The sequence below is a fragment of the Paraburkholderia sp. J12 genome, assembly GCF_905220215.1.
In the GTDB taxonomy this organism is placed as follows: domain Bacteria; phylum Pseudomonadota; class Gammaproteobacteria; order Burkholderiales; family Burkholderiaceae; genus Paraburkholderia.
The window spans coordinates 283,501-395,939 of record NZ_CAJMZC010000003.1; the positions used below are offsets into that span (position 1 = coordinate 283,501).

General features: G+C 66.2%; 106 protein-coding genes and 1 pseudogene. 53 read left to right on the forward strand and 54 right to left on the reverse strand.

The genetic code is table 11. The features are described from left to right. The first annotated feature begins 13 nt into the window (after positions 1–13). Positions 14–850: a DMT family transporter gene (locus tag U5760_RS10035; RefSeq protein WP_322011432.1), complete on the forward strand. Its 837-nt coding sequence runs from the start codon at positions 14–16 to the stop codon at positions 848–850. Between the two features lie 10 nt (positions 851–860). On the opposite strand, the gene U5760_RS10040 is transcribed toward U5760_RS10035, so the two are convergent. Further along, complete coding sequence (locus tag U5760_RS10040; protein ID WP_322011433.1) at positions 861–2,498, reverse strand: PLP-dependent aminotransferase family protein; 1,638 nt, start codon at positions 2,496–2,498, stop codon at positions 861–863. A gap of 171 nt (positions 2,499–2,669) precedes the next feature. Between U5760_RS10040 and U5760_RS10045 the strand changes: the two genes are divergently transcribed. Both U5760_RS10045 and gabD read left to right on the forward strand, forming a co-directional pair. After that, entirely contained in the window at positions 2,670–3,953 is a 1,284-nt protein-coding gene (locus tag U5760_RS10045) for a 4-aminobutyrate--2-oxoglutarate transaminase (RefSeq protein ID WP_322011436.1), read from the forward strand. 147 nt (positions 3,954–4,100) lie between these two features. Next, entirely contained in the window at positions 4,101–5,552 is a 1,452-nt protein-coding gene (gene gabD, locus U5760_RS10050; protein WP_322011437.1) for an NADP-dependent succinate-semialdehyde dehydrogenase, read from the forward strand. Between the two features lie 127 nt (positions 5,553–5,679). Here gabD and U5760_RS10055 read toward each other — a convergent pair whose 3' ends face one another. From U5760_RS10055 to otnI, 7 genes are all read right to left on the reverse strand, one after another. Beyond that, a complete protein-coding gene (locus tag U5760_RS10055; RefSeq protein ID WP_322011732.1) occupies positions 5,680–6,261 on the reverse strand; it encodes a hypothetical protein in 582 nt (193 codons plus the stop codon). Between the two features lie 279 nt (positions 6,262–6,540). Beyond that, a complete protein-coding gene (gene pcaF, locus U5760_RS10060) occupies positions 6,541–7,743 on the reverse strand; it encodes a 3-oxoadipyl-CoA thiolase (RefSeq protein WP_322011439.1) in 1,203 nt (400 codons plus the stop codon). A gap of 100 nt (positions 7,744–7,843) precedes the next feature. Next, positions 7,844–8,176 (reverse strand): cytochrome o ubiquinol oxidase subunit IV, encoded by a 333-nt coding sequence (gene cyoD / locus U5760_RS10065; protein WP_322011441.1) that lies wholly within the window; start codon positions 8,174–8,176, stop codon positions 7,844–7,846. Then, positions 8,177–8,788 carry a cytochrome o ubiquinol oxidase subunit III gene (gene cyoC / locus U5760_RS10070; RefSeq protein ID WP_322011444.1) on the reverse strand — a complete coding sequence of 204 codons (612 nt, stop codon included), beginning with the start codon at positions 8,786–8,788 and terminating at the stop codon, positions 8,177–8,179. Next, positions 8,788–10,797: a cytochrome o ubiquinol oxidase subunit I gene (gene cyoB, locus U5760_RS10075; RefSeq protein ID WP_322011446.1), complete on the reverse strand. Its 2,010-nt coding sequence runs from the start codon at positions 10,795–10,797 to the stop codon at positions 8,788–8,790. Before cyoB ends, cyoC begins: the two co-directional genes overlap by 1 nt. Before the next feature lie 12 nt (positions 10,798–10,809). Further along, entirely contained in the window at positions 10,810–11,706 is an 897-nt protein-coding gene (gene cyoA, locus U5760_RS10080; RefSeq protein ID WP_322011447.1) for a ubiquinol oxidase subunit II, read from the reverse strand. A 361-nt stretch (positions 11,707–12,067) separates the two neighbouring features. After that, on the reverse strand, positions 12,068–12,856 hold the full coding sequence (otnI, locus tag U5760_RS10085; protein WP_322011449.1) for a 2-oxo-tetronate isomerase: 789 nt from the start codon (positions 12,854–12,856) through the stop codon (positions 12,068–12,070). A gap of 239 nt (positions 12,857–13,095) precedes the next feature. Here otnI and U5760_RS10090 point away from each other — a divergent pair, with 239 nt between their 5' ends. Beyond that, positions 13,096–13,920, forward strand: a complete 825-nt coding sequence (locus U5760_RS10090; RefSeq protein WP_322011450.1) for an IclR family transcriptional regulator — start codon at positions 13,096–13,098, stop codon at positions 13,918–13,920. Between the two features lie 51 nt (positions 13,921–13,971). On the opposite strand, the gene phnN is transcribed toward U5760_RS10090, so the two are convergent. From phnN to phnF, 3 genes are read right to left on the reverse strand one after another with little or no spacing between them, the layout of a single operon-like run. Next, complete coding sequence (gene phnN / locus U5760_RS10095) at positions 13,972–14,526, reverse strand: phosphonate metabolism protein/1,5-bisphosphokinase (PRPP-forming) PhnN (protein ID WP_322011452.1); 555 nt, start codon at positions 14,524–14,526, stop codon at positions 13,972–13,974. Next, entirely contained in the window at positions 14,523–15,257 is a 735-nt protein-coding gene (locus U5760_RS10100; protein WP_322011453.1) for a DUF1045 domain-containing protein, read from the reverse strand. Before U5760_RS10100 ends, phnN begins: the two co-directional genes overlap by 4 nt. Then, positions 15,254–16,012, reverse strand: coding sequence for a phosphonate metabolism transcriptional regulator PhnF (gene phnF / locus U5760_RS10105; protein WP_322011455.1), 759 nt, complete (start codon positions 16,010–16,012; stop codon positions 15,254–15,256). The genes U5760_RS10100 and phnF overlap by 4 nt, the downstream gene beginning before the upstream one ends. A gap of 199 nt (positions 16,013–16,211) precedes the next feature. Between phnF and phnG the strand changes: the two genes are divergently transcribed. The 8 genes from phnG (at position 16,212) to U5760_RS10145 (ending at position 23,383) form a co-directional block, all read left to right on the forward strand. Beyond that, entirely contained in the window at positions 16,212–16,694 is a 483-nt protein-coding gene (gene phnG, locus U5760_RS10110; RefSeq protein WP_322011457.1) for a phosphonate C-P lyase system protein PhnG, read from the forward strand. Beyond that, complete coding sequence (phnH, locus tag U5760_RS10115; RefSeq protein ID WP_322011459.1) at positions 16,691–17,353, forward strand: phosphonate C-P lyase system protein PhnH; 663 nt, start codon at positions 16,691–16,693, stop codon at positions 17,351–17,353. Before phnG ends, phnH begins: the two co-directional genes overlap by 4 nt. Beyond that, positions 17,353–18,471 carry a carbon-phosphorus lyase complex subunit PhnI gene (locus U5760_RS10120; protein WP_322011461.1) on the forward strand — a complete coding sequence of 373 codons (1,119 nt, stop codon included), beginning with the start codon at positions 17,353–17,355 and terminating at the stop codon, positions 18,469–18,471. Before phnH ends, U5760_RS10120 begins: the two co-directional genes overlap by 1 nt. Further along, complete coding sequence (locus tag U5760_RS10125) at positions 18,468–19,406, forward strand: alpha-D-ribose 1-methylphosphonate 5-phosphate C-P-lyase PhnJ (protein ID WP_322011462.1); 939 nt, start codon at positions 18,468–18,470, stop codon at positions 19,404–19,406. Before U5760_RS10120 ends, U5760_RS10125 begins: the two co-directional genes overlap by 4 nt. Next, positions 19,403–20,173, forward strand: a complete 771-nt coding sequence (gene phnK / locus U5760_RS10130) for a phosphonate C-P lyase system protein PhnK (RefSeq protein WP_322011464.1) — start codon at positions 19,403–19,405, stop codon at positions 20,171–20,173. The genes U5760_RS10125 and phnK overlap by 4 nt, the downstream gene beginning before the upstream one ends. Positions 20,174–20,192: 19 nt before the next feature. After that, the gene (gene phnL, locus U5760_RS10135) at positions 20,193–20,984 is read left to right on the forward strand and encodes a phosphonate C-P lyase system protein PhnL (protein ID WP_415914081.1); all 792 of its coding nucleotides are present in this window, start codon (positions 20,193–20,195) and stop codon (positions 20,982–20,984) included. 48 nt (positions 20,985–21,032) lie between these two features. Then, a complete protein-coding gene (locus U5760_RS10140; RefSeq protein WP_322011466.1) occupies positions 21,033–22,166 on the forward strand; it encodes an alpha-D-ribose 1-methylphosphonate 5-triphosphate diphosphatase in 1,134 nt (377 codons plus the stop codon). Positions 22,167–22,615: 449 nt separating this feature from the next. Beyond that, complete coding sequence (locus tag U5760_RS10145) at positions 22,616–23,383, forward strand: ABC transporter substrate-binding protein (protein ID WP_322011467.1); 768 nt, start codon at positions 22,616–22,618, stop codon at positions 23,381–23,383. A 114-nt stretch (positions 23,384–23,497) separates the two neighbouring features. Here the strand turns inward: U5760_RS10145 and U5760_RS10150 are convergent, their stop codons facing one another. Further along, positions 23,498–23,809, reverse strand: a complete 312-nt coding sequence (locus U5760_RS10150; protein WP_322011468.1) for a hypothetical protein — start codon at positions 23,807–23,809, stop codon at positions 23,498–23,500. A gap of 65 nt (positions 23,810–23,874) precedes the next feature. Next, complete coding sequence (locus U5760_RS10155; RefSeq protein WP_322011470.1) at positions 23,875–24,168, reverse strand: type II toxin-antitoxin system Phd/YefM family antitoxin; 294 nt, start codon at positions 24,166–24,168, stop codon at positions 23,875–23,877. A gap of 215 nt (positions 24,169–24,383) precedes the next feature. Between U5760_RS10155 and U5760_RS10160 the strand changes: the two genes are divergently transcribed. After that, positions 24,384–25,499, forward strand: a complete 1,116-nt coding sequence (locus tag U5760_RS10160) for a succinylglutamate desuccinylase/aspartoacylase family protein (protein ID WP_322011471.1) — start codon at positions 24,384–24,386, stop codon at positions 25,497–25,499. 98 nt (positions 25,500–25,597) lie between these two features. Here U5760_RS10160 and U5760_RS10165 read toward each other — a convergent pair whose 3' ends face one another. Next, positions 25,598–25,957, reverse strand: a complete 360-nt coding sequence (locus U5760_RS10165; RefSeq protein WP_322011472.1) for a hypothetical protein — start codon at positions 25,955–25,957, stop codon at positions 25,598–25,600. Positions 25,958–25,986: 29 nt separating this feature from the next. Here U5760_RS10165 and U5760_RS10170 point away from each other — a divergent pair, with 29 nt between their 5' ends. Then, a complete protein-coding gene (locus tag U5760_RS10170) occupies positions 25,987–27,135 on the forward strand; it encodes a porin (RefSeq protein ID WP_322011473.1) in 1,149 nt (382 codons plus the stop codon). A 187-nt stretch (positions 27,136–27,322) separates the two neighbouring features. Beyond that, on the forward strand, positions 27,323–27,736 hold the full coding sequence (locus tag U5760_RS10175) for a DUF6232 family protein (protein WP_322011474.1): 414 nt from the start codon (positions 27,323–27,325) through the stop codon (positions 27,734–27,736). Positions 27,737–27,774: 38 nt separating this feature from the next. Here the strand turns inward: U5760_RS10175 and U5760_RS10180 are convergent, their stop codons facing one another. Next, positions 27,775–30,228 carry a glycogen/starch/alpha-glucan phosphorylase gene (locus U5760_RS10180; RefSeq protein WP_322011475.1) on the reverse strand — a complete coding sequence of 818 codons (2,454 nt, stop codon included), beginning with the start codon at positions 30,226–30,228 and terminating at the stop codon, positions 27,775–27,777. Between the two features lie 468 nt (positions 30,229–30,696). Here U5760_RS10180 and U5760_RS10185 point away from each other — a divergent pair, with 468 nt between their 5' ends. After that, the gene (locus tag U5760_RS10185; protein ID WP_415914082.1) at positions 30,697–32,049 is read left to right on the forward strand and encodes an MFS transporter; all 1,353 of its coding nucleotides are present in this window, start codon (positions 30,697–30,699) and stop codon (positions 32,047–32,049) included. An 80-nt stretch (positions 32,050–32,129) separates the two neighbouring features. Here U5760_RS10185 and ltaE read toward each other — a convergent pair whose 3' ends face one another. Both ltaE and U5760_RS10195 read right to left on the reverse strand, forming a co-directional pair. Next, the gene (ltaE, locus tag U5760_RS10190) at positions 32,130–33,134 is read right to left on the reverse strand and encodes a low-specificity L-threonine aldolase (RefSeq protein WP_322011477.1); all 1,005 of its coding nucleotides are present in this window, start codon (positions 33,132–33,134) and stop codon (positions 32,130–32,132) included. A 180-nt stretch (positions 33,135–33,314) separates the two neighbouring features. Next, entirely contained in the window at positions 33,315–34,061 is a 747-nt protein-coding gene (locus tag U5760_RS10195) for a peptidoglycan DD-metalloendopeptidase family protein (protein ID WP_322011478.1), read from the reverse strand. A gap of 265 nt (positions 34,062–34,326) precedes the next feature. Here U5760_RS10195 and U5760_RS10200 point away from each other — a divergent pair, with 265 nt between their 5' ends. Together U5760_RS10200 and U5760_RS10205 are read left to right on the forward strand one after the other, a co-directional pair. Then, on the forward strand, positions 34,327–34,647 hold the full coding sequence (locus tag U5760_RS10200) for a hypothetical protein (protein WP_322011479.1): 321 nt from the start codon (positions 34,327–34,329) through the stop codon (positions 34,645–34,647). Positions 34,648–34,782: 135 nt separating this feature from the next. Continuing rightward, on the forward strand, positions 34,783–35,523 hold the full coding sequence (locus tag U5760_RS10205; RefSeq protein WP_322011480.1) for a DUF2968 domain-containing protein: 741 nt from the start codon (positions 34,783–34,785) through the stop codon (positions 35,521–35,523). A gap of 291 nt (positions 35,524–35,814) precedes the next feature. Here U5760_RS10205 and U5760_RS10210 read toward each other — a convergent pair whose 3' ends face one another. The 10 genes from U5760_RS10210 to U5760_RS10255 all read right to left on the reverse strand — a co-directional run bounded on the left by U5760_RS10210 (position 35,815) and on the right by U5760_RS10255 (position 44,907). Next, positions 35,815–36,141 carry a DUF4148 domain-containing protein gene (locus tag U5760_RS10210; RefSeq protein WP_322011482.1) on the reverse strand — a complete coding sequence of 109 codons (327 nt, stop codon included), beginning with the start codon at positions 36,139–36,141 and terminating at the stop codon, positions 35,815–35,817. Between the two features lie 280 nt (positions 36,142–36,421). Then, positions 36,422–37,831 carry an NADP-dependent phosphogluconate dehydrogenase gene (gene gndA, locus U5760_RS10215; protein WP_322011483.1) on the reverse strand — a complete coding sequence of 470 codons (1,410 nt, stop codon included), beginning with the start codon at positions 37,829–37,831 and terminating at the stop codon, positions 36,422–36,424. A 105-nt stretch (positions 37,832–37,936) separates the two neighbouring features. Then, complete coding sequence (locus U5760_RS10220; protein ID WP_322011484.1) at positions 37,937–38,551, reverse strand: DUF938 domain-containing protein; 615 nt, start codon at positions 38,549–38,551, stop codon at positions 37,937–37,939. A gap of 59 nt (positions 38,552–38,610) precedes the next feature. Beyond that, entirely contained in the window at positions 38,611–39,228 is a 618-nt protein-coding gene (locus U5760_RS10225) for a pyridoxamine 5'-phosphate oxidase family protein (protein WP_322011485.1), read from the reverse strand. A gap of 84 nt (positions 39,229–39,312) precedes the next feature. Beyond that, entirely contained in the window at positions 39,313–40,176 is an 864-nt protein-coding gene (locus tag U5760_RS10230; RefSeq protein WP_322011486.1) for an NAD-dependent protein deacetylase, read from the reverse strand. A 48-nt stretch (positions 40,177–40,224) separates the two neighbouring features. Further along, a complete protein-coding gene (locus U5760_RS10235) occupies positions 40,225–40,482 on the reverse strand; it encodes an oxidoreductase-like domain-containing protein (protein ID WP_322011487.1) in 258 nt (85 codons plus the stop codon). 103 nt (positions 40,483–40,585) lie between these two features. Further along, positions 40,586–41,359: an SDR family oxidoreductase gene (locus U5760_RS10240; protein ID WP_322011488.1), complete on the reverse strand. Its 774-nt coding sequence runs from the start codon at positions 41,357–41,359 to the stop codon at positions 40,586–40,588. Between the two features lie 60 nt (positions 41,360–41,419). Continuing rightward, positions 41,420–42,337: a transporter substrate-binding domain-containing protein gene (locus U5760_RS10245; RefSeq protein WP_322011489.1), complete on the reverse strand. Its 918-nt coding sequence runs from the start codon at positions 42,335–42,337 to the stop codon at positions 41,420–41,422. Positions 42,338–42,459: 122 nt separating this feature from the next. Further along, positions 42,460–43,344: a LysR family transcriptional regulator gene (locus U5760_RS10250; protein WP_322011490.1), complete on the reverse strand. Its 885-nt coding sequence runs from the start codon at positions 43,342–43,344 to the stop codon at positions 42,460–42,462. Between the two features lie 150 nt (positions 43,345–43,494). After that, on the reverse strand, positions 43,495–44,907 hold the full coding sequence (locus U5760_RS10255; protein ID WP_322011491.1) for a DUF2252 domain-containing protein: 1,413 nt from the start codon (positions 44,905–44,907) through the stop codon (positions 43,495–43,497). A 311-nt stretch (positions 44,908–45,218) separates the two neighbouring features. On the opposite strand from U5760_RS10255, the gene gltS reads away from it, so the two are divergent. From gltS to U5760_RS10270, 3 genes and pseudogenes are all read left to right on the forward strand, one after another. Beyond that, entirely contained in the window at positions 45,219–46,430 is a 1,212-nt protein-coding gene (gene gltS, locus U5760_RS10260) for a sodium/glutamate symporter (protein ID WP_322011492.1), read from the forward strand. Positions 46,431–46,460: 30 nt separating this feature from the next. Beyond that, positions 46,461–46,595, forward strand: a pseudogene (locus tag U5760_RS31640) (LysE family translocator); the annotation flags it as partial. 160 nt (positions 46,596–46,755) lie between these two features. Then, positions 46,756–47,733, forward strand: coding sequence for a 2-dehydropantoate 2-reductase (locus U5760_RS10270; protein ID WP_322011494.1), 978 nt, complete (start codon positions 46,756–46,758; stop codon positions 47,731–47,733). A 75-nt stretch (positions 47,734–47,808) separates the two neighbouring features. On the opposite strand, the gene U5760_RS10275 is transcribed toward U5760_RS10270, so the two are convergent. Both U5760_RS10275 and oxlT read right to left on the reverse strand, forming a co-directional pair. Further along, positions 47,809–48,822: a LysR family transcriptional regulator gene (locus U5760_RS10275; RefSeq protein ID WP_322011496.1), complete on the reverse strand. Its 1,014-nt coding sequence runs from the start codon at positions 48,820–48,822 to the stop codon at positions 47,809–47,811. Positions 48,823–48,841: 19 nt separating this feature from the next. Further along, positions 48,842–50,176 carry an oxalate/formate MFS antiporter gene (oxlT, locus tag U5760_RS10280; protein ID WP_322011498.1) on the reverse strand — a complete coding sequence of 445 codons (1,335 nt, stop codon included), beginning with the start codon at positions 50,174–50,176 and terminating at the stop codon, positions 48,842–48,844. Positions 50,177–50,550: 374 nt separating this feature from the next. On the opposite strand from oxlT, the gene U5760_RS10285 reads away from it, so the two are divergent. After that, a complete protein-coding gene (locus U5760_RS10285) occupies positions 50,551–51,495 on the forward strand; it encodes a LysR family transcriptional regulator (protein ID WP_322011499.1) in 945 nt (314 codons plus the stop codon). A 115-nt stretch (positions 51,496–51,610) separates the two neighbouring features. Here U5760_RS10285 and U5760_RS10290 read toward each other — a convergent pair whose 3' ends face one another. The 5 genes from U5760_RS10290 to U5760_RS10310 form a co-directional block, all read right to left on the reverse strand. Then, the gene (locus U5760_RS10290) at positions 51,611–52,594 is read right to left on the reverse strand and encodes a hypothetical protein (RefSeq protein ID WP_322011500.1); all 984 of its coding nucleotides are present in this window, start codon (positions 52,592–52,594) and stop codon (positions 51,611–51,613) included. Between the two features lie 47 nt (positions 52,595–52,641). Continuing rightward, the gene (locus U5760_RS10295) at positions 52,642–53,454 is read right to left on the reverse strand and encodes a fumarylacetoacetate hydrolase family protein (protein ID WP_322011501.1); all 813 of its coding nucleotides are present in this window, start codon (positions 53,452–53,454) and stop codon (positions 52,642–52,644) included. An 18-nt stretch (positions 53,455–53,472) separates the two neighbouring features. Beyond that, the gene (frc, locus tag U5760_RS10300) at positions 53,473–54,720 is read right to left on the reverse strand and encodes a formyl-CoA transferase (RefSeq protein WP_322011503.1); all 1,248 of its coding nucleotides are present in this window, start codon (positions 54,718–54,720) and stop codon (positions 53,473–53,475) included. Between the two features lie 263 nt (positions 54,721–54,983). Then, positions 54,984–55,715, reverse strand: coding sequence for a GntR family transcriptional regulator (locus U5760_RS10305; RefSeq protein ID WP_322011504.1), 732 nt, complete (start codon positions 55,713–55,715; stop codon positions 54,984–54,986). Further along, complete coding sequence (locus U5760_RS10310) at positions 55,693–55,911, reverse strand: hypothetical protein (protein WP_322011506.1); 219 nt, start codon at positions 55,909–55,911, stop codon at positions 55,693–55,695. The genes U5760_RS10305 and U5760_RS10310 overlap by 23 nt, the downstream gene beginning before the upstream one ends. A 556-nt stretch (positions 55,912–56,467) precedes the next feature. Here U5760_RS10310 and U5760_RS10315 point away from each other — a divergent pair. Continuing rightward, positions 56,468–56,929, forward strand: coding sequence for a DUF2917 domain-containing protein (locus tag U5760_RS10315; protein ID WP_322011508.1), 462 nt, complete (start codon positions 56,468–56,470; stop codon positions 56,927–56,929). Between the two features lie 163 nt (positions 56,930–57,092). On the opposite strand, the gene U5760_RS10320 is transcribed toward U5760_RS10315, so the two are convergent. Then, the gene (locus U5760_RS10320; protein WP_322011510.1) at positions 57,093–58,256 is read right to left on the reverse strand and encodes a porin; all 1,164 of its coding nucleotides are present in this window, start codon (positions 58,254–58,256) and stop codon (positions 57,093–57,095) included. Positions 58,257–58,810: 554 nt separating this feature from the next. Between U5760_RS10320 and mprF the strand changes: the two genes are divergently transcribed. Together mprF and U5760_RS10330 are read left to right on the forward strand one after the other, a co-directional pair. Next, complete coding sequence (mprF, locus tag U5760_RS10325) at positions 58,811–61,444, forward strand: bifunctional lysylphosphatidylglycerol flippase/synthetase MprF (RefSeq protein WP_415914073.1); 2,634 nt, start codon at positions 58,811–58,813, stop codon at positions 61,442–61,444. Beyond that, positions 61,441–62,829: a virulence factor family protein gene (locus U5760_RS10330; RefSeq protein ID WP_322011512.1), complete on the forward strand. Its 1,389-nt coding sequence runs from the start codon at positions 61,441–61,443 to the stop codon at positions 62,827–62,829. The genes mprF and U5760_RS10330 overlap by 4 nt, the downstream gene beginning before the upstream one ends. Positions 62,830–62,907: 78 nt before the next feature. Here U5760_RS10330 and ahpF read toward each other — a convergent pair whose 3' ends face one another. The 3 genes from ahpF to U5760_RS10345 all read right to left on the reverse strand — a co-directional run bounded on the left by ahpF (position 62,908) and on the right by U5760_RS10345 (position 66,550). Then, positions 62,908–64,509 carry an alkyl hydroperoxide reductase subunit F gene (gene ahpF, locus U5760_RS10335; protein ID WP_322011514.1) on the reverse strand — a complete coding sequence of 534 codons (1,602 nt, stop codon included), beginning with the start codon at positions 64,507–64,509 and terminating at the stop codon, positions 62,908–62,910. 193 nt (positions 64,510–64,702) lie between these two features. Next, a complete protein-coding gene (ahpC, locus tag U5760_RS10340; RefSeq protein WP_322011515.1) occupies positions 64,703–65,266 on the reverse strand; it encodes an alkyl hydroperoxide reductase subunit C in 564 nt (187 codons plus the stop codon). A 375-nt stretch (positions 65,267–65,641) separates the two neighbouring features. After that, entirely contained in the window at positions 65,642–66,550 is a 909-nt protein-coding gene (locus U5760_RS10345; RefSeq protein WP_322011516.1) for a LysR family transcriptional regulator, read from the reverse strand. A gap of 111 nt (positions 66,551–66,661) precedes the next feature. Here U5760_RS10345 and U5760_RS10350 point away from each other — a divergent pair, with 111 nt between their 5' ends. From U5760_RS10350 to U5760_RS10380, 7 genes are all read left to right on the forward strand, one after another. After that, entirely contained in the window at positions 66,662–67,387 is a 726-nt protein-coding gene (locus U5760_RS10350; RefSeq protein ID WP_322011517.1) for a pirin family protein, read from the forward strand. A gap of 151 nt (positions 67,388–67,538) precedes the next feature. Then, positions 67,539–67,952, forward strand: a complete 414-nt coding sequence (locus U5760_RS10355) for a DoxX family protein (RefSeq protein WP_322011518.1) — start codon at positions 67,539–67,541, stop codon at positions 67,950–67,952. Between the two features lie 228 nt (positions 67,953–68,180). After that, positions 68,181–69,539: an aspartate aminotransferase family protein gene (locus U5760_RS10360; RefSeq protein WP_322011519.1), complete on the forward strand. Its 1,359-nt coding sequence runs from the start codon at positions 68,181–68,183 to the stop codon at positions 69,537–69,539. Between the two features lie 13 nt (positions 69,540–69,552). Next, positions 69,553–70,296 (forward strand): GntR family transcriptional regulator, encoded by a 744-nt coding sequence (locus U5760_RS10365; protein WP_322011520.1) that lies wholly within the window; start codon positions 69,553–69,555, stop codon positions 70,294–70,296. Positions 70,297–70,340: 44 nt separating this feature from the next. Further along, the gene (locus U5760_RS10370) at positions 70,341–70,901 is read left to right on the forward strand and encodes an FUSC family protein (protein ID WP_322011521.1); all 561 of its coding nucleotides are present in this window, start codon (positions 70,341–70,343) and stop codon (positions 70,899–70,901) included. A 251-nt stretch (positions 70,902–71,152) separates the two neighbouring features. Continuing rightward, positions 71,153–71,290: a hypothetical protein gene (locus tag U5760_RS10375; RefSeq protein ID WP_322011523.1), complete on the forward strand. Its 138-nt coding sequence runs from the start codon at positions 71,153–71,155 to the stop codon at positions 71,288–71,290. A 40-nt stretch (positions 71,291–71,330) separates the two neighbouring features. After that, on the forward strand, positions 71,331–71,771 hold the full coding sequence (locus U5760_RS10380; RefSeq protein WP_322011524.1) for a rubredoxin: 441 nt from the start codon (positions 71,331–71,333) through the stop codon (positions 71,769–71,771). Between the two features lie 44 nt (positions 71,772–71,815). Here the strand turns inward: U5760_RS10380 and U5760_RS10385 are convergent, their stop codons facing one another. Then, the gene (locus U5760_RS10385; protein WP_322011526.1) at positions 71,816–72,655 is read right to left on the reverse strand and encodes a helix-turn-helix transcriptional regulator; all 840 of its coding nucleotides are present in this window, start codon (positions 72,653–72,655) and stop codon (positions 71,816–71,818) included. Between the two features lie 167 nt (positions 72,656–72,822). Here U5760_RS10385 and U5760_RS10390 point away from each other — a divergent pair, with 167 nt between their 5' ends. The 3 genes from U5760_RS10390 to U5760_RS10400 all read left to right on the forward strand — a co-directional run bounded on the left by U5760_RS10390 (position 72,823) and on the right by U5760_RS10400 (position 76,539). Continuing rightward, the gene (locus U5760_RS10390) at positions 72,823–73,647 is read left to right on the forward strand and encodes a carbon-nitrogen hydrolase family protein (protein ID WP_322011528.1); all 825 of its coding nucleotides are present in this window, start codon (positions 72,823–72,825) and stop codon (positions 73,645–73,647) included. A 197-nt stretch (positions 73,648–73,844) separates the two neighbouring features. Then, positions 73,845–75,209 carry an APC family permease gene (locus U5760_RS10395; protein WP_322011530.1) on the forward strand — a complete coding sequence of 455 codons (1,365 nt, stop codon included), beginning with the start codon at positions 73,845–73,847 and terminating at the stop codon, positions 75,207–75,209. A gap of 247 nt (positions 75,210–75,456) precedes the next feature. Continuing rightward, on the forward strand, positions 75,457–76,539 hold the full coding sequence (locus U5760_RS10400; protein ID WP_322011532.1) for a DUF2242 domain-containing protein: 1,083 nt from the start codon (positions 75,457–75,459) through the stop codon (positions 76,537–76,539). Between the two features lie 104 nt (positions 76,540–76,643). Here the strand turns inward: U5760_RS10400 and U5760_RS10405 are convergent, their stop codons facing one another. Next, positions 76,644–77,270: a LysE family translocator gene (locus tag U5760_RS10405; RefSeq protein ID WP_322011534.1), complete on the reverse strand. Its 627-nt coding sequence runs from the start codon at positions 77,268–77,270 to the stop codon at positions 76,644–76,646. A gap of 332 nt (positions 77,271–77,602) precedes the next feature. Here U5760_RS10405 and U5760_RS10410 point away from each other — a divergent pair, with 332 nt between their 5' ends. After that, a complete protein-coding gene (locus U5760_RS10410) occupies positions 77,603–78,085 on the forward strand; it encodes an Lrp/AsnC family transcriptional regulator (RefSeq protein WP_322011536.1) in 483 nt (160 codons plus the stop codon). Between the two features lie 84 nt (positions 78,086–78,169). Here the strand turns inward: U5760_RS10410 and U5760_RS10415 are convergent, their stop codons facing one another. Beyond that, on the reverse strand, positions 78,170–78,892 hold the full coding sequence (locus tag U5760_RS10415; RefSeq protein WP_322011537.1) for a TetR/AcrR family transcriptional regulator: 723 nt from the start codon (positions 78,890–78,892) through the stop codon (positions 78,170–78,172). Between the two features lie 389 nt (positions 78,893–79,281). Here U5760_RS10415 and U5760_RS10420 point away from each other — a divergent pair, with 389 nt between their 5' ends. The 5 genes from U5760_RS10420 (at position 79,282) to hydA (ending at position 86,438) form a co-directional block, all read left to right on the forward strand. Continuing rightward, positions 79,282–80,547 (forward strand): Zn-dependent hydrolase, encoded by a 1,266-nt coding sequence (locus U5760_RS10420; RefSeq protein ID WP_322011538.1) that lies wholly within the window; start codon positions 79,282–79,284, stop codon positions 80,545–80,547. 127 nt (positions 80,548–80,674) lie between these two features. Beyond that, a complete protein-coding gene (locus U5760_RS10425) occupies positions 80,675–82,060 on the forward strand; it encodes an NAD(P)-dependent oxidoreductase (RefSeq protein WP_322011539.1) in 1,386 nt (461 codons plus the stop codon). Between the two features lie 40 nt (positions 82,061–82,100). Further along, positions 82,101–83,378: an NAD-dependent dihydropyrimidine dehydrogenase subunit PreA gene (gene preA, locus U5760_RS10430; protein ID WP_322011541.1), complete on the forward strand. Its 1,278-nt coding sequence runs from the start codon at positions 82,101–82,103 to the stop codon at positions 83,376–83,378. A gap of 51 nt (positions 83,379–83,429) precedes the next feature. Continuing rightward, positions 83,430–84,935, forward strand: a complete 1,506-nt coding sequence (locus tag U5760_RS10435; protein WP_322011543.1) for an NCS1 family nucleobase:cation symporter-1 — start codon at positions 83,430–83,432, stop codon at positions 84,933–84,935. Positions 84,936–84,983: 48 nt separating this feature from the next. After that, complete coding sequence (gene hydA, locus U5760_RS10440) at positions 84,984–86,438, forward strand: dihydropyrimidinase (RefSeq protein WP_322011544.1); 1,455 nt, start codon at positions 84,984–84,986, stop codon at positions 86,436–86,438. Between the two features lie 61 nt (positions 86,439–86,499). Here hydA and U5760_RS10445 read toward each other — a convergent pair whose 3' ends face one another. The 4 genes from U5760_RS10445 to U5760_RS10460 form a co-directional block, all read right to left on the reverse strand. Then, complete coding sequence (locus U5760_RS10445) at positions 86,500–86,766, reverse strand: flagellar motor protein MotB (RefSeq protein ID WP_415914083.1); 267 nt, start codon at positions 86,764–86,766, stop codon at positions 86,500–86,502. A gap of 61 nt (positions 86,767–86,827) precedes the next feature. Then, positions 86,828–87,058 (reverse strand): DUF2783 domain-containing protein, encoded by a 231-nt coding sequence (locus U5760_RS10450; RefSeq protein ID WP_322011545.1) that lies wholly within the window; start codon positions 87,056–87,058, stop codon positions 86,828–86,830. A 42-nt stretch (positions 87,059–87,100) separates the two neighbouring features. Then, positions 87,101–88,813, reverse strand: a complete 1,713-nt coding sequence (locus tag U5760_RS10455) for an FAD-dependent oxidoreductase (RefSeq protein WP_322011546.1) — start codon at positions 88,811–88,813, stop codon at positions 87,101–87,103. A 64-nt stretch (positions 88,814–88,877) separates the two neighbouring features. Beyond that, entirely contained in the window at positions 88,878–89,837 is a 960-nt protein-coding gene (locus tag U5760_RS10460; RefSeq protein WP_322011547.1) for an MBL fold metallo-hydrolase, read from the reverse strand. A 304-nt stretch (positions 89,838–90,141) separates the two neighbouring features. Between U5760_RS10460 and U5760_RS10465 the strand changes: the two genes are divergently transcribed. The 3 genes from U5760_RS10465 (at position 90,142) to U5760_RS10475 (ending at position 93,483) form a co-directional block, all read left to right on the forward strand. Beyond that, positions 90,142–91,041, forward strand: a complete 900-nt coding sequence (locus U5760_RS10465) for an IclR family transcriptional regulator (protein WP_415914074.1) — start codon at positions 90,142–90,144, stop codon at positions 91,039–91,041. Between the two features lie 20 nt (positions 91,042–91,061). Then, on the forward strand, positions 91,062–91,898 hold the full coding sequence (locus tag U5760_RS10470) for an IclR family transcriptional regulator (RefSeq protein WP_322011549.1): 837 nt from the start codon (positions 91,062–91,064) through the stop codon (positions 91,896–91,898). A 130-nt stretch (positions 91,899–92,028) separates the two neighbouring features. Further along, positions 92,029–93,483, forward strand: a complete 1,455-nt coding sequence (locus U5760_RS10475; protein ID WP_322011550.1) for a cytochrome P450 — start codon at positions 92,029–92,031, stop codon at positions 93,481–93,483. A gap of 27 nt (positions 93,484–93,510) precedes the next feature. Here the strand turns inward: U5760_RS10475 and U5760_RS10480 are convergent, their stop codons facing one another. The 3 genes from U5760_RS10480 to U5760_RS10490 form a co-directional block, all read right to left on the reverse strand. After that, positions 93,511–94,395 carry a MurR/RpiR family transcriptional regulator gene (locus U5760_RS10480; RefSeq protein ID WP_322011551.1) on the reverse strand — a complete coding sequence of 295 codons (885 nt, stop codon included), beginning with the start codon at positions 94,393–94,395 and terminating at the stop codon, positions 93,511–93,513. A gap of 53 nt (positions 94,396–94,448) precedes the next feature. Further along, positions 94,449–95,510 (reverse strand): sn-glycerol-3-phosphate ABC transporter ATP-binding protein UgpC, encoded by a 1,062-nt coding sequence (locus U5760_RS10485; protein WP_322011552.1) that lies wholly within the window; start codon positions 95,508–95,510, stop codon positions 94,449–94,451. 117 nt (positions 95,511–95,627) lie between these two features. Further along, positions 95,628–96,401 (reverse strand): SDR family oxidoreductase, encoded by a 774-nt coding sequence (locus U5760_RS10490; protein WP_322011553.1) that lies wholly within the window; start codon positions 96,399–96,401, stop codon positions 95,628–95,630. Positions 96,402–96,704: 303 nt separating this feature from the next. Here U5760_RS10490 and U5760_RS10495 point away from each other — a divergent pair, with 303 nt between their 5' ends. The 3 genes from U5760_RS10495 to U5760_RS10505 all read left to right on the forward strand — a co-directional run bounded on the left by U5760_RS10495 (position 96,705) and on the right by U5760_RS10505 (position 99,917). Next, positions 96,705–97,937, forward strand: coding sequence for a sugar ABC transporter substrate-binding protein (locus U5760_RS10495; protein ID WP_322011554.1), 1,233 nt, complete (start codon positions 96,705–96,707; stop codon positions 97,935–97,937). A gap of 229 nt (positions 97,938–98,166) precedes the next feature. Then, entirely contained in the window at positions 98,167–99,075 is a 909-nt protein-coding gene (locus U5760_RS10500) for a sugar ABC transporter permease (protein WP_322011555.1), read from the forward strand. Then, positions 99,072–99,917, forward strand: a complete 846-nt coding sequence (locus tag U5760_RS10505; protein ID WP_322011556.1) for a carbohydrate ABC transporter permease — start codon at positions 99,072–99,074, stop codon at positions 99,915–99,917. Before U5760_RS10500 ends, U5760_RS10505 begins: the two co-directional genes overlap by 4 nt. A gap of 84 nt (positions 99,918–100,001) precedes the next feature. Here U5760_RS10505 and U5760_RS10510 read toward each other — a convergent pair whose 3' ends face one another. From U5760_RS10510 to U5760_RS10520, 3 genes are all read right to left on the reverse strand, one after another. Next, positions 100,002–100,193: a glycine zipper 2TM domain-containing protein gene (locus U5760_RS10510; protein ID WP_322011734.1), complete on the reverse strand. Its 192-nt coding sequence runs from the start codon at positions 100,191–100,193 to the stop codon at positions 100,002–100,004. A 75-nt stretch (positions 100,194–100,268) separates the two neighbouring features. Beyond that, positions 100,269–101,207 carry an AEC family transporter gene (locus U5760_RS10515; protein ID WP_322011557.1) on the reverse strand — a complete coding sequence of 313 codons (939 nt, stop codon included), beginning with the start codon at positions 101,205–101,207 and terminating at the stop codon, positions 100,269–100,271. Positions 101,208–101,279: 72 nt separating this feature from the next. Then, the gene (locus tag U5760_RS10520; protein ID WP_322011558.1) at positions 101,280–102,818 is read right to left on the reverse strand and encodes a DHA2 family efflux MFS transporter permease subunit; all 1,539 of its coding nucleotides are present in this window, start codon (positions 102,816–102,818) and stop codon (positions 101,280–101,282) included. Positions 102,819–102,958: 140 nt separating this feature from the next. On the opposite strand from U5760_RS10520, the gene U5760_RS10525 reads away from it, so the two are divergent. After that, entirely contained in the window at positions 102,959–103,402 is a 444-nt protein-coding gene (locus U5760_RS10525) for a MarR family transcriptional regulator (RefSeq protein ID WP_322011560.1), read from the forward strand. Between the two features lie 20 nt (positions 103,403–103,422). Here U5760_RS10525 and speB read toward each other — a convergent pair whose 3' ends face one another. The 3 genes from speB to U5760_RS10540 form a co-directional block, all read right to left on the reverse strand. Further along, positions 103,423–104,385: an agmatinase gene (gene speB / locus U5760_RS10530; RefSeq protein WP_322011562.1), complete on the reverse strand. Its 963-nt coding sequence runs from the start codon at positions 104,383–104,385 to the stop codon at positions 103,423–103,425. A 123-nt stretch (positions 104,386–104,508) separates the two neighbouring features. Further along, a complete protein-coding gene (locus U5760_RS10535; protein ID WP_322011563.1) occupies positions 104,509–105,999 on the reverse strand; it encodes an aldehyde dehydrogenase in 1,491 nt (496 codons plus the stop codon). 74 nt (positions 106,000–106,073) lie between these two features. After that, complete coding sequence (locus U5760_RS10540) at positions 106,074–106,625, reverse strand: cupin domain-containing protein (protein WP_322011565.1); 552 nt, start codon at positions 106,623–106,625, stop codon at positions 106,074–106,076. Between the two features lie 432 nt (positions 106,626–107,057). Here U5760_RS10540 and U5760_RS10545 point away from each other — a divergent pair, with 432 nt between their 5' ends. The 5 genes from U5760_RS10545 (at position 107,058) to U5760_RS10565 (ending at position 112,415) form a co-directional block, all read left to right on the forward strand. Next, positions 107,058–107,282, forward strand: coding sequence for a hypothetical protein (locus U5760_RS10545; protein WP_245621211.1), 225 nt, complete (start codon positions 107,058–107,060; stop codon positions 107,280–107,282). A gap of 302 nt (positions 107,283–107,584) precedes the next feature. Beyond that, complete coding sequence (locus U5760_RS10550; protein ID WP_322011566.1) at positions 107,585–108,394, forward strand: gamma-glutamyl-gamma-aminobutyrate hydrolase family protein; 810 nt, start codon at positions 107,585–107,587, stop codon at positions 108,392–108,394. A 31-nt stretch (positions 108,395–108,425) separates the two neighbouring features. Then, a complete protein-coding gene (locus U5760_RS10555; protein WP_322011567.1) occupies positions 108,426–109,760 on the forward strand; it encodes a glutamine synthetase family protein in 1,335 nt (444 codons plus the stop codon). Between the two features lie 23 nt (positions 109,761–109,783). Then, complete coding sequence (locus tag U5760_RS10560; RefSeq protein ID WP_322011569.1) at positions 109,784–111,217, forward strand: aspartate aminotransferase family protein; 1,434 nt, start codon at positions 109,784–109,786, stop codon at positions 111,215–111,217. Between the two features lie 76 nt (positions 111,218–111,293). Further along, positions 111,294–112,415 (forward strand): polyamine ABC transporter substrate-binding protein, encoded by a 1,122-nt coding sequence (locus U5760_RS10565; protein ID WP_322011571.1) that lies wholly within the window; start codon positions 111,294–111,296, stop codon positions 112,413–112,415. The last annotated feature ends 24 nt before the right edge of the window (positions 112,416–112,439 follow it).

A 112,439-nucleotide genomic window follows, 5' to 3' on the forward strand; every position in this document is an offset into this window, starting at 1 on the left:
ACCGTTTTCCCGGATGGCTACTTTCGTCGTTCTGCTGGTCCTGCTCTCGGCGCTCCTGCACGCGAGCTGGAACGCCTTTTTGCATCTCTCGGGCGACCGCCTCTGGCTGCTCGGCATGATGTCGATTCCCTACGCGGTCGTGGGCGCGATCGGCGTGATCGTGCTGCCCGCGCCCGCCCCCGCCAGCTGGCCGTATATCGCCGCCTCGGCGGTGCTGGAGTTCGCCTACTGCGTCACGCTCATCCGCGCCTATCGCAGCGGCGACTTCGGCCAGATCTATCCCATTGCGCGCGGCCTCTCCCCCATGCTCGTGTTCGTGGGCGCGCTGGTGTTCGCGCACGAAGCGCTCAAGCCGCTCGCCGCCGCGGGCGTCGCGTTCGTTTCGGTGGGCATCATGTCGCTCGCATTCCGGCGCGGCATGCGGTTTTCGGGCGAGAGCGTGCCCTACGCACTCCTTACCGGTCTTTTCATCGCCACCTATTCGGTCGTCGACGGCATCGGCGCGCGGCTCGCGGGCAATGGCCTCAGCTACATCATGTGGGTCTATCTGCTGTGGAACATCCCGCAGTTCCTGATGGTCTGGCGCCTGCGCGGCGGGGCTGCACAACTCTTCATGTCGAAGAGCGCGGCGTTCAAGGGCATGATGGCGGGCGTCGTGGCGCTCACGGCGTATTGCCTCGTGATCGAGGCGTTCCGCTATCTGCCGATTGCGATGGTTTCGGCGCTGCGCGAGCTCAGTTCGATCTTCGCAGTACTGATCGGCTGGCTGTTCATGAAGGAAAAGCTCACGGCGCGCCGCGTGATTGCCTGCGCGCTGGTGACGTGTGGGGCCGTGCTGATCCGGCTTTGAGGACTGCGTCTCAGGCAAACAGCGGCAAGGTCGTATCGATCGCTTCGCCCAACGTATTGAACGCCGGCGCGATCTCCTCATCGGGCACGCACGCATAGCCGATCAGGAGCCCCGAAGCCGCTCGCGCGCGCTCCGCGTAGTAACCCGACAACGGCCGCACGACGATATTGCGCGCCAGCGCCGCCTCCGCCACCGCGCGGTCGTCGCAGCCTTCGGGAAGCTGCATCACCACGTGCAGGCCCGCATCGCCGCCCATCGCGGGCAGCGCATCGCCATAGCGGCTCGCGGCGGCGTCCAGCAGTGCCTGGCGCCGCTGACCATACAGACCGCGCATCTTGCGGATATGCGAAGTGAAATGGCCTTCCGCGATGAACTCGGCCAGCACGGCCTGCTGCAGCAACTGGCCTTCGCGATAGAGCTCGGCGCTCGCGGTGGCGAAGCTCTCGGCCAGCGCCTCGGGCGCGACCAGATAGCCCACGCGCAGCCCCGGAAACAACGTCTTGCCGAAGCTGCCCACGTAGATCACCTGCCCTGCCGTATCGAGCCCCTGCAGCGAAGCGAGCGGCCGGCTACCGTAGCGGAACTCGCTGTCGTAATCGTCTTCGATGATCCAGCATTGATGCTGGCGAGCGTATTCGAGCAGCATGCGCCGGCGCGCGAGGCTCATCACCATGCCGAGCGGGTATTGATGCGAAGGCGTGACGAGGATCAGCCTCGGCGGCACGGCGAAATCCTCCGCCGAGGGGTTGATGCCCTCGCTGTCCACCGCGATCGGGCGCGGATTCAGCCCCGAAACGTGCAGCACGCTGCGCAGGCCCCAGTAGCACGGGTCCTCGGTCCAGATCACGTCGCCGGAATCGGTCAGCAGGCGCACGGCCAGGTCGACCGACTGGTGAATGCCGGTCGTGATGATGATCTGCTCGGGCGAGCAGCGCACCGAGCGCGCGGTGCGCAGATAGTCGGCCAGCACGTGACGCAGCAGCGCGAGGCCGCCGCCCGGCGCGTAGGTGAGCAGGTCGGGGCGCAGGCTGCGCCAGTATTTGTTGGTGAGGCGCGTCCAGACCCGCGAGGGAAAACGCGAGACGTCCGGCACGCCGGGCATGAACGCGCCGCCCTGGCACTTCGAGACGCCCGCGCCCGCGATCAACCGGGCGCCGCGAGCGGAGAGCGCCCGCGCCGCTTCGCGCGAGGCATGGGTGCCGCCGCCCCCGGCCGGTTGCGCGGCGAAAGACGCTGCGATGCCCTTGGCAGGCGAAGCAGCGGCGGCCGTGGGAAGACTGGCGGCCAAAACTCCGCCAGCGCTAGACCGCCCGATGCGCGCGCCCATCCCGCGATCCGACCCCATGGAGCCAATTTCATTGGCCCCGACGATCTCGTCGGGCGACGTATCGGCCACATAGGTGCCGCGCCCGGTCGCCGACGTCACATAGCCCTCCAGCACCAGCTGCTCATACACCTGGGTGACCGTATTGCGGGCGATGCCCAGCTCCGCCGCGAGGAGCCGCGACGACGGCACGCGCGCCCCCGCCGGCAGTTCGCGCGACAGGATGGCCTGCTGCAGCAGCCGGTGAAGCTGCCGGTACACCGGCTGGCCGCTCCCACGGTCGAGCCGCTGGGCCAGCCAGTCGGACAGGACACTCGCTCGCATGGAAATTGGCTCCTAACAATTTTATTGAATGGCTCTGAAATTTAGAGCCAAACGTGAGTATAGTCGCTCCATCGGCCGCCTGCTGTCCTGTCCTGCTGCACTGGCCTGTGGCCCCGAAAGGGCCCGAAACCCACCACCGATACCCAGAAACGTCTGTGAAGGAGATGAACCGTGAAGAACGCTGAACTTGTGAGCCGCAAGGACGCCGCCACCCCCCGTGGCGTGGGCGTCATGTGCAACTTCTACGCCGAGCGCGCCGAAAACGCCGAGCTCTGGGACGTGGAAGGCCGCCGCTTCATCGACTTCGCAGCCGGCATCGCCGTGTGCAACACGGGCCATCGTCACCCGAAGATCGTCGCGGCCATCAAGGCTCAGCTCGACCGCTTCACGCACACGGCCTACCAGATCGTGCCGTACGAGTCGTACGTCTCGCTCGCCGAAAAGGTCGCGAAGCGCGCGCCGGGCAACTTCGCGAAGAAAGCCGCCTTCTTCACGACGGGCGCCGAAGCCGTTGAAAACGCCGTGAAGATCGCCCGCGCCGCCACCGGCCGCGCAGGCGTGATCGCCTTCGCGGGCGGCTTCCACGGCCGCACGATGATGGGCATGGCGCTCACCGGCAAGGTCGCCCCGTACAAGCTGAACTTCGGCCCGTTCCCGGCCGACGTCTATCACGCCCCGTACCCGAATTCGGTCCACGGCATCACGACGGCCGACTCGCTGAAGGCCATCGAAATGCTGTTCAAGGCCGACATCGATCCGAAGCGCGTCGCCGCGATCATCTTCGAACCGGTTCAGGGCGAAGGCGGTTTCTATCAGGCACCCGCCGACTTCGTGCGCGGCCTGCGCCAGATCTGCGACACGCACGGCATCCTGCTGATCGCCGACGAAGTGCAGACGGGCTTCGCCCGCACCGGCAAGCTGTTCGCGATGGAACACTACGACGTCACGCCGGACCTCATGACGATCGCCAAGAGCCTCGCGGGCGGCATGCCGCTGTCGGGCGTGGTCGGCCGCGCCGAAGTCATGGATGCGGCAGCGCCCGGCGGCCTCGGCGGCACCTATGCGGGCAATCCGCTCGCCGTCGCGTCGGCGCATGCTGTCATCGAGATCATCGAAGAAGAGAAGCTGTGCGAGCGCGCGACGAAGCTGGGCGACAAGCTCAAGGCCCGGCTCGACGCGATGAAGGCCGACGTGCCGCAGATCGCCGACGTGCGCGGCCCGGGCGCGATGAACGCCGTCGAATTCTGCAAGCCGGGCACGAACGAGCCGGACGCCGACTTCACGAAGCGCGTGCAGACGGCGGCGCTCGAACGCGGCCTGCTGCTGCTCGTGTGCGGCGTGTACTCGAACGTCGTGCGCTTCCTGTTCCCGCTGACCATTCAGGACAACGTGTTCGACGAAGCGCTCGCGATCCTCGAAGAGTCGCTCAAGGAAGCGGTGGGCGTGCCCGCCTGAAACACGCGAGCTGAAGATAACCCGCAATGAAATGAAACGGACGGCACACCGGCGCGCGCCGCTGTGCCGTCCGCCGTTTTGAGCCCTGCGCACATCGTTCGCAGGACTGACTGATCCAACGAATCGCAAGCTGTCGGGAGTTCAACCATGAACCTGAAAGACGCATCGCTGCTGCAAACCCAGGCCTTCCTCGCCGGCGAATGGCAAGGAGCCGAAGACGGCGCCACGTTCGACGTGACGAACCCTGCCACCGGTGCCCTGATCGGCACGGTGCCGAAGATGGGCGCAGCCGAAACGCGCCGCGCCATCGCCGCCGCCAATGCCGCGTGGCCCGCCTGGCGTGCGAAGACCGCGAAGGAACGCGCCGCGATCCTGCGCAAGTGGCACGACCTGATGCTCGAAAACGCGGACGACCTCGCGCTCATCCTCACGACCGAGCAGGGCAAGCCGCTTGCCGAAGCGAAGGGCGAAATCGGCTACGCCGCCTCGTTCCTCGAGTGGTTCGCCGAAGAAGGCAAGCGCATCTACGGCGACACGATCCCCACGGTCGCGAACGATCGCCGCCTCGTCGTCACGAAGGAACCGGTGGGCGTATGCGCCGCCATCACGCCCTGGAATTTCCCGGCCGCGATGATCACGCGCAAGGTCGGTCCCGCGCTCGCGGCAGGTTGCCCGATCGTCGTGAAACCGGCCGAAGCCACGCCGTTCTCGGCGCTGGCAATGGCCGTGCTCGCGCAGCGCGCGGGCGTGCCCGCCGGCGTGTTCAGCGTCGTGACCGGCGACCCGAAGGCCATCGGCGGCGAGCTGACCAGCAACGCCACCGTGCGCAAGCTCTCGTTCACGGGCTCGACGCCGGTGGGCCGCCTGCTCATGGGCCAGTGCGCGCCGACCGTCAAGAAGGTCTCGCTCGAACTCGGCGGCAACGCGCCGTTCATCGTGTTCGACGACGCCGACCTCGACGCAGCCGTGGCGGGCGCCGTTGCCTCGAAGTATCGCAACAGCGGCCAGACCTGCGTCTGCACGAACCGCTTCTACGTGCACGACAAGGTGTACGACGCGTTCGCGGCCAAGCTGCGCGATGCCGTCGAGCAGCTCAAGGTGGGCCTCGGCACCGAGCCGGGTGTGACGCAGGGTCCGCTCATCAACGAAGCAGCCGTGCTGAAGGTGGAATCGCACATCGAGGACGCGCTCGCGAAGGGCGCGCAGGTCACGACGGGCGGCAAGCGCCATGCGCTCGGCCACGGCTTCTTCGAACCGACCATTCTCACGGGCGTGACGCCCGCCATGAAGGTCGCGCGCGACGAAACCTTCGGCCCGCTCGCGCCGCTGTTCCGCTTCTCGTCGGACGAGGAAGTGATCAAGCTCGCGAACGATACCGAGTTCGGCCTTGCTGCTTACTTCTACAGCCGCGATATCGGCCGCGTGTGGCGTGTGGCCGAAGCGCTCGAATACGGCATGGTGGGCATCAACACCGGCCTGATCTCGAACGAAGTGGCACCGTTCGGCGGCGTGAAGCAGTCGGGCCTCGGCCGCGAAGGCTCGCACTATGGCGTGGACGACTACGTTGTCGTCAAGTACATGTGCATGGGCGGCCTGTAAAAGCGCAGCGGGCGCCTCGCCAGACTCCCGGCCCATTTTGAAACGACGACGCCGGCGCGAGAGCGGATTCACTGCTCTCGCGCCGGCGTCGTCGTTTTACGGCCTGGCCCGATTCAGCGACTTGACTTTACTGCGCAGCGCCTGCCGGCGTCACCTGCGTGGCGTAGGCCGATACGAACACGGCATGGATCGAGTCGCCCACCTTGACGTCCTTGAGATCGAAGTTCGGCGGAACGTCGAGCGTCACGGTGCGATAGACGCCGCGCAGCGTCACCTGATGCTTCTTGCGGTCGATCCGCTGGACCGTCGCCACCACCTCCACCTGGCGAGCGGCGTCATAGCCCGACGACGCCGGAACGTAGACGCTCGTATCGACGCGCTGGCGAATTCCCTTGTCCTTGCCCGTCACCTTGTCGGCCGCGACGAGGAGTGCGTTCTTGTAGAGCACATCGACGGTGTCGCCAACGTTCAGTTGATCGAAATTTCCGACCTGCGGCCCGATCGCAATGTCGACTTCGTTGCCGGCGGCACCGCGCAGCGTCACCACGCGCTCCTCGCGGTCGATACCGATGATCTGTGCCTTGACCTGCACCGGCTGGGCATTGGCGACCACGGCTTGCGCGGCGCTCGCCAGCGCAGTCTGCGCCACAGCGGGCTGCATGGCCGCAATGCCGAACACGAATGCTGCACCCAAGGTTGCTGCCTTCATCATCCTCGCTCTCCTCGTCACGGTGGGTTGGAACAAAGTGCGGACGATTCTACGCGCGCCTCCGGAAAAGCAGGACGATGGAGGGCCGGCCGACACTTCGCTTATCCGCGATGGATCAAACGACGTGAACCTTCACACTGAATGCCAAAGAATCCGGAATAAAGCTTCGCATTGTTTTGATTCCCGAAACGCTAGTCACTCTGTGCAAGCCGAAAACAAAAACGCCGCGGATCCTGCGATCCGCGGCGTTTCCCGGCAGTGTGTTGCGTCGTTCTACGTCTAGATGCGCTCGATTGCCAAAGCAATACCCTGACCCACGCCGATGCACATCGTGCACAACGCATAGCGGCCCTGCGTGCGCTGGAGTTGATACATCGCGGTCGTCACGAGACGCGCGCCGCTCATGCCGAGCGGATGGCCGAGCGCGATCGCGCCGCCGTTGGGGTTCACGCGGGGATCGTCGTCGGCCACGCCCAGCGTACGCAGCACGGCCAGCCCCTGCGAAGCGAATGCCTCGTTCAGTTCGATCACGTCGAACTGGTCGATGGTCATGTTCAGGCGTGCGAGCAGCTTTTGCGTGGCCGGCGCCGGACCAATGCCCATCACGCGCGGCGCGACGCCCGCCGTCGCGATGCCCAGCACGCGCGCACGCGGCGTCAAGCCGAAGCGCTTCGCGTTCGCTTCGTCGGCCAGCAGCAGCGCGCAGGCGCCGTCGTTGACGCCCGAGGCGTTACCCGCCGTCACCGAGCCGTCCGGACGCACCACGCCCTTGAGCCTGGCGAGCGCTTCAAGGCTCGTCTCGCGCGGATGCTCGTCGCGCGACACCACCACCGGATCGCCCTTCTTCTGCGCGATGGTCACCGGCACGATTTCCTGCGCGAGCGTGCCGTCGGCCTGGGCGCGTGCGGCCTTCTGCTGGCTGCGCAGCGCAAAGGCATCCTGGTCGGCGCGGCTCACGTTGTAGTCCACCGCGACGTTCTCGCCCGTCTCCGGCATCGAATCGACGCCGTATTGCTGCTTCATGAGCGGGTTCACGAAGCGCCAGCCGATCGTCGTGTCGTAGATCGCGGCGTCGCGCGAGAAGGCGCTCGCGGCCTTGCCCATGACGAACGGCGCGCGGCTCATGCTTTCCACGCCGCCCGCCAGCATCAGCCCCGCTTCGCCCGACTTGATGGCGCGCGCGGCAATGCCCACGGCGTCCATGCCCGAACCGCACAGGCGGTTGACGGTGGAGCCCGGCACCGCTTGCGGCAAGCCCGCGAGCAGCAGCGACATGCGCGCCACATTGCGGTTGTCTTCGCCGGCCTGATTGGCGCATCCGTAGATCACGTCGTCGATCGCCGACCAGTCCACTTCCTTGTTGCGCTCCATCAGCGCCCTCAACGGCACGGCGCCGAGATCGTCGGCACGCACCGACGAGAGCGCGCCCGCATAGCGGCCAATGGGGGTACGAATCGCGTCGCAGAGAAAAGCTTCCTTCATGTCCCAGCCTCCTTTTTGTTCGATATATGAACTCATGATCGTTTATCGAACATTTCCTGCGCATAATAGGCGGCTCGCGCGAGGGGTGTCAAGCGCGTGCTCAACGCGACATCATGTTCATGCTGACGTTGTGCATCACCCAGATCGTGCCGAAGATGAGGAAGGCGACTGCCAGCACCGTATAGGCCAGCGATGCCACGTTCCACCCCTGCCCCGCCGAGGTATTCAGGTGCAGGAAAAACACCAGATGCACGACCACCTGCACGAAGGCCAGCACCGCGAGCACCGCCATCGCGGTACCCGGCTCGAACGCGCCATGCAACACGATGCCGAAAGCACCGGCGGTGAGGATCACGGAAAGAATGAAGCCCGCGGCATAGCTACTGAAAGTGCCGTGACCGCCGCCCTGGGCATCCGGATGAGAATGAGCCATTTAGAGCACGCTCCCGAGATAGACAAAGGTAAACACGCAGATCCACACGACGTCGAGGAAGTGCCAGAAAAGGCTCAGGCAAGTGAGCCCGCGAATTTCCTTCTCGCCCAGTTGCGGCTTGCGGATCACGTGAATCATCATCACGGCCATCCAGACGAGGCCGAAGAACACGTGCAAACCGTGCGTGGCAACGAGCGTGAAGAACGACGACAGGAACGCGCTGCGCTGCGGGCCCGCGCCTTCTGCGATGAGGTGCGAGAACTCGCGCAGCTCGAAGACGAGGAAGATCGCGCCCAGCACGAACGTGAGCGCAAGCCAGCCGAGCGTGCTGCCCCGCTTGCGCTGGTTCGCGCCGAGCATCGCGAAACCGTAGGTGATGCTGGAGAGCAGCAGCACCGCGGTTTCGATCGCCACGCCCGGAATATCGAAGAGGTCCCGGCCCGTGGGGCCGCCCGCGAACTGGTGCCCCAGCACGCCGAACGTGGCGAAGAGCGACGCGAACAAGACACAGTCGGTCATCAGGTACACCCAGAAGCCGAAGACCGAGTTCGACGGCGGGTGATCGTGGTGCTCGAAGTCGGCGAGGTTCGCCGTATGGGTTTTCTGCAACATCAGTAAGCCTCCTCGGCAATCAGATCGCGATCATTCACGGGGGCGGCCGCGCCATGGCGGCGCTCCTCGATCTCGCGGACCCGGGCAGCCGGAATGTAGTAGCCGTCGTTGTCGCCGAAGCTGCGGATTGCGATCGTCAGCACGATCGCCACGAATGCCGCCAAGGCAAGCCAGGTGATGTGCCATACGCCCGCAAAGCCCAGCACGAGGCTGAACACGCCCACGAAAAAGCCCTCGGAAGTATTCGACGGCATGTGGATATCGCTGTACCGGTCGGCGAGGCCGAGCCCCTGGCCGGTTTCCTTCATGTGCGTGAAGGCGTCGATGTCGCTCACCTGCGGCAGCACCGCGAAGTTGTAGACGGGCGGCGGCGACGACGTGGCCCATTCGAGCGTGCGGCCATCCCACGGATCGCCTGTCACGTCGCGGCATTCGGCTTTGTTGCGGTTCACGAACGCCATCACCCACTGCAGCACCTGGAACACCACGCCGAGCGCGATGATGGCCACGCCGATCGCGGCCACGATCAGCCACGGCTGCCATTCGGCCGTGTAGTAGTGATTGGTCCGCCGCGTCATGCCCATGAAGCCCAGCACGTAGATGGGCACGAAGGCCACGTAGAAGCCCAGGAACCAGCACCAGAACGAAGCCTTGCCGAGCGTCTCGTTCGGCTTGATGCCGAACACCTTCGGGAACCAGTAGTGCACGCCCGCGAGGTAGCCGAACACCACGCCGCCGATGATCGCGTTGTGGAAGTGCGCGACGAGGAAGAGCGAGTTGTGCAGCACGAAGTCCGCGCCCGGAATCGCCATCATCACGCCGGTCATGCCGCCGATCGAGAACGTCACCATGAAGCCGATCGTCCAGAGCACGGGCGCCGTGAAGTGAATGCGGCCGCGATACATCGTGAACAGCCAGTTGAAGATCTTCACCCCTGTGGGGATCGCGATGACCATGGTCATGATGCCGAAGAACGCATTGACGTCGGCGCCCGAGCCCATCGTGAAGAAGTGGTGCGCCCACACGAGGAACGCGAGGATCATGATCACGCACGAGGCATACACCATCGTCTTGTAGCCGAACAGCGGCTTCTTCGAGAACGTGGCCATGACCTCCGAATAGATGCCGAACGCGGGCAGCACGAGGATGTAGACCTCGGGGTGGCCCCACGCCCAGATCAGGTTCAGATACAGCATAGGGTTGCCGCCGCCGTCGTTCGTGAAGAAGTGCGTGCCGACGTAGCGGTCGAGGCCCAGCAGCGCGAGCGAGATCGTGAGGATCGGGAACGTGGCCATGATGAGCACGTTCGAGCAGAGCGCCGTCCACGTGAACACCGGCATCTTCATGAGGCTCATGCCCGGCGCGCGCATCTTGACGATCGTGACGAAGAAGTTCACGCCGGTGATGAGCGTGCCCACCCCCGAAAGCTGCAGCGACCAGATGTAGTAGTCCACGCCCACGCCCGGGCTGAATTGCAGCTCGGAAAGCGGCGGATAGGCAAGCCAGCCCACCTGCGCGAACTCGCCGATCACGAGCGACAGGTTGATCAGGATCGCGCTGATCGCCGTCATCCAGAACGAGAGCGAGTTGAGGAACGGAAAGGCCACGTCGCGCGCGCCGATCTGCAGCGGCACCACGAGGTTGAAGAGGCCGACCATGAGCGCCATCGCCATGAAGAAGATCATGATGACGCCGTGCGCCGTGAAGATCTGGTCGTAGTGATGCGGCGGCAGGTAGCCCGGCGAATCGAACGCAATCGCCTGCTGGATGCGCATCATCACCGCATCGGCGAAGCCGCGCACGAGCATGAGCACGGCCACGACGATGTACATCACGCCAATGCGTTTGTGATCGACGCTCGTGAGCCACTCGCTCCAGATGTAGCGCCACTTGCCAGTCACGGTCACGAGACCGAGCACCGCGACCACGATCAGCGCCATGAACGCCGCGGCGCCCATGATGATCGGCTGATCGAATGGAATCGCGCCTGATGTGAGATTTCCGAACATGACTCTTAGCCTTTACCCCTTCGTCACGCACGACGGATCGGTGAAATCCGTGACGTGGCCGTTGTTGTACTTCGCGATGATGTTGTTGAAGAGCTTCGGATCGACCGTCGAGAAGTACGCCACCGGCGCCTTCTCGGTGGGCTGCGCCACGGCGGCGTACTCGTCCATGCCGAGCGCCGCCGGCGAGGCCTTGACCTTGCGGACCCATGCATCGAAGTCGCCCTGGCTCGTGGCGATCGTGCGGAACCGCATGTCCGAGAAACCCTTGCCGCTGTAGTTCGACGAGAGGCCTTCGAAGTCGCCCGCTTCGTCGGCGATCAGATGCAGGCGCGTCTGCATGCCGGCCATCGCGTACACCTGCGTGCCCAGTTGCGGGATGAAGAACGAGTTCATCACCGAGTCGGACGTGATGCGGAAATTGACCGGCGTGCCCACCGGCACGGCCAGCTGGTTTACCGTGGCGATGCCGAGGTCCGGATAGATGAAGAGCCACTTCCAGTCCAGCGCGACCACTTCGACGTTGATGGGCTTCACGCTCGACTCGAGCGGCTTGTAGGGATCGAGCTCGTGCGAGGTCCTCCACGTGAGAACGGCGAGGAACAAGATGATGATGGCCGGAATGGTCCACACCACGACCTCGATGGCCGTGGAGTGCGCCCATTTCGGCGCATAGACGGCATGGCGGTTCGATGCGCGATAGCGCCATGCGAAGAACAGCGTGAGGAGAATCACGGGCACCACGACCAGCAGCATGGCGCCGGTTGCCGTGGCGATGAGCGATTTCTCCGCAACCCCTACGCTGCCTTTCGGGTCGAGCAGCGGGAAATTCCCGCTGCACCCGGCAAGCGAAACGGCCACGCCGCTGCCGAGGGGGATAAGCCACCTTCTAAAGGCTTTTTTGTGTGTCATGGTTGCCCGTCTTTCCGTTAAATCGTCCTGGACGCCTTAACGCATCCGCACGGCGTAAAGCCGCGCAAAATGCACCCGTATCGTATTCAGGGCGAATTCTACGGAAAGACCTTATGGGCAAATTTGATCTTCGTTAAATGGTCCCGGCCGATATTGCGCAAAAAGGCGCGGCAGAATGACGCAATTATCTTTCTGGTGAATTACGCAGAGGAGAAAAGAAGGATGATTTCTCATCCTTCAATTTCAAAGAGAAATCGGGAATCAGTTCAAATATCCGCGTCAATATTCGATTCGCCCGGCACTGTTATTTATCAAGCGAATTGCGGATTGCCGATTGTTTCGGGTTAAGCATTAATCCAGATCAAGGCCGCTGCGGCAAATAAGGCCTTAGCCATTCCAGGCCCGCCGAAGTCGCCGCGCGCGGCCGGTATTCGCACCCGATCCAGCCGTCGTAGCCCAGTTCGTCCAGCAGCGCGAAGAGATACGGGTAGTTGAGTTCGCCGATGTCCGGCTCGTGCCGGTCGGGCACCCCCGCGATCTGCACGTGCCCGATTCCGCCGATGTCGCGCCGCAGCTTCATCGCCAGGTCGCCTTCCACGATCTGGCAGTGGTAGCAGTCGAACTGCACACGCAGGTTCGGCTCGTTCAGTTCCGCGCGGATCGTCTGGGCGTCGTCCTGGCGATTCAGCAGGTAACCCGGCATATCGCGCGGGTTGATCGGCTCGATCAGGATCGTGACGCCCGCCGTCGCGGCCGCCTTCGCCGCCCACGCGAGATTGCGCAGATACAGCTCGCGCTGAGCCTCGAGCGCCGTATCCGGCGCGCGCAGCCCCGCCATGACGTGCAGGCGCCGGTTGCCCAGCACGCGCGCATAGTCCAGCGCGCGGTCGATGCCGTGGCGGAATTCGTCCTCGCGTCCCGGCAGCGAGGCGAGGCCCCGCTCGCCCGCCGCCCAGTTCCCCGGCGGCGCGTTGAAGAGCACCAGCTCGACGCCGCTCGCATCCAGACGCGCTTTCAGCTCCGCCGCGGGCAGCTCGTAAGGGAACAGGCATTCGGCGGCGGCAAAACCGTCACGCGCGGCCGCTGCGATACGGTCGGGGAAGGCGTGTTCGGGGTACATCATCGTCAGATTGGCCGCAAAGCGGGGCATGGCAGTCGTCTCCTTCCAGGTCGGTTCGGGCGGGTGCGCCGCAGGCTCGTCTGAAGCCGCCACCGCGCTCCTCCCGGTCTTAACACAGGTCCGCCCGGAGGCGCAAACCGGCCCCGGCGCCAGCCTGCCACCGTCCGGAAAGCCGCGCCGGGCGTTTCGGGCGGCGGTTGGCGAAACAGGTCGCTTGCGCTATCGTCATGGGTTCCTTATGCGCGGCTGCCCGCCCCATTCCGACGCCCATGACCTCCGCATCCAGTGCCTCGCCCGACCGTTCCGCCGAGCAGCAGGAGATCCCGGACAAGCCGGGCGACTCCTACGTGCAGTCGTTCGCCCGCGGGCTTTCGGTGATCCGCGCGTTCAACGCCGAGCGCCCCGAGCAAACGCTCACCGACGTCGCCGCCGCCACCGGCCTCACGCGCGCCGGCGCGCGCCGCATTCTGCTCACGCTCCAGACGCTCGGCTACGTGGAGGCCGAAGGGCGGCTCTTCCGCCTCACACCGAAGATTCTCGATCTGGGTTTCGCCTATCTCACGTCGATGCCGTTCTGGAATCTCGCCGAGCCGATCATGGAAGAGCTGTCGGGGCAGGTGCACGAAAGCTGTTCGGCGGCCGTGCTCGACCGCACCGAGATCGTCTACGTGCTGCGCGTGCCCACGCACAAGATCATGACGATCAACCTTTCGATCGGCAGCCGCCTGCCGGCGTATTGCACGTCGATGGGGCGCGTGCTGCTCTCGGCGCTCGACGAAGACGCGCTCGACGCCACGCTCGGCGCCACGCCGCTCTACGCGCACACGCCGCGCACCGTCACCGACAAGGACGAGCTGAAGAAGATCATCTCCCAGGTGCGCCAGCAGGGTTGGGCGATCGTGGATCAGGAACTGGAGGGCGGCCTGATCTCCATCTCGGCGCCAATCCGCAACCGCCAGGGCCGCGTGATCGCGGCGATGAACATCAGCGGCAATGCGCAGCGGACCTCGGCGAAACAGATGGTCAAGACCTTCCTCGATCCGCTCCAACAGGCCGCGCAGCGCGTGTCCGGCATGGTGGCGCGGAGAACCTGAGACCGCACAGCCGCATGGAGTTCGGGCCGCACGCGCCCTCCGAACCGGCGCTCAGCGGGAGGCCGCCACGCGGCGCACCACCTCGACGAAGGCCTCGCCCGCATCCTCCAGACGCCCGGAATTGTCGATGCGCGTGATGCTCGCGGCCGCCGGCACTTCGAACGGCGCCTGGCGCGCGAGCCGCTCGGCGATCTGCGCGGGCGTCTCGCGCCCGCGCGAAGCGAGGCGCGCCGCCAGCACCGAATGCACGGCTTCGACATGCACGAGCGCCATCTGCGGATAGCGCGCGAGGGCCTCGCCCACGTAGGCGCGCGAGCCGTTCACCACGACCGTGCAACCCAGCGCGAGCCACTGGTCGATCTCGACTCCCACCCCATAGCGCAGCGCGTGGCTGCCCCATTGCAGCGCAAAGAGGCCCGAGCGCGAACGCGCCTCGAACTCGGGCTCGGTGAGCGCGATATGGTTCTCGCCGCCGCTTTCCAGACGCGTGATATAGCGATGCGCGAACACCACGCCTTCGGCCGCGAGCCGCGCCCGGGCGAACCCGAGCAGCGAGTCCTTGCCCGCGCCCGACGGCCCCATCACGTAGATCAGCCGTGTCTTCATGCGCGCGGCTCCTGGTCCGCGAAGGCCACGCGGCGCCAGAGCGAAAACGGCAGGCCGGGCTGCGGCTCGACGAAGATCGCGATCCCCTCCATGGGCAGCGCGCCGGCCTCCGCCATCTGCGCGTTCCAGGCCGCCACGAGCGCCTCGCGCTCGCCCGCATCGGCGAGCGAATCGGAAAGCGTCATGTGGAAGCGAAATTCTTCGAACACGTACGGGTAGCCCCACGCCTCCACGTACGCGCGCTGGCGGTCGGTGAGCGGCGCGTCGAGCCGGCGCGCGAGTTCGGCCGGCGTTTGCCGCGCGCGCAGGTCGCCCAGCGTGCGCAGTGCGTCGGCGGCCAGGTCGCGAAGGGCCGCATCGCCGGCTTCGTCGGCGGGACGCAGCGCCACGAAGCGGCCGAGGGTGGCGGCTTCGGCCGCCACCGCGAAGCGCGTGCGCGTGGCGGCCCATTGCTGCGCGGCGGCCAGCAGCGCCTCCGGGGTCACGCCCTCGGCCAGACGAAACGGCGGCACGAGCGTGCCGTGCCAGCCGTAGCGGCGCGGCGCGCCGGTCAGTTCGGCCAGCGGGCGGCCGAGGGCCGCCGGCTGCGGCGGCGCCAGCGACTCGCCGCTTTCCGGGTCGCGCGAAAGCCACGCGCAGCCCGCGCGCCACCAGGCCGATTCGCGCGGCGGCGCATAATAAATCGCAAAGCGCGTCGCGGCGCTCCAGCCTCCGGCCAGGGCGCCCGTCATATTTCGTGCTCCACCATCAGCTGCACGCGGTCCGCCGCGAAATGCGTGATGCCGTACTTGATCGGCGTGCCTTCCATATCCACGTCGACGTTCTCGACCACCAGCACCGGCTGCTGCCGGTTGATATTGAGCCGCCGCGCCACTTCGGCCTCGGGCAGCATGCTGCCGATCCGGCTCCACTTGCGCAGATAATCCGCCACGCCGAATTCGGCCAGCGCTTTCGAGGTGCTTTCCATGCGCGCGAGCACCTCGGGCAGTTCCGGAAAGCGCGCGGCCGGATACCAGTTGCGCGCGTAGAGAATCGGCACGCCGTCCGACTCCTTGACCGTTTCGACCCGGTACACCAGCGCGTTGGCGCGAATGCCGAGCGCCTTGGCGACCGTCGGGTCCGCCTTCACGCGCGACGAGGCCAGCAGCCGGCCCTGCGGCGAGTGATGGTGTTGCCGGAGGTTTTCCGTAAAGCGCGTGCGCTTGCCGATCGAATAGTCGATCGCGCCGGGCTGCACGAAGGTGCCGCGCCCCTGCTCCACGCTCACGAGGCCGCTGGCCGCGAGGCCGAGCATCGCGCGCCGCACCGTATGGCGGTTCACGTCGAAGCGCTTCGCGAGTTCGCCCTCGCTCGGCAGACGGCCTTCTTCGCCAAAACCTTTCGCCGCGATTTCGGCCGCCAGGATCTGTTCGATCTGCCGCCACACCGCCACGCCTGCGCCGCGCTCGAGATGGGCGCTGTACGGCGCACCGTCGTTCGATGTCATGGTGCTGTCATTCCTCTCGGTTTCAATAATGTTTTCCGCATTGTAGTGCGCAAGGCGTGATGGAAATATGAAAACGTTCCCCACGTCGGTTGTCTACAACTGCACCACCAGACGTCTAGACGTTTAGATGAATAGATGGTTCAATAGCGACGGTTGCAGCACGCCTCGTCCCCATCCCGTTCACGACACAGGAACCCCGATGAACGCTACCTCCGCCCCGCCCTCCGCCGCCTCGCGGCGCGCATGGATGGCGGTGCTCGCGCGCGCTTCGCGCGCCGAGCTGGAAGCGGCCCTCACGGCCGCGCTCGCCGGCGCCGCCGCGCCGGCCTTCGACTGGCTGCGCCCGCCGCAAACGGGTCTCGCCATGGTGCGCGGCCGCATTGGCGGCACCGGCAACGCTTTCAATCTGGGCGAAGCCACCGTCACGCGCGCCACGCTGCGGCTTGCCGGCGCCGAAGGCGGCACGGTCGGCGTGGCGTGCCACCTCGGGCGCGACAAGCGCCGCGCCGAACTGGCCGCACTCGCCGATGCCCTGCTCCAGCAGCCCGCACGCCACGCCCGGTTGCACGCGCAACTGATCGCGCCGCTCGCCGCACGCGAAGCCGTGCGCCGGGAGGAACGCCGCGCCGACACGGCCAGCACGAAGGTCGAATTCTTCACGATGGTCCGAGGCGACGCATGATCGACGAACGCTCCACCTCCGCGCCTGCGCGCACCGCAATCGAAGCGCTTGAAGCGCTCGCCCCCGGCTTCGCCGATCCCGTTCACGACACCCAGGCCGTGTTTCGCACGCTGCTCGACGCGCTCGCGCGGCCGGGCCGCATCGGCGTGATCGAAACGGCGTTGCCGGCCGCCGACGCGACAAACAGCGCGAACAGCGGCGAGCGCGCCGGCCTCGCGGCATTTGCCGCGCTGCTCGCGCTGTGCGACTACGCCACGCCCGTGTGGCTCGCGCAGCCCGACGCGGCGTTGACCGCCGCGCTGCGCTTTCATGCCGGCGCACCGCTCACCGGATCGCCGGCCGAAGCTGCGTTCGCTTATGTCCATGACGCCGCGGCCCTGCCGCCGCTCGCATCGCTCGCGAGCGGCACGCCCGAATCGCCGGAACAGTCAGCCACGGTGTTTGTGCGCGTGGCGTCGCTTACCGGCGGTGCGAACGTCACGCTGCGCGGCCCGGGGATCGAAGCGGCGCACACCATCGCCCCCGTCGGGCTGCCCGAGCGTTTCTGGCAGGAGCGAGCTGCGCTGGGCGCGCTTTTTCCCTGCGGTATCGACTTCTATCTCGTCTGCGGCAACCAGTTGATGGGCCTGCCGCGCACGACTCAAGTGGAGATGAACTGATGTACGTCGCCGTCAAAGGAGGGGAGCGCGCGATCGAAGCGTCGTGGCGCCTGCTCGACAAGGCCCGCCGCGGCGATACGCGCGTGCCCGAGCTGAGCGTCGCGCAGATCCGCGAACAGTTGCGCCTTGCCGTCGCCCGCGTGATGGCCGAAGGTTCGGTGTACGACGAAGAGCTCGCTGCGCTCGCCATCAAGCAGGCCGCGGGCGATCTCGTCGAAGCCATCTTTCTGCTGCGCGCCTATCGGACCACGCTGCCGCGTTTCGGCTATACGGAGCCGGTCGAAACCGAACACATGCAGGTGGAGCGCCGCATTTCGGCCACGTTCAAGGACGTGCCGGGCGGCCAGGTGCTGGGGGCGACTTACGATTACACCCAGCGTCTGCTGGATTTCGCACTGCTCGCCGAAGGCGACGATGCAACTGGCGCAGACCACGACGCGACGGCCGCCGCGCGCGAACCCGCTGCCACGGCCCCCATGCCGCGCGTCGTCACGCTGCTGAACAAGGAAGGCCTGATCGAGCAGGAAACGCCCGCGCCCGATGCCGCCGAACCCGGCGACCTCTCGCGCGAACCACTTTCGTTTCCCGCAGACCGCGCCGTGCGCCTGCAGAATCTCGCACGCGGCGACGAAGGTTTCCTGCTCGCGATGGGCTACGCCACCCAGCGCGGCTACGCGCATTCGCACCCGTTCGCGGGCGAGATCCGCTTTGGTTCGGTGTCCGTAGAAATGGTGCTGGACGAACTCGGCGAAGCCGTCGAAATCGGCGAGATCGAATTGACGGAATGCCAGATGATCAACCAGTTCGCGGGCAGCAAGGACGTGCCGCCCACTTTCACGCAAGGCTATGGCCTCGCCTTCGGCCATGCGGAACGCAAGGCCATGGCGATGGCGCTCGTGGACCGCGCGCTGCGCGCCGAAGAACTGGGCGAAACGCTCGATTCGCCGACCCAGGACATCGAGTTCATGCTCTCGCACAGCGACAACGTCGAAGCATCCGGTTTCGTACAGCACCTGAAGCTGCCGCATTACGTCGATTTCCAGGCCGAACTCGAACTCGTGCGCCGCCTGCGCGCGCAGCAAGAGCAGCTCGCCCCGCAGAACGAGGAGGCCGCATGAACGCGCCCGACACCCTGGCCGCGCCGATCGCGTCGCACGAAACGCAGGCCGCCGACGGCTACAACTTCGCCTACCTCGACGAGCAGACCAAACGCATGATCCGCCGCGCGCTGCTCAAGGCCGTGGCCGTGCCCGGCTACCAGGTGCCGTTCGCCTCGCGCGAGATGCCGCTGCCGTATGGCTGGGGCACGGGCGGCATCCAGGTGACGGCCGCCATCATCGGCACGCGGGACACGCTCAAGGTGATCGACCAGGGCTCCGACGACACGACCAACGCCGTCAACATCCGCCGCTTCTTCGGCCGCACGACCGGTGTGAAGACCACGCGCAGCACGACCGAAGCGACGATCGTCCAGACCCGCCACCGCATTCCCGAAACGCCGCTCACCGAAGAACAGATTCTCGTGTACCAGGTGCCGATGCCCGAGCCGCTCTATCGTCTCGAGCCGCGCGTGGCCGAGTGCAAGAAGCTGCACGCGCTGGCCGACTACGGCCTCATCAGCGTGAAGCTCTACGAGGACATCGTGCAGCACGGCAGCATCGCGACGACCTACGACTACCCGGTGACGGTGAACGGCCGCTACCTCGCGTCGCCTTCGCCGATCCCCAAGTTCGACAACCCCAAGCTCGACATGAACCCCGCGCTGCAGCTGTTCGGCGCGGGCCGCGAGCGGCGCATCTACGCGATCCCGCCGTACACGCCGGTGAAGAGCCTCGACTTCGACGACCATCCGTTCGAAATCCAGCGCTGGGAGCATGCGTGCGCGCTGTGCGGCTCGCGCGAAAGCTTCCTCGACGAAATGATCGTGGACGACACCGGCCGCCGCATGTTCGTGTGCTCGGACAGCGACTACTGCCATGAGCGGCGCGACCAGGCCGACGCCAGTGAAAGCGCCGAAGCCGAAGCCGCAACCGAACACGGAGAATCCGCATGACGCCCCTCTTGAGCGCCCGCCGACTCACGAAGCAATACGGCGGCCGCAACGGCTGCCGCGACGTGAGCTTCGACCTGTATCCCGGCGAGGTTCTGTGCATCGTCGGCGAATCGGGCTCGGGCAAGACCACGCTGCTCAACACGCTCGCGCTGCGCACCGAAGCCGACTCCGGCGAGCTGGGCTACCGCAACGCGAACAGCGAAGCGCTGGACCTGCGCACGCTGTCCGAGCCGCGCCGGCGTCTGCTGGCGCGCACCGAATGGGGCTTCGTGCAGCAGAATCCGCGCGATGGCCTGCGTGCGGGCGTGTCGGCCGGCGCGAATATCGGCGAGCCGCTGATGGCCGTGGGTGCGCGCCACTATGGCCGGATCCGCCACACCGCGCAGCAGTGGATGCAGCGCGTGGAGCTGGACGCCGAACGCATCGACGAGCTGCCCTCCGCCTTCTCGGGCGGCATGCAGCAGCGCCTGCAGATCGCGCGCAATCTCGTCACCGGGCCGCGCCTCGTGTTCATGGACGAGCCCACGGCAGGCCTCGACGTGTCCGTGCAGGCGCGCCTGCTCGACCTGCTGCGCACGCTCACGACGAACCTGCATCTTTCGGTGCTGATCGTCACGCACGACATCGGTGTCGCGCGCCTGCTCGCCCACCGTCTGATGGTGATGCAGGGCGGCACCGTGGTCGAATCGGGCCTGACCGATCAGGTGCTCGACGACCCCCAGCATCCCTATACGCAGACACTGGTAGCCTCCGTGCTGCCGGTCTAGGATGATCGACATGACCGACATGAATCACAGTGCAAACGGCGATGCCGCGAAGCGAGGCGCCACGCGCGCCTTCGTCGAACGCCCCGCCCTGATGCTGCGCGCCGAAAACGTGCGCAAGACCTTCACGCTGCACGGCCAGGGCGGCATCGGCATCGAAGCGCTCGCGGGCGTTTCGCTCGACGTCGAACGCGGCGAATGCGTCGTGCTCGTCGGGCCGTCCGGCGCGGGCAAGAGTACGCTGCTGCGCTGCCTCTACGGCAACTACCTCGCAAGCGCCGGCTCCATCGCCATTCGCGACGACGACGCACCCTTGCAGCACCTGGAGATCACGGGCGCCGAACCGCATGACGTGCTGCGCCTGCGCCGCAACGTGGTGGGTTACGTGAGCCAGTTCCTGCGCGTGATTCCGCGCGTGACGACGCGCGATCTCGTGGCGGCGCCGCTCGTGGCGCGCGGCGTGGCAGAAGACGAAGCGCTCGCGCGCGCCGAAACGCTGCTCGCGCGCCTGAACGTGCCGCAGCGGCTCTGGTCGCTCGCGCCCGCCACGTTCTCCGGCGGCGAGCAGCAGCGCGTGAACATCGCGCGCGGCCTGATCGCGCAGCATCGCGTACTGCTGCTCGACGAACCCACGGCCTCGCTCGATGCGGAAAACCGCGCGGTGGTGTCGAGCCTGATCGTCGAAGCGCGCGAACGCGGCGCGGCGATCGTGGGTGTCTTCCACGACGAAGACACGCGCGAACGCGTGGCGACGCGCCGCCTGCCGCTCGAAGCGCCCCAAGGACCGCAAGCCCTGCTCGGCGAAGCCGCCTGAGTCCGGCAAATTAGATTCGCAGCCCTTAACTGATTTTGGAGTCTGACGATGTTGATCAAGAACGCCCGCATCGTGACGCGAGATGACGTTTTCACCGGCACGATACGTATCGAGGACGGCCAGATCCGCGAGATTTCGCACGGCAATACGGCCGCGCCCGACGCCGAGGACTGGGACGGCGACTACCTGCTGCCCGGCCTCGTCGAACTGCACACGGACAACCTGGAGAAGCACCTCGCGCCGCGCCCCGGCGTGCACTGGAACACCGACGCCGCTTTCGTGATTCACGACGCCCAGATCGCGGCGGCGGGCATCACGACCGTGTTCGACGCGCTCGCCATCGGCACGCGCCTGAACGTGGGCGTGCGCGGCCGCGAAGTGCAGCTCGCCTGCGCTGCCGCCCTCTCGCGCTTTTCGGACCGCGACCTGCTGCGCGCCGACCACTTCCTGCACCTGCGCTGCGAAATCGCCACGCAAGACGTTATCGAACTTTTCGACACGCTCTCCGCGCACCCGCTGCTGCGCCTCGCCTCGGTGATGGACCACACGCCAGGCCAGCGCCAGTGGCACGACCGCGAGCAATGGCGCCGCTTCCAGGAACGCCACGGCAAGTGGACCGACGAACAGGCCGCAACCATGCTGACCGAGCTCGCCGACGAACAGCAGCGTTTCGCCGACGAACACCGCCGGCAGATCGTGGGGCGCTGCCAGGCGCGCGGCATCCCGCTCGCGAGCCACGACGACACTCTCGTCGAACACGTCGAGCAGGCCGCCGAGGAAGGCATCGTGCTGGCCGAATTCCCGACCACGCGCGTCGCTGCGGCAGAAGCGAAGAAGCGCGGCATCTCGACCATCATGGGCGCGCCGAACGTGGTGCGCGGCGGCTCGCACTCGGGCAACGTCTCGGCACTGGAGCTCGCGCAGGCGGACCTGCTCGACATTCTCTCGTCCGACTACGTGCCCTCCAGCCTCCTGACCGCCGCCTTCGACCTCGTGACCAAGGCCGACTGGACGCTGCCGCGCGCGATTGCAACGGTTTCGTGGGAGCCGGCCCGCCGCGCGGGTCTGGCCGACCGCGGCGCCATCGCGCCGGGCCTGCGCGCGGACTTCGTGCGCGTGACCATGCTGGACACGCTGCCGGTGCCCCGCGCCACCTACCGCGCGGGCAAGCGGGTGGTCTGAATCCCGGGCGCAACAAACGCCAAACGGCAGCGTGCCGGCGGCTTCGCAAGCCGACGTTACGCTGCCGTTTTTATTTCATATGCCCTACATTTGCCTTCAGTGCCACATCCGCCGCGCCGCCACTGTTGCACCGAAGCATCGCATTCCTTTCTCCCCCGCTCCGGCCCTTGTGCCGCGCGGCCGCGGCATGCGGCGCGCAGCGCGTCGCCGGACAAGGCTTCCCGGGATGCCGCCCGATACGCCGAACGTTCGTTCCAGCGTCCATTCTTACGCCATCCGGTATTACACTAGCGACGCAGCAATTTTGACCTGGTAAGCTTTGGCGCGCGCCGCTGGCCGTACGCCGGCGAGCCCAACGAAAGTCCGGGGCGCGATCCGCGCGAGGACAATGCGCTGCGGCGGTTTGGCCGCACGCGGCGCTCCATGAACCATCCCGAGGAGTACACATAGTGAAGAAACTGCTTGCCGCCCTGTCGGTTGCCCTGCTGGCCGTATCGGCCGGTGCCGCCCACGCGAAGGACTGGTCGACCGTGCGCTTCGGCGTCGACGCCAGCTACGCGCCGTTCGAATCCAAAGCACCGGATGGCAAGCTCGTCGGCTTCGACATCGACCTCGGCAACGAAATCTGCAAGCGCCTGAACGCCAAGTGCGTGTGGGTGGAGCAGGACTTCGACGGCATGATCCCGGCCCTGAAGGCGAAGAAGTTCGACGGCGTTCTCTCGTCGATGACGATCACGCCGCAGCGCGCCGAGCAGATCGCCTTCTCGGCGAAGCTGTTCAACACGCCGACGCGCCTCGTCGCGAAGAAGGGCTCGAACCTCCAGCCGACGGCCGATTCGCTCAAGGGCAAGTCGGTGGGCGTGGAGCAGGGCACGATCCAGGAAACCTACGCGAAGGAAAACTGGGCGCCGAAGGGCGTCAACGTGGTGCCCTACCAGAACCAGGACCAGGTCTACGCCGACCTGATCTCGGGCCGTCTGGACGCCGCGCTGCAAGACGAAGTGCAGGCCGACCTGGGCTTCCTGAAGACCTCGCGCGGCGCGGGCTTCGACTTCGCCGGCAAGGAAATCCCGACGGGCGCAGCCGCTATCGGCCTGCGCAAGGAAGACACCGACCTGAAGGCGAAGATCGACAAGGCCATCGCCGACATGATCAAGGACGGCACGTACAAGAAGATCGAGTCGAAGTACTTCGACTTCGACGTGTACGGCGGCTAATCGCCTTATCCTCCCGGCTTCGCGGCTCTCGGCCCGCGAAGCCGGCGGAGCGACAGAAAAGCCCGGACTGCGGTCCGGGCTTTTTTTCGTCTGGCGCGTCTGGCTCCTCCAGCATCACGCGCCGCCCGGCTCGTACCCCAGTTCCCGCTGATGCCGGACGGATAGCATCAACACCCGTGAATCCGAGTGTGCGTACAGCACGAGATGGGAATGCAGGACGTATTCCCGAAGCTCGGGCAGCCCCGCGTCGGCGGCCAGTTGAAGCACGCGCGCGAGTCGCTGCTGCCCCTCGGCCGAGCGGGCGGCGAACATCGTTGCGGGACGGCCGATCTGCGGATGCAGTTTCACGAGATCGACGAAGCGCAAAATCGCATCGTGCAGATCCTCGATTCTGCCCGGCGCGGAGTCCGGGTCCTGCCCCTCCATGAACGCTTCGAGCCCATGCAATCGCTCGCCGAAGCTTGCGGCGAAGTCAACTCGCACAACCCGCATCACTTGCGGAAGCCGGGGCGTCGCAGCGATGTGCGGAAGGCTTCCTCGGACTGCACGCGGCCTGCCAGGGCATCCTTCAGGCCCTTCTCGGCGTCGTCCAGCATGACGAGCCGCCCGTGCTCCTGTTCGAGCTCATGGTAGTAATCGAGCTTGCGGGCGTCGACGATCGCCACGTACGCGGATCCGTTCTTCGTCAACACCTTTTCGGCCCCGGCGACCACGTCTTCCGCCAGTTCGGTCAGCCGCGAGCGGGCTTCGCTGATGGGCACCACGTCCCGGGCACGAATAGACATAGCAGTATCCTGTACAGTTTCTGTTAACTAAAACGTATATAAATCTCGTTATTCCGTCAAGCCGAGGGATGCCGCCACGGTCCGGTGCCCCAGGCCACCCGAGTTCCCGCCCCAGATCGAATCCGCTAAGATCGTCTGGAGGACCCGTTTGCGGCCCTCACTCCACGAACCCGATATTCACGTGCGCCGCGCCAGCCGCGGCATGCGCTCCGAACATGCAAACCCAGAACCATCCGTTGATAGCGCCCGCCCTCGGCACCGCGCGGCAGATCACGAGTTTTCACTACGGCACGGGCGGCGCTCAGAAGGTGTATGTGCAGGCTTCGCTGCACGCCGACGAACTGCCCGGCATGCTCACCGCCTGGGTTCTCAAGCGCAAGCTGGCCGAACTGGAAGCGGCCGGCCGCATCCGCGGCGAGATCGTCGTGGTGCCGGTGGCCAACCCGGTCGGCCTGAACCAGCAGTGGCTCGGCCATCTGGTCGGGCGTTTCGAGTCGGGCACGGCGCAGAACTTCAACCGCAACTTCTACGACCTGACGGCGCTCGTGCTGCCCGGCATCGAGGCGCAGCTCGGTCCCGACGCCGACGCCAACCGCCGCGCCATCCGCACTGCCATGGGCACGGCGCTGGCCGCCCAGAAGCCGAAGACCGAACTCGACTCGCAGCGCCTCGCGCTGCAACGGCTCTCGTACGACGCCGACATCGTGCTCGACCTGCATTGCGACTGGGAAGCGGCGTTGCACATCTACACGAACCCGGAACTGTGGCCGGAGGTCGAGCCGCTCTCGCGGTATCTCGACGCCAAGGCGTCGCTCCTCGCGCTCAACTCCATCGGCAATCCGTTCGACGAGATTCACAGCTTCTGCTGGACCGAGTTGCGCGAGCGCTTCGGCAAGCGCTTCCCGATTCCGCACGGCTCGATCTCCGTGACGGTGGAGCTGCGCAGCCAGCGCGACGTGTCGCACGACTTCGCCGAGCGCGACGCCCAGGGCATCGTCGATTACCTGATTCATCGCGGCGTGATCGAAGGCACGGCGACGCCGCTGCCGCCGCTCGCGTTCCCGGCCACGCCGCTCGCCGGCACCGAGCCGATCGTCGCGCCTGCCAGCGGCGTGATCGTGTTCCGCGCCGACTACGGCACGTGGATCGAAGCCGGCGCGCCGGTGGCCGACATCGTCAATCCGCTCACCGACGAAGTGCACACGCTGCGCAGCACCGTGAGCGGCGTCATGTACGCACGGCACAGCGCGCGCTTCGCAACGGCCGGCATGGAAGTGGCGCGCATTGCCGGAGACCGGCCGATTCGCAGCGGCTCGCTCCTTTCGCTGTAGCGCACAGCGCGCGGTCCGCGCAGGCTTGCCGGCTCATGCCACGACGGCATGAGCCGGATTCGAATCGTTTCCATGACTGCCTTCAATGATTCGGATTGCTAACTTGATAAAACGCAAAAAAACGGTATAGCCGCTTTTAATGCGGCATTACCATCAATACAATCGATCCGCAAATATTCCTCACATAATCCCCAGCAAATAGCGCGAAAAGTAAAAAGCAAAGCAGAAATTTTTATAACCCGAGCCAAACGTTTTCGTCCCGCCGGTTTTTCGCCCAACCGCCCGCCAGCCCAATCCGGACGGGGCACTCCTCCCCAAGCCGCTTTCGCAAGCCCCATGTCGCGTACCTGCAACAGGAAGGCGACATTTCGCCTACATAAACTTACTGTCATATTCCTTTCGCGATCAGCCCTTAAATTGCAGCGCGTCGCATGACCCAGGTCCAGAGAGACGGGCATACGCACCTTTCCTCAATCCGGAGAATGTTTTGAACAAGAAAATATTGACCACCGCCATTCTTGCCTCGGTCGCGGGCGCAGCACACGCACAAAGCAGCGTCACGCTGTATGGTTTGATTGATGCAGGTATCAGCTACAACAGCCACATCAAGAACGCCACGGGCGGCAGCAGCAGCCAATGGAGCTACGGCGACGGCGTTGCACAAGGCAGCCGCTGGGGCCTGCGCGGCGCCGAAGATCTGGGCGGCGGCCTGAAGGCGATCTTCGTGCTCGAAAGCGGCTTCAACAGCGGCAACGGCACGCTGGGTCAAGGTGGCGCGCTGTTCGGCCGTCAAGCTTACGTGGGCCTCACGAAGGACACGATCGGCTCGCTCACGCTCGGTCGCCAGTACTCGTTCAGCACCGACTTCCTCGGCGGCAACTACTCGATCGGCGGCAACACGGTCGCCGGCAACTACGCCTACCACTTCAACGACATCGACCAGCTCACGTCGAGCCGCATCAACAACTCGGTCAAGTTCACGAGCGTCAACTTCTCGGGCCTGACGTTCGGCGGCCTGTATGGCTTCTCGAACACGACCTCGTTCGCGGGCGCACCGACCACGGCCTCGACGGCTTCGTCGCGTGCCTACAGCTTCGGCGCGAACTACGGCTACGGCCCGTTCGGCCTCGGCGCCGCGTACACGGACATCCGCTATCCGGGCGCAGCGACGCCCGCCTTCACGACGACCATCGCGGGCATCGGCGGCGCGCTGCTCGACCTGCGCACGTTCGGCGTCGGCGGCCGTTACGTCTCCGGCCCGGCCACGGTCTTCGCGCTGTGGACGAACACGCTGCTCTCGCAGCTCGCCGCTTCGTCGTACCTGTACAACGCGTACGAAGTGGGCGGCAAGTGGGCCTTCACGCCGGCTCTCTCGGGTCAGCTCGGCTACACGTACTCGCGCGCTTCGGGCCTCTTCGGCGCGCACTGGAACCAGATCGACGCCGCCGTCGACTACGCGCTCAGCAAGCGCACCGACGTCTACCTGCTCGCCGTCTACCAGGACGCATCGGGCACGTACAAGGGCCAGCCGGTCCAGGCGCAGATTGGCGACTCGAACTCGAGCATCTTCCAGCCCTCGGGCTCGGGCTCGCAGAACCAGGTCGCCGTGCGCGTCGGTTTCCGCACCAAGTTCTAAGAACGAAGCGGCCGACAATACCAAAAAGCGGCCGCGGCGCCTGCCCGCAAGGGCGGCGCCACTGCGAACGGGACCTCCTCGCGGATGTCCCGTTTTTCTTTATGGCCCGGCTGCGACACCATGCTGCCGGGCGCATCGCGCGCGCTTCTGGTACGCTGCGCCCTTTCCCCTCGCAGCACTCGAATCGATGGAACTCCCCTTCAACGAAGCTGGCGTCTCGGTCACGCGCACCGCATTGTCGGTCGCGGGCCAGGTCTTCGCGTTGCGCGACATCGAAGATGTCGAGGTCGTCAGCGGACGCCGCAACCGGCTTTTGCCCGTCACGCTCTGCGTGCTCGGCGTGGCGCTCGGCATCTGGGGCGGCGTGTCCGGATCGGGGGCGGGGCTCATTTGCGGGGCGATGCTGTTCGTGGTCGGGCTCATCGCGTGGTTCACGCAGGACGCGCCGCACCGCCTGATCGTCGTGGTGGGCGGCGAGCGCCGCGAAGCGCTCACGAGCGCCGACCGCGGCTTCGCGGAACGCGTCGAGGCCGTCATCCGCCTTGCCATGGCGGGCCGCGGCGAGGGCGCCGCTCGCGCGACGCCAGCGCCCGGACCCTGACGCTGCCCCGGCTCAGGCTCGGCCGGGCGACGGCGCCGTCAACCCATATCGATCGGCTTCACGTGCCAGATATCGCGCGCGTATTCGGCAATTGCCCGATCCGACGAAAACGGTCCCATGCCCGCCACGTTCTCGATCGCGCTCGCGGTCCATGACGACACGTCCGTGAAGCGACGGTCGACAGCTTCCTGGGCTTCGAGAAACGCGGCGAAATCGGCCAGCACGAGGTAGTGGTCGCCCCAGTCCACGAGCGTGTGGAAGATGTCGGTGAAGCGCGCGGGGTCGCCTGCCGAAAAAAAGCCCGTGCGGATCTGGTCGAGCGCCGTGCGCAGTTCCGCGTTTTCCTCGTAGATCTGGCGCGGCCGATAGCCCGAGGCGCGCAGCGCATCCACCTGGTCGGACGTGTGGCCGAAGATGAAAATGTGCTCCGGCCCGACGGCTTCGCAGATCTCGATGTTCGCGCCGTCGAGGGTGCCCATCGTCAACGCGCCGTTGAGCGCCAGCTTCATGTTGCCGGTGCCCGAGGCCTCGGTGCCCGCCGTCGAGATCTGCTCGGAGAGATCGGCCGCGGGAATCAGCACTTCGGCCACGCTCACGCCGTAGTTCGGCACGAACACCACCTTGAGCCGGTCGCCCACCAGCGGGTCGTTGTTCACCTTCACGGCCACGTCGTTGATGAGCTTGATGATCGTCTTGGCCATGCGGTAGGCGGACGCCGCCTTGCCCGCGAACACCACCACGCGCGGCACCCAGTCGCGCTGCGGATTCTCGCGGATGCGGTTGTAGCGCACGATCACGTGCAGCACGTTGAGCAGTTGCCGCTTGTATTCGTGAATGCGCTTGACCTGCATGTCGAAGAGCGCATCCGGATTGACGACGATACCGGCGCGCTGCGCGATGCGCTGGGCGAGGCGCACCTTGTTGCTGCGCCTGGCGGCGCGAAAGGCGGCTTCGAACGAAGCGTCGCCGCGCAGCTTGCGCAGGCCGTGGAGCTCGATCAAGTCGCGGCGCCAGTTCGTGCCCACGCTTTCGTCGATCAGGCGCGCGAGCGGCGGATTCGCCTGCGCGAGCCAGCGGCGCGGCGTGATGCCGTTCGTGACGTTGGTGAAGCGGTCGGGAAAGAGACGCGCGAAGTCGGCGAAGATATCGCGCTGCATGAGCTGCGAATGCAGCTTCGAAACGCCGTTGACCTTATGGCTCGCCACGATCGCGAGATAGGCCATGCGCACGCGGCGCTGCCCGTATTCGTCCACGAGCGAGACGCGGCGGATCTGGTCGAGATCGTGCGCGCCCTTGTCGCTCGCCTCGCGCAGGAAGGCCGCATTGATGTCGAAGATGATTTCGAGGTGGCGCGGCAGCAGGCGCGCCAATAGTTCGACGTCCCAGGTTTCCAGCGCTTCCGGCATGAGCGTGTGATTGGTGTACGAGAACACCCGGTTCACGTGCCGCATGGCCTCGTCCCACGGCAGGCCGTGGACGTCCACGAGAAGGCGCATCAGCTCGGGCACCGCCAGCACCGGGTGCGTGTCGTTCAGGTGCACCGCGACCTTGTCGGAGAAGCGGCCGAACGTGCTGTGCGTGCGCAGGTAGCGGCGGATCAGATCCTGCATGGTCGCCGAAACGAAGAAGTATTCCTGGCGCAGTCGCAGCTCGCGCCCGGCCATGGTCGAATCGTCGGGATAAAGCAGGCGCGAGACGTTCTCCGAGATGTTGCGCGCCTCCACCGCGCGCTGATAGTCGCCCTGATTGAAGGCGGAAAGGTCGAGTTCTTCGTCCGCGCGCGCGGACCACAGGCGCAGCGTGTTGGTCGCGCTGGTGGCGTAGCCGGGGATCACGGTGTCGTAGGCCATCGCGTTGACGTGCTGCGTGTCGATCCATTCCACGCGGCCGTCGCGCTGAACCGTGCGGCCGCCGAAGCGCACGGGATACTGCACCTCCGGCCGCGGGAACTCCCACGGGTTGCCGGCGTGCAGCCAGTAGTCGGGCGCTTCGACCTGCTCGCCGTCCACGATCTGCTGCCGGAACATGCCGTAGTCGTAGCGGATGCCGTAGCCGAAGCCCGGAATGCCGAGCGTCGCCATCGAATCGAGAAAGCAGGCGGCGAGGCGCCCGAGGCCGCCGTTGCCGAGCGCGGCGTCCGGTTCGAAGTCGATCACCGACTCCATGTCGACGCCCACGTCGGCCAGCGCCTCCTTCATCTGATCGTAGATGCCGAGCGCGAGCAGCGCGTTGGAAAACGTGCGGCCAATCAGAAACTCCATCGAGAGGTAATAGACGCGTTTGACGTCCTGGTCGTACTGGCGGCGCGTGGTGACCATCCACCGCTCGACCAGCCGGTCGCGCACCGCGAGCGCCGCGGCGTGCAGCCAGTCCTGCGGACGGGCCGTGACGGCGTCCTTGCCGACGCCATACATCAGGCGGTTGGAAATGGAACGGCGCAGCGCCTCGGCGCTGCTCTTTAGCTGATCGAATTCCAGACCTACTGCTGTCATCGAAGACTCCTGAAAGCACGGGCGTGCGCGGCGGCACGCCAGACCACGAAGGCAGATCAGTTTGCAGAGTAGGACATTTTCACGCCGCCTGTTCGTGCCGGTTGCTGCGCTGCGCCATCGGAGGGGCCATCGCGGCGCGACCTCCCCAACGGCGCTGACGACGCCGCCTGCGGCGGCCAGGCGGCACATGCCGGTGCCTGCCGGGGTTGGCCGTTAGTTGCGTTAAGAGAACTCGCGCGAGGCGACGATCGCCCATCGCACCGTGCCGCGCAGGCTTACATTTGGCTCACGCGCGGAGCCTCGCGCTGCACGAACGGCTGTGCTCTGCAACAATTCACCCACCGGCGCCGCGCACACCGGCCGCACGCCATTTGCATCGCCCTCGCCATTCCCTTTTTGCCGCCCGAGACCGCCTTGTCCGAAACCACGTCCGCGACCCGCGGCGACACGCCCCCCGCCGACGCGCCGATGTCCGCGAAGAACCGCCGGGCGATGGCCGCGGTGATGCTCGCCGTTGCGCTCGCCACGCTCGACACCGCCATCGCCAACACCGCCCTGCCCGCGATCGCCACCGACCTGCACGCGGCGCCCGCGGCTTCGGTGTGGATCATCAACGCCTATCAGCTCGCGATGGTGGCTACGCTGCTGCCGCTCGCCGCGCTCGGCGACATCATCGGACACCGCCGCATCTATCTGAGCGGCCTCGCAATCTTCACCGTGGCCTCGCTCGCGTGCGCGCTCGCGCCGACGCTTGGCGCGCTCGCCGCCGCGCGCGTGCTGCAGGGCCTCGGCGCCAGCGCGATCATGAGCGTCAACACCGCGCTGATCCGCTTTCTCTATCCGCCGCATCAACTCGGACGCGGGCTCGGCGCCAACGCGCTCGTGGTGGGCGTCTCGTTCGCGGTCGGGCCGACCATGGCCTCGCTGATCCTCTCGGCAGGAACGTGGCCCTGGCTCTTCGCGATCAACGTGCCGCTCGGCGTGATCGCGCTCGTCTTCGCGCTGCCCGCGCTGCCGCACACGTCCACGGGCAAGCATGCGTTCGACCCCGTTGCGGCAGTGCTCAACGTGATCACGTTCGCCGCGCTGATCTTCGCGCTCGGGGAATCGGCACAGCGTGCGCCCGCGACCGAAGTGCTGATCGCCGCGGCCATCGCGCTCGTTTTCGGCGCGCTCCTGATCCGGCGCGAAGCGGGCCATCCCGCGCCCATGCTGCCCGTCGATCTCTTCAAGCGGCCCGTGTTCGCGCTTTCGGCGCTCACGGCGGTCTGCTCGTTCGCCGCGCAGGGTCTGGCCTTCGTCTCGCTGCCGTTCTATTTCGAAACGGTGCTCATGCGCAGCCAGGTGGAGACCGGCTTTCTCATGACGCCCTGGCCCGTGGTGGTCGCGGCCGCCGCGCCGATCGCCGGGCGTCTCTCCGACCGCTATCCGCCGGGGCTGCTGGGCGCGATCGGGCTGGCGATCCTCTCGGCCGGCATGGCCTCGCTCGCGCTGATGCAGCCGCACCCGAGCGTGCAGGCCATCGTCTGGCGCATGGCGCTGTGCGGCGCGGGCTTCGGCTTTTTCCAGTCGCCCAATCTGCGCGCCATCATGTCGAGCGCGCCGCCCGAGCGCAGCGGCGGGGCGAGCGGCATCGTCGCCACGGCGCGGCTCATCGGGCAGACCACGGGCGCGGCGCTCGTCGCGCTGTGCTTCGGGCTGGTGGGGCGTCACGGGCCGACGCTGGCGCTCACGCTCGGCGCGATATTCGCGGGTGCGGCAAGCGTGGCGAGCGGCATGCGGCTGTTCGCGCCGTCGCATCGGTCGGGACGCGGCGCGTAGGCGGCGCAGGAAAAGGACGGGACGCGTGGCAGCGTCCCGCTATCTATGTGCCGGGCTCGCGCGTGCGGGCCCAGGCGACTTCAACGCGCGAAATACGCCTTCACGGCCGCGACGAAGGTGTCGATATCGGCGGCCGATACGTCGAGATGCGTCACGAAGCGCGACGCGTACAACATCTGCGTGAGGATGCCGCGCTCCTTGAGCCAGGCTTCGAGCGGCGCGCAATCCGCCTGCGGGAACTGGGCGAACACCATGTTCGTGGCCTGCGAGCTCACCTTCACCTGGTCGATCTGCGCGAGCCCGGCGGCAAGGCGCGCGGCGTTCGCGTGATCGTCGGCGAGACGGGCGACGTTGTGGTCGAGCGCGTAGAGACACGCCTCCGCCAGCACACCCGCCTGGCGCATGCCGCCGCCCAGCACCTTGCGCCAGCGATGCGCCGAATCGATCAGCGCGCGGCTGCCCACCAGCACCGAACCCACCGGCGCGCCCAGGCCCTTCGAGAAACAGACGGACACGCTGTCGAAGCCCTCGGCCAGCGTCTTCAGCGACTGGCCCGAGGCGACGGCTGCGTTGAACACGCGCGCGCCGTCCAGGTGCGTGGAGAGCCCGCGAGTGCGGGCAAGCTGCGTCGCCTCGGCCACGTAGGCCGCGGACAGCACCTTGCCGCCTATCGTGTTCTCCAGCGCGAGCAGGCGCGTGCGCGCGAAGTGGTCGTCGAGCGGCTTGATCGCGGCGGCAATGCGCTCGAGCGGAATCGAGCCGTCTTCGGCGTTGTCGAGCGGCTGCGGCTGGATGCTGCCGAGCACGGCCGCCCCGCCGCCCTCGTATTTATAGGTGTGCGCGAGCTGGCCGACGATGTACTCGTCGCCGCGGCCGCAGTGGGCCATGAGCGCGGCCAGGTTGCTCTGCGTGCCGCTCGGGAAGAACAGGCCCGCTTCCTTGCCCGCTTCTTCGGCAAGGCGCGCCTGCAGGCGCAGCACGGTGGGGTCGTCGCCCCAGACGTCGTCGCCGGTTTCGGCGCGGGTCATGGCGGCCAGCATCTCCTGGCTCGGGCGGGTGACGGTGTCGCTACGCAGATCGATCATGCGATGGGTTCCTCGGGTTGGGCAGCCGGGCGCGGCGGCGCGGCAAGGCACCGGGCCGCCGCCTTGAGCAGCAAGGCGGCGTGGAAACCATCCAGTTTATTAGTTTCGATCGGCGCCCGCAGCTATCGGGACGGACGCCGGCGGGGCCAATGTGAGGCGATCCGGGCCGGCGCCTCGCCCCTAGCGCGGCAGCAACGGCAGCGGATCGACCGGCTTGCCGCCGCTGCGCACTTCGAACTGCACGCCGGTCACGCCGTGCGAGTCGGTGCCCATCTCGGCAATGGGCTGGCCCTGCGTGACGGCGTCGTCTTCCTTCACGAGCAGCTTGCTGTTGTGGCCGTAGGCGGTCACCACCGCATCGTTGTGCTTGATGATGACGAGCGGCCCATAGGCCTCGATGCCCGTGCCCGCATAGACCACGCGGCCCGCAGCGGCGGCCTTCACCGGCTCGCCGATCTGGCCGCCGATCAGGATGCCGGTGGACTTGCCCGGCACGAACTTCTGCAGCACCGGCCCGTACGCAGGCCAGGCGAGCGTGACCTCGGAGACGACCGGCGCGGGCATCGCGACGCCCGCGGCGGCCGGCGCCCCGTTCGGTGTGGAAGGCGGCACGCCCGAAGGCGCGAAGCTGGGCGGCGGCGCCACGCGCAGCACCTGGCCCGGCACCACCGAAGCGCTGGCCGGCAGCTGGTTCCAGCTGGCGATGTCCTGCGGCCGCTGGCCGAAGGCATTGGCGATACGGCCGAGCGTATCGCCGGGGTTCACGCGGTAGTAGCCGGCGGGTACGCCGCCGTTGGAGGTCGAGACGGGCGTACCCGTCGATTCGCCCGACCAGGGGGTGATCGTGCAGGCGCTCGCGAGGAGCGTCAGGGCGGCCGCAGCCGCCAGTCCCGCCGTTGCGCCCGGGTTTCGCCGGAGTCGATTCATCGTGCTGATCCTCGCTGGTTCCTCGCTCTGTACGGGGAAGTGCTGTGTACATGCGCCGGTCTGCAGGCATTCGCATTCGTTCGCAACCTGCCGTGGAGAGGCCGGAAATGGCGAACGGCCCCCATTATATCGTCCGGGGCCGACGGCCCTCCGCAAGGCGCCCCGCATTCACTTCTGGCGGGGCTCGCCTATACTGGCTCCTGCTTCTTCAGAAAAATGACGACTGGCCTCTCGCTGCAGCCCCACGTCCGTGAGGAATCCGAGGATGAACAAAGCCACTTTCCTTTCCGTGCAGCTCAATGTCGAAGACATCGCAGCGTCGCCCGGCCTCGTCGAATTGTTGAACAACCATCTTGTCTTTGCCGCCGACGTGGCCGAAGCCGCCGACGAACTGGTGCAGCACGCCAGCGTCGCGCGCCTTTCGAGCGGCGTCGAGGCGACCGTCGAAATTCCGGCCGTGGTGATCGAGCGCCTGCGCGACGCGCTCGATACGCTGAGCGGCTATGACGAAACCTGGCTGTTCGCGCTCGAGCCCGGCCGTGCACTCTTCGACGACATCGCACGCCGGCCGCGCCTGTTGCACTGAGCGCAGCAAGGCCAGCCCGGAGCGGACGGCGCCCGCCGGCCCCGCCTGCCCCGTTCTGACTGCACGTCCCCGCTCGCGGGCCGCCGGTTCACGGCGGCCCGCCGGGCGCTTGCGTGCCATTCTGGGGGTATCGCCGTGAAAACATTCCTGAACCGCCGTCATGCCGCGCTTTCGGGCGGCCCTTCGCATCTCGTCGCGGTTTCGCGCGAGACGCATCCTGCAGGCGCCATGCCCGCCGGTCCTGTGGTGGAAGACACGTCGCACGAAGAGCTCGAAGCCGATGGCGCCAGTTCGCCGCGCGCGGTGCCGACGCTGCGCGCCGTGCCGGTCGTGCCGTCGCAACTGAACGGCCGCCCGGTGCAGGTTGCCGATGGCGCGGCATTCGAAGCGCTCGCCGGCGCCGACGAACTCACGACCTTCCGCGTGTTCCGCAGCTTCGATTACACGGTGAGCCTGTTTTTCCATGCGCGCACGCTGAACTACTACGTGGCGCTGCATCAGGACGGCGCGCTCTGGCGCGCGCTGAAGGCCGCCGACGTGGATGCCGCCAGCGCCGCCTTCCATCATCTGGAAGAACAGGCGACGCGCCTCGTCGACGGCGAAACGCGCCGCGCCTGGCTGATCGCCCAGAACGAACAGCTCGTGCGGCAGATCGAGGAATCGGAGGCACAAGCCGAGCGGCTGCGCGCGGACCTGCAACGGCATACCGAGCAGGAGCACCGCGTGACGGGCCGCCAGCACCAGGTGCGCAAGGAGGTCGCGCAGCTGGAGGCGCAGCGCATCGCCGCCCAGGCGCAGCTGAACAAGGCGCACCGCGCGATCCATCAGCTCAGCACGACGAGCAACGAAGGCGTGCCGCATCTGCCGGGACGCTGAAGCGGCGGATGCCCGGCCCAGACCGGCCGGGCGCACAAACGAAAAAGCGCGGACCGGTTCTGGACCGGGCCGCGCTCGACTGCGTACTGCGGGTATAGCCACTTCTACTGCCACCTCTCGTACTGCAACCGCTTTGCCTGCTTCTGCACTGCAACTTCTACTGCTGCTACTGCGTGAATCAACAACTCACACTGCAACCACAATTGCCACGTCAACATCCACTTCCACTGCGCTTTCCACTGCCTGTACTGCTACTGCCGACTACCAACCAAACGGCCTGGTGGTCGAAACTTAGTGGCCGAAATACACCGACTGCTGCGGAGCGATATGCGCCGGTTGCACCGCGCCGCCCGACTCCGAGGTGCCCGCCGTGGGGGCGCCGTAGCCGCTGGTCTCGCCGCTGGCGAGCTGTTCTGCGCTCACGCGGGCCTGTGCGGCTTGCAGGTTTTCCGGGTAATTGATCTGGTCGCCCGACGGGTTGTAGCCCGCCTTTTCAAGCTGGACGAGTTCCGCGCGAACCTGCGCACGGGTCAGGCCTTGTTCGCTCGACTGGGCAAACGAGATTGCCGGGACGGCAAGAGCGGCGGCAACGACAACGGCGGAAATGAGCTTGTTCATGATCGGACCTCCATCTGTTTTATTTCCGCTTCGAACACCGTGTTCGTCAGCGGTTGACTCAAGCATAGGCGGCCGATTGATTTAGGGAAAACCCTAATAAGAAAAAACACCGTTACGGATTTTGCAATAAAAAAGGTGAGCCCTCTGAGCTCACCTTTCGATTCCTACAATGACCGCAACGACAGTGCGGTCATTTGCCCGATGCAGCTTCGGGCCGCCGTCAGGCCGGGCCGCGTCAGGCCGGGCCGCGTCAGGCCGAGCCGCGTCAGGTCGAGCCGCGTCAGGCCCAGTCGGCGTGGAAGCTGCCGGGCTTGTCGATGCGCTCGAACGTGTGCGCGCCGAAGAAGTCGCGCTGTGCCTGCACGAGGTTCGCCGGCAGGCGCTCCGAGCGGTAGCCGTCGAAGTACGCGATCGCCGAGGAAAACGCCGGCACCGGCACGCCCGCCGACACCGCCTGAATCACCACTTCGCGCAGCGCCACCTGGTAGTTCGCGGCGATGTCGCGGAAATAGGGGTCGAGCAGGAGATTGTCCAGCTTCGGGTCGCGGGCGTAGGCGTCCATGATCTTCTGCAGGAAGCGCGCGCGGATGATGCAGCCCGCGCGGAAGATCTTCGCGATGGTGCCGTACTGCAGGTCCCACTTGTACTCGTCGGAGGCGGCGCGCAGTTGCGCGAAACCCTGTGCGTACGAAATCACCTTGCTGAAATAGAGCGCGCGCCGCACGGCTTCGATGAACGCCGTGCGCTCGCCCGTGAAGGACTGGTGTGCCGGGCCCGAAAGCACCTTGCTAGCCGCCACGCGCTGCGTCTTGAGCGACGAGAGCACGCGCGCAAACACGGATTCGGTGATGAGCGGCAGCGGCACGCCCAGATCCAGCGCGTTCTGGCTCGTCCACTTGCCGGTGCCCTTCTGCGCGGCGCGGTCGAGGATCACGTCCACGAGGTCCTTGCCGGTTTCCGGGTCCTTCTTGCCGAAAATCTTCGAGGTGATTTCGATCAGGTAGCTGTCGAGCTCGCCCTGGTTCCACTCGGTATAGACCTTGCCCAATTCCTCGTTGGAGAGGCCCAGCACCTGCTTGAGCACCGCATAACTTTCGGCGATCAGCTGCATGTCGCCGTACTCGATGCCGTTGTGCACCATCTTCACGTAGTGGCCCGCGCCGTCCGGGCCCATGTACGCCACGCACGGCGCGCCGTCCGGCGCCTTGGCGGCGATTTCGGTGAGGATCGGCGCAACCAGATCGTAAGCATCGCGCGGGCCGCCCGGCATGATCGAAGGACCCTTGAGCGCGCCTTCCTCGCCGCCCGAAACCCCCGTGCCGATGAAGTGCAGGCCCGCCTTCGCGAGTTCCTGATTGCGGCGGATGGTGTCGGTGAAATGCGTGTTGCCGCCGTCGATCAGGATGTCGCCCTGATCCAGCAGCGGTTTGAGCGAGGCGATGGTGTCGTCGGTGGCCTCGCCCGCCTTCACCATCATCAGGATGCGGCGCGGCTTTTCCAGCGACTCGACGAACGCTTCGAGCGTGTAGGTCGGCACGAGCTTGCGGTCGGGGAATTCAGCGATCAGCTCGTCGGTTTTCTCGCGGCTGCGGTTGAACACCGACACCGCATGGCCCCGGCTCTCGATGTTGAGCGCCAGATTGCGGCCCATCACGGCCAGACCTACCACGCCGATTGGCTGTTTGCTCATGTTGTTTCTCCACTTCAATAAGACGGCGACGCCCTCGGCGCCGATCGTGCAAGGATAAGGGAAACGCTCGTGCGATGCGCTAAGGCACGCACACCGCGTCCGGATTCAACGCTTTCGGAAGACCAGGGTGAAGTTGTTCGCCGGCATCGCCACGCGCGCCTCGCAGACCAGACCTTGCGCTTGCGCCAACGCCTCCACGGCTTCCATGTCGCGCACGCCCCATGCCGGATCGCGTGCGCGCAGGTCGGCATCGAACGCTTCGTTGCTCAGCGCCGTATGCGCGCCGCCGCGCCGGTACGGACCGTAGGTCGCGAGCACGCCGCCCGCCGGCAGCCGCGCACCCGCGCCTTGCATGAGCGCCGCGGCCGCTTCCCACGGGGCGATGTGGATCATGTTGATGCAGACGAGCGCGTCGAAGACTTCGATGGGCCACGGCTCGCGCAGCACGTCGAGGTCGAGCGGCGCGAGCAGGTTCGCGAGGCCCGCATGCGCGCGCCATGCTTCGATCGAGGCCCGCGCGCGCGGATCGGCATCGCTCGGCTGCCAGACGAGGTCCGGCAGCGCGGCGGCGAAATGCGCCGCATGCTGGCCGGTGCCGCTCGCGATCTCCAGCACCGTGCCGCGCGCGGGCAGCACGCCGCGCAGCACGTCGAGGATGGGTGCTGCGTTGCGCCCGGCGGCGGGCGCGTTCAGGCGCTGGCTGGATTGCGGGTCGTTCATCGTGCTCGTTGTCTTTGCGCCAGAGGTTGCGGTTGCGTTCGAGGCTGCGTTCGGCGGATTCAATAGAGACTGTTCTTGATGCGCTCGGCAAGGCCGGCTTCGTAGGTTTCGGCGTCGAAGCTCTCGCCGTATTGCTCCACATTGATGCGGCGAAGCATGGTGCCCGCGCTCGGCAGCGCCGAGCGCTCCACATGGTGCGACGCATCCCACAGGTGCGAGCGCACGATCGCCTTCGAGCAGTGGAAATACACGCTCTCCACGTCGATCACGAGCACCGAGCGCGGCGGCTTGTCGTCCACGGCGAAGGCCGCCAGCAGCGCGGGATCGTCGGAGAGGCGCCCGCGCCCGTTCACGCGCAGCGTTTCGCCGACGCCCGGCACCATGAAGAGCAGGCCCACGTGCGGCGCGGCCACCACGTTGCGCAGGCTGTCGACGCGATTGTTGCCGGGACGGTCCGGCAGCGCGAGCGTGCGTTCGTCGAGGATCCGCACGAAGCCCGGCGCGTCGCCGCGCGGCGAGCAGTCGAGCCCCTCGGCGCTGCCCGTCGCGAGCACCACGAAAGGCGAAAGCTCGATGAAGCGGCGATAGTCCTCGTTGATATAGTCGATCTCCTTGCGCACCGCGCGTTCGTGCGGCGTGCCGTAGCGGGCTTCGAGTTCTGCGATCGTGGTCAGCATGGGGGCTTCCTGTGGGCTTGGGCTTTGGGCGCGTAGCTGGCATCTGACTGGCGTGGCCCGGCGTGCTGCCGATGGCCGGCCGCGTCAGGCGCCCAAGCGCCGGACCAGCGCTTCGAGCGTGGCGGCGCAAGGCGCTTCGACTTTCAGTGCGAGGAGCGGGTCGGCACGGGTGCGCCCGAGGTTCACGGCCGCGACAGGCTTGCCGCGCTGCTGCGCCCACGCGCAGAAACGATACCCCGAATACACCATCAACGACGACCCCACCACGAGCACCGCATCCGCTGCATCGAGCGCGGCCGACGCTTCAGCCACCCGCTCGCGCGGCACATTCTCGCCGAAGAACACCACCGAAGGCTTGAGCATGCCGCCGCACGCCGTGCAGACCGGCACCGCGAACGGCAGGCTGCCGTCGAAGTCGAGATGGGCGTCGCCGTCGGCGGCGGGCTCCGCAATCGCACCCGCGATATCCGGATTGTTTTCCTCCAGCAGCGGCTGCAGCGATGCGCGCGTGTACTGGGCGCCGCAATCGAGACAATGGACATGGCCGATGCTGCCGTGCAGCTCGATCACGCCGTGGCTGCCCGCGCGCTGATGCAGCCCGTCCACGTTCTGCGTGACGAGCGCGCGCACGTAACCCGCGGTTTCGAGCCGCGCGAGCGCGCGATGCGCGCCGTTGGGCTGCGCGAGGCCCACGGTCGGCCAGCCCAGCATGCTGCGTGCCCAGTAGCGGCGGCGCCAGGCCTGCGAGCCGAGAAATTCCTGCAGCGTGATGGGCGGCGAACGCTTCCAGGCGCCGTTTTCGTCGCGATAACCGGGGATGCCCGAGTCGGTGCTGATGCCCGCGCCCGTGAGCACGAAGAGGCGCGGATGGCGCTCGACGAAAGCTTGCAGCGCGTCGAGCGCCGCGGGGTCGAGCGCGGGAGCGTTGAGCAGGGCGGAGTCGGTCATGGGACTGGGCGGAGGACGTTTGGGACCGGGGGACGTGGCGGGTTGCATTCAGCGCGGAGTTTTGCCCGCGGGCCTGGCGCGTGCTTCCCCATCCGCCTCCTCCGCCGGTCGATGCGCGGCGGCTGCCTCGCGCCGCGCGGCTTCGCGCGCCTCCCACGCAGCAAGATCGGCGCGCCAGCGATCCAGCTCCTCGGCGTAGTAGTCGAAGATGCACGGGTCGCAGCCGCTGCCGCAGCAGGCGTTGCTGTCGGGCCGCTCGGGCGGTTCGGGGCGGGGGTCGTCTTCGGGGGGCGGGGGGAAAGGCATGAGCGCGGGTGCCGTGGCGGATCGGCCATCAGTATACGAAACCTCGCGAGATAGCGCCGGGCCCCGCGAAGCCCGCATCCGGTACAACCGCGCCGCGTCCCGCTCAGCCGCGCCCGACGAACGGCATCCTGGTCGCCATGAGGGTCATGAACTGCACGTTGGCGGCGAGCGGCAACTGGGCCATGTGCAGCACCGCATCCGCCACCAGTTCGACGTCCATGAGCGGTTCGACGGCGATCTCGCCATTCGCCTGCGGCACGCCCCGCGCCATGCGCTCGGCCATCTCGGTCGCCGCGTTGCCGATGTCGATCTGCCCGCACGCGATGTCGTAGCGCCGCCCGTCGAGCGACACCGATTTCGTGAGCCCGGTGATGGCGTGCTTCGTGGCGGTGTACGCAATGCTGTGCGGCCGCGGCGCGTGCGCCGAAATCGACCCGTTGTTGATGATGCGCCCGCCGCGCGGCGTCTGCCGCTTCATCAGCCCGAATGCCGCGCGCGTGCAAAGGAACACACCCGTGAGGTTCGTATCGACCACGGCGCGCCAGTCGGCCACGTCGATCTCGTCGATGTCCACCGGCGGCGCGTTGCGCCCCGCGTTGTTGAACAGCAGGTCGAGACGGCCGTATTGCGCGCGGACGGTCTCGAAGAGTGCCTCGACGGAAGCGGCATCGCTCACGTCGCACGGCACGGCGAGCGCCGTCTGGCCCGCCGCCGCGGCCTCGGCCGCCAGTGCCTGCAACGGTTCGGCGCGCCGCCCCGCCAGCACCACCGTAAAGCCGTTCGCGAGCAGCCGGCGCGCACAGGCTCGCCCGATGCCGCTGCCCGCGCCCGTGACGAGCGCGATTCTGGCGGCAGCGGCAGTCTGTGGTTCGTTCATGATGAAAGTCCTTGCGCGCGGTTTGCGCGCAGTTTGCGGGCAGTTTTGACGGCCGGCCGCTCAGTCGAGCGGCCGGTCGTTCGGATTGGCGAACAGCGCCTTCAGCGGCGCCGACATCGGCATCTGCAGATTGACGCCCGTCGGCGGGATGGGGGTTTCGAACCAGCGCTGGTAAAGCGTATCCGCTTCGCCCGAGCGCTGCAGCTTCGCGACGACGTTGTCGGCGAGATGTTTGAAGTCGTCGTCGCCGCGCCGGAACATGCAGGCATACACCTCCGACGAAACCGGCTTGCCCACGATCGCGTAGTCGCGCGAGTCGTTGCCGTCGCGGCCCGATGCGAGCGCGCCGTAGAGCAGCGGCTCGTCCATCACGAACGCGGCGGCGCGGCCCGTCTTCACTTCGTCGAACGACGCCGCGTGCGTCTTCGCGACGATGATGCGCATGTTCATCCCGCGCTCCAGGTTCCAGCGGCGCAAAAGCCGCTCCTCCGAGGTGCCCGTGGTGGTGACGACCGTGTGCCCCGCGAGATCCTCGAACTCCTTGACGGGCGAGCCGCGTTTGACCAGCATGCGCACGCCATACACGAAGATGCTGTTGGAAAACGCCACCTCGGCGTCGCGCTCGCGGGTATGCGTGGTGGTGCTGCACTCCAGATCGACGCTGCCGTTCTGCACGAGCTGAATGCGGTCCTGGGCCGTGACGGGCACCTCGCGCACCTGGAGCCCGGGCAGGCCGAGCGTCGTGCGCACGGCATCGACGATGCGCAGCGCAACGTCCTGCGAATAGCCGGTGGCATGCTCGCCGTCGGCGAAGTACGAGAACGGCACGGCGGCCTCGCGCACGCCCAGCACGATCGTGCCGGTGTCGCGAATCTTGCGCAGCGTGGCGCTTTCGAGTTCGTCGGCGGATGCCGCGGACGCCGCCGACGCGCAGGCGCAGACCACGGCCAAAAGGCTCGCTATTGCGGACCGGTTCAAACCACGTCCCCCCGGGTTGTTGCGGGCGCTGCGCCGTGCGGGCGCCCGTGCTTGCGTCACTGCTTGCTCCATTCTAAGGGCAGCGGGGGCGGTCCGAGCGCGTAACAAAAATCACGCGCGGCTCATGCCCGACCGAGACACCCCCGCAGCACGTCGAGGAACGCGTTGCCCGCCTGCGAGTCGAGCCCGCCATCCCGGCACACGGCATGGACGCCCACGGTCGGCTCCGGCTCCACGCGCCGTATCGCCACCGGCTCGCCCGCGCATTTCGCCGTGAGTTCGTCGAGCAGCACGCGCCCGATGCCGCGCGCCGCGAGCGCGCGCGCCACATACCACGTCTGCGCCTCCACCACGGGAAAGCGCCCTTCCACGCCTTCGGCTTCGAGCAGATGGCCGATCGCCACGCCCAGCGGATCGACATTGCCGATGCCGATCCAGTCGCCGTTCACGAAATCCTGCAGGGCGAGCGGCGCGTCGGGCGGCGACGGTTCGTCCGGGGGCGCGACGCACACCACCGCCGTGCGTCCCAGTTCGAGCGCGGCGATGCCGGGCCGCGCTGGCGGATCGAGCGCGATGCCGATGTCGAGTTCGCGCGTGAGCAGCGCGTTGATGAGCTCGGTGGTATGGCGCGTCTGGATCTTGAGCGAGACTTCGGGATAGCTCGCGCGAAACGCCTGTACGGCCTGCGGCACGAGCGTGAGGCCGAGACTCGGCAGGCAGCCGATGCGCAGGAGCCCTTGCGGACGCAGCGCGAGATTGCGCGCGAGGTCGCGGATGCTGTCGAGGTTCGACTGGAGCTTCTGCGTTTCGGCGAACAGCAGCTCGGCCTCGCGCGTGGGCTGCAGGCGTCCGTGCGTGCGCGAGAACAGCTTCAGGCCCACGCTGCGCTCCGCATGGGCGAGCACCTTGCTCACGGCGGGCTGCGAGACGCACAGCAGCTCGGCGGCCTTCGAGAGCGAGCCCGTCCGCATGATCGCGTGGAAGACTTCGATATGGCGTAAGCGCATGGGCACACGCCGCAAGCGCGGCGGCGAGGGAAAGCCGCAAGGATAGCGCGTTCGCCGTCCGTCGTGCAGGCACGGACGGCGGCGCCCATCTCACGCGTAGTCACACATAATCACGCGTAGTCACGCGCGATTACACGGGGTCACGCAGGGTCACACGCGGAAATCGGCGGCCATGTCCTCGTCGCTGCGCGCGAGAATCTTGCCGCTGCGCGCGGCTTTCAGGAAGACTTCATAGTCCTTCTCCACCTGGTCCGCGTACGCGAACGCGTAGCCCACCAGCGCCTCGGCAAACTGATCGTTGCGCCCGATGTACGCGCCGATCTCGACGGCCGCGTTGCCCGACTTCGCGTGCGCGCGCGCCATCGCCCAGCCGCACAGGCGCGCGTAGCCTTCCAGCAGCGTGCTGTCGAGCAGTTCGAGCTCGACCGAGAGCTTCATGTCGCGCAACTGCCGGAAATAGAAATGCCGCCCCGACGGCCCCGTGGACCAGCCGAGGAAGATGTCGCTGGCCGCCTGCAGCAGCCGCTGGCCCTGCACGACGCGCGCGCCCTCGTGCTTGAACGCCGGCGACTTGAAGAACTGCTGGACCACGGAGCGGCGCGCCTCCTTGATCTGCAGGAAGAGCGGCTTGTCGTGATGATCGGTCAGCAGCGCGACGAGACAGCGCGTGCCCACGCTGCCCACGCCCACCACCTTGAACACGAGGTCCTGAAGCGCGAAGTGTTCGAGCAGCTCGCGGCGATCCTGCGCGAGCGTCTTCCGGTACGCGTCGTACATCGGCTCGACCAGTGGGCGCCAGTCGCCGATGCCGAACCAGTCGTCCTCTTTCTCGAACAGCGTATTCGCGCCATGGACGTGAAAGAGCGCGGGCGGCGCATCGCGGATGGTCCAGTGGCCGTCGTCATCGCGTGCGGCGAGCTTGTCGAGCATGCTTTCGTGGGTGCGGCCCGCCGCCTTTTCCATCCCCCGCCGGATCATGCGGCGGCCCTCGGGCGTGAGCGCCGTCTCGACCATGCGGTCGAAGGTGATCTTGTCGTACCAGAGATCGAGCGCGCCGAATTCGGCGTACTGGCGCATGCGGTCGCGATAGGTCGTCACCGCCGTCATGACCAGCGATTCGGCCACGCCGCGCGAATAGCGCATGTGCCGCGCAGCCACCACGAGACTGGCCGTGAGGCGCTTCAGATCCCACTCCCAGGGGCCGGGCGCGACTTCGTCGAAGTCGTTCAGATCGAAGACGAGCTGGCGCTCGGGCGTGGCGAAGCCGCCGAAGTTCATCAGATGCCCGTCGCCGCAAATGTCCATCACCATGCCGGTGTTGGGTACGAGCGAAAGGTCGTGCGCCTGGAGGATCGCGCTGCCGCGAAAGAAGGTGAACGGCGAAACGATCATGCGCCCGTAACGCAGCGGCACGAGGTTCGGCACGCGGCCGTCGCTGTTCAGTTGCAGCAGCTCGAGCGGATCGCGATGCAGGCCGCCGATCTGCTTGTGGCTCGAACGCTTGACGCGCTCGCGCACCGCGCGGCCGGCGGCCTCGCGTTCGGCAATGGTGCTCGTACTCATGAACTTCTCCGGTTCGGTCGATCCCGGGTGCGTGCTTCGGCACGGACTCCGGTCGCATGCAACGCTGTTGTCGTCGCGGTCACGATTCGCCATGCATGAACACCTGCCGCAGCCCCCTCGCATGCCCGGCTGGCGTCCGGGCACTATTTAATCGTGCGGACCCGATTCGTGCAAGCGAATGCCCTTTCCCCTCCCCGCCCGATCGATCGCATTGCCCGCGCAATCCGCACGCCGCTCGTGTACTGTGGACACAGGCGCCGCTTGCGGGGGCGGCGCGCCCTTCTGTCATCCGCCGCGTCGCGAGGCCCATAATGAACATCGACGTTTACGGAACACTCGTTGCCGCTTCCCTCGTGCTGCTGCTCGGCAACCGGCTCGTCGCCGGCGTGCCGGTGCTGCGCCGCTGGACCATTCCCGAGCCCGTGGCGGGCGGCCTCGTCGCGGCGCTCGTCATGCTTGCGCTGCACAGCTTCGCGCATACCGACGTGCGCTTCGACGTCGCCCTCCAGACGCCGCTCATGCTCGCCTTCTTCGCCACCATCGGCCTGAACGCAAAGCTGGCGAGCCTGAAAGCCGGCGGCCCCACGCTCGTGCGCTTCCTGCTCGTGGTGGTGGGCCTGCTGGTCCTGCAGAACGTCGTGGGGATCGGCATGGCGCTCATGCTGGGTGTCGATCCGCTCTTCGGGCTGCTTGGCGGATCGGTCTCGCTCTCGGGCGGCCACGGCACCGGCGCGGCCTGGGGCAAGGTGTTCTCGGAGCAGCACGGCCTGCAGTCGGCCACCGAGGCCGCCATTGCCTGCGCGACCTTCGGGCTCGTGATGGGCGGCATCCTGGGCGGCCCGGTGGCGCAACGGTTGCTCAAGCGCATCGGTCGCGGCGAAGGCGGCGAAGGCGGTGACGCCGGCGTGCCTCAGGTCGACGCCTACGCCTTCGAAGAACCCAAGGCCGAGCAGCCGACCACTCCCGCGGCGTTCATCAACACGCTCACGCTCATTGTCATCAGCCTCGCCGCCGGCGACGCGCTGTCGCGCCTGATCGCCGGCAGTGCCTTCGAACTGCCGGCCTTCGTGTGCGTGCTGTTCGTTGCGGTGCTGCTCGCGAACGGCCTCGCACTCGCGGGCCGGCCCGTGGCCGAACACGCGGTGGCCCTGATCGGCAACGTGAGCCTCGCGCTCTTTCTCGCCCAGGCGCTCATGACGCTGCGCCTGTGGGACCTCGCCGCGCTCGCGCTGCCGGTCTTCACGATCCTTGCCGCGCAAACGGTGCTGATGGTGTTCTACGCGATTTTCGTGACGTTCCGCGCCATGGGCGGCAACTACGACGCCGTCGTGCTCGCTGCCGGCCATTGCGGCTTCGGCCTCGGCGCCACGCCCACCGCGATCGCCAACATGCAGGCGATCACCGCGCGCTTCGGCCACTCGCACGTCGCGTTTCTGGTGGTGCCGATGGTGGCGGCATTCTTCATCGACATTGCCAACGCCATGGTCATCAAACTCTTTCTCGCGCTGCCGCTCTTTCATTGACTGCGCACGGGCATGGCCTTCGAAGGCCATGCCTCGCTCACGCGTCTCGCGTGGCGCGAATGTCGCCTGGCCACCGGCAACCCGAAGGCGATCCTCGTTTTCACGGCCCTCCTGCCGCAATTCGTCGATGTCGCGAAACCCATGCTCCCGCAGTTCGGCCTGCTGGTGCGCCGCGCCCGAACCGCGCAGACTATCCATAAGCACTTCTTGATGATTTTGGCGATAAACTTTAACTGTCGTTAATCGACGCCTCCCCCTATGCTCGAACCATCGTCCCTCGCTACGGCGAGGGGCACGCGGTTTCCAACGTCATTGGGGTTTCACCATGAAGATCTGCATCTTTGGAGCGGGCGCCATCGGCGGCATGATGGGCGTGCAGCTCGCACGCGCCGGTGCCGACGTGAGCTTCGTCGCGCGCGGACCGCATCTGGCCGCCATGCGCGAACGCGGCGCACGGTTGCTGATGGACGGCGAGGAGTACGTGGCCAATGTGCGCTGCACCTCCGACCCGCGCGAGCTCGGCGTGCAGGACGTCGTCATCATCACGCTCAAGGCGCATTCGGTGGCCGGCGTGATCGACGCCATGCAACCGCTCATCGGCAAGCACACGGCCATCGTCACGGGCACCAACGGCATTCCCTACTGGTACTTCTACCAGCACGGCGGCAAGTTCGCGGGCACGCGGCTCGAAAGCATCGACCCGGACGGATCGCAATGGACGCGCCTCACGCCCGAGCGCGCGATAGGCTGCGTGCTCTACCCGGCCGCCGAAATCGAGGCGCCCGGCGTGATCCGCCATGTGTACGGCAAGAAGTTCCCCATCGGCGAGCCTTCGGGCGAACGCACGCCGCGCATCGTTCAGTTGCACGAAATCATGCAGGCAGCAGGATTCGAAGCGCCGATCCGCGAGAACATCCGCGATGAAATCTGGCTGAAACTCTGGGGCAATCTGTGCTTCAACCCGATCAGCGCGCTCACGCATGCCACGCTCGACGTGATCACGGGCGACCCGGCCACGCGCGAGGTCGCGCGCACGATGATGCTGGAAGCGAGACGCATTGCGGAGCAGTTCGGCGTGCATTTCCGCGTGGATGTGGAGCGGCGCATCGACGGCGCGGGCGCCGTGGGCGCGCACAAAACCTCGACGCTCGTCGATCTCGAGAATCGCCGGCCCATGGAAATCGATCCGCTGCTGACCGTGGTGCAGGAGATGGGGCAACTCGTCGGCGAACCGACGCCGACCATCGACGTGGTGCTCGCCCTCGTCAAGCAACGCGAGCGGATGGCGCTGCAAGCGGCGTAGCGCCCTTTGTCGATGGCGTAAAACGAAACGGACCCTTGGGGTCCGTTTTGCTTTTGTCACGTAGAGAAGCTTCGTTTATGTCACGCTGGCTGCGCTGCGCGAGAACGTTTCGTCAGCAACGATCTCCTGTTGCGCACATCGCGTATTGCCCTGTTGCTGCGCCGACCCGTCCTCGACGAACTGCGCCCATGCAGCCTGCGCACACGGGCGCAGCGAACGATGGCGGCGGCGCACGAGCATCGTCGTCACGTTGACGACGGGGTGCAGCACGCGCGCGACGACCGAGCCTGCGGGAGCAGGCCAATGGCAGGCCGCATCCGAGGGATCGGACACCTGCGCGGTGCCGGTGCAAACCGGCAGCACGCCGATGCCGAGCCCCAGCTGCGCCATGCGCGCCACGCCCTCCACGTGCGCCAGTTCCTGCAGCGGCTTGCCTTCGGGCCGCACGGCCGCCAGTGCGCGCGCTACGGCGTCGCGGCAACCCGCATCGCGATTGAGGGTGACGAGCGGCTCGTGCGCGAGATCCGCCCAGCGCAGCGTGCCGTGCTGCGCGAGCGGATGAAAGGGCGGCAGCACGGCGCACAGCGGCGCGGCGGCGAGCGGCTGTATGTCGAGGCTGGCGCTCGCAAAAGAAGGGCTCTCCGCGATCACCCCGAAGTCCGCCTCGCCCTGCTCGACCGCCTGAACCACCGCGGCCTGCGGCCTGTCCTGAAGCTGCAGGGTGAGCGCCGGCAGCGCGACGGCGCAACGCGCGAGCGCGGCCGGCACCCAACTCGACGAGAGCACCGGATTGCTCGCCACCAGCACCACGCCGCTATGCGCCTGATGCGCCGAGCGCCCTTCGTTGAGCACCATGTCGATTTCGTCGAGCAGGCGGCCAATGCGCCGCTCGAAGCTGCCGCCGGCAAGCGTGAGTTCGACCTGGCGCGTGGTACGGTCGAACAGCTTCAGTTCGACCGCCTCCTCCAGATCGCGCACGCAGCGGCTCACGGCCGACTGCGTCAACCCGAACTCGCGCGCTGCGCGCGTAAAGCTGCGCGTCCGCGCAACCGCCACGAACACCTTGAGTTGCTGAAGCGATACGTTCATCGATCTCTCGCGAGGCGCCTCATTCGCCAGTCTGGTTGGGCCAGTGCGGCAGCCCGGAAGAGGCACTGGCCGTCCGCGCCGCCGGACGCCCATCGTCCTGCTGCTCGATCAGTCGCGCACGCATGGGCGCCAGCACGAACTTCGCGCTGACCCCGGCGGCAATCGTGATGACGGCCGCCACGACGAACACGGCGCTCCAGCCGCCCGTGGCCGAAAGCACCGAGGCCACCGGCACGAGCAGCGAGGCGGTGCCTTTCGCCGTATAGAGCGTGCCTGCATTGGCCGCGGCGTACTTGCTGCCGAACGTGTCGGCGCAGATCGCCGGGAAGATCGAGAAAATCTCGCCCCAGAAGAGGAAGATGAGCGCCGCGAACGTCATGAACGCATAGGGGTTGGTGCCGTACTGCATCATGCCGAGCAGCGCGAGGCCTTCGCCCACGAAGATGAAAAACATCGTGTTCTCGCGGCCGATCTTGTCGGAGACGAAACCGCAAAGCGGACGCGTGAAGCCGTTGCAGATGTTGTCGATGGAAAGCGTGAGCGTGAGAAGCGGCAGCGTCGCGCCGAACACGGTCATGGGAATGCGCGCGAGCCCCCAGTCCTTCGCGATGGGACCGATCTGCGCGGTGGCCATGAGGCCGCCCGCCGCAACGGCCACGAACGAGATGTAGATCAGCCAGAACACCGGTTCCTTGACCATCTGGCCCGGTGTGTAATCGACGCGCGAAACGAGGCGGCGCGACGCGCCCATCGTGCTGCGCGGCACGGGCTTCACGAGCAGGAACGCCAGCACGAGAATCGCGAGGCCCTGAAAAATGCCGAAGAAGAAAAACGTGTGCTCGTAGCCGGAGCGCGTAATCATGTTGGCAATGGGAATCACCGTCACTGCGGCGCCAGCGCCGAAGCCCGCGGCCGTGAGGCCCGCCGCCAGCCCGCGGCGATCCGGAAACCACTTGAGCGCGTTGCCCACGCAGGTGCCGTATACGCCGCCCGCGCCGATACCGGCGATCACCGACGAGAAGTAGAGCATCGGCAGCGTGGTGGCGTACGAATTGAGCACCCAGGCAAGGCCCGCGCAGACGGCACCGCCCGCCACTACCGGACGCGGCCCGAACTTGTCCACGAGCCAGCCTTCCAGCGGCACGAGCCAGGTTTCGGTGAGGATGAAGAGGGAGAACGCAAGCTGGATCGACGCCTCGCCCCAATGGTGACGCGCGTTCATGGGCGCCACGAACAGCGTCCACGCATATTGCAGGTTGGCGACGAGCGCCATGCACACCATGCCCACCACCAGCTGACACCAGCGGTTGGTCCAGAACGGACCGCCTTCGCGCCTCTGACCGATTGCATTCATCTCGCTTGTCTCCGCTCTCCATTCATTGCAGCGGGCCAATCGGCTCCACTACATAAATGTCGATTTATGGTTTTGAATTCCGCCTTGCCACCACCTTCGAATTCCATTTCACAGACAAAACGGAAATTCGAATGCAAATTCGTCCATTACTTGCTATTCGACGCAATGCCGTTGCCTGCCACTCGCCTGACTGCGCTGGACTGGACGTCGATTTTCTGCCATGACGTCCCCCATCTTTCCCGCCGCCACACGTTTACCCGAACACCTCGCCTCATGCATTCGGACTCCTTTCAAGCTTATGCTAGGGTGATTGCTGAATTACTCACAATTAAAGTTTGTTATTATGTGGATTCACGTTCCTTTATGGATCGGCCATGACGATGCGAAATGCCACGCTGCGCCAGCTCAAGGTCTTCGAGACCGTGGCGCGCCACCTCAGTTTTTCGCGCGCCGCCGAGGAACTGCATCTCACGCAGCCGGCCGTCTCCACCCAGGTCCGCCAGCTCGAAGACCACGCAGGACTCCCCCTCTTCGAGCAGCTCGGCAAGAAGATCTACCTCACCCCGGCCGGCACGGAGATGCTCCACTACAGCCGCGCGATCATGCAGCAGTTCCACGAAGTGGACGAAGCCATGAGCCAGCTGAAGGGCGTCTCGGGCGGCAAGCTCAACGTCGCCGTCATCAGCGCCGGCGACTACTTCTTTCCGCGCCTGCTCGCCGAATTCACGCGCCGTTATAAGGGCGTTTCGCTCAATCTCTCCGTATACAACCGCGAACAGCTGCTCCATCAACTGGCGACCAACCAGACCGATCTCGCGGTGATGGTGCGGCCCCCGCACACCACCGACGCCATCAACGAACCGTTCGCGCCGCATCCCTACGTGATCGTGGCCGCGCCCACGCATCCGCTCGCGCACAAGCGCGGCATCAAGCTCAGCACGATCGCCAACGAGGCCTTCATCGTGCGCGAGCGCGGCTCGGACACGTGGAACTCAATGGAAGAAGGCTTCGCCGGCAAGATCACGAACCTCAAGATCGCCATGGAGATCAAGAGCACCGAGACCATCAAGCAGGCCGTGATCGCCGGCATGGGCATCGCGTTTCTCTCCGCCCACACCATCAGCCTCGAATTGCAGGTCGGGCACCTGGTCGTGCTCGACGTCGAAACCTTTCCGGTCATGCTCAACTGGTACGTCGTGCACCGGAAGAACAAGCGTCTGCCACCCGTTGCGCTCGCCTTCAAGCGCTTCCTCATGGAGGAAGGCGCGCAGCTCATCGAGAACATCACGCGCGTGTCGGAAGCCAGTTTTCATAAGTAAGGTTTTATGGGTGAGTGCGTTTCCTTCAGGTGTGGTTAATCCTTCGCGGTCCATTGGACGCGAATCGTCGCATTTCCCCTGATCTTGCTGTAGCGGATTGCCGTTCCAGCGCGCCTTAATGCGGCCCCCGGCGTACTCCGCGTGCGTGACGCAGGCTGCGCCGCCGTGCTGTACGGTCGGGTCCCGCGTAGTGCCGTAACCTCGACGGCTCTCCGCCGTAAGCCGGCAGGTGGCCATAGAGACACCCAGGTTCGAACGAGCCACCGCTGCAGGCTTCGACGAGAAGGTCGTCGGGGATGCCTGCCAGGCTGGGCAGCAACGGCGTGCCCATAGCGCGCGCCTGGCTAGAGCCGGCAACCGCGTGCGGCGGCGTCATGGTGAAGCGGGTGTGCGAAGCAGATCGATGCCACCGTCCGCCGCCGGTCATGAGACGTGCACCCAGCGCGCCGCTCAGCACGGCTGCCGCGACGAGCGCCGAAAGGCCGGATTGCCCGCTCGCCCCCGCTGTGACGAAGCCGTAACCGAGCACTGCGCAAAGCAGCAGCGCCATGCAATGAACTGCGCGACCGCCCCGAGGGAAAGGCACGCCGCCGCGGACAAAATAGGCCGCCGCTGCGGCGCCCATCAGCGCCGCGCCCGAACTCACGGTGCAGAAGAGCGCAACGCGTAACTCGGGCTGCGCCAGCCATTGAGCCTGCCCTGCAAGAAAGCTCACGAAGCCGCTGCCCATTGCAGCCATCCCGGCGAGCCCAGCGACTATTGCAATCGTCGCCGCATGCGAGCGCAGATCCCACCGGCTGCCAAGCCCCAACCCCGTCATCGCCCCCGCTCCGGCAGCGCCCATCGCCCACGCAGTAGGCGAGAGCGCGGCCGCCAGCGAGACCGGCGGGACCATCGACAGCAAAGCCAGGCAAAGAGCGAACGCCACCCTGTGCCGGTGCGCATCGAGATCTCGCCGCACGCAGCCTCGCCGGGCAGACGCGCGCCCATGCGGCAAAATCCACAGCGGCGCCGCCAACTGTGCAAGCGCACACGTCAGCCACGCGAACAGCAGGCTACCGCCCAGCCAAAGGACTTCGCCAACCAGTTGCTCCGGCATCGCCGCTCCTTGCGCGGTGGTCGCACCGCGCGGGCTCTCACGCTATTTCAGAAGGCGCTTTCGGCCGCGACGCCCGCCTGCGTGCCGGCGCGCTCGCCAGCAAGCGTATTGACCAGCACGCCGATGCCGTCGATCGAGACCTCGACCGTTGCGCCCGCACCGATCGAACCCACGCCCAGCGAGGTGCCGCATGCGATCACGTCGCCGGGCTCCAGCGTGAGATCCTGCGAAATGAGCCTCACCTGCTCGCGCGGCGAAAACACCATGTCGTCGAGGGGATAGTTCTGGCGTTCGACACCCTCGAGCCGGGTCACCACGCGTGCGCGCCGCCAGTCGAAGCCGGACACGATGGCCGGCCCGATACAGCAGAACGTATCGAAACCCTTGGCGCGGCACCATTGCGGGAAGTGCGGATTTTCCGTAATCAGGCCCGCGGCCGTGACGTCGTTGACGATTGTGTAGCCGAAGATCGCGGCTTCCGCCTCTTCCTCACTCGCGTTGCGGCAACGCTTGCCGATCACGATGCCGAGCTCCCCTTCGAAGACGATTTTCCCCTCATAGTGGGCAGGCCGAAGTATCGGCACATCCGATCCGATCACCGACTCCGCCGGTTTGATCAGAAAGAGCGGATGTGACGGCACCGGCTTCTCGAGCTTCGCGGCCAGCGCATGAAAGTTGTTCCAGAGGGCGATCACCTTGCCCGGCGCGCACGGCGCCAGCAGCGTGAGCGTGCGCAGCGACAGCACCGCGCCGGTGGGCACCGGTTGATCGAGTCCCTCGTATTCGTGCAGATAGCCGTTCTCGACGCGGCCGAACACGATGCTGCCGTCGTTCGCCATCAAGCGCATCCAGGTATCCATGCTTCGCTCCGTCGTGGTTCAGATCGCGCCGGCTGCGCGCAGCATCTGGATGTCGTCGCCCGAGTAGCCGAACTCGGCGAGCACCTCGTCCGTGTGTTCGCCGAGAAGCGGCGAGCGCGTGACTTCGGTGGGACTGTCCGAGAGCTTGATCGGGTTGCCGACCGTGAGGTATTTGCCGCGCACCGGATGCTCGACCTCCACGATCGTGCCGCTCGCGCGCAGCGACTCGTCCGTGGCGATCTCCTTCATCGAGAGAATCGGGCCGCACGGAATGTCGTAGCGATTGAGCACGGTCATGGCGTCGAACTTCGTGCGCTTCATGGTCCAGTGCTCGATCTCCGCGAAGATGTCTTTCAGGTGTGGCAGACGCGCGTTCGCCGTGGCATAGCGCGGATCGTCGATCCATTCTTCGCGGCCGATCAGCTTGCAGATGCGGTCCCATACCGGCGCCTGCGCGATGAAGTAAATATAGGCGTTCGGATCGGTCTCCCAGCCCTTGCACTTGAGGATCCAGCCTGGCTGACCGCCGCCCGAAGCATTGCCCGCACGCGGCACGGCGTCCCCGAACGTTTCGTTCGGATACTGCGGATACTCCTTCATCACGCCGGTGCGCTCGAGCCGCTGCTGGTCGCGCAGCTTCACGCGGCACAGGTTGAGCACGCCGTCCTGCATCGCCGCGAGCACCTTCTGGCCGCGGCCCGTGTGCACGCGCTGGAAGAGCGCCGTGACGATGCCGAGCGCGAGATGCAGGCCCGTTCCGCTGTCGCCGATCTGCGCGCCGGTGACCACGGGCGGTCCATCGTCGAAGCCGGTGGTCGAGGCCGAGCCGCCGACGCACTGCGCCACGTTCTCATACACTTTGCAGTCCTCATAAGGTCCGGGGCCGAAGCCCTTCACCGAGGCCACGATCATGCGCGGATTCAACGCCTGGATGTGCTCCCAGCCAAACCCCATGCGATCGAGCGCGCCGGGCGCGAAGTTCTCCACCAGCACGTCGCAGTCGCGGATCAACCGTTCGAGCACGCGCTTGCCTTGCGGATTCTTCGTGTCGATGGTGACCGAACGCTTGTTGCCGTTGAGCATCGTGAAGTAGAGGCTGTCCGCGTCCGGAATGTCCCGCAACTGCTCGCGCGTGACATCGCCGGCGCCGACGCGCTCCACCTTGATGACGTCGGCGCCGAACCATGCGAGCAGCTGCGTGCAGGTCGGACCCGACTGTACGTGCGTGAAATCGAGGATGCGCACGCCGTCCAATGCCTTGCCCATGTCGTCTCTCCTTGTTGATCGTGGCCGGACGAGTTTTCGAAAATCGGTGGGGTTGCTGTCGCGCGCCAGCGTCGGATCGTTCATCGAAGCGGCAGCGGCGTTTTCAATACAGTATGTGATATATCAATGAACGGCAAGAGGGAGGCGACACAGGAAAACCCCGATGCCGATATCGGCACCCGGCCCGTTGCGCGCACGCCGCACAAAGCAAAACGGGAGACCCGAAGGTCTCCCGCAAGGGTTTTCAGCGCAAACGGTTCAGATCAGTCGAGAAAATCGCAATGCTTCTCGACGTACGCCGCCAGATCGAGCGAATGCTGGCGCGTGAGCTTTTCGGCCAGTTCGGTATCGCGCTTTTCGAGCGCCTCGATGATGCGCAGGTGATCCACGATCGAGCGCGACGCCCGGTCGCTCTGCGAAATCGTCATGCGCCGGATCGCGCGCACGTGCACGAAGATGTTCTTGATGGTGTCGAGGATCACCTGCGACTTCGAAAGCTCCACGATCGCCTGGTGAAAGGCGATATTGGCGTCCGAATACTCGGCAATATGCTCCGCGGGCGTGCTGTCGCGGAAACTGTCGAACATATGGCGCAGTTTCGCGATTTCCTCGTCGCTCGCGTGAAGTGTCGCGAGACGCGCGGCCATGCTCTCCAGCGCGGCCCACATCTGGATCATCTCCACGATCTCGCGCTTGCTCTTGCGCACGATATAGATGCCGCGGCGCGGCACCATGCGCAGGAAGCCCTCCTGTTCGAGCAGCGTCATCGCCTCGCGCACCGGCGTGCGGCTCACCCCCAGCGTTTCGCTGAGCACGCGCTCGTCGAGGCGGATTTCCTCGCGCGACTGATAGATATCGGCGTCCGCGATCGCCTGGCGCAGCATCGCGTAAGCCTGATCCCGCAAGCTCAGCGTGGCGCTGATCGGCTGCAGCGCGAGCTTGAGCGACGCTGCGGAAGTGAGAGCTACGGCTTCAGTTTGAAGTTCTGACGACATTCATTGCCTCTTTGCGGACCCGCGGGCGAGCAACCGCCGCAGCCGCAACCGGTTCCTCGCCGAGGCCGGCAAAGCGGCCATGCTCCGAGGCTTGCTCGATTGCCGACTTCGGCAGCCACCGGGCGATCAACACGGTAGCGGCGGCGCCCAGCCCCACGACAGCCACGCCGAAGAGCGCGAGAGAAACGAAATCCATTTGAAGCTCCACATGATTGAGTCATCGCATGACTGAATCATATGCTGCAACGCGGCACAAAGCAATATTCTGTATGTGATATATCAGATACCGTTGTGCGCTCGCAACATTCGCTTCAGGGAGGTCCGCACTCGCAGGGCCGTCTGAGTGGATTCGCGAGGTCGATGCCCGCAGCAATCCGCCTGTCCGTCCGCCAATTAATCCTGGAAACAACCCATCCTGGAGGAAATCGCCCCCCGCGGCAAGGGGCACGATGACGGGTACGCCGAAGACACCGCAATCCTGTCCGTCGCACCTTTCAGGTTGACAGCCGGGTTGACAACGAGCGGCCCTTCCCCGCACACTCGATTCATGCGCACCTTTTCGTCCCTCTTCCCGACCACGAAAAATCACCCGTGGATGAACCGAACGGTTCAGCCATGGGGAGTGTGTGCGTACTAGCAGTTCGAGCAGTCTGTCCACGCAGATCACAAGCCCCGCCGGCATCGACGGGGCTTTCGTTTTTCTGGGTATCACTGTCCCGTCGCCGTCCGGCCAGAAACCGACGGAGAACACGATGGATGACGCTTCACAGCAGGCCGCTTCTCGATACTCCCGCTCTCTCGCGCGCCTCGGCGCGCAACGCTCGCGCGGCGGCGCCCACTCCACGCCGCACGGCACGCCGGGCAACCGGGATCACGAACTTCACGACGCGCTGTTACCCACGCCGTTGCCGGCCCAGTCGCTGCATTTCGCGGTGCCTCAGGGGCAGACGTTCACGTGGCGGCTCGCCGCCGATAGCCTCCTGCGCGTCTATGGCGCGCAGGTTTGGGTGACTCGCGCGCGTTCGCCGTACGACCATTGGCTCAATCCCGGCGAAACGCTGCGGCTTGCGCGCGGCGAGCGTATCTGGCTCAGCACGGACGCCGACGCTCCGGCACGCGTGACGCTCACGAGCGCGTGGCGGCCACGGTCGGGGGTGCTGAGCGCCTTCGCGCGGCTCGCGGCATGGCCCTTCCTGCTCGCGCGCGGACGTTGAGGGCACCGAAGCGCCCTGAGCCGAAGCGCCTTGAGGCACAGTAGCGCCTGGCCTGGCCCGCCCCGCGCCGGCCGCCGCCCCCAAACGAAAACCGGGCACACCGCCTTTACGGTGTGCCCGGCTTCGTTGCTGGGGCAATGCCATGCGAGATGCAGCGACAGCGTCAGAACTTGTGGCGCAGGCCCAGATTCACCATGGTCTGCGTATTCGTGCCCGAATAGCCGTAAGAGCCGATCGACGCCTCCGCCGGCATCGAGCCGCCCGAGCCGTCGCCGGTTTCGCCGCTCGCGTGCTGCCAGGCCGCCGTCATATAGATGTCGGTACGCTTGGAGAGGTTGTAGTCGGCGCCGATCGACACCTGGTGGTAACTCGCCGAGGTATCGCCGGTCGCGTGCGTGTAGCTGTAGCCCAGACCGAGCAGCAGCGCCGGACTCAACTGGTAGTTCACGAAGCCCTGGCCGGTGTTGTACTTCTCGGTGTCGCGGAACACGGAACTGCCGTCCGGCGCGTACTGCGAATTGCTGTAGCCGAGGCCCAGCGTGAACTGGCCGATTGCATACTGCGCTGCGGCGCGCGCGATCGACAGCGAGTGTGCGCTCGCGTAGCCGGTGTTGATCGGGCCGTCGAAAGTGCCGTCCGAGGTGCTGGTCCAGCCGTCCGTGCGCAGCCCGAGCGTGGCCTGGCTGTTCGCCGCGTAGAAGTAGCCGCCTGCGAGCGAGAGCGGCCCGTTGTTGTAGGCCACCGCGCCGGCCCAGGCCTGTTCGGCGCTGGTCGCGCCGGGCACGCCGCCGAAGGCGTACATCACCTCGGCCTGCAGCCCGCTGAAGACCGGCGTGGTGTACTTGATCGCGCTGTTCACGCGGAAGCTGTTGTCGTAGTTGTCGACGTCGCCGGCCGTCGCGAAGGCCGAGCCGAAGTAATTGTCTTCGGTGATGCCCTGCACCTGGTCGATCAGCGGATCGTACTGGCGACCCAGCGTGAGCGAGCCGTACTGCTCCGAGGTCAGCCCGACGAACGCCTGGCGGCCGAAGATCCGGCCCCCTTGCCCGAGTCCGCCGGTGGACGGGTTGAAGCCGTTTTCCAACTGGAAGATCGCTTTCAGGCCGCCGCCGAGATCTTCGGCGCCCTTCAAGCCCCAGCGCGAGCCCGAAAGGTTGCCGTTGCTGCTGTTGCCGAGCGACCACTGGTTATGGTCGCCCTGGGCGTGATTGATATAGGTAATCGAAGTGTCGATGGTGCCGTACAGCGTCACGCTGCTCTGGGCATGAGCCATGCCCGCAACGCCGAGCGCCGCCAGCGAGAGAGAAGTCAAGGCGATTCTGTTCACGTCGTTCTCCTGGCCCGATGAAACATGACTACGACGTCACTACGTCCTATGAGACTAACTCTCCGGGAGAGCGAAGTAAAAAGATTAAAACGGATGTCTCAAATTGTTAACAGAGACGCCAGCCATTAACGGTACGTCTCGCAAAAAATTGCATCCGCGGCGGCAATAATCCGCTGACACGGCGGGCTGAAAGCCTTGTCGGATCGACCTCCCAGGTTTCCTTTCCAATTCAGGATCGACTGCAAACATCACATCCGGCCCAATTAAAAATACCGAAAGCCAAAGTGAATGCGAAGGGCGCAAGACTTACCGGTATTGACCAGTTCATTAGCAAACGTGCTGCCGCTCGCACCATTTTTTTCACCCGCCGGGTCAACCACATGGCGTTCCGAAGCGTTTGCTGACTTTTACCAGTCCTTTACCAAACGTTTACGTTTTGGTGTAGCGTCGCGCGGCACCCTGCGCCGCTACGGGATCCATACAAAAACATCATGCCGCCAACGGGGAAGCCATTCAGGCAAGACGGCGGCATTTGAGAATCGCCGGACCGATCCATGCCTCATTCGCCACCTTCGCGCGCGATGCAGGCCGCCGCGGCGCTACGGCGCCGCGTCGACGCCTTGCGCCCGCAGCGCTTCGTCGCGCCCGTCTTCGTGCTCGGCATCGGCGCGCTGCTGCTCGTCGTGCTCCAGCATCTGTCGCAGTCCGTCGACTACCGCTCGGTGATCCGCCAGCTCCGGCATATGGCCCCGGCCGAATGGGCCGGTGCGCTCGCGGCCACCGCCGTCAGCTTCGCCGCGCTGGTGGGGCGCGATGCCGTCGGGTTGCGCTACCTCGGCATGCAGGTCTCGCGCGGCGCGCTCTGGGTCGGCGCCATCGCCGGCTCGGCGCTCGGCAACGTCACCGGCTTCGGCGCGCTCACGGGCGGCGCCGTGCGTTGCCGCATCTACGGCAGCGCGGGCGTGACGCCCGCTCAGGTCGGCCGCATGACCGTGTTCACAAGCGTCTCGCTGGCGTTCGCCCTCGCGCTGATGACGGCGCTCGGCACGGTCTGCGACGCCGGCACGCTCGCCGGCTTCCTGCCGCTCTCGGCCGCTGCGCTACGCGGGATCGGCGGCACGCTCCTCGTGTGCGGCGCCGCGCTCGTAGCCGCCTGTCCTGCGAGCACGTGTGAAATCGAGCTTCTGGGGCGCACCTGGCTGCGCTTCGCCGTGCCCGCGCGGCGCGATCTCGTCGCGCAGCTGCTGCTCGCGGCGCTCGACGTCGTCGGTGCCGCGCTCGCGCTCTGGTCGGTGCTGCCGCATGCGCAGCTCGGCTTCGGCGACTTCCTGACCGTCTATTGCGCCGCCATGCTGCTCGGCCTGATCGGCCACACGCCGGGCGGCATCGGCGTGTTCGAAGCCGCGATGGTCTACGCGCTCGGCCCGAGCGTCCCCACCTCACATGTGATCGCCGCGCTCGTGGCCTATCGCGCGATCTACTTCGGCGCGCCGCTCGCGCTCTCCGCCGCGCTGCTCGCCGCGTTCGAAGGCCGCGCGCTGGCCGGCCCCCTTGGGGCGACCTTCGGCACCCAGCTCGGGACCCAGCTGGCCCGGCGCGGCGCGAGCGGCGTCTCCCAGCTCGCGCCGCTCTTTCTCGCAATCGTCACCTTCGTCACCGGCGGCATGCTCGTGATCTCGGGCGCGACGCCCGCATTCGGCCACCGCATCGCGCTGCTGCAAACCTTCCTGCCGCTCTGGGTGCTCGAAAGCTCGCAACTGCTCGGCAGCCTGTTCGGCGTGCTGCTGCTGTTCGTGGCACGCGGCCTGTTGCGGCGTCTGGACGCCGCATGGTGGCTCGCACTCCTGATCGCTTTTGCCAATCTCGCACTCTCGCTCGCCAAGGGCCTCGCCTTCGTGGAAGCGGGCGTGCTGTGCGTGCTGATCGTCCTGCTCCTCGTTACGCGCGGCCGCTTCAACCGACATTCCTCGCTGTTCGCGGAGCGCTTCACGCCGGGCTGGCTCGCCTCGGTGGGTTGCGTGATCGCGCTCGCCGTGTGGGTGCTGCTCTTCGCCTTCCGCGATGTACAGTACTCCCAACATCTGTGGTGGCAATTCGCCTTCGACGAACGCGCGCCGCGCGCGCTGCGTGCCACGCTCGGCGCGGTGGTGTTCGCGTCCGCGCTCGCATCGTGGCAATTGATGCGACCGGCAGCGGGCCGCTTCGTAAAGCCTGCGGACATCGATCTCGCCGAAGCCGCGCGCATCGTGCGCGCCCAGGAGCGCAGCGACGCGGGCCTCGCGCTCATGGGCGACAAGAACTTCCTGTTCTCGGACTCGCGCAACGCGTTCCTCATGTACGCGAAGCGCGGCCGCACGTGGGCCGCGCTGCACGATCCGGTCGGTCCGCGCGACGAATGGCCCGCGCTGATCCGCGCCTTCGTCACGCTCGCGCACCGGCACGGCGGACGCGCCGCCTTCTACCAGGTGCGCGCCGACGCGCTGCCGCTCTATCTCGACGCCGGCCTCACGCTGATGAAGCTCGGCGAAGAAGCGCGCGTGATGCTCCAGGAGTTCGACCTCAAGGGACCGCAGCGCGCGCATCTGCGCTATGCGCTCAAGCGCGGCGAACGCGACGGCTTCGCCGTCGAGCAGATCGACCGCGCACAGATGGCGGACCATCTCCCGCTGCTGCGCGAGATCTCGGACGCCTGGCTCGATAGCCGCGACGCCCGCGAGAAAAGCTTCTCGGTGGCCGCATTCGACGACGACTACCTCGCCGCCCAGTCGGTGCTGCTCGTGCGCCAGCACGGCGAGCCCCTCGCGTTCGTCACCTTCATGACCACCGACCTCAACACGGAGGCGACCGTGGGTGTGATGCGCCATCTGCCGGGCGCGTCGCCCTACGCGATGGAGTATCTGTTCACGCAGCTCGCGCTGCACCTCAAGAGCGCCGGCTATCAGGCGCTCTCGCTCGGCATGGCGCCGCTTTCGGGCATGGGCCCGACGCCGCTCGCCTCGCCGTGGCACCGCCTCGCCGGCCTGATCTGGCGTTTCGGCGGCAAGTTCTACAACTTCCGGGGGCTGCGCGGCTTCAAGAACAAGTTCGCGCCGCGCTGGGAACCGCGTTATCTGGCCGCTTCGGGCTCGATCAGCGTGTTCATCACCCTCGCCGATCTTTCCCTGCTGGCTGGAGGCCGGCGCTCATGAAGAATCGTTTGTTCACGCTGCCGCGCCTCGCCGCGGCAGGCGCCGCTTTGTCTCTTGCGCTGGCGTGCGCCACCGCCTCGGCCACGCTCAATCCCGCGCCGGCGAACATCACCCACGTGCCGGGCGGACGCTATGGCGACGTCGCGGTCACCCAACCCGTCGGACCGATGCGCGGCTTCGCCGTGCTGTTCTCGGCGAGCGATCACTGGACCGACAACGACCAGGCACGCGCCGACGCGCTCGCGCAACATGGTGCGATGGTGGTGGGCGTGGACACGTCGCGCTACGCGCAGAACCTCGCGGCCATCACGCAGGAAAGCTGCCACCGGCTCTATAGCGACGCCGAAGCGATCGGCCATCAACTGGAGCGGCAACAGGAGTCGAGCCAATACTTCGCACCGATCGCGATCGGCAGCGGCCAGGGAGCATTGATCGCGGAGCGCATGCTCGAACAGGCGCCCGCGAACACGCTGGCCGGTGCCGTCTCGCTCGACCCGGCGGAAACGCTCGACGCGCGCTTTGCGCCCTGCGCCGCCGATCCGAAACTGAGCCGGGGCAAGGGCTTGCCGGGCTTTTTCGAACGGGGCGTGACGAAGAGCGCGAAGGGCGCAGCGGATACCAGGACAGCGAGCGGCGCAGCGGCCAACGCGCCGGAGCCGCGCGCGTTCGCGCAGAGCCTCGCGGACAGCGACAAGCTCGTGGCGCTCGCCGCGCCGCATCTGCGCGCGTCGTCCGAAAACGAGGAAGACGTCTCCGACCTGCCGCTCGTGGAACTGCCCGCCGCGCATCCGACCGACATGCTGGCCATCGTGATCTCCGGCGACGGCGGCTGGCGCGACCTCGACAAGACCATCGCCGAGGCGCTGCAGAGGGACGGCATCGCCGTGGTCGGCTGGGACTCGCTGCGTTACTTCTGGAGCGAGAAGTCGCCCGCGCAGACGAGCCGCGACCTCGCGCGCGTGATCAAGACGTATGGCGCGCGCTGGCACGCGAAGCACATTGCGCTGGTGGGCTACTCGTTCGGCGCGGACGTCATGCCGTTCGCCTACAACCGTCTGCCCGATGCGCTGCGCGCGAAGGTCTCGTATATGTCGCTGCTGGGCTTCGCGCCAAGCGCCGATTTCCAGATCCGCGTGACGGGATGGCTCGGCATGCCCGCCAGCGACAAGGCATTGCCCGTGCAGCCCGAGCTCGCGAAGGTGCCCCCGGCGATCGTGCAGTGCGTGTACGGCGAGGATGAAAAGGACACGCTGTGTCCGGCGCTTGTGAACACCGGCATCGATATCGTGAAGACGAACGGCAGCCATCACTTCGACGGCGACTATGGGGCGCTCGCGGCGAAGATCATCGACGGGTGGAGGAAGGAGATTGCGGCGCGGGGGTAGTCACTGCCCGAACGCAAAAAAACGCCGGCATAAGCCGGCGTATCAAAGAGAGACTACTAACTGCGCCAAGCGCAAGGCTCAGGCCACGGCGGCCGCCACCTTCGCATCTTCTTCCGCATCCGCCGACGAGCGGATCAGGTATTCGAACGCGCCGAGCGATGCCTTCGCACCTTCGCCCACGGCGATCACGATCTGCTTGAACGGCACGGTGGTCACGTCGCCCGCGGCGAACACGCCCGGCACCGACGTCTGGCCCTTCGCGTCCACTTCGATCTCGCCGTGCTTCGACAGCGCCACCGTACCCTTGAGGAATTCGGTATTCGGCACGAGGCCGATCTGCACGAACACGCCTTCGAGTTCGAGGTGACGCTTTTCACCCGTCGTGCGTTCGAGATACGCGAGGCCCGTGAGCTTCTGGCCGTCGCCGACGATTTCGGTAGTCTGCGCGTTCACGTGCACCGTGACGTTCGGCAGGCTGCGCAGCTTGCGCTGGAGCACTTCGTCCGCACGCAGTTGCGCGCCGAATTCGAGCAGCGTCACGTGGCTCACGATACCGGCGAGGTCGATGGCCGCTTCCACGCCCGAGTTGCCGCCGCCGATCACGGCCACGCGCTTGCCCTTGAAGAGCGGGCCGTCACAGTGCGGGCAGTACGCCACGCCCTTGTTGCGGTATTCCTGCTCGCCCGGCACGTCCACATTGCGCCAGCGCGCGCCCGTGGCCAGCACCACGCTCTTCGCGCGCAGCGTCGCGCCGCTCGCCGTGCGCACTTCGAAGCCGTTGCCCGTGGGCACGAGCGCTTCGGCGCGCTGCACGTTCATGATGTCTACTTCGTAGGCGCGCACGTGCTGCTCCAGCGCTGCCGCGAACTTCGGCCCTTCCGTTTCCTTCACCGAAACGAAGTTCTCGATCGCCATCGTGTCGAGCACCTGGCCGCCGAAGCGTTCGGCCAGCACGCCGGTGCGAATGCCCTTGCGCGCCGCGTAAATCGCGGCCGCGGCGCCGGCGGGGCCGCCGCCGACGATCAGCATGTCGAAAATATCCTTCTGGTTCAGCTTGTCGGCCGCACGCGCCGACGCGCCGGTGTCGAGCTTCGCGAGAATCTCTTCGACACCCATGCGGCCCTGGCCGAACACTTCGCCGTTCAGGTAGAGGGTCGGCACGGCCATGATCTGGCGCTTCTCGACTTCATCCTGGAACAGCGCGCCGTCAATCGTGACGATCTGCACGTTCGGGTTCAGCGCCGCCATTGCATTGATCGACTGCACGACTTCCGGGCAGTTCTGGCACGTGAGCGACATGTAGACTTCGAACGAGAACACGCCGTCGAGCGAGCGCACTTGTTCGATCGTGTCGTTTTCCAGCTTGACGGGGTGGCCGCCCACTTGCAGCAGCGCAAGCACGAGCGACGTAAATTCATGGCCCATCGGAATGCCCGCGAACGTGACCTTCACGTCCGAGTTCGCGCGCTTCAGGTCGAACGAAGGGGTACGCGCGTCGCCGGCAGCGGCGCCACGGCGTTCTTCGTAGCTGATGCGATCCGAGAGCGAGGCAATGTCCTGCAGCAAGGTCTGCAGCTCCTGCGACTTCTCGCCGTCGTCCAGATACGCAACGATCTCGATCGACTGCGTGACTTTTTCCAGGTAGCTTTTCAGTTGACTCTTGAGATTGGCGTCGAGCATGGCGTTTATTTTCCGGCTAGAGAAGAAGCGGGGGAATGCTAAGTAATGCCTGGCATTTCTGCCGCCTTGCGAAACGGCAGTGAGGCAGCAGCGAGGCGTCCGGGCCGCGAACCGCGAAGGCGCGGCCCGGATTAACAGCTCAATGGGATTTCAGCGTCATGCGATCGGGGCGATCGCATGGGTCATACGACGCTTAGATCTTGCCGACGAGGTCGAGCGACGGCTTCAGCGTTTCAGCGCCCGGCGTCCACTTGGCGGGGCAGACTTCGCCCGGGTGCGATGCGACGTATTGCGCAGCCTGCACCTTGCGCAGCAGTTCCTTGGCGTCGCGGCCGATGCCGTTGTCGTGGATTTCGCACAGCTTGATCTCGCCTTGCGGGTTGATCACGAACGTGCCGCGCAGTGCCAGGCCTTCTTCTTCGATCATCACGTCGAAGTTGCGGGTGATCGCACCGGTCGGGTCGCCGACGAGCGGGTACTGGATCTTGGCGATCGTATCCGACGTGTCGTGCCATGCCTTGTGCGTGAAGTGCGTGTCGGTCGACACACCGTAGATCTCAACGCCCAGCTTCTGGAATTCAGCGTACTGGTCAGCCAGGTCGCCGAGTTCCGTCGGGCACACGAACGTGAAGTCAGCCGGGTAAAACACGACGACCGACCACTTGCCGAGCAGGTTCTCTTCCGAAACCGGAACGAACTTGCCGTTGTGGTAAGCGGTGGCCTTGAACGGCTTGACTTGCGTGTTGATGAGAGACATGCGTTGATTCCTCGCTCTGGGGTGGAAAAGGTATGGACGAAATTTACGGGAATCGCGTCCGTTTGAAAAATTGGTTGCTTTGATCGCGGGTATTGTCTGTCCCTATCGGCCCCGATAGAAGCCGCCAAAGCGCCGTCCCGCGGCCGTTTGCGCCTCTTCGAGGCGGGCCCGCGCAACCGTCGGGGCGTCGAGCATACAACGAAACTGCGACATCGGGACTCATGTCCCCCGCCGATGCGCCCCTTCGTTGTGATGGATGAACTCGCGCGAGGTTCCATAACGGCGCGACGCTTGAGCGTCCGCTTGTCGGTAAATGCGGATGCAACCGCCCTTCCGCAAGGCCTCTCCGGGCTTCCCGGCGCCTCGCCTGCCGCGTCATAACGCCCCGCCGCGCGCAGTCGCCGCACGTGCGCTGAGCCGCTCTCGCAGAAATTGCGTAAAAGCCCGGATCGTCACGGAACCTTCGCGATGTTGCGGATAAACGGCATGTAACGCGTTGGGCGGCGGCATGAACGGCACGAGCACCTCCACGAGCAGCCCCGCATCGACCGAGCCCGCCACGATGAAGTCGGGCAGATAGGCGATGCCGAGCCCCGCAATCGCCGAATCGCGGATCACTTCGCCGTTGTTCGCGCGCAGCGGCCCCTGCACGTCGAACGGCATGCGCACGTCATCCACGATGAAATCCCATGACGCGCGCCCTTCCTGACCGTAGGGCAGGCAGGCATGGTCCGCGAGGTCCGCGGGCGTGGCGGGCTCGCGATGGCGCCGCCGGTAGCCCGGACTGCAGCACGCGATCATGCGCACGTCGACGAGCTTTTGCGCCACCAGCGTCGAGTCCTGCAACCGGCCGATGCGCAGCGCCATGTCGAAGCCCTCGCCGATCACATCGATGGTGCGATCGCTGAGATCCATGTCGAAGCGGACATCCGGATGCGCGCGCAGAAATTCCGCCACGAGCGGCGAGAGATGCGCGAGGCCGAACGACATCGGCGCGCTCACCCGCAAAAGGCCGCGCGGTTCGGTGCGACGCGCGGACATGGCCGCTTCGGCCTCGCCCACCTCGGCCAGAATGCGCTTCGCGCGCTCGTAGAAATCCTGCCCGAGATCCGTGACAGCCAGATTGCGCGTATTGCGCACGAGCAGCCGCGCACCCAGGCTCGCCTCCAGCGCGGCCACGCGGCGGCTCACGAACTGCTTGGAAAGCCGCAGGCGATGGGCGGCGGCCGTGAAATTGCCCGCGTCCACGGCCGCCACGAAGATTCGCATGTCGTCGAGTTGCATCGCCATTGTCCACTTTAACGCGACAGTGAGTCGGTTTTTGCGGTCATTATAATCAACCAGATTGACCTAAACTGACGTCCATCCAATCGAACACGATCAACGGAGGTCGAAATGATGGAACTTCGCAAGGCCGATCAACGCGGGCGCGGCGAACACGGCTGGCTCAGCTCGCGTCATACGTTCTCGTTCGCGAACTACTACGATCCGAAGCAGATCGGCTTCTCCGACCTGCTCGTGATCAACGACGACCGCGTGGCCCCGGCGCGCGGCTTCGGCAAGCATCCGCACCGCGACATGGAAATCTTCTCGTACGTGCTGGAAGGCGCGCTCGAGCACAAGGACTCGATGGGCACGGGGTCGGTGATCGTGCCGGGCGACGTGCAGCTGATGAGCGCCGGCACGGGCGTCACGCACAGCGAGTTCAACCACTCGCCCGCGGAACCGGTGCATTTCCTGCAGATCTGGATCGCGCCGAACGAGAAGGGTGCGCAGCCGCGCTACCAGCAGAAGAATCTCGCCGATGCGCAAAAGCGCGGCAAGCTGCGCCTCATCCTCTCGCCGGACGGCGCAGACGATTCGCTGCTGCTGCGTCAGGACGCGCGGGTCTATGCAGGCCGCTTTGACGGCGCCGAAACCGCGACGCTCGAACTCGACGCCCAGCGCTACGCCTATGTCCACGTGGCGCGCGGCGGCGTAAGCGTGAACGGCGTGGCACTGGCCGAAGGCGACGGCGCGCGCATCCGCGACGAGCGCACGCTCACGTTCGGCGACGGCCTGGATGCCGAGGTGCTGGTCTTCGACCTGCGCAACAACGAAGTCTCGGAACTCTGGTCGTAACGCGCCAGATTGCGTAGGCTGTGGGGGAGGCCCGGCGGGCCTCTCTCCCGGCAAACGCAGCAAACGCGATAAACGCGACAAACGGCGCAACAACCCAAAAGAAGCAACTCGCACAAGCAACTCGAACTGCAACAACCCATCGGAGAAAACCATGCGATACAACCTGTTCGGCCAGGGCAACGACGTCGTCCTGCTCATCTCGCGCATCCTGCTCGCCACCCTGTTCGTGCTGTTCGGCTGGGCCAAGATCACGGGCTTTTCGGGCACCGTGGGCTATATGGAGCATGTTGGCGCGCCCGCGCCGATGCTCTCGGCCATCATCGCCGTCGTCATGGAGCTGGGCGTGGGCATCCTGATCGTCGTGGGCTTCTACACGCGACCGCTCGCCGTACTGCTCGCCCTCTACACCATCGGCACCGCGCTCATCGGCCATCACTTCTGGAACGAGACCGGCATGGAGCAGATGGAAAACATGATCAACTTCTACAAGAACGTGAGCATTGCGGGCGGTTTGCTGGCGCTTGCCGTGACCGGCCCCGGCAAGTTCTCGATCGACCGGAAGTAAAGACCGCATGCGGGCCTCGCGGCTCGCACGGCTCGAAAGGCGCGATGCAATCCGGCATCGCGCCTTTTTCTTTGGCGCTGCGGGCAAGACGCCATGAGCGACCGTATTCGATCCCCGTTTCCGTAAATTTGATCAAATTTACTTTCCCCTATTTCCCGTGCGATGATTTGATCAAATCTCGCGGCACATGCCATTCGACGTGCGCCGCGCTACACAGGAGACGCCCCCATGCCAACCCGTCAAGGCGTGAACTGGGACCGCGCGCAGCGCGTTCTCGCACGCGAACGCGAAGCGTTCATCGCCGCGCGTCCGAAATCGCAGGCGCTTTCGGCCCGCGCCGCGCAGCATCTGCTGTTCGGCGTGCCGCTGCACTGGATGAACGACTGGTCCACGCCCTTCTCGCTCTACGTCGAAACCGCGCGCGGCGCGACCTTCACCGATGCCGACGGCCACCGCTATGCCGACTTCTGCCTCGGCGACACGGGCGCGATGTTCGGCCACGCGCCCGAACCGGTGGGCCGCGCGCTCGCCGCGCAGGCAGAGCGCGGCTTCACGACCATGCTGCCGGGCGAGGACGCCGCCGTGGTGGGCGAGGCACTGGCCGAACACTTCGGCCTGCCGTACTGGCAGTTCGCGATGACGGCGAGCGACGCGAACCGCTTCGCGCTGCGCTGGGCGCGCGCGGCCACGGGCCGCCGGCAGATCGTGGTGTTCAACGGCTGCTACCACGGCACCGTGGACGACGTGTTCGTCGATCTCGTCGACGGCTTGCCCACGCAGCGTGCAAGCCTGCTGGGCCAGGTACACGATCTGCTGCCGTACACGCGCGTGGTGGAGTTCAACGACCTCGGCGCGCTGGAGCGCGCGCTGGCCGACGGCGAAGTGGCCTGCGTGCTGGCCGAACCGGCGATGACCAACGTGGGCATGGTGCTGCCCGAACCCGGTTTCTGGCGCGAGGCGCAGGCGCTGATGCGCCGCTACGGCACGCTGCTCGCCATCGACGAAACGCATACGATCAGCAGCGGCCCGCGCGGCTATGCGCACGCGCACGGCATCGAACCGGACCTCTTCGTGCTCGGCAAGCCCGTGGGCGGCGGCGTGCCGTGCGCGGTGTACGGCTTTTCAGCGGAATTCGCCGCGCGCGCGCAACAGGCCAAGCTCGACGCCCCGCCGGGCCACTCGGGCATCGGCACGACGCTCACGGCGAACATGCTCTCGATGAGCGCGATGCGCGCCACGCTCACCGAAGTGATGACCGACGCTGCCTACGAGCACATGTTCGCGCTCGCAGCGCGCCTCGCCGATGGCCTCACCGCCGCCATCGCCCGCCATGCGTTGCCGTGGTGCGTGACGCGCGTGGGCGCGCGCACCGAGTTCCAGTTCTGCACGGCGCCGCCGCGCAACGGCACCGAAGCGCGCGCTGCGATGGACGACGAACTGGAGCACATCGTCCATCTGTATCTGCTCAACCGCGGCGTGCTGATCACGCCGTTCCACAACATGATGCTCGTCTGCCCGGACACCACCACCGCCGATATCGAGCGGCTGCTCGAAGCATTCGACGCATGCGTGGCGGAACTGAAGTGAGCGGCGCACGGCAATGAAAACGCGCGCGCATCAATCGCTGCAGGACGAGACGTACGCGACGCTGCGCCGCTGGCTGAGCCTCGGCCGCTTCGTGCCGGGCGAGCGGCTGCGCATTCACGCGCTCGCCGAACAACTGGGCGTGGGCGAGATGCCGGTGCGCGCGGCGCTCGTGCGCCTCGCCGCCGAATCGGCGCTCGTGAATCTGCCCAATCGCGGCGTGGTGGTGCCGCAGCTCACGCACGCGCAATTCGACGACGTGCTGAACGTGCGCGTGATGCTGGAAGGCGAAGCCGCGTGCCTGGCCACGTCGCGTCTGACCGATGCCGAAATCGCAAAGCTCGATACGCTGTGCGCGCAGATGGCCGAAGCGCTCGCGCAGAACAAGCCCGCGCGCTATCTGGACGCCAACGAGGACTTCCATCTTGGGCTCTATCGCGCGTGCGGTTCGCGGCTGCTGGTGGAGTTGATCGAGACGGTCTGGCTGCAGGTCGGGCCGATCTCGAACCTGCTGTTCGACGACGCGGGTTTCGCCGCCTCGCTCAACGACGCGCACGACGGCCTGATGCGCCGCCTAAAACGCAGAGACGCCGAAGGCGTGCGGCGAGCGATCGAACGCGACCTGCGCCATGCGGCGCGGCAGTTGCGCAAGCATTGCCTGCCCGATGCCGCGAGCGAAACCGAAGCGGGCGGCGCAAGCACCGAAGCGGGACCGAAAGCACGCCGCCGCGCAATCTCGCGTGAGAAGGCGCGGACTTGATATCCTTGGCGGCACCTTCACCCGCCCCAAGCCCGACGCCCGCGATGCTAGATCCGCAAGAGAACCTTTTCGCCTACCTTTCGTCGCTCCAGCAGTCCGCGCTCAGCGCGCTCAAGAGCCTGCCGCTCAAGAACCGCGCGGCGCAAGGCGTGCTGATGGCGCTGCGCGCCGTGTGCGGCGCGGGCCTCGCCTACGGCATCGGCCATGCGGTGCATGCCGAGCAGGCGTTCTGGGCCGCCATCACCGCCATCGCGGTCACGCAGCACGACTACGCGGACACGCTCAGCCAGTCGCGCGACCAGTTCATCGGCGCGCTGGCCGGCGGAGTGTGCGGCTTCGCGGCGGCCATGCTCGGCACCGAAAACCTCTGGGTCTATCTCGCGGCCGTGGCCATCGTGATCGTCGCGTGCTGGTGCCTGAAAGTCAGCACCGCCGCGCGCCTGGCAGGCATCACCACCACCATCGTGCTGCTCGTGCCCACGCAAGGTCCCATCTGGGACGTCGCGCTGTTCCGCTGCGGTGCCGTTACGCTCGGCATGTTGTGCGCCCTGCCGGTGTGCTGGGTCTTCTCGTATGTCGAGCACAAGTGGCTGCACGCCTCCTGACCCGGGACCGATGCTGACCATCGGGAAATAGTCCATCTCCGCCCGTTCACGAATCGGCGCCCGATTCGCGGCGATAATCGGGGCCGTGGTGCAGCGCCAACGCCCCCGCTCGTCATGGACGAGCCCGTGCGACCGCTGCGCGCAGCGAGCCCCGAATCGCCCCCGCGAGCGCAAAAAACGTGCGAAACTCTCGCGCCGCGCGCCGTTCCGGGCGCCCATTCGACTCAACCTCCTGCGCGACCCAACGCACCATGAACACGACTTCCCGTAACCCTGTCCCTGCCAACGCGGCCGCCCCCTCGAACAAGTCGATCTCGCTGCTCCAGATGCTGGTGCTGATCGCCGCGAGCGGGCTGGCCGTGTCGCTCGCGGCCCGCTACTTCCTCTGAAGCCGGCCCGCGCGGGGCAGCCCGCTCTCCGCATTTGCCCATGTACAAGAAAGGCGTCGCACTCGAAATCCAGTTCTCACCGGAACGCCTGAACGACGGCGCGGGCGATCCCTACTGGATCGATCTCACCGCCGACGAAGCCGCGAAACTCCTCGCCGCACTCACGACGCAACTGGCCGCGCGCGAAGGCGGCACCTCGGCGCCGATCGTGGTCGCACTCGATACGCCACGCGCCGACCACAACGCCGGCGACGCCGATAACGCCGCCGCGCCGCAAAACACAGGCGCCGCGAACGATGCCTCCATCGACAACCGCTTCAAGCAATGGGTCTGCGTAATCTGCGGCTGGGTGTACGACGAAGCGGCCGGCGCTCCCGACGACGGCCTCGCCCCCGGCACGCGCTGGACCGACGTGCCCGACGACTGGCGCTGCCCGCTCTGCGACGTGGGCAAGGAAGATTTCGCGCTCGTCGAGTTCTGAAGCGCGCTACACGGCAACAGCGCAACGCGTCGGGCAATCTGTACTCACGCGCTTTCGTGAGCGCCCGTCTCGTAGAACAGCGCGAACAGCTCCGACTGCGAACTCACGCCGAGCTTCGCGTAGATATGCTTCTTGTGCGCCCGCACGGTCTCGAACGAAATCTCCAGCCGCTCCGCAATCGCGCGTGTGGAAAAGCCGCTCAGGCTCAGGCGCACGACTTCGATTTCGCGCGCCGTGAGCGGCATGCGCCCGCTTTGCTGCGCCACGGCCTCGAAACGGCGCGCGTCGTCGCGCTCGCGACCCGGCGCCGCCACGGCGGCTTCCTCGGCAGGCAGCGCCTCCGAACCGCCCTGATCGCCATGCTCATAAGGCAGTCGCTGGCGCATGAGCGCCACGACCCACGGCGCGAAGAGCGCGAACTGCGCAATCTCGCGCTCCGTGTAATGGTGCTTTGCACCGAATGAGAAGATCAGCGTGCGCTGCGCGTCGAGGGGAAGATTGAACTGCACCTCGTCGCCGATGATGTTGCTCTTGAAGTAGCGCTGGTAGTAGTCCGTCATGCGGAAGTTGTCGGGCGCGACTTCGGCAAGCGTGACGAGCCCCGTGCGCGGCCTTTCGCAGGCCGCGATCCAGAATGGATCGAGCTGGTACATCCCCTCCAGATAGGCGCGGAACAAGACATCCACGGTGCCGTCGGGCATCGGCGATTCGGCGCAGACGAAGGGCGCGCGATCGCGCATGAAGACGAGCGCGACCCAGTTGTCGAAGGCCACATAACGCTCGATGACGCGGGTCAGGCGGGTCCAGAAGTCGGGGCCGTCGAGGGCATCGATCAGGGTCGCCATGTGATGATGGAACGCCCGGTCCTGCCAGTCCTGCTCCATGGGTCCTCCGATCAGGGTACCCCGGTTGGGGAATTTCTGGACAAAAATAACGTGGTGATAATAGCCGCTCAGAAACACGAGCGGCCTTTTTTGTCGGTCCCGCCGCTCGCGAGCCCGCAGAAACAGGCACCACCGCAACGCGCGTGTGGAGTGGAAGGAGACAGCCCATGCAACTCGAACTCGCCCAGATTCCGCTCGAAGACGGCGTCGTCGCCCCCAACCTCGCCCGCGTGATCGACACGATCGGCAAGCGCCGCGCCGGCACCGACCTCGTCGTCTTCCCGGAAGCCACCCTCACCGGCTTCCCCACGCGCGACAACGTGCGCGACGTGGCCGAGGCTATCGAAGGCCCGTCGCTCACCGCCGTGCGCGACGCCGCGCGCGCCGCCAAGGTGGCGGTGGCCGTGGGTCTCGCGGAACGCGAAGGCGAGCGCTTCTACAACACGACGGTCCTGATCGACGAACGCGGCGACATCGCGCTGCGCTACCGCAAGACGCATCTGTGGGCCACCGACGTCGGCGTGTTCACGCCCGGCGACCGCTTCGAGGTCTGCGAATTCAAGGGCATGACCGTCGGCCTCCTGATCTGCTACGACATCGAATTCCCCGAAGGCGCCCGTGCGCTCGGCCACCTCGGCGCCGAAATGCTGATCGTCACGAACGGCAACATGGACCCGTACGGGCCCGTGCATCGCCGCGCGATCGTCGCGCGCGCGATGGAGAACCAGGTGTTCGCCGCGCTCGTGAACCGCGTGGGCAACGGCGACGACAACCTCACGTTCCCCGGCGAATCGGCGCTCGTGAGCCCGTTCGGCGAGGTGCTCGCCGAACTGAAGAACGAAGACACGGTGCTGGACGTCACGGCCGATCGCGCGCTGCTCGCGCAAAGCCGCGAGCACTACAGCTATGTACACGATGCACGCGTGGCGCTGAGCCTCGCCGACGAGAACGACGCACAAGGACGTCGCTCGCTGAAGATCCGTTCGCGCTAACAAGTCCTGACGCGCCCTGACGCACACGCTTTAACGCGCGCGCTATCCGCGCGCTTCAGGCGCCTACGCGTTTTCAGCCGCAAATCGACCGTACCGGATTCCCGCCCGGCTTACCGTGGTCCGCCGCCCTCGAAGCGACGGCCATGGCGTGCCGCATTCGCACGCAAGACAGCAGTACCCATGGAGACAACCGCATCATGAAGCCCTCAGCCCCTCCGGCCGCACCCGGTCAAGCCGGCGCGCACGAACCTCATCTCAAACGCGCACTCGGCCTGCCGTCCGTGCTGCTCTTCGGCCTTGCCTACATGGCGCCGCTGATCGTGTACGGCACCTACGGCGTGCTCGCCGGCGCGAGCCAGGACACCGCCGCGCTCGCCTACCTCATCGCGCTCGTCGCGATCGTGTTCACGGCGTTCAGCTACGGCAAGCTCGCCCGCCTCTTCCCCGTGGCCGGCTCCGCCTACACGTACACGCGCAAGACCTTCAACGCGCACCTCGGCTTCATGATCGGCTGGGCCACGCTGCTCGACTACTTCTTCCTGCCGATGGTGATCTGGCTGATCGGCGCGGCCTATCTCGGCGCAGCGTTCCCGAGCGTGCCCACCTGGATCTGGATCGTCGCGTTCATCGTGCTCACGAGCGGCCTGAACATCCTCGGCATCGAACTCGCGAACCGCTTCAACATCGTCCTCATGATCGTGCAGCTCGTGATCGTCGCGATGTTCGTCGTGCTGTGCTGCCACTATGCGTCGGCCGCGGCCGGCCCCGGCGGCCTCGCTTCCGCGCAGCCCTTCTTCCAGCCGCACGTGCCGCTTTCGGCCACGATGGCGGGTGCGGCCATCGCGGCGTATTCGTACCTCGGCTTCGATGCGGTTTCTACGCTCACCGAAGAAACCATCGAGCCTGAAAAGACCATCCCGCGTGCGATCGTGCTGATCGCGCTGGTGGGCGGCGCGATCTTCGTGATCGCCGCGTACACGTTGCAGCTCGCGCACCCGGGCGCCGTGTTCAAGGACCCGGATTCGGCCGCGTTCGAAATCGCGCGCAAGGTGGGCGGCGATATCTTCGTCTCGATCTTCCTCGCGGGCCTGATCCTCGCGCAGTTCGCCTCGGGCATCTCGGCGCAGGCAAGCGTGGGCCGTCTGCTCTACGCCATGGGCCGCGACGAAGTACTGCCCAAGTCGATCTTCGGCTTCATCCACCCGCGTTTCCGCACGCCGGCCATCAACATCGCGATTGCGGGTGCCATCGGCCTGATCGCGCTGAAGCTCGACGTCGCCACGTCCACCTCGTTCATCAACTTCGGCGCGTTCCTCGCGTTCACGGCCGTGAACCTCTGCGTGATCCGCCAGTACTTCGCGGGCGGCGAAAAGACGCGCGGCTTCGGCTTCTTCGGCGGACTCGTGTTCCCGCTGCTCGGTGCCATCACCGATCTGTGGCTCCTGTGCAGCCTCGAAAAGACCGCGCTGATCCTCGGCGCCATCTGGTTCGTGCTGGGTCTCGCCTACCTCGGCTGGATCACGCGCTGCTTCCGCCGCGCGCCGCCCGAAATGGCCGTGTAAGGCCCGGCGCGAGGCTTCGACTGGTGTAGCCGGTTGAAGCCCCGCTCGCGCGAAAGGGCGTTCCGACCGGGTCGGGACGCCCTTTTTCGTTGCAGCGGCGCTCGCGACACACGCGGCAGCGCCCTACGACGGGCCTTCGGCCGGCTTTCACGGGGTCCGAGCGCAAAAGACGCTTTCGTCACGCAAAGCGGAACCGAACTACAATGCATGCCGTCCCGATGTATCGCCGTAGAGTCCGGTCCGAAACATGCCCCGCTTTTCCAGAGTCGCCCCGTACCTGCCGAGCCCGCTCGCAGCCCTTAGCCTTACTGTCGCCACCGCCGCTGTGGTGGGGCTTGGCGCATGCTCGTCCTCGCAACCGAAGTTCCAGGAGGACCAGTTGCTGAGCACCGCGCCCAACCAGTTTTCGCGCGGCTTCGGCTACCCCGGCGCCGATGCCTGCGAAGGCGCGCGCCGCGCCCTGCTGAGCCAGGGCTACATGACGACGATGCCGCACAGCGACACGGTGGACGCGAGCAAGGACTTCCAGCCCGACGCCGATTCGCACATCGTCGTGGAGGTGCACGTGGTCTGCACGCCCGGCGACTCGTCGAACACGAGCATGGTCTATGTGAACGCGGTGCAAAGCGGCTATGCGCTGAAGAAGAGCGACACCTCGGCAAGCGTGGGGCTGTCGATCCTCGGTTCGGTCTCGCTGCCGATCCGCTCGAACAGCGACTCGATGGTCAAGATTTCGAGCGAGACGATCCAGTCGAGCGGGTTCTACGATCGCTTCTTCGAACTCGTGGGGCGTTATCTCGCCACCGCCGTGCGCAGCGAGCCGGTGCCGGGCGACGGCGGGATCAAGATCACGCCGCTGCCGCCGGTGACGATGCCCGCGACCGCGCCGGTGACGATGCCGGCCACCGTCGCGGCGCCCTCGCCGGTGCCGACCTCGGTGCCGCCGGTCGCACCCGCGAATGTCGTGGCCGTGCATCCCGCGGCGCTGCCCGTGACTCCGGGCACCGAGGCAACGCAGCCTTCGGTCGCGCACACCGGCGCCGCGACCGGCGTGGCGCTCCCGGTACCGGTCGCACCGGCTTCGGGCAGCAATGCGCTGCCGGCGCCGACGCTCACGCCGGCCCTTACCCCAGCAGCCAGCCCGGCGGCCATGACGACGGGCACGGCTGCCCCGGCCCAGGCATCCGCCGAACCGCCGCTCTTCGCCAGCAGCACCACGACGCTCGCTTCGGCGGCAACTCCGGCCACCATGGCCGCACCGGCGGCCGCGATGCCCGCAAGCGGCGCCAACGGTGCGCAGGCGCCCACCACGGCTCCGGCCACCCCTTGAACTGACCGCACGGGACGGTGCCGAGCGAAGCAGGGTAAGCAGGCAAACGGAGCGAGCGCCCACTAACCGCCGCCCCGGCCCGCGGGGCCACTGGGCCGCTCGCGTCAGCGCAGCCCCGCCATCATCGCCCCCATCCCCACGAGCAGGCTGCCCATCAGCCGGTTCACCGCGCGCATGCGCTTAGGCCGCTGCAGCACGTGCCGCAGCCGGTGCGAGAACAGCGCCATCGACGCCACCCCGCCCGCAAACACGACCGCGAAGGTCGCCGCCAGCAGCAGATATTGACGATTGGCGCTCCAGCCCGCGTCCGCGCTCATGAACTGCGGGAAAAACGAGGGAAAGAACAGCAGCGTTTTCGGATTGAGCCCCGAAGTGGCGAAACCGCGCCAGAACAGTTCGCGTCGGCTTGCGCCGGAGGCCTCGGCGGGGGTATCGGCGCCCGCGAGCGCGCGGCTGCGCCATTGCTTGCAACCCAGCCACACGAGGTAAGCCGCGCCCACCCAGCGCAGCACGGTTAGCGAATGCTCACTGACCAGCAGCAGCGAATTGAGACACAATGCGGTGAGCGCGAGTTGCAGCAGCACGGCCAGTGTGCCGCCCCAGACGCAGGGCAAGGCGCGCCGCCAGCCGGCCTGCAGGGCGTGGCTCATGGTGAGAACGTTCACGGGACCGGGCGTATAGACCAGCACGAGCGCGGCGACGAGAAAAGACAGATACAGCTGGATCGACATCGTTTTTGTTCTACGGGAAGTACAGGTAAGACGGCGTGTGCATGCCTTCAGGCCCGTCGGACGCTCCTCCTGACGCAGGGTTCGCGTGAAACGCCCGGCGGCCGGCGGGATCGACGGCAATCCGGCCTGACGGTCCGCCGCGGCTCGTGGCTGCGGCGGCGCGCCCCGCACCGGCGAGATGGCCGTGCGGGTCGTGCCGGGCTTGAAGGCACGTTGGAAAATATACCGGCCGGATTGCGGGAAAGGCTTCCTGTTTAATGGCCAGTCCCGCAAAATTCCAGAACGTTCTTCCGCTAGAATCGCATTTCACTGAATACGATTCTTCTTCGACAATGACCGCCCGCGAACGCCCCGCCCGAACGCCAGACAGCCAGGACCACAAGATCCTGCGCGCGCTGCAGAAGAACGCGCGCCTCTCCAATGCCGAACTCGCCGAGCAGGTGGGCATGTCCACCACGGCCTGCTGGAACCGCACGCGCCAGCTCGAAGCGGATGGCTATATCGACGGCTACGTCGCGCTCGTGAACCAGAAGAAACTGGGTTACGCGGACATCGTGATTCTGGAAGTGACGCTGGACCGCCACGAAGACGACGCGCTCGCGCGCTTCGGCGAAGCGCTCGCGGCGCTGCCCGAGGTGCTGGAGGCCTATCTGGTGTCCGGGGAGTACGACTACTGGATCAAGGTTGCGGTGGACGGCACGGCCGGCTACGAGCGCTTCCTGCGCGAGAAGCTCTATCGCATCGCCGGGATCCGGCACAGCCGCTCGATGTTCGCGCTGCGCTGCATGAAAGACGTGCCGTCAATGCAGGTGTGAGCAGCGCGCCCGTGCGGGTGCGCACAGGCATCCGCAAAAACACCCGCACGACCGGGCTACTGATTGGGCGGCTGATTGGGCCGCCTATTCGCGCGGCGCACGCGCCCCGCTCGCCCGCAGGATCATGCGCACCACCTCTTCGGTCGTCGCCTCGAATCCCGCCGCCGAAAGCGCGCGCTTGCCCGCAAGCGCACGGATCTGCGCTTCGAAGTCGGCGTAGTGCTGCGTGGTCGCCCAGATCATGAAGAGCAGCGCCTTCGGTTCGACGGGCGCGAGCAGCCCCTCCTCGACCCACTGCTCGATGAGCTTCACGCGCGTCTCCATCCACGGCTTCACGCGCTCGAGCAGGATGTCCTGCATGTGCGCCGCGCCGCTGATGATCTCGTTGGCCCACACTTTCGAGCCGAGCGGCCTGCGTCGCGACAGCGCCATCTTCGCGCGCACGTAGCCGCCGATGGCGATCACCGGGTCGTCGCTCGCATCGAACGTGTCGGCGGCCGCATTCCATTCTTCGAACACGTCGTCGAGCACGCGCCAGTAGAGCGCGAGCTTGGTGGGAAAGTAGTAGTGCAGATTGGCCTTCGGCAGGCCCGCGCGTTCGGCGATCAGCGCCGTGCTCGCGCCTTCGAAACCGCGTTCGGCGAACACGGCCTCCGCACACGCGAGCAGATGCGATTCGTTCGAAGCCCGTATCGATGCCTTGCGCCGGCGCGCCGGCTTGTGCGGCGCGTCATCGGTTTCGCGGTCCGTTGACGAAGCGCGCATCGTAAGGTTCGCGGCAGGCGGGGTCGTATCGTCGTCGCGCATGGCATTCGTTCCGCTCAGGATAGACAAGGCGCCGCGGGCCACCGGCCTCGCGACGACGGTTTCATTGTAGCCACAGTGCAAGCTTCGCCGCGCGCGCGTCGCCGCAACCGGCGCACGAGGCATCGCGCAATGCAGCATCGATGGCACGCTTTTCGCTCGCATTACCGCATTGAATTCGCGCAGTTTATCGGCTACAACCTGTCCAATCGGACAGGATTCGCGAAAGCGGAAATTCGCGGACTTCAACGACGCCCCGCGCATGCACCGCCTTCGCGCAGCGCGCCCCAGATGATGACAGAGATGCACGCTTTCCGAACATGAACGCGCTTCGCCAGCCGGCAAATGTCCGCGCAGGCGAAGCATCGCAAGTCAAGGCAAGGAGGACACGCATGAACGCAGTCAGCGAAGCGGGGCTCACCACCGCGATCCATGTGAACGGCAAGCGCCTGTGGGACAGCCTCATGGAGATGGCGAAGATCGGCGCCACGGCCAGGGGCGGCGTGTGCCGCCTCGCGCTCACCGACCTCGACAAGACGGGCCGCGATCTGATCGTCCAATGGGCCAAGGAAGCGGGCTGCACGGTAAGCGTCGATCAGATGGGCAACGTGTTCATGCGGCGCGCGGGCCGCAACAACGCGCTGCCGCCCGTCATGACCGGTTCGCACGCCGATTCCCAGCCCACGGGCGGCCGCTTCGACGGCATCTATGGCGTGCTGGGCGGGCTCGAAGTGATCCGCTCGCTGAACGACCACGGCATCGAGACCGAGCATCCGGTAGAAGTCGTGATCTGGACCAACGAAGAAGGCTCGCGCTTCGCGCCGGCCATGGTGGCCTCGGGGGTGTTCGCGGGTGTGTTCACGCTCGACTACGGGCTTTCGCGCAAGGACGTGGACGGCAAGACCATCGGCGAAGAACTGAAGCGCATCGGCTATGCGGGCGATATTCCGTGCGGGGGCCGCAAGATTCACGCGGCATTCGAACTGCACATCGAACAGGGGCCCATCCTCGAAGCGGAGAAGAAGACCATCGGCGTGGTCACGGACGCTCAGGGCCAGCGCTGGTATGAAGTTGTCCTTACCGGTCAGGAAGCGCATGCGGGTCCCACGCCCATGCCGCGCCGCCGCGACGCGCTGCTGGGCGCCTCGCGCGTCGTGCAGTTCGTCAACGAGATCGGCCTGCGCCACGCGCCGCTTGCGTGCGCAACGGTCGGCATGATGCAGGTGCACCCGAATTCGCGCAACGTGATTCCCGGCCGCGTGTTCTTCACCGTCGATTTCCGCCATCCGCAAGACGACGTTCTCGCGCAGATGGATGCAGAGCTGCGCGAAGGCATTGCGAAGATTGCGGAGCAGGGCAAGCTCGAAGCGCAGGTCGAGCAGATTTTCTATTACGCGCCCATTCCGTTCGACCAAGCTTGCGTGAAGTCCGTGCGCGCCGCGGCTGAGCGCTTCGGCTATTCGAATCGCGACATCGTTTCCGGTGCGGGCCACGACGCCTGCTATCTGGCTACCGTCGCGCCCACCTCGATGGTGTTCGTGCCGTGCATCGACGGCATCAGCCACAACGAGATCGAAGACGCGACGCCCGAATGGATCGAGGCCGGCGCGAACGTGCTGTTGCACGCCATGCTGGAACGCGCAAGCGAGCCCGGCTAACGCGACATCCGACCCAGACCGAAGCCAGGCGGCCACAGAGCCGCGTTGCACTCCCGTTTCCCCACGTACCGGCTCACGCGCTGCGCGAGCCGGCGGACCCGTGTTTTGCCTCGAAAGGAGCACCCGGATGTCCCAGTCCACAAAAAAAACCGCGGCCGATGTCGCCGCGGGCCGCCTCAGTGCCGAGCAGCTCGGCTGCAACTTCGCCGATGTCGCGCCGCCGCTTTCCGTCGATGCCGCGATCGTGGCCGCCGACCGCTGCCACTATTGCTACGACGCGCCCTGCATCGCCGCCTGCCCCACCGGTATCGACATTCCCGGCTTCATCCGCAAGATCGGCAACGGCAACCTGAAAGGCGCCGCGCGCGACATCCTCAGCGCAAATCCGCTGGGCGGCATGTGCGCGCGCGTTTGCCCCACCGAAATTCTCTGCGAAGGCGCTTGCGTGCGAAATCATCAGGATGGCGAACCGGTTAGCATCGGCGCATTGCAGCGCCACGCCACCGACTTCCAGATGGCGCGCGAAGCCGAAGGCGCCACGCCACTCTTCCGGCGCACGAGCGAGACCGGACGGCGCGTGGCCGTGGTAGGCGCAGGACCGGCCGGCCTTGCGTGCGCGCATACGCTTGCGCTCGCGGGGCATGACGTCACCGTTTTCGATGCGCGCGAGAAGCCAGGCGGCCTCAACGAATATGGCATCGCCGCGTACAAGACCGTGGACGATTACGCGCAGCGCGAAGTGCAGTGGCTGCTTTCCATTGGCGGGATCGAACTGCGGCAGGGCCAGCGCCTCGGCCGCGAAATCACGCTCGCGCAGTTGCAAGAGACCTGCGACGCCGTGTTTCTGGGCCTGGGACTCGGCGGCACACAGGCGCTCGGGGTCGAAGGCGAAGCGCTAGAAGGCGTGCTCGACGCCGTCGACTTCATCGAACGCCTGCGTGCCGCGGACGATCTCGCCACGCTGCCGGTCGGGCGCAAAGTGGTCGTGATCGGCGGCGGCAACACGGCCATCGACGCCGCCGTGCAGAGCCGCAAGCTGGGCGCCGGGCAGGTAACGCTCGTCTACCGGCGCGGCGCGGCGCAGATGAGCGCGACCTGGGCCGAGCAGGAATTCGCGCGCACACAGGGCGTGATGCTCGTGGAATGGTCGAAGCCGGTGCGCATCACAGGCGATGCGCACGTGGAAGCCGTGGAGTTCGAGCGCACCGCACTCGCCGCAGACGGCACGTTGCAAGGCACGGGCGAGATCGTGCGCGTGGAAGCCGACATGGTGCTCAAGGCCATCGGCCAGAAGCTGCTACCCGAAGGGCTCGACGGCCTGCAATTGACGGCCGGCGGCACGCGCATCGCGGTGGATGCGCACGGCGCCACCTCGCTCGCCGGCGTATGGGCAGGCGGCGACTGCGCGGGGCACGGCGCCACCGACCTCACGGTGCAGGCCGTGCAGGACGGCAAGCTTGCCGCCCAGGCGATCGACCGCTATCTCGCGAGCCAGGCCGTCAAGGCGGCCTGAAGCGGACACCCCCGAACAACGATCTACACGGAGCCCCACCATGGCCGATCTGCGTTGCACGATTGCCGGCATCGAATCGCCGAACCCTTTCTGGCTCGCCTCCGCACCGCCCACCGACAAGGCCTACAACGTCAACCGCGCCTTCGAGGCGGGCTGGGGCGGCGTGGTCTGGAAAACGCTCGGGCTCGACCCGCACGTGGTCAACGTCAGTTCGCGCTACGGCGCCACCACCTGGCGCGGCCAGCGCATCGCGGGCCTGAACAACATCGAGCTGATCACCGACCGCCCGCTGGAAGTGAACCTGCGCGAGATCCGCGAAGTGAAGCGCCTGTGGCCCGAGCGCGCGCTGATCGTCTCGCTGATGGTGCCGTGCACGGAGGAAGACTGGAAGTGGATCCTCCCGCAGGTGGAGGACACCGGCGCCGACGCGGTGGAACTCAACTTCGGCTGCCCGCACGGCATGAGCGAGCGCGGCATGGGCGCGGCCGTGGGCCAGGTGCCCGAATACATCGAAATGGTCACGCGCTGGGTCAAGGAAGGCACGCGTCTGCCCTGCCTCGTGAAGCTCACGCCGAACGTCACCGACATTCGCCACGGCGCGCGCGCCGCGCTCAAGGGCGGCGCGGACGGCGTCTCGCTCATCAACACCATCAATTCGATCGTGGGCGTGGATCTCGACGTCATGGCGCCGCTGCCCACCGTCGACGGCAAGGGCACGCACGGCGGCTACTGCGGGCCGGCCGCGAAGCCCATCGCGCTGCACATGGTGGCCGAGATCGCACGCGACCCGCAAACGCACGGGCTGCCCATCTCCGGCATCGGCGGCATTTCCGACTGGCGCGACGCCGCCGAATTCATCGTGCTGGGCGCGGGCAGCGTGCAGGTCTGCACCGCCGCAATGCATTACGGATTCCGTATCGTCAACGACATGATCGACGGCCTTTCGAACTGGATGGACGACAAGGGTTACGCGAACCTCGACGCGGTACGCGGCCGCGCCGTGCCCAACGTCACCGACTGGCAATACCTGAACCTCAACTACGACATCAAGGCACGCATCGACCAGGACCGCTGCATCCAGTGCGGCCTGTGCCACATCGCCTGCGAAGACACCTCGCACCAGGCCATCACCGCCACGCGCGACGGCAAGCGCCACTTCGAAGTGGTCGATGCGAACTGCGTCGGGTGCAATTTATGCATGCATGTGTGCCCGGTCGATCAGTGCATCACGATGGAGCGCGTCGATTCGGGCCGCTACGCGAACTGGACCACGCATCCGAACAATCCGGCGCGCGTCGCCGATCCCAAGGCGGCCTGATCCCCGCCCGATATTCAGCCAACCAACGACAAGCCACGGAGAACCCGCATCATGAGCCAGCCAGCGGTACCCGGCGACGCGAGCGCGCGCCGCAGCGAAAGCGAGCTATACAACGACGACCTCGCGCCCACCGGCGTCGCGCAGCGCACGTGGCGCTGGTATCACTTCGCGGCCCTGTGGGTGGGCATGGTGATGAACATCGCCTCGTACATGCTTGCCGCCGGGCTCACGGAGCAGGGCATGTCGCCGTGGCAGGCCGTGCTCACCGTGCTGCTCGGCAACAGCATCGTGCTCGTGCCGATGCTGCTGATCGGCCACGCGGGCGCGAAGTACGGCATTCCGTACGCGGTGCTCGTGCGCTCGTCGTTCGGCACCCAGGGTGCGAAACTGCCCGCCCTGCTGCGCGCCATCGTGGCTTGCGGCTGGTACGGCATCCAGTCGTGGCTGGGCGGCAGCGCGATCTACACGCTCGCCAACATCCTCACGCACAACGCACTCGTGGGCGGCGCGCTGCCCTTCCTGGGCATCTCGATCGGCCAGGGCGCCTGCTTCCTGCTGTTCTGGGTATTACAGCTCTACTTCATCCTGCACGGCACGGATTCGATCCGCTGGCTCGAAAGCTGGTCCGCGCCCATCAAGGTGGTGATGTGCGTCGCGCTGGTCTGGTGGGCCTGTTCGAAGGCGGGCGGCGTGGGTTCGATGCTCGCGCAACCTTCGCAATTCGTGGCGGGCGGCAAGAAGGCCGGACTGTTCTGGGCCACCTTCTGGCCGAGCCTCACGGCCATGGTGGGATTCTGGGCCACGCTCGCGCTCAACATCCCCGACTTCACGCGCTTCGCGAAGACGCAGAAAGACCAGCTGGTGGGCCAGGCGCTGGGCCTGCCCGTGCCGATGGCGCTGCTTTCGGTGGTCTCGGTGGTGGTGACCTCGGCCACCGTGGTCATCTACGGCAAGGCCATCTGGGACCCCATCGACCTCACGAGCCGCATGGAAGGCGTCGGCGTAGGCATCGCGCTCGTCATCCTCACGCTCGACACCATGTGCTGCAACCTCGCCGCCAACCTGGTCGGTCCGGCCTACGATTTTTCGAGCCTCTGGCCGAAGGGTATTTCGTACAAGGCGGGCGGCATGATTACGGCCACCATCGCCATCGTGATGATGCCGTGGAAGATTCTCGCCACGACGCAAGGCTATATCTTCACCTGGCTCGTGGGCTACTCGGCCCTGCTCGGCCCCGTGGCCGGCATCCTCATGGTCGACTATTTCCTGATTCGCGGCACGCGGCTCGATACGGCGCAGCTTTTCGAAGAGAACGGCGAATATGCTTACGCGAACGGCTGGAATCCGGCCGCCGTGATCGCGCTCCTCGCGGGCGTGCTGCCGAATCTGCCCGGCTTTCTGAATACCGCGTTCCCCGCGGCGTTCCCCTCCGTGCCGGACGCGTTCAAGGAGCTCTACACCTATGCGTGGTTCGTGGGACTTGCGATCGCGGCGCTGGTCTACGGCGTGCTGATGAAGCTCGGCAAGAGCCGGCGCCCGAGCATTGCGAGCGCGTAGGCACACTGGTTAGCCGATCAAGGCATTCACCGAAGGAGACATTGCATCATGGCGATCCTGATTCGAGGCGGCACCGTCATCAACGCCGACAAATCCTGGCGCGCGGATGTGCTGTGCGAAAACGGCACGATCCAGGCCGTGGGCGAGGGACTGGAAGCACCCGTGGGCGCGACGGTGGTCGACGCGGGCGGCCAGTACGTGATGCCGGGCGGCATCGACCCGCACACGCACATGGAGTTGCCCTTCATGGGCACGACGGCGAGCGACGACTTCTACACGGGCACCGCCGCCGGCCTCGCGGGCGGCACGACGTCGATCATCGACTTCGTGATTCCGAACCCGAAGCAGCCGTTGATGGAGGCGTTCCGCGAGTGGCGCGGCTGGGCCGAAAAGGCCGCGGCGGACTACGGCTTTCACGTGGCCGTGACCTGGTGGGACGAGAGCGTACACCGCGACATGGGCCTGCTCGTGCACGAGCACGGGGTCTCCAGCTTCAAGCACTTCATGGCGTACAAGAACGCCATCATGGCCGACGACGAAATTCTCGTGAACAGCTTCGCGCGCTCGCTCGAACTGGGCGCGCTGCCTACGGTGCACGCGGAAAACGGCGAACTCGTGTTCCAGTTGCAGCGGCAGTTGCTTGCGCGCGGCTTCACCGGGCCGGAGGCGCATCCGCTCTCGCGGCCGCCCGAAGTCGAAGGCGAAGCGGCCAATCGCGCGATCCGCATCGCCCAGGTGCTAGGCGTGCCGGTGTATATCGTGCACGTTTCGGCCAGGGATGCACTCGAAGCCATCGCCCGGGCCCGTGGCGAAGGTCAGCGCGTGTTCGGCGAAGTCCTCGCCGGGCATCTCGTGATCGACGAGGCGGTCTATCGCGATCCCGACTGGACGCGTGCGGCCGCGCACGTCATGAGCCCGCCGTTTCGCACGAAGGAGCATCGCGACGCGCTCTGGCGCGGCCTGCAAGGCGGCCTGCTGCATACCACCGCCACCGACCACTGCGTGTTCTGCGCTTCGCAAAAGGCCATGGGCCGCGACGATTTCATGAGGATTCCGAACGGATGCGGCGGCGTGGAGGACCGCATGGCCGTGCTGTGGGACCAGGGTGTCAACACAGGGCGCCTCACGCCCAGCGAGTTCGTGCGCGTTACCTCCACCAACGCAGCGCAGATCTTCAATCTCTACCCGCGCAAGGGCGTGATCGAGGCCGGCGCCGATGCGGATGTCGTCGTATGGGATCCGGAGGCCACGCGCACGATTTCAGTCAAGACCCACCATCAGAACGTGGACTTCAACGTGTTCGAAGGCATGACGGTTCGCGGCGTGCCCACGCATACGGTCTCGCAAGGCGAACTGGTCTGGGCCAATGGCGACCTGCGTGCGCGGCGCGGCGCGGGCCGCTACCTCAAGCGGCCGGCTAATCCGGGCTATGTGGAAGCTTCGCGGCTCGCGAAAAGCCTGAAAGAAACGCAACCCATGCATCGCGAAGGCGATAAGAGCTAAAGCGAAGTGGCGGCAGGCGCGGCAAAGCAGGCCTTGGCCGCACCTGCCAAACGGAAAAACCTCAGTACTCCACGAAAATCGTCACGCGCCGGTTCTGCGCGCGGCTCGCGGCGTCGTTGCCGGCGACGAGCGGAAAGTTGTCGGCACGACCGATGGCCGCAAGCCGCCCTGGCGCTACACCGCGCTCCACCAGATAGCGCACCACCGCGCCAGCCCGCGCCGAAGACAGTTCCCAGTTCGACGCGTATTTCGCGTTCGAGATGGGCGTGCTATCGGTGTGGCCTTCCACGACATTCGTGGGCACGACCGTCAACGGGCCGAACGTCAGGGCCTTCGCCGTGTGGCTTCTCGGCTCGGCGCCGAGCAACGCGTGCGCAGGTGCTTGATATTCATGCAGCGAGCTTGCGTGCCGTGCCGTTCGACGAGGGCGCGTTCACGCCGGCGCGTGCGTAACGGATCGCATCCATGAGCGCCTCGTGCTCGCCCACATGATTCGCGAGCAGCAAGATAAGCTGTGCGTTGACGGACTGGCTTTGCACGTCGTCGAGGTCGCGATGCATGTCGATCAGCGCTTCATAGAAGTCGTCGGGTCGCGCGAGGTTGGGTTGAGTGTTGAGCATGCTTGTCTCCTTCCTGTATTCGATCGTACGAGCCACTCGCCGTTACGCCGTACCTGCCACGCACAGCGCTTTGGCAAACGCGTTAGCCACGCAATCGGCGTCGACGCGGCGCCAGCGCGCGCAAACGTGCTGGTCCGGGCGTATCAGATAGAACGTCCCTGCCTGCGCGTCGTAGCGTTGTGAAGCGAGCCCGGCGTTGTCACGCACGATAGTCGTGTTCAGGGGCAGGCCTGCCGGCACCGCACCCTCACCTTCGAGCACCGCAACGATTTTCGCGGGTACGGCGCCTTTTGCGAGCGATTCGAGTGCCGCAATCGTTTGTACATTCAGAGCGGTGCCCGCTGCACAAAACAGGACTCCTTTGAAGCAGTCGCCGAGTTGCGCAAGCAGCCACGACGCTTTGCCGTTTGCATCCGCGACCGGTGCGTCGGTGCAGGGCGCGCCCGGCACCATGAGGCCGCTGAACGCATCTTCGTCCGCGGTGTTCAGCGACGACTCGCGCAGCACCGCAGGCACCGAAAGCCGCCCGCTGTTCACGAGCTGACGCGCAAACGCATGTTCGCGAGCGAGTGTGAGCACGGCATCGCGGAACACGCGGCTCACCGCACTCTTGGGCGTGATGAAGTCGGTCGAACGCGTGGAGTTGCGGATGTTCTCGTCGGCCGCGTATTCGCGCTCGCTCGCGTAGGTGTCGAGCAGCGCGTCGGACGCGCGTCGCTCCAGCACGGCGGCAAGCTTCCATGCGAGGTTCTCCGCGTCCTGGAAGCCGCTGTTCGCGCCACGCGCGCCGAACGGCGAGACGAGGTGCGCGGAGTCGCCCGCGAACAGCACGTTGCCGTGACGGAAGCGCTCCATGCGCAGGCACGAGAACGTGTAGATGCTCACCCACTCCAGCTCGAACTTCACATCGGGACCCAGCAGCGCGCGCACGCGCGGGATCACGCGCTCGGGCGTCTTTTCCAGCACGGGGTCGGCATCCCAGCCCAGCTGGAAGTCGATGCGCCAGACGTTGTCGGGCTGGCGATGCAGCAGCACCGACTGGTTCGGATGGAACGGCGGATCGAACCAGAACCAGCGCTCGGTCGGGAAGTCGGCTTCCATCTTCACGTCGGCGATCAGGAAGCGGTCCTTGAAGGTACGTCCCTGGCTGTCGAGACCCATCAGCGTGCGCAGCGGGCTGCGCGAACCGTCCGAGGCCACCACGTAGCGCGCCAGCAATTCATAGGGACCATCCGGCGTCTCGACGTTCAGCGCAACGTGCGCGCTTTCCGTGCCGGGCGTGCCGCGCTGCGCGAGCCCCGTCACTTTGCTTTTCCAGCGGATCTCCAGGTTCGGCAGCTCGCGAGCGCGCTCCAGCAGGAAGCCTTCCACGTAGTACTGCTGAAGATTGACGAAGGCCGGACGACGATGCCCGCTCTCGGGCAGCAGGTTGAACGTGTAGACCAGCTCGTCCTTGCGGAACACCTTGCCCACGTTCCAGCTCACGCCCTTTTCGACCATGCGCTCGCCGCAGCCGAGGCGATCGAAGATGTCGAGCGAGCGCTTCGAAAAACAGATGGCGCGCGAACCGGTGGAAAGGGTGCAGTCGTCATCCACGAGCACTACGGATATGCCCTGCCGCGCGAGGTCGATGGCCGTGGCGAGCCCCACCGGCCCCGCGCCTACCACCGCCACGGCATGCACCCGCGGTTCGGCATGCGCGCCTTGTTCGTGGCAGCGCGCGTAGTCGAACGTCAGCGTTTGATAGTCGATCATTGTTGTGTCTCTTGCCCCATGCAAAGCCGTCGGCAGAACTCAGCGCTTCAGCCCTTACCCCACCTCAGTCCTGCAACGCGCCCCACATTTCCTTGTCGCGCTGCGCCGTCCAGATGCGCGGATGCGTAATCCCGCTCGCCTCGTCGTACGCGCGCGAGACATCGAACGGTAAGCAGTGCTCATAGATGAACACATGTCCGAACTTCGGATCCATCGCCTCGCGCGTGAGCGCCATCGCCGCCTTCAGGTCGAGCTTGCGCTCCACCGCCTTGCGGCCCTGCGCGAGCAGCGTGGTCACGAAGTCCTTCGTATAGTCGAGGCCCTGGTTCACTTCCGCGGGCGTGAGGAGCGCGGGACCGCGACCCGGCACGAGCTTTTCTGCTTCGAGCGCGCGCAGTGCCTCAAGGGTGGCGGGCCAGTCGGCCAGCTGCGCGTCGCCGCAATAGCACGCAGCGTCGTATTCCACGAGGTCGCCCGAGAACAGCACCTTCTGCGAGGGCAGCCACACCACTGTGTCGCCCTTCGTGTGGCCCGAGCCCAGATGCGCGATCTTCACTTCCAGCTTGCCGAGGAAAAGCGTGATCTCCTTCTCGAACACAAGCGTGGGCCACGTGAGGCCCGGCACGGTTTCCACGCCCGCGAAAAGACGCGGAAAGCGCTCGATCTCCGACTTCATGTCGGCCTCGCCGCGCTCGACGATCATTTCGTAGGTGCCGCGGCTCGCAATGATCTGCTGCGCGCCTTCCTTGAAGTACGCGGAAGCCCCCAGCACGCGCACCGCGTGATAGTGCGAGAGCACGACGTATTGGATGGGCTTGTCCGTCACGCTGCGGATCTTCGCGATAAGGTCCTGCGCCATGGCCGGCGTGGCCGTCGTATCGACGATCAGCACGCCGTCGTCGCCGATGATGACGCCCGAATTCGGATCGCCTTCCGTGGTGTACGCGTAGGCGTTTTCGGAAAGCTGCGTGAACGTGACCTTTTTCTCTTCGAGGTCGGCCTGGGATGCGAACGCCTTTGCCATGGTGAGTCTCCGTATCGTGGGGGCCAGCGGTCCTTGACCAGCAGGGCCGGTGGTGACCGGTTGGGGGTCTGTGGAAACAGGCGGGGCGAAGCGCGGCTGGACCGGGCGCGATGGCGCCAGTCCGTTTGTCTCGCCCCGTTTCGAATTGAATCAATCCAGCGTTATGTCGGGGTGAGGGCATATTAGGCCGCCGTGTTTTTGTTTGTCAATAGCGAAATTACTTGCTATTGTTTAACGAAAGCCATAAGGCCGGGCGACAAGCCGTTCGGTTAACATGGACCCCTTTTCGAACCCGGAACCCGATGTGAACAGACGTCGCAACGAACGCGTGGACGCGGCCGAAGCGGGCAACGAGGCCGCCGCCGAAGCCGCCGGACGCACGCAGCGCGGCATTCAGAGCGTGGAGGTGGCCGGCCGCCTGCTGCGCGCGCTCGCCGACGCGCGCTCGCCGCTCGCGCCCAGCGACCTCGCGGCCAGCGGCGAATTGCCGTCGGGCCAGGCCCACGCGTATCTCGTGAGCCTCGCGCGTCTCGGGCTCATCAAGCGCGACGCGCTCTCGGGCCGTTACGAGCCGGGGCCGCTCGCGCTGCGCCTCGGGCTCCTGCATCTCGCCCAGCAACCCGCGTTGCGCGAAGCCGTGCCGCGTGCGGCGGCGCTCGCGCATGCGCTCGGCTGCAGCGTGGCGCTCTGTATCGCGGGGCCGCAGGGGCCCACCATCGTGCGCTACGAGCATGCGAGCCTGCCGCTGCATGTGAACCTGCACGTGGGCACGGTGATGTCGCTGCGGCGCACGGCGACGGGCCGCGTGTTCTGCGCGTTCCTCTCGCCGGAGGCGCTACATGCGATGTGGGCAAGCCAGGCCGCCCAGCCCGCCTACGCCGGGGAAGCGGGAGCCGCGCACGACCCGGCGCGCGAGCCCGAAGCCGATGCGGCCTTCGCCGCCACGCTCGAGACGATCCGCCGGCGCGGCTTCGAACTGGCCATCGACACGCCCAGCCCTGGCGTAAGCAGCGTCTGCGTGCCCGTGCTCGATGCATCCGGCGAGCTTCGCCTCACGCTCACCGCCATCGGCGCGAGCGGCACACTCGACGTACGCGCATCGGGCGCCGTGGTGCGCGCGCTGCGCGAAGCCGCCCGGTCGATCGGCGCTGCCGTTCCCGCCACGCGTTTTGCCCCGACTCCGAACCCGATATGCCCCGAGTAAGCCCACCGGCCGCGCCCGATATGCAGACCGAAGCACAAACCGACACGCAGCCCGACGACACCACCGCCGGCAAACCGCAACGCGGCATCCAGTCGCTCGACGTGACGGGCGAGCTGCTCGCGGCCCTCGTCGCGGCCGGCACGCCGCTCGCGCTGCGCGACCTCGCGGCGGCGGCCGGCATGGCGAGCGCGAAAGCGTTCGGTCATCTGGTGAGCCTGCAGAAGATCGGTCTCATTGCCCGCGACGCGGCGGGCCGCTACGAAGCCGGCCCACTCAGTCTCGAACTGGGGTTGATCGGCCTCGCGCGGCTTTCTCCCGTGCGCGAAGCCGACGCCGAACTCGTGAGCCTCGCCGCCGCCACCGGCATGAGCGTGGCGCTGGCCGTGCCGGGGCCGCTCGGCCCGACTGTCGTGCGGCTCGAAGAATCGGCCTGGCCGCTCCACGTGAGCCTGCGGCCCGGCACGGTGATGTCGCTCGTGAACACGGCAATCGGGCGCGTGCTGGCCGCCTGGCTCGACGACGAAGTGCGCGCCGAACTGCTCGAACAGGACGCGTTGCGTCTCGCAGGCACGCGCCCCGGCGCGGGCGAAACGAAGGCGTTTCGCGAACGGCTCGCAGCGATCCGCGCGGCAGGCCTCGACACGGCGCTCGACAAACCGGTGCCGGGCATCGTCACGGTGGCCGCGCCGGTCTTCGATCACACCGGCAGCGTGTGCCTCGTGCTCGCGCTGATGGGCCCTTCGGGCATCCTCGACACCGCCCCCGATGGCCGGCCCGCCCAGGACCTGATGGCCGCGGCACAGCGGCTTTCGCGGCGCTTCGGGTACATGGAAGGCGCGGCGCCGGCGCCGCTATGATCGCGCCCGATCCGGCGCAGCGGCGCTCGCATCGCGGCGGGTCGGCACCCGGCACGAAACGTCAGCCTAATGCACACTAGCGCACACTAGCGGCACTCGCGCCCCGCCACTTCATGCCCAGGACCCGACCATGAGCACGGTATCCGCCGGACCCCGCACGACGCTGCGCAGCGTCGCCGATCTGCCCTGCCCCCGCGGCCTGCCGCTGCTCGGCAATCTGCTCCAGCTTTCGCCGCCGCGCCTGCACCGGATACTCGAACAATGGGCCGCCGAACTGGGCGCGCCGTACCGCTTCGAAATCGCCGGCGTGCCCATCACCGTCTGGACCGACACCGAAGTGATCCAGGGCATCATGCGCGAGCGCCCGCACCGTTACCGCCGCTATCAGCCGGTCGAAGCGGTGTTCAGCGAAATGGGCTTCAACGGCCTCTTTTCCGCCGAGGGCGCCGCGTGGGAGCCGCAGCGGCGCCTCGTCATGCAGGCGCTCTCGATTCCGAACATCAAGGCCTTCTACCCCACGCTCGCCGACATCACCGCACGCCTGCGCGCGCGCTGGCTGCGCGCGGCGCAACGCGGCGAAACGGTGGAGATGACCGAGGACCTGAAGCGCTACACCATCGACGTCACGAGCGCGCTCGCCTTCGGCGACGACCCGCGCACGCTCGAACGCGATCACGGCGTGATCCAGGAGCATCTGGAGCAGATCCTGCCCGGCGTGATGTCGCGCATCAACGCACTCTTTCCGTACTGGCGCTATGTGAAGCTGCCGCGCGACCGCAAGCTGGAAGCGTCGCTGGCCGAGGTCCATCGCTACGTGCGCGCCACCATGGAACGCGCGCGCGAACGCATGCGCGACGACCCCTCGGAAACGCCGCGCAACCTGCTCGAAGCCATGCTCGTGCAGCAGCAGGAACCCGGCTCGACGATCACCGACGCGCACATCGCCGCGAACGTGCTCACGCTGCTGCTGGCCGGCGAAGACACCACGGCGGATTCGATCGCCTGGACCATGCCTTATCTGGCCGCCGATCCGGCCTTGCAGGCCACGCTCGGCGACGAAGCGCGGCGCGTGCTGGGCGACGCGCCCGTGTGCCCCGACTACGCGAGCCTCAAGGACCTCGACCTGTTCGAAGCGGTCTGCATCGAAGCCACGCGCCTGCGCCCCGTGGCTTCGATCCATTCGTTCGAGCCGCTCGAAGACGTGACGGTAAGCGACGTGGCGCTGAAGAAGGGCACGCGCATGTTCTTCATCTCGCGCCCGGCCATGCTCGACGAGAAAAACTTCGCCGATCCGCAGCGCTACGATCCGTACCGCTGGCTGCGACGCCACGAGCGCGACGCCTCGGCGGGCGAATCGCAAGGCGCCCACGACGTGCGCGCCTATCTGCAGTTCGGCGCGGGACCGCGCGTGTGCCCGGGGCGCCATCTCGCCACGGTGGAGATGCGCCTCGCGCTTTCGATGCTGATGAAGGAATTCACGCTCGAACTGACGATCGACCCCGCGAAGATCACCGAGATCCAGCAGTTCACGATGGTGCCGGACACGATGCCGGTGAAGCTCACGCCGCGCATGCAGGCGGGCTGAGCACGTCCGCGTCGGCGCGACAGCGGCTCAGGGTGCGTCGCCCGCGGCTTCCGGCATCGCGCCGCTTTCGCCGTCGCTGCGCGCCTGGGCGTCGCGCATCTTTTCGAGCGTCTTGGGGGCAAGACCCAGCGCGACGGCGATCGCGAGCGCATCGATCACGGCCAGATGCGCGATGCGCGACACGCCGGGCGTATGCGGCTCGTCGGCCGCGGGCACGCGCAACAACAAGGGAATGTCCACCACCCATGCGAGCCGCGAGCCCGCGTTGGTGAGCGCGATGGTGGTCGCGCCGCGCTCCTTCGCGATCTGGATGCTTTCGTTCACTTCCACGCTGCGCCCCGACTGCGAGATCGCGAACGCCACGTCGCCGGGTTCGAGCAGGCCCGCGTAGAGCCGTTGCAGATGGGCATCGGTGAAAGCGCTCGCAGCAAGATCGAGCCGCAGCATGCGCAGCGCCGCATCCTGCGCGACGAGCCCCGAGCCCGCCCCCACGCCGAAGAAGTAGACCCGCCGCGCGCTGCCCAGCGCCGCCACGGCCGCCTCGAACACGGCCGGATCGAGCGAGGCGCGCGCATGCGTCACACCCTGCACGACCGATTCGGTCACCTTGTCGAGCAACGTGCCGATCTCGTCCCCGCTCTCCACCCCGGCGGTCGCCGCCGCATACGGCACGCTGGCCGCCGCGCTTTGCGCGAGGCGCATCTTGAAGTCGCGCAGCCCGTGCGCGCCCACCGCGCGGCAAAAGCGCGTGACCGAAGGCTCGGAAACGTCCGCCCGCTGCGCGAGTTCCGTGATGCTCGCCCGCATCGCAAAGTCGATGTCCGAGAGCACCATCTCGGCGACCTTGCGCTCGGCGGGCCGCAGCGACTCGGCCACGTTGCGGATGTGATGGATCAGGTTGGAGACCGGCAAGCTTGAATTCCCATGAATGGACCGATGCGCCCGACGCTACGTCGTATTCAGTCTCAATCGAGCCGCTTGCCGCTTTCCGTGTCGAACAGATGCAGGTGCGCGAAAGGCAGACCGAGCGTCATGCGCTGCCCCGGCTCGACCTGCGGCCGGGCGCGCGTGGTGACGCACCAGGTGGAACCGCCTATTTTCCCGTACAGATGGGTCTCGGCGCCAGTCGGCTCGATCACCTCGACGTTGAACGGCACGTCGCCGCCCGCCTCGATATGCTCCGGACGAATGCCGAGCGTCACGCGCGCGCCCGCCGCGGCGCGGCCTTCGGGAATCGCGATGCGCACGCCGTCGTCGAGCACGAGCGCCGTGCCGCGCGCATCGCTCATCACCGCGCCCGCCGCGAAATTCATCGAAGGCGAGCCGAGAAAACCCGCCACGAACAGATTGCCCGGCTTGTCGTAGAGGTCGAGCGGCCGGCCGATCTGCTCGATGCGGCCCGAGTTCATCACGACGATGCGGTCGGCCATCGTCATCGCCTCGATCTGATCGTGCGTCACGTAGACCACGGTGTTGCGCAGGCGCTGGTGCAGCGCCTTGATTTCGGTGCGCATCTGCACGCGCAGCTTGGCGTCGAGATTCGAGAGCGGTTCGTCGAAGAGAAAGAGGTCCGGCTCGCGCACCACGGCGCGCCCCATCGCCACGCGCTGGCGCTGGCCGCCCGAAAGCGCGCGCGGCAGCCGCTCCAGATAGTTCGAGAGATTGAGCATCTTCGCAGCGGCTTCGATGCGCGGCTTGAACGCGTTTTCGCGCTCCTTGCGAATGCGCGGACCGAACGCGATATTGTCGTACACCGAAAGATGCGGATAGAGCGCGTAGCTCTGGAACACCATCGACACGTTGCGCTGCTGCGGCGGCAGGCTGTTCGCGCGCGTGCCGCCGATGGTGAGGTCGCCGCCGCTGATGTCTTCGAGGCCGGCGATCATGCGCATGAGCGTGGTCTTGCCGCAACCCGACGGGCCGACCAGCACGACGAATTCTCCGTCCTCGATCGCCAGATCGACGCCGTGCACGACCTGGGTCTCGCCGTAGCGCTTGTAGATGCCGTTCAGTTGTACCGCTGCCATGCTGTCCTCGTTCGCTGGTTGCGCCTCGCCGCCGATTCGTTTCGGTGTGCTGCGCGGATTCGTCTGCTGATTTGTCGGTTTATCGGTTCGCCGGTTCGCCGGTTTGTTGCTGGCCGTTTAAAGCGGATCGAGCGTCAGCTCGTTAGCCATCATCCGGTTGCCGGCCATGAGGCCGGCGTCCACGGGCAGCGCCACGCCCGTAATCACGCGCGCCTGCGGCGAGGCGAGAAACTGCACGGCGTCGGCAATATCGCCGGGCTCGGCCACGTCGCCGAGCGGATACCACTTCTTGAGTTCTTCGAAGATCTGCGGGTGCCGGTCGACGCGCGCCTGCCACGCGGGCGTTTTCACCGTACCCGGGCAAACCAGATTCGCGCGGATGCCGTACTGGCCCAACTCGATCGCGAGCGCCTTCGTGTAGCTCACGAGACCCGCCTTCGCCGCGCTGTACGCGGGATGCCCGAGCGCCGTGAGGCCGTTCACCGAGCCGATCAGCACGATCGCCCCGCGCCGCCGGTCGATCATCGACTGGCGCACCGTTTCGACCGTGTAATAGGCCCCATTCAGATTCAGCTCGACGTCGCGCCGCCATTTCGCGGCGTCCGTGTGCGCGAGCGTCGTGCCGAGCGCGCCGCCCGCGTTCGCCACCACCACGTCCACCGGACCGCGCGCGGCCACACCCGCCGCGACGGCACCCGCGAGGGCGTCGGCATCGCTCACGTCGGCAACGAGCGGCGTGAGACGCGCGCCGCCGAATTCCACCACGAGCCCCTCGACACCCGCCTCGTTGCGATCGAGCGCGAGCACGATCTCGCCCGCGTCGAGAAAGCGTTTGCACAGCGCGCGGCCTATGCCGCCGCTCGCGCCCGTCACCAGCACCACCCGGCTCATGTTCGGCTCTCCGAAACGGTCCGCCAGCCGTGCCGCCGGACCTGTAAATTTCCAACAGACCTGCCGCATGATGCGCGGCGACATTGGGGTTAACGCGCACTGCGCAGCCTGCTGCAGCGCAGGAATTCCCCTGTTTTACAGCATGTTAGGCAAAACACCGAGTGAAAAACAATATCGCGTTTCCCAGGTGACAACGTTTTTTTCATCCTGTAGGATTTTTTCAAACAAAGCAACCCGGCGACCGGGCCACGGCGACGGCAAGAACCTGCAACAGCCAGGAACAACCACCTTAGGAGAGAGAGAATGTCGTTTCAGCAACGAGCAACCACCACGCTTGGCAAGCTCGCCGTTGCGCTCGCTTTCGCGGGCATTACGGTCGCGGCGCACGCCGATACGGTCCGCGTGACCGTCGCGCACTACAGCGACGCGACCGCTCCGTACTTCGAAAAAATGGCCAAGGAGTTCGAGGCCGCCAATCCCGGCACCACGATCAAGATCGAAGACGTGAACTGGGACTCGCTGCAACAGAAGCTGCAAACGGATATCTCCGGCGGCGCGAACGCCGACCTCGCGATCATCGGCACGCGCTGGCTGCTCGACTTCGTGAAGGACGACATTGCCGAGCCGCTCGACGGCTACATGGACCCGGCCTTCAAGGCCCGCTTCATCGGCCCGTTCCTGGCACCCGGCGAGATCAACGGCAAGATCTATGGTCTGCCGATCGCCGCTTCGGCCCGCGCCCTGTACTACAACAAGGACATGCTGGCATCGGTTGGCTATCCGAACGGTCCGAAGACCTGGAACGACGTGATCGACGCCTCGAAGAAGCTCAAGGCCAAGGGCATCGCCGGCTTCGGTCTGCAAGGCAAGGAAATCGAAACCGACGTGTACTTCTACTACGCGCTGTGGACCAACGGCGGCGAGGTGGTGGGCAAGGACGGCAAGGCCGCATTCAATTCGCCGGCCGGCATCAAGGCCGCGACGCTCTACAAGGAGCTGATCGACGACGGCCTCACGGAGCCGGGCGTGACGGGCTACAGCCGCGAAGACGTGCAGAACCTCTTCAAGCAGGGCCGCGTGGCGATGATGATCTCGGCACCGTTCCTCGCCAAGCAGCTGAAGAAGGAAGCCCCGAACATCAAGTACGGCATCGACCCGATCCCGGTGGGCACGACGCCGGCCACCTACGCGGTGACCGACTCGATCATGATGTTCAAGAACTCGAAGGTGAAGAAGGAAGCATGGAAGTTCCTCGACTTCCTGTTCACGAAGCAGCCGCGCGTGGAGTTCACGAGCACGGAAGGCTTCCTGCCGACCACCAAGGCTGAAGCGACCGACCCGGCCTTCCAGGATCCGGACACGAAGGCCTTCGTCGCGCTGCTGCCGCACGCGAAGTTCGCGCCGACCGTGACGGGCTGGGAAGACACCGCCAAGGCCGTGACGAACGCCATGCAGTCGATCTACCTCGGCAAGGCCAAGCCTGCGGACGCGCTGAACCAGGCCGCCGACGAAGCCAACAAGTCGCTCGGCAAGTAAGCCTCGCCCCGGTGCGTGCGCAACCTCTACATCGATCTACACTGTAGAAAGCGCGCGCGCCGGGGCGCCGAAGTCGTTTCACCGCTTCACCGTTCCACTGTGTCGACGTTTCGACGCGCCACGACGACCTACCGACATGACTTCCGGTCCCCTGAAACATTCGGGCCAAGCGCAGCCAGCCGGTGCGGCTGAGGGCGGCGCTCCCGACCGAACCCGCGAATCCCCCCGCATGAGCCGCTCCCCCCGTGCCGTCGCCGTGCCCCGCGCACCCTGGCTCCTGATCGTGCCGAGTCTCGTGCTCGCGCTGTTCATCATCAGCTATCCGATCTTCAACATCGTGTACTACGCGCTGCACGACGTCTCGCGCTTCGGGCAGATCCGCGACTTCAGCGGGCTCGCGAACTTCTCCGCCGTGCTGGGCGACCCGGTGTTCCTCTCGGCGCTCAAGAACACGGTTATCTGGACCTTCTTCGTGGTGACCGGCACGGTGCTGATCTCGGTGCCGGTGTCGCTCGTGCTCAACCAGGACTTCTACGGCCGCGGCGTAGCGCGCACGATCATCATGCTGCCCTGGTCCGTCTCGCTCACGATGACCGCCGTGGTGTGGCGCTGGGCGTTCAACGACGACTACGGCATGGTCAACGTCACGCTGCAGCGCCTTGGCCTCACTTCGGGGCCGATCCACTGGCTCGCGACGCCCGAATACGCCTTTCCCGTCGAGATCGCCGTGGGCATCCTGGTCTCGATCCCGTTCACCACCACGATCCTGCTGGGCGGGCTCTCCTCGGTGCCGGGCGACATCTACGAAGCGGCGCGCATCGACGGCGCGAGCGCCTGGCAGCAGTTCCGCCAGCTCACGCTGCCGCTGCTCAAGCCGTTCATCAACATGGCGATCCTGCTGAACGTGATCTACGTGTTCAACTCGTTTCCGATCATCTGGGTCATGACGCAGGGCGGCCCCGACGACAGCACCCACATTCTCGTGACCTATCTCTACGAACTGGGCTTCCGGCTCGGCCGGCCGGGCCAGGCGGCGGCGGTCTCGCTCGTGATGCTCGTGATCCTGTTCGCGTTCTCCGTGGCTTATCTGAAGTTGCAGGCAAAGCGCGGCGGCAGCGCGGAAGGAGATCTCGCATGAACAGCAAGCTCAAACGTTCGATCCTCTGCTGGCTTGTGCTCTCGCCGCTCGTGGTGGCGGTGCTGTTTCCGTTCGCCGTGATGTTCTTCACGTCGTTCAAGCCCGCGTCCGAAGTGTTCGTCTATCCGGCGCGCTGGCTGCCCGTGCACTGGCGCTGGCAGAACTACGTGGATATGTGGGAGGCCGCCAACTTCGGCGTCGCGCTGCGCAACAGCATTGTGGTGAGCGTGCTGTCCACCGCGCTCGCGCTCGCCGTGAGCCTGCCCGCCGCCTACGCGCTCGCGCGCTTTCCGTTTCGCGGCCGCGGGCTCTATCGCCAGTTCCTGCTCGTCACGCAGATGCTCTCGCCCATCCTGCTGGTGGTGGGCCTGTTCCGCCTCGCCGCGATGATCCCGTGGGGCGACGGCAATCTCGTCGATTCGAAGATCGGCGTGATCGTGTCGTATGCTGCGTTCAATATCGCCTTCGCGGTGTGGATGCTCTCGTCGTACTTCCAGACCGTGCCGCGCGATCTCGAAGAATCGGCGTGGCTGGAAGGCTGCAGCCGCACCGGCGCCGTGTTCCGCGTGTTCCTGCCGCTCGCGGTGCCTGCCGTGGTCGTGACGGCGATCTTCACGTTCATCAGCGCCTGGAACGAGTTTGCGGTGGTCTATACGCTGATCCGCTCGCCCGAGAACAAGACGCTCACGGTGCAGGTCACCGACATGGTGGCCGGCAAGTACACCGTGGAATGGGAACTCGTGATGGCGGCTACGCTCGCCGCCACCTTGCCCGTTTCCGTGGTGTTTGCCTGGTTGCAGCGATATATGGTGAAGGGGCTGGCGCTGGGGGCGGTGAAGTAAGCGGCAACCGAAGCGCTATTTGCACGATCCGGCACGGGAATTCGCGGCAAGCGGCTCCCGTGCCCCCAGCCTCGCCACCCAGACTCATTTGCTGAGTTCGTAACCGGCCACGCCGCCCGCCACCGCGCCGCCCACCGTGCCCACCGCGCTGCCGTTGGTCACCTTGTTGCCAACGTAGCCGCCCGCGGCCGCGCCGCCCAGTGTGCAGGCGCCGGAGCCGAACACCGTGATTAGCACCAGCGCGAGCGCCGCGCCGCTGCGTCGAAGCGTCTTCATCATCGAGCCCTCCTTCTTGATTCGAATGGTTCGAACGCTTCGTCTCCAGCAAGCGGCGTGCCGCGCCCTTCCACTTCAATGCTGTAGGTGCAGCAACAGCACCGTGAGCGTCGCGAGCGAGCCCACCGTCGAATGCAGGATCGCGCGCGACGTCACGTGCGCCTCGCGCCGGTAGTACTCCGCCAGCATGAACGGCCCCGTGCCCGTGGGCAGCGCTGCGAGCAACACGGCCATCTGCGCGAGCGGAACCGGCAGCGCGAACACGCGCTCGGCGAGCCACCAGGTGAGCGCCGGCTGCGCCACGAGCTTCGCAAGCGTGAGCCACCACGAGGATTCGCGCGGCGCCTCGGCGGCGCCCCTGCGCTCCGCGAGGAACAGCCCGAGGCTCACGAGCGCGCACGGGCTGGCCGCGCCGCCCAGCAGCTTGAGGAAGGTTTCCGCGCTCGCCGGCAACGTGACATGCGCGGCCGACACCGCCGCGCCCAGCGCAGGCGCCACCAGCAACGGATTGCGCAGCAGCGAGCGCACCACCTTGATCGCGAGGCGGTGCGGACGCCGCTCGCTTTGCAGCCCGATTTCGATCAGTACGATCGCAATGGCGAACAGCACGCAGACCACGAGGATCGTCGCGATGGTGGTGGGCGTGAGGCTCGACGGGCCGAACGCGATCATGCACAACGGAAAGCCTACGTAGCCGGTATTCGGATAGGCGGCCGCGAGACCGTCGATGCTGGCGTCCGCAAGCGGCCGGCGCAGGAAGAGCCGCACGCCCACCACGGCCAGGAACACGATCAGCCCCGCGCCGCCGAACGCCGCGACGAACGCGGGCTGATAGAGCTCGTGCCAGGTGGCATGCGCGAGGATGTCGAAGAGCAGCGCAGGCAGCGCGAGCCACACCACGAAGCGGTTCAGTTCGGAAGCGGCAGCCGGACCGAGCAGGCCGAAGCGGCGGCACGCGAAGCCCGCGAAGATGAGCCCGAACACGGGCAGCAGGATCGAAACAGCGGAAAGCATGAGACCAATGAATAGCGCACCGCGGCCAGGGTACACGCGGTGCAGGACAAGAAGGTAAAGAGTCGGGAACGCCTAATCCATCGCGGCGTGGCTCGCCTCCGCGGCCGGGCCGCTGCTGCCCGAAGGCCGCACCAGCACGAGCAGCGGAATCACCAGCAGCGTCGCGACGAACATCATCTTGAAGTCGTTCAGATAGGCGATCATCTGCGCCTGCTGCGTGATGGCCTGGTTGAGCACAGCGAGATCGTAACTCGAACCGGAAGACAGCATCGTCTGGAACGCAGGATTGAAGGGCGTAACGTGCGCGGCGAGATCCGAGTGCGCGACCTGCGTGCCGCGCGTGACGAAGGTCTGCACGATCGAAATGCCGATACTGCTGCCGATGTTGCGCATGAGGCTATAGGTGGCCGTGCCGTCCGCCCGCAGTTCGGGCGTGAGCGTGGAGAACGTGAGCGCCGAAAGCGGCACGAACACGAAACCCAGCCCGAAGCCCTGCACCACGCCGGGCCAGACGATGTCCGACACCGAAAGCACTATCGTGTACTGCATCATCTGCCACAGCGCATACGCGGACACCACGAAGCCGAACAGCAGCAGCGCGCGCGCATCCACGTGCTTGAGCATGCGCCCGGCGACCAGCATGGCGATCATCGTGCCGGCGCCGCTGGGCGCGGTGACGAGGCCCGTGGTGGCCACTGGATAACCCATGAGGTTCTGCAGCATGGGCGGCAGCAGCGCGCGCGTGGCATAGAGCACCGCGCCGATCACGAAGATGAAGAAGGTACCCGTGGCGAAATTGCGGTCCTTGAGCAACTGGTAGCGAAAGAACGTGCCGGGCCCGGAACTCGCCGTATGCACGACGAAAAACGCGAAGCTCAAGGCGGAAATGAGCGCCTCGATGCGGATCTCCATCGAGCCGAACCAGTCGAGCTGCTCGCCGCGATCGAGCAGCGCCTGCAACGCACCGATAGCCAGCGCGAGCGTGGTGAAGCCGAACAGGTCGAAGCGCACCTGCCGCGCCGGATCGCGCGCGGGCATGAAGGTCGAAACGCCGAAGAACGCGAACGCGCCGATCGGCACGTTGATGAAGAATACCCAGCGCCAGTTGTAGCTGTCCGTGAGCCAGCCGCCCAGCGTGGGGCCGAGCACGGGGCCCACCATCACGCCCATGCCCCATACGGCCATGGCCTGGCCCTGGCGGTCGCGCGGATTGATGTCGAGCAGGATCGACTGCGAAAGCGGCACCAGCGATGCGCCGAATACCCCTTGCAGCAGGCGCGAAGCCACGATCTCACCGAGCGTCTCCGAAAGCCCGCACAGCGCGGAAGCCAGCGTAAAGCCCGCAATCGCGAAGCCGAGCAGGCGCTTGGCGCCCAGCCGGTCGGCCAGCCAGCCCGTGAGCGGCGTGGCAATTGCGGCCGCAACGATATAGGAGGTGAGCACCCACGTGATCTCGTCCTGCGACGCCGCCATCGAGCCTTGCATGTGCGGCAGCGCGACGTTGGCGATGGTGCTGTCGAGCGTCTGCATCAGCGTGGCGAGCATGATCGAGAGCGTGATCATGCCCCGGTTGAGCGGCGCGGCCTGGCCGCCCTGCGCGGCTGCTGTCATCGTGTGAGAAACGGAGCGTGGAGAGATAATAAGCAGGCTTATTATACGAATCGCCGCGCCGCGTGCAATCGGGAAATCGACCTGGGGCGCCTGCGCCGCGCGTGCACGCCCGCGTCACGAGGCATCCGTATAATCGCGCCATGACTACCGATCTTGAGAAACGCTTCGGCTTTTTGATCGCCGACGTGGGCCGGCTATACGGCAAGCGCTACGACGACCTGGCAAAGGCTTCGCTCGACCTCACGCGCGCGCAGGCCCGGATCATCGCGTACCTCGCGCACTATGGCGACATGAACCAGGTGAGCCTGGCCCAGCGCCTGGAAGTGGCGCCGATCTCGGCCGGGCGGCTGCTGGAAAGACTGGAGGAGAAAGGTTGGGTTGCGCGCACGGCGAACCCGAACGACCGGCGCGAGTTGCAGGTGAGCCTCACGCCGAAGGCCGAACGCGTGCTCACTGCGGCACGCAGCGTGGGAGACGAGGTGCAGGCGGAAGCCCTCGCGGGCTTCACGCCTGAAGAAGCCGAGCAGTTCAGCCAGATGCTTCAGCGCGTGCGCGCCAATCTGGGACCGCTCGTGGAGCGCTAGCACGGCGCTCCCGCATCGGATTACTTGCCCGCCGCCTTGCGCTGGCGCCACAGGCACAGCAGGTCGCACGCGATGTGCGCCGCCGCGATCGCGGTGATTTCGCTCTGGTCGTAGGCGGGCGCCACTTCCACCACGTCCGCGCCGATCAGGTTCACGGCCTCGAGGCCGCGCACGATCGAAAGCGCCTGCGCCGACGAAAGACCGCCCGCCACCGGCGTGCCCGTTCCCGGCGCGAAGGCCGGATCGAGGCAGTCGATATCGAAGGTCAGATAGGTCGGCCTCTCGCCCACGATGTCCAGGATGCGCTGGCGCGCCGCCGCCGGGCCGTGCTCGTGCACCCAGGCTGCGTCGAGGATATTGATGCCGAGAAAGTCCTCGTTCCACGTGCGGATGCCCACCTGCACCGAGGTCTTCGGATCGATCAGGCCTTCCTTCACCGCCTTGTAGAACATCGTGCCGTGATTGAGGCTATCGGGCGAATCGTCGGCCCACGTGTCGCAATGCGCGTCGAAGTGGATCAGCGAAAGCGGCTTGCCGTACTTCTCCGCGTGTGCGATCAGCAGCGGATACGTGATGAAGTGATCGCCGCCGAACGTGAGCATCTTCGCGTTCGAGCGCAGGATCGTGCGCGCATGTTCGACGATCGCCGGCTTGATCGAAAGCGGATTGTGCGCGTCGAACCAGCAGTCGCCGTAGTCGGTCACGGCGAGCGTATCGAACGGATTGAAGCCCCACGGGTAGGGGTGCAGCTCGGCAAGCTGCACGCTCGCGGCACGCACGGCGCCGGGGCCGAGGCGCGCGCCCGAGCGGTACGTGACGGCGAGATCGAGCGGCACGCCCGACACGGCGACATCCACGCCTTCGAGTTCGCGCGTGTAGTTGCGTCGCATGAACGACAGCACGCCGCCGTAAGTGTTTTCGATAGAGGAGCCGTAAAGCGATTGACGGCGAATCGCGCCGTCGCCATGAATGATGGCAGTCATGCAATGACCTGATTGAATGGACCGCAGCGCATTGAATCGAAAAGGCGCGCCACGGCGGTCGGATTCATTGGGAACGCGGCGGCAGGCTTTCCGTGCCTGCCGCCGCGCTGGCTTGCGAATCCTTTAGCGCAGCCGCACGAGCGTGGACTTCAGCTCGGTGTACTTCTCCAGTGCGTGCAACGACTTGTCGCGGCCGTTGCCCGATTCCTTGAAACCGCCGAACGGGAAGTTCATGTCTCCCCCTTCGTCGTAGCAGTTGACCCACACGGTACCCGCACGCAGGCGGCGCGAGATCTCGTGAGCGTTCGTGAGGTTCGCGGTCCAGACGGCGGCGGCAAGGCCGTAGTCGCTATCGTTGGCAATGCGAACCGCTTCGTCGATCGTGCTGAACGTGATGACCGAAAGCACCGGCCCGAAGATCTCTTCGCGTGCGATCTTCGCGTCGTGATGCGTGTCGAACACGGTCGGCTCGATATAGTAGCCGCCCGTTTCTTCCTTCACGCGTTCGCCGCCCAGCAGCAGCTTCGCTTCCTTGCGGCCTGCCTCGATATACGAGAGCACGCGTTCGAGCTGGATTTTATCGACGATCGCGCCCATCGACACCTTCGGATCGAGCGGATTGCCCGGCACGTAGTTGCGCGCGGCTTCCACGAGCTTCGCGAGGAACGCGTCCTTGATGTCGCGATGCACGAGCAGGCGCGAGCCGGCCGTGCACATTTCGCCCATGTTGTAGAAGATCGCGCCGGCCGCGGCGTTCGCAGCACGGTCGAGATCCGGGCAATCGGCCAGCACGATGTTGGGCGACTTGCCGCCCAGTTCCAGCCACGTCCGCTTGAGATTCGACTGGCCCGCATACTGCATGATCTGCTTGCCCACGCCCGTCGACCCCGTGAACGCGATGCAGTCCACGTCGCGATGGAGCGCGAGCAGCTTGCCGGGCTCGCCGCCGCCCGGCAGCACGTTGAACACGCCCGCCGGAATGCCCGCTTCATGCGCGAGCTGCGCCACGCGAATGGCGGTGAGCGGCGATTTTTCCGAAGGCTTGAGGACCACGCTGTTGCCCGCAGCCAGCGCGGGGCCGAACTTCCACGAAGCCATCAGGATCGGGAAGTTCCAGGGCACTACGGCCGCGACCACACCGATCGGCTCGCGCGTGACGAGGCCCACGAGATGGTGATCGGCCGGCACCACTTCGCCGCCGACCTTGTCGATCGCTTCCGCGAACCATTCCACGCAGTACGCCGCGCCCGGCACGTCGACCGTGGTCGTATCGCCGATCGGCTTGCCCGCATCGAGCGTTTCCAGCAGCGAGAGTTCGTCCAGATGCTCGCGCATCAGCGCGGCCCAGCGCAGCAGGATGGCCTTGCGTGCGCGCGGATTGAGACCGGCCCACACCTGCGCGTCGAAGGCGCGGCGCGCGGCGGCCACGGCGGCATCCACGTCGGCGGCGCCGCAGTCGGCCACGCTTGCGAGCACGCGGCCGTCAATCGGACTCACGCAGTCGAACGTGCGGCCCGAATAGGCGTCGCGATAAGCGCCGTCGATAAATGCGCGGCCTTCGATCGAAAGCGTCGCGGCCTTGTCCTGCCAGTAAGCGAGAGTTTTCTTTTCCATCAGGATGCCTCAATGTTGTGCGGTTTGCCGGGCGCGCCGCGTCTCGCGGCGGCTCACGGCCAGGGTTCGCGCGATCAGAAAGTGGGCGGCGAGTTTGCCGACACCACTTCGCAAACGTCGTTCGCGCTGGGATTGCGAAAACGGTGCGGGAAGCGGCTTTCGAAGTAGTAGCTGTCGCCGGGGTCGAGCAGCCAGGTCGTGGTTTCCACCGTGAGCTCGAGTTGCCCGGTGACCACGATGCCGCCTTCGTGCCCGGCATGCACGAGCATTTCCGGGCCCGTGTCGGCGAGCGGCTGATAGACCTCGCGCATGATGCACATGTTGCGGTCTTTCATGTTCGCGCCCGCGAGATAGAACTCGATGGCCGCGTTGCCGAGATTCGGCATCTCGCCGCGCCGCGAAACCACGCTGCCCTCATCGCTCAGATCGAACGTGAAGAATTCCGCGAGGCTCATGGGTATGCATTCGAGCAGTTTCTTCAACGACCCGACCGAGGGGCTGACCCGGCTTTGTTCGATCAGCGAGATCGCGCCGTTCGTGACGCCCGCCCGCTTGGCCAGCTCGCGCTGGGAAAGGCCATAGCGCTTGCGGACGTAACGCAACCGCGTAGCAACTTCGGAAGACATCGATGCAGACTCGGACACGTTTTAAGGAACCGTTAACAAAAGAGCGCGCACGTACGACCCGGCGCGGACGTGTTGAATATTCTAATCAGTTTGCTTTTTTTTCTGTCGGTACAAACCCCTGTAAGTCATTCGAAATGCTTCGACAGTGTGGCACATCTTCGGTGCAGGTCCGCTTATGCGGGGGAACTCGGGAAAGTGCTGACATAAAAAGCGTAAAAAATAATTGACGCCCTTTTTGGCTCGTATATGCTGGTTCACAGGTCGGAAGTCAGAAAGTTCCCGCCGCTACAACGCAGCGCAGCAAGGCGTGTAGCAGAGCGAAGAACCTTCGGAGCCGGCCGCGTTCCGGTCGATGCAACGCTCGCCGTTTACGTATTTTTAGCGTTATTGACCCGAATACCCATGTTCAACGTCACCCAGTCGAGTGCAATTGTGAGAGTCCGTGGCCCTCTGGTCAGATGGGATCGAAGTCATGCGAGGTGTCTTCGCAGTGACTCGGCCGCCATCGCCGATGGCAGTGGCGGCAGGCTTGCCCCTCGCCTGCTTCTGTCCATCTTCACGATTCTTTCCCGCCGTTCGGTCCGGCGCCACAACGTCGTGTCCGCTCGCGCTTTCATCGCCGTCCATACGGACGAAGTGGCTTCACTGCTGCCGTAGCGCCTCTCCTTCCTGCGCCGTTCGTTTTTGTTGTCGTCGATCGCAAGCGTGGCCAAAAGCCGTCGCCTGTGAACGATGGGGTTGTGCACGTCTGAACACGCTCGCGCCGCCCCAGCCCAGCACGAAACGAACCGCCTACATGATCTCCACGCGCAGTGCGGTGCGTTAGCTACGCTCTTCGTTCTGCGAACCAGATTGCGGCCTTGCCTCGAAGCAGGGTTGCAAGGTCATGTCACGCCCGCGGCATTTCGCAATACCGGATATTTGCGCATTGCCCGGGTCAAGGAAGTCAAACTTTAGCTATGCGAATGAAACCCCTCGTCGGCGTCACTGCCGACCGAACCATGATGGGACCGCACGCGTCGCACACGACGGGCGAGAAGTACATCGCCGCCGCCGTGGATGGCGCCGGCGCACTCGCGCTCGTGCTGCCCGCGCTCGGCGAGCGTCAGGCCACGGCCGACGTGCTCGACGCCGTGGACGGCCTGCTCTTCACGGGCAGCTATTCGAACGTCGAGCCGCGCCGCTACGGCGGCACGCCGAGCGAGCCGGGCACGCTGCACGACGCCCACCGCGACGCCACCACGCTGCCGCTCATGCGTGCCGCGATCGAGGCCGGCGTGCCGGTGCTCGCGATCTGCCGCGGTTTCCAGGAGCTGAACGTGGTGTACGGCGGCACGCTGCACCAGAAGGTCCACGACGTGGAGGGTCTTGACGACCACCGCGAAAACAAGGGCGATCCGCTCGACCAGCAATACGGTCCGGCGCATGCCATCGAACTCGCCGCGGGAGGCATGCTGCAACGCTTCCTGCAAGGCGCGCACGAGGCACGCGTGAACTCGTTGCATGGTCAAGGAATTGCGACACTCGGCGCAGGACTCGTAGCCGAAGCGTACGCGCCCGATGGCCTGATCGAAGCCGTGCGCGTGGCAAACGCGCGCACCTTCGCGCTGGGCGTGCAGTGGCATCCGGAATGGAAGCATGCCGAAGACGCCCTTTCCACCGCAATCTTCCGTGCCTTCGGCGACGCCTGCCGCGCACGCATGCTGGCCCGAATACCGGGCGGGGCCGACAGGCTGAATGCCGAGGCACCTCGCACCGCCCACGCCTGAAGCCGGCCCGCACAAGACAGAGAGAACGAAAATGCATGAAATCGACGAATTCCTGAAGAAACACCACATCACCGAAATCGAAGCCATCATCCCCGACATGGCGGGCATCGCGCGCGGCAAGATCATTCCGCGCAGCAAGTTCGAATCGGGCGAATCCATGCGGCTGCCGCAAGCCGTGATGATCCAGACCGTCACCGGCGACTACCCGGAAGACGGCACCCTCACCGGCGTCACCGACCCCGACATGGTCTGCGTGCCGGACCCTGCCACCATCCGCATCATTCCGTGGGCCGTCGATCCCACGGCCCAGGTGATTCACGATTGCGTCCACTTCGACGGCACGCCGGTCGAAATCTCGCCGCGCCGCGTGCTGCGCCGTGTGCTGGAACTCTATGAAGCGAAGGGCTGGAAGCCCATCATCGCGCCGGAACTGGAGTTCTATCTGGTCGACATGAACAAGGACCCGGACCTTCCCCTCGCGCCGCCCATCGGCCGCACGGGCCGTCCGGAAACGGGCCGCCAGGCGTATTCGATCGAAGCCGTCAACGAATTCGACCCGCTCTTCGAAGACATCTACGAGTACTGCGACGTGCAGGATCTCGAAGTCGATACGCTGATTCACGAGGTCGGCGCCGCGCAGATGGAAATCAACTTCATGCACGGCGAACCGCTCGGCCTCGCCGACCGCGTGTTCCTCTTCAAGCGCACCGTGCGCGAAGCCGCGCTGCGCCACCATATGTACGCGACCTTCATGGCCAAGCCCATGGAGAACGAGCCGGGCTCGGCCATGCACGTGCACCAGAGCCTCGTTTCCGCCGAAAGCGGCCAGAACCTCTTCACGGGTCCGGACGGCAAGGCGACCGACATGTTCTACGCGTACATCGCCGGCCTGCAGAAGTACACGCCCGCGCTGATGCCGATCTTCGCGCCGTACATCAACTCGTACCGCCGCCTCTCGCGCTTCATGGCCGCGCCGATCAACGTGGCCTGGGGTTACGACAACCGCACGGTGGGCTTCCGCGTACCGCACTCGTCGCCGGCGGCACGCCGCGTGGAAAACCGCATTCCGGGCGTGGACACGAACCCGTACCTCGCGATCGCCGCCACGCTGGCCGCCGGCTACCTCGGCATGACGCAGCATCTCAAGCCGACCGAGCCGCTCCTCTCCGACGGCTACGCGCTGCCGTACCAGTTGCCGCGCAACCTCGAGGAGGGCCTCTCGCTGATGGCCGCGAGCGAGCCGCTGAAGGACATCCTCGGCGAGAAGTTCGTGCGCGCCTACCTCGCGCTGAAGGAAACCGAGTACGAAGCGTATTTCCGCGTGATCAGCTCGTGGGAACGCAAACATCTGCTGCTGCACGTGTAAACGGAAGAGAAAGGAGACATCAAATGAGCTACCGGATCGACGCCCCCGCCGGCCTGGTGCAACCCGCACCGACGACGCTGCGCGCCCAGACTTCGCGCTCGACGGCCGAATACCGCGCGCTGGACGCCGCGCACCATATTCACCCGTTCTCGGACATGGGCTCGCTCAACAAGACGGGCAGCCGTGTGATCGTGAAGGCCAAGGGCGTGTACCTGTGGGACTCGGAAGGCAACCAGATCATCGACGGCATGGCCGGTCTCTGGTGCGTGAACGTGGGCTACGGCCGCAAGGAACTCGCGGACGCCGCCTACCGGCAGATGCAGGAACTGCCCTACTACAACACGTTCTTCAAGACCACGCATCCGCCCGTGATCGAGCTCTCGGCGCTGCTCGCCGAAGTTTCGCCGGGCCCGTTCAACCACTTCTTCTATTGCAACAGCGGCTCCGAAGGCAACGACACGGTGCTGCGCATCGTGCACCAGTACTGGTTCACGCAGGGCAAGCCCGCGAAGAAGATCGTCATCTCGCGCAAGAACGGCTATCACGGTTCGACCATCGCGGGCGGCACGCTGGGCGGCATGGGCTACATGCACGAGCAGATGCCCTCGAAGGTCGAGAACATCGTCCACATCGACCAGCCGTACTTCTTCGGTGAAGCCGAAGGCAACCTGACGCCGGAAGAGTTCGGTCTCGCGCGGGCTCAGCAGCTCGAAGCGAAGATCCTCGAAGTGGGCGCGGAAAACGTGGCCGCGTTCATCGGCGAGCCGTTCCAGGGCGCGGGCGGCGTGATCTTCCCGCCCTCGACCTACTGGCCGGAAATCCAGCGCATCTGCCGCAAGTACGACATCCTGCTGTGCGCCGACGAAGTGATCGGCGGCTTCGGCCGCACGGGCGAATGGTTCGCACACCAGCATTTCGGCTTCGAACCCGACCTCATCACGATGGCCAAGGGCCTCACGAGCGGTTACGTGCCGATGGGCGCCGTGGGTCTGCACGACCGCATCGCGAAGGCGATCATCGAGAACGGCGACTTCAACCACGGTCTCACCTACTCGGGCCATCCGGTGGCGGCGGCAGTCGCCGTGGCGAACCTGAAGCTGCTGCGCGACGAAGGTATCGTCGAGCGCGTGAAGTCGGATACGGGTCCGTACTTCCAGCAGAAGCTGCGCGAGACTTTCGGCAACCATCCGATCATCGGCGACATTTCGGGCACGGGCCTCGTGGCCGGCCTGCAGCTCGCCGAAGATCCGAAGGCACGCAAGCGCTTCGCGAACGGCGGCGACGTGGGCACGATCTGTCGCGACTTCTGCTTCAACGGCAACCTGATCATGCGCGCGACGGGCGACCGTATGCTGCTCTCGCCGCCGCTCGTGATCACGCATGCCGAGATCGACGAAATCGTGTCGAAGGCGAAGAAGGCCATCGACGCAACCGCGCAACAACTGGGTCTTTTGTAACACCACTTGTCCGGGCCGGCGGCGCATCACGGGGTTAAACGCTGCCGGTTCATCTTCATCATCAGGGGAAACCAACATGAGTGTTTGTCATCTTCGTCATGCGGTCGCGGTAGCCGCCCTGGCTTTGTGCGCGGGCCTCACCGCCACGTCGAGCCAGCCGGCCCAGGCAGCGGACGACGTCCTGAACGTCTACAACTGGTCCGACTACATTGCGAAGGACACGATTCCGGACTTCGAAAAGCAGACCGGAGTTCACGTGAAGTACGACAACTACGATAGCGACGACACGCTGCAGGCGAAGCTGCTCGCGGGCAGTTCGGGCTACGACATCGTCGTGCCGACCTCGAACTACATGGCCAAGCAGATCCAGGCCGGCGTGTATCAGAAGCTCGACAAGTCGAAGCTGCCGAACCTCGCGAACCTCGACCCCGTGCTCATGCACATGATCGCGGACGCGGATCCGGGCAACCAGTACGGCGTGCCCTGGGCATTCGGCACCGACGGTATCGGCTACAACGTGCAGGCCGTGCAGAAGGCGCTCGGCGCAGACGCCCCCGTGGATAGCTGGTCCCTCGTGTTCGACCCGCAATACCTCTCGAAGCTGAAGGGCTGCGGCGTGTCGTTCCTCGACCAGGCCGTGGACGTCTTCGCCGCCGTGCTGCAGTACATGCACAAGGACCCGAACAGCACGAACCCGGCCGACTACCAGGCCGCTTTCGAAGTGCTGAAGAAAGTCCGTCCGTACATCACGCAGTTCAACTCGTCGGGCTACATCAACGACCTCGTGAACAACGACATCTGCGTCGCCGTGGCGTGGTCGGGCGACGTCGGTATCGCTCACCGCCGTGCCGAAGAAGCGCACCGTTCGTATGAACTCAAGTTCACGAACCCGAAGGAAGGCGGCCTGCTGTGGTTCGACGTGATGGTCATCCCGAAGGATGCGCCGCACCCCGAAGCTGCCCTGAAGTGGATCAACTACATCGAAGATCCGAAGGTCAATGCGCAGATCACGAACGAAGTGTTCTACCCGACCGCGAACAAGGCGGCTCACCAGTTCGTGACGCCGGCCGTGGTTCAGGATCCGACCGTGTACCCGCCGGAAGACGTTCTGAAGAAGATGACGCTGATGAAGCCGATGCCGGCCGACATCCTGCGTCTGGAAAACCGTCTGTGGGCACAGCTCAAGACGGGTCACTGATCCCGTAGCACCCCTGAAGGAGAG

Excerpts from the sequence above, each read along its gene's own strand:
- U5760_RS10100 (WP_322011453.1), bottom strand. The coding sequence starts at position 15,257 with ATGACGGGCGCCCTGGCCGGAGGCTGGAGCGCCGCGACGCGCTTTGCG.
- U5760_RS10290 (WP_322011500.1), bottom strand. The coding sequence starts at position 52,594 with ATGCCGGAGCAACTGGTTGGCGAAGTCCTTTGGCTGGGCGGTAGCCTG.
- U5760_RS10125 (WP_322011462.1), top strand. The coding sequence starts at position 18,468 with ATGAACGCGCCCGACACCCTGGCCGCGCCGATCGCGTCGCACGAAACG.
- U5760_RS10180 (WP_322011475.1), bottom strand. The coding sequence starts at position 30,228 with ATGACAGCAGTAGGTCTGGAATTCGATCAGCTAAAGAGCAGCGCCGAG.
- U5760_RS10495 (WP_322011554.1), top strand. The coding sequence starts at position 96,705 with ATGTCGTTTCAGCAACGAGCAACCACCACGCTTGGCAAGCTCGCCGTT.
- U5760_RS10370 (WP_322011521.1), top strand. The coding sequence starts at position 70,341 with ATGCTAGATCCGCAAGAGAACCTTTTCGCCTACCTTTCGTCGCTCCAG.
- U5760_RS10270 (WP_322011494.1), top strand. The coding sequence starts at position 46,756 with ATGAAGATCTGCATCTTTGGAGCGGGCGCCATCGGCGGCATGATGGGC.
- cyoD (WP_322011441.1), bottom strand. The coding sequence starts at position 8,176 with ATGGCTCATTCTCATCCGGATGCCCAGGGCGGCGGTCACGGCACTTTC.
- U5760_RS10560 (WP_322011569.1), top strand. The coding sequence starts at position 109,784 with ATGAGCTACCGGATCGACGCCCCCGCCGGCCTGGTGCAACCCGCACCG.
- U5760_RS10040 (WP_322011433.1), bottom strand. The coding sequence starts at position 2,498 with ATGCGAGCGAGTGTCCTGTCCGACTGGCTGGCCCAGCGGCTCGACCGT.
- U5760_RS10460 (WP_322011547.1), bottom strand. The coding sequence starts at position 89,837 with ATGGCAAAGGCGTTCGCATCCCAGGCCGACCTCGAAGAGAAAAAGGTC.
- U5760_RS10475 (WP_322011550.1), top strand. The coding sequence starts at position 92,029 with ATGAGCACGGTATCCGCCGGACCCCGCACGACGCTGCGCAGCGTCGCC.
- phnL (WP_415914081.1), top strand. The coding sequence starts at position 20,193 with ATGAATCACAGTGCAAACGGCGATGCCGCGAAGCGAGGCGCCACGCGC.
- phnG (WP_322011457.1), top strand. The coding sequence starts at position 16,212 with ATGAACGCTACCTCCGCCCCGCCCTCCGCCGCCTCGCGGCGCGCATGG.
- mprF (WP_415914073.1), top strand. The coding sequence starts at position 58,811 with ATGCCTCATTCGCCACCTTCGCGCGCGATGCAGGCCGCCGCGGCGCTA.
- U5760_RS10525 (WP_322011560.1), top strand. The coding sequence starts at position 102,959 with ATGACTACCGATCTTGAGAAACGCTTCGGCTTTTTGATCGCCGACGTG.
- pcaF (WP_322011439.1), bottom strand. The coding sequence starts at position 7,743 with ATGAAGGAAGCTTTTCTCTGCGACGCGATTCGTACCCCCATTGGCCGC.
- oxlT (WP_322011498.1), bottom strand. The coding sequence starts at position 50,176 with ATGAATGCAATCGGTCAGAGGCGCGAAGGCGGTCCGTTCTGGACCAAC.
- U5760_RS10510 (WP_322011734.1), bottom strand. The coding sequence starts at position 100,193 with ATGAAGACGCTTCGACGCAGCGGCGCGGCGCTCGCGCTGGTGCTAATC.
- U5760_RS10515 (WP_322011557.1), bottom strand. The coding sequence starts at position 101,207 with ATGCTTTCCGCTGTTTCGATCCTGCTGCCCGTGTTCGGGCTCATCTTC.
- U5760_RS10195 (WP_322011478.1), bottom strand. The coding sequence starts at position 34,061 with ATGAATCGACTCCGGCGAAACCCGGGCGCAACGGCGGGACTGGCGGCT.
- U5760_RS10285 (WP_322011499.1), top strand. The coding sequence starts at position 50,551 with ATGACGATGCGAAATGCCACGCTGCGCCAGCTCAAGGTCTTCGAGACC.
- phnH (WP_322011459.1), top strand. The coding sequence starts at position 16,691 with ATGATCGACGAACGCTCCACCTCCGCGCCTGCGCGCACCGCAATCGAA.
- U5760_RS10500 (WP_322011555.1), top strand. The coding sequence starts at position 98,167 with ATGAGCCGCTCCCCCCGTGCCGTCGCCGTGCCCCGCGCACCCTGGCTC.
- U5760_RS10090 (WP_322011450.1), top strand. The coding sequence starts at position 13,096 with ATGACCTCCGCATCCAGTGCCTCGCCCGACCGTTCCGCCGAGCAGCAG.
- U5760_RS10535 (WP_322011563.1), bottom strand. The coding sequence starts at position 105,999 with ATGGAAAAGAAAACTCTCGCTTACTGGCAGGACAAGGCCGCGACGCTT.
- cyoC (WP_322011444.1), bottom strand. The coding sequence starts at position 8,788 with ATGTTGCAGAAAACCCATACGGCGAACCTCGCCGACTTCGAGCACCAC.
- U5760_RS10345 (WP_322011516.1), bottom strand. The coding sequence starts at position 66,550 with ATGCAACTCGACGACATGCGAATCTTCGTGGCGGCCGTGGACGCGGGC.
- U5760_RS10055 (WP_322011732.1), bottom strand. The coding sequence starts at position 6,261 with ATGAAGGCAGCAACCTTGGGTGCAGCATTCGTGTTCGGCATTGCGGCC.
- U5760_RS10185 (WP_415914082.1), top strand. The coding sequence starts at position 30,697 with ATGTCCGCGAAGAACCGCCGGGCGATGGCCGCGGTGATGCTCGCCGTT.
- gndA (WP_322011483.1), bottom strand. The coding sequence starts at position 37,831 with ATGAGCAAACAGCCAATCGGCGTGGTAGGTCTGGCCGTGATGGGCCGC.
- U5760_RS10225 (WP_322011485.1), bottom strand. The coding sequence starts at position 39,228 with ATGCTGACCACGATCGCAGAACTCGAAGCCCGCTACGGCACGCCGCAC.
- phnF (WP_322011455.1), bottom strand. The coding sequence starts at position 16,012 with ATGACATCGAACGACGGTGCGCCGTACAGCGCCCATCTCGAGCGCGGC.
- U5760_RS10330 (WP_322011512.1), top strand. The coding sequence starts at position 61,441 with ATGAAGAATCGTTTGTTCACGCTGCCGCGCCTCGCCGCGGCAGGCGCC.
- U5760_RS10540 (WP_322011565.1), bottom strand. The coding sequence starts at position 106,625 with ATGTCTTCCGAAGTTGCTACGCGGTTGCGTTACGTCCGCAAGCGCTAT.
- ahpC (WP_322011515.1), bottom strand. The coding sequence starts at position 65,266 with ATGTCTCTCATCAACACGCAAGTCAAGCCGTTCAAGGCCACCGCTTAC.
- phnN (WP_322011452.1), bottom strand. The coding sequence starts at position 14,526 with ATGAAGACACGGCTGATCTACGTGATGGGGCCGTCGGGCGCGGGCAAG.
- U5760_RS10235 (WP_322011487.1), bottom strand. The coding sequence starts at position 40,482 with ATGCCTTTCCCCCCGCCCCCCGAAGACGACCCCCGCCCCGAACCGCCC.
- U5760_RS10380 (WP_322011524.1), top strand. The coding sequence starts at position 71,331 with ATGTACAAGAAAGGCGTCGCACTCGAAATCCAGTTCTCACCGGAACGC.
- U5760_RS10485 (WP_322011552.1), bottom strand. The coding sequence starts at position 95,510 with ATGGCAGCGGTACAACTGAACGGCATCTACAAGCGCTACGGCGAGACC.
- U5760_RS10310 (WP_322011506.1), bottom strand. The coding sequence starts at position 55,911 with ATGGATTTCGTTTCTCTCGCGCTCTTCGGCGTGGCTGTCGTGGGGCTG.
- U5760_RS10450 (WP_322011545.1), bottom strand. The coding sequence starts at position 87,058 with ATGCTCAACACTCAACCCAACCTCGCGCGACCCGACGACTTCTATGAA.
- cyoA (WP_322011447.1), bottom strand. The coding sequence starts at position 11,706 with ATGACACACAAAAAAGCCTTTAGAAGGTGGCTTATCCCCCTCGGCAGC.
- U5760_RS10425 (WP_322011539.1), top strand. The coding sequence starts at position 80,675 with ATGTCCCAGTCCACAAAAAAAACCGCGGCCGATGTCGCCGCGGGCCGC.
- speB (WP_322011562.1), bottom strand. The coding sequence starts at position 104,385 with ATGACTGCCATCATTCATGGCGACGGCGCGATTCGCCGTCAATCGCTT.
- U5760_RS10210 (WP_322011482.1), bottom strand. The coding sequence starts at position 36,141 with ATGAACAAGCTCATTTCCGCCGTTGTCGTTGCCGCCGCTCTTGCCGTC.
- otnI (WP_322011449.1), bottom strand. The coding sequence starts at position 12,856 with ATGCCCCGCTTTGCGGCCAATCTGACGATGATGTACCCCGAACACGCC.
- ahpF (WP_322011514.1), bottom strand. The coding sequence starts at position 64,509 with ATGCTCGACGCCAATCTCAAGAGTCAACTGAAAAGCTACCTGGAAAAA.
- U5760_RS10175 (WP_322011474.1), top strand. The coding sequence starts at position 27,323 with ATGGAACTCCCCTTCAACGAAGCTGGCGTCTCGGTCACGCGCACCGCA.
- U5760_RS10410 (WP_322011536.1), top strand. The coding sequence starts at position 77,603 with ATGACCGCCCGCGAACGCCCCGCCCGAACGCCAGACAGCCAGGACCAC.
- U5760_RS10165 (WP_322011472.1), bottom strand. The coding sequence starts at position 25,957 with ATGCCCGTCTCTCTGGACCTGGGTCATGCGACGCGCTGCAATTTAAGG.
- U5760_RS10470 (WP_322011549.1), top strand. The coding sequence starts at position 91,062 with ATGCAGACCGAAGCACAAACCGACACGCAGCCCGACGACACCACCGCC.
- U5760_RS10365 (WP_322011520.1), top strand. The coding sequence starts at position 69,553 with ATGAAAACGCGCGCGCATCAATCGCTGCAGGACGAGACGTACGCGACG.
- U5760_RS10200 (WP_322011479.1), top strand. The coding sequence starts at position 34,327 with ATGAACAAAGCCACTTTCCTTTCCGTGCAGCTCAATGTCGAAGACATC.
- U5760_RS10360 (WP_322011519.1), top strand. The coding sequence starts at position 68,181 with ATGCCAACCCGTCAAGGCGTGAACTGGGACCGCGCGCAGCGCGTTCTC.
- U5760_RS10295 (WP_322011501.1), bottom strand. The coding sequence starts at position 53,454 with ATGGATACCTGGATGCGCTTGATGGCGAACGACGGCAGCATCGTGTTC.
- U5760_RS10250 (WP_322011490.1), bottom strand. The coding sequence starts at position 43,344 with ATGCGCTTACGCCATATCGAAGTCTTCCACGCGATCATGCGGACGGGC.
- U5760_RS10150 (WP_322011468.1), bottom strand. The coding sequence starts at position 23,809 with ATGGAGGGGCAGGACCCGGACTCCGCGCCGGGCAGAATCGAGGATCTG.
- U5760_RS10375 (WP_322011523.1), top strand. The coding sequence starts at position 71,153 with ATGAACACGACTTCCCGTAACCCTGTCCCTGCCAACGCGGCCGCCCCC.
- U5760_RS10240 (WP_322011488.1), bottom strand. The coding sequence starts at position 41,359 with ATGAACGAACCACAGACTGCCGCTGCCGCCAGAATCGCGCTCGTCACG.
- preA (WP_322011541.1), top strand. The coding sequence starts at position 82,101 with ATGGCCGATCTGCGTTGCACGATTGCCGGCATCGAATCGCCGAACCCT.
- U5760_RS10160 (WP_322011471.1), top strand. The coding sequence starts at position 24,384 with ATGCAAACCCAGAACCATCCGTTGATAGCGCCCGCCCTCGGCACCGCG.
- hydA (WP_322011544.1), top strand. The coding sequence starts at position 84,984 with ATGGCGATCCTGATTCGAGGCGGCACCGTCATCAACGCCGACAAATCC.
- U5760_RS10140 (WP_322011466.1), top strand. The coding sequence starts at position 21,033 with ATGTTGATCAAGAACGCCCGCATCGTGACGCGAGATGACGTTTTCACC.
- U5760_RS10420 (WP_322011538.1), top strand. The coding sequence starts at position 79,282 with ATGAACGCAGTCAGCGAAGCGGGGCTCACCACCGCGATCCATGTGAAC.
- U5760_RS10385 (WP_322011526.1), bottom strand. The coding sequence starts at position 72,655 with ATGGAGCAGGACTGGCAGGACCGGGCGTTCCATCATCACATGGCGACC.
- U5760_RS10405 (WP_322011534.1), bottom strand. The coding sequence starts at position 77,270 with ATGTCGATCCAGCTGTATCTGTCTTTTCTCGTCGCCGCGCTCGTGCTG.
- U5760_RS10555 (WP_322011567.1), top strand. The coding sequence starts at position 108,426 with ATGCATGAAATCGACGAATTCCTGAAGAAACACCACATCACCGAAATC.
- U5760_RS10355 (WP_322011518.1), top strand. The coding sequence starts at position 67,539 with ATGCGATACAACCTGTTCGGCCAGGGCAACGACGTCGTCCTGCTCATC.
- U5760_RS10435 (WP_322011543.1), top strand. The coding sequence starts at position 83,430 with ATGAGCCAGCCAGCGGTACCCGGCGACGCGAGCGCGCGCCGCAGCGAA.
- U5760_RS10120 (WP_322011461.1), top strand. The coding sequence starts at position 17,353 with ATGTACGTCGCCGTCAAAGGAGGGGAGCGCGCGATCGAAGCGTCGTGG.
- gltS (WP_322011492.1), top strand. The coding sequence starts at position 45,219 with ATGAACATCGACGTTTACGGAACACTCGTTGCCGCTTCCCTCGTGCTG.
- U5760_RS10400 (WP_322011532.1), top strand. The coding sequence starts at position 75,457 with ATGCCCCGCTTTTCCAGAGTCGCCCCGTACCTGCCGAGCCCGCTCGCA.
- U5760_RS10155 (WP_322011470.1), bottom strand. The coding sequence starts at position 24,168 with ATGTCTATTCGTGCCCGGGACGTGGTGCCCATCAGCGAAGCCCGCTCG.
- U5760_RS10035 (WP_322011432.1), top strand. The coding sequence starts at position 14 with ATGGCTACTTTCGTCGTTCTGCTGGTCCTGCTCTCGGCGCTCCTGCAC.
- U5760_RS10390 (WP_322011528.1), top strand. The coding sequence starts at position 72,823 with ATGCAACTCGAACTCGCCCAGATTCCGCTCGAAGACGGCGTCGTCGCC.
- phnK (WP_322011464.1), top strand. The coding sequence starts at position 19,403 with ATGACGCCCCTCTTGAGCGCCCGCCGACTCACGAAGCAATACGGCGGC.
- U5760_RS10520 (WP_322011558.1), bottom strand. The coding sequence starts at position 102,818 with ATGACAGCAGCCGCGCAGGGCGGCCAGGCCGCGCCGCTCAACCGGGGC.
- gabD (WP_322011437.1), top strand. The coding sequence starts at position 4,101 with ATGAACCTGAAAGACGCATCGCTGCTGCAAACCCAGGCCTTCCTCGCC.
- ltaE (WP_322011477.1), bottom strand. The coding sequence starts at position 33,134 with ATGATCGATCTGCGTAGCGACACCGTCACCCGCCCGAGCCAGGAGATG.
- U5760_RS10415 (WP_322011537.1), bottom strand. The coding sequence starts at position 78,892 with ATGCGCGACGACGATACGACCCCGCCTGCCGCGAACCTTACGATGCGC.
- U5760_RS10305 (WP_322011504.1), bottom strand. The coding sequence starts at position 55,715 with ATGTCGTCAGAACTTCAAACTGAAGCCGTAGCTCTCACTTCCGCAGCG.
- U5760_RS10505 (WP_322011556.1), top strand. The coding sequence starts at position 99,072 with ATGAACAGCAAGCTCAAACGTTCGATCCTCTGCTGGCTTGTGCTCTCG.
- U5760_RS10350 (WP_322011517.1), top strand. The coding sequence starts at position 66,662 with ATGATGGAACTTCGCAAGGCCGATCAACGCGGGCGCGGCGAACACGGC.
- U5760_RS10455 (WP_322011546.1), bottom strand. The coding sequence starts at position 88,813 with ATGATCGACTATCAAACGCTGACGTTCGACTACGCGCGCTGCCACGAA.
- U5760_RS10550 (WP_322011566.1), top strand. The coding sequence starts at position 107,585 with ATGCGAATGAAACCCCTCGTCGGCGTCACTGCCGACCGAACCATGATG.
- U5760_RS10255 (WP_322011491.1), bottom strand. The coding sequence starts at position 44,907 with ATGAGTACGAGCACCATTGCCGAACGCGAGGCCGCCGGCCGCGCGGTG.
- U5760_RS10230 (WP_322011486.1), bottom strand. The coding sequence starts at position 40,176 with ATGACCGACTCCGCCCTGCTCAACGCTCCCGCGCTCGACCCCGCGGCG.
- U5760_RS10565 (WP_322011571.1), top strand. The coding sequence starts at position 111,294 with ATGAGTGTTTGTCATCTTCGTCATGCGGTCGCGGTAGCCGCCCTGGCT.
- cyoB (WP_322011446.1), bottom strand. The coding sequence starts at position 10,797 with ATGTTCGGAAATCTCACATCAGGCGCGATTCCATTCGATCAGCCGATC.
- U5760_RS10395 (WP_322011530.1), top strand. The coding sequence starts at position 73,845 with ATGAAGCCCTCAGCCCCTCCGGCCGCACCCGGTCAAGCCGGCGCGCAC.
- frc (WP_322011503.1), bottom strand. The coding sequence starts at position 54,720 with ATGGGCAAGGCATTGGACGGCGTGCGCATCCTCGATTTCACGCACGTA.
- U5760_RS10275 (WP_322011496.1), bottom strand. The coding sequence starts at position 48,822 with ATGAACGTATCGCTTCAGCAACTCAAGGTGTTCGTGGCGGTTGCGCGG.
- U5760_RS10220 (WP_322011484.1), bottom strand. The coding sequence starts at position 38,551 with ATGAACGACCCGCAATCCAGCCAGCGCCTGAACGCGCCCGCCGCCGGG.
- U5760_RS10490 (WP_322011553.1), bottom strand. The coding sequence starts at position 96,401 with ATGAGCCGGGTGGTGCTGGTGACGGGCGCGAGCGGCGGCATAGGCCGC.
- U5760_RS10315 (WP_322011508.1), top strand. The coding sequence starts at position 56,468 with ATGGATGACGCTTCACAGCAGGCCGCTTCTCGATACTCCCGCTCTCTC.